The sequence below is a fragment of the Pluralibacter gergoviae ATCC 33028 = NBRC 105706 genome (assembly GCF_001598855.1).
Taxonomy (GTDB): Bacteria; Pseudomonadota; Gammaproteobacteria; order Enterobacterales; family Enterobacteriaceae; genus Pluralibacter; species Pluralibacter gergoviae.
Map to the genome: position 1 here is coordinate 115344 of NZ_BCZS01000005.1, position 115343 is coordinate 230686.

Consider the following 115343-nt stretch of genomic DNA (forward strand, 5'->3'; position numbering starts at 1 on the left):
GCCGGGACGCCTGTTTCCCGTCCAGCTTGCGGAAAATCAGCTGCTGCTGGACGACTCCTACAACGCCAACGTCGGCTCGATGACCGCCGCGGCGCAGGTGCTCGCCGAAATGCCGGGCTACCGCATCCTGGTAGCGGGCGATATGGCGGAGCTGGGCGACGAAAGCGAAGCCTGCCACCGCCAGGTGGGCGAGGCGGCGAAAGCCGCCGGTATCGACTGCGTTATCAGCGTCGGCGTTCTTAGTAAAAATATCAGCGACGCCAGCGGCGTCGGCGAACACTTTGCCGACAAGCCCGCCGCCATTGCGCGGCTGAAGGCGCTGATCGCAGAGCATCCATTTGTCACTATTTTGGTGAAAGGTTCACGTAGCGCGGCCATGGAAGAGGTGGTTGGCGCTTTACAGGAGAACAAGGCATGTTAGTTTGGCTGGCCGAGCATTTGGTCAAATATTATTCCGGCTTTAACGTCTTTTCCTATCTGACGTTTCGCGCCATCGTCAGCCTGCTGACTGCGCTGTTCATCTCTCTGTGGATGGGCCCGCGCATGATTGCCCGTCTGCAAAAACTCTCATTTGGCCAGGTCGTGCGTAACGACGGCCCCGAGTCGCACTTCAGCAAGCGCGGCACGCCGACCATGGGCGGGATCATGATCCTCACCGCCATCGTGGTGTCCGTCCTGCTGTGGGCCTATCCCTCCAACCCGTACGTCTGGTGCGTGCTGACGGTGCTGGTCGGCTACGGCATTATCGGCTTCGTCGACGACTACCGCAAAGTGGTGCGCAAGGATACTAAAGGCCTGATCGCCCGCTGGAAATATTTCTGGATGTCGGTGATTGCCCTCGGCGTCGCCTTTGCGCTCTACCTTGCCGGGAAAGACACGCCGGCCACCGAGCTGGTGGTACCGTTCTTTAAAGACGTGATGCCGCAGCTGGGCCTGTTCTATATCCTGCTGGCCTACTTCGTGATCGTCGGCACCGGTAACGCCGTCAACCTGACCGACGGTCTGGACGGGCTGGCGATTATGCCGACCGTATTTGTGGCGGGCGGCTTTGCGCTGGTCGCCTGGGCGACCGGCAACATGAACTTCGCCAGCTATCTGCACATTCCCTACCTGCGCCACGCCGGTGAGCTGGTGATTGTCTGCACCGCTATCGTCGGCGCGGGTTTAGGCTTTTTGTGGTTTAACACCTATCCGGCCCAGGTCTTTATGGGCGACGTCGGCTCTCTGGCGCTCGGCGGCGCGCTCGGCATCATCGCCGTGCTGCTGCGCCAGGAGTTTCTGCTGGTGATCATGGGCGGCGTCTTCGTGGTGGAAACCCTGTCGGTGATCCTGCAGGTCGGCTCCTTCAAGCTGCGCGGACAGCGCATCTTCCGCATGGCGCCGATTCACCACCACTATGAACTGAAAGGCTGGCCGGAGCCGCGCGTTATCGTGCGCTTCTGGATCATTTCGCTGATGCTGGTGCTGATTGGCCTGGCAACGCTGAAGGTACGTTAATCATGGCAGATTATCAGGGCAAAAACGTCGTTATCATCGGTCTGGGGTTGACCGGGCTCTCCTGCGTGGACTTTTTCATCGACCGCGGCGTCACGCCGCGGGTGATGGACACCCGCAGCGCGCCGCCGGGCCTTGATAAGCTGCCCGAGGGGGTCGAGCGTTACCTCGGCGGCCTCAACGATGACTGGCTGCTGGCAGCCGACCTGATTGTCGCCAGCCCCGGTATTGCTTTGGCGCACCCTTCGCTCAGCGCGGCGGCGGATGCCGGCGTGGAAATTGTGGGCGATATCGAGCTGTTCTGCCGCGAAGCGCAGGCGCCGGTGATCGCCATTACCGGCTCGAACGGTAAAAGCACCGTCACCACCCTGGTGGGCGAGATGGCGAAAGCCGCGGGCGTCAATGTCGGCGTCGGCGGCAATATCGGCCTGCCGGCGCTGATGCTGCTGGACGTCTCGCGCGAGCTGTACGTCCTGGAGCTCTCCAGCTTCCAGCTGGAAACCACCTCCAGCCTGCGGGCGGTGGCGGCGACCATTCTTAACGTCACCGAAGATCATATGGACCGCTATCCGTTCGGCCTGCAGCAGTACCGCGCGGCCAAGCTGCGGGTTTATGAGAATGCGAAAACCTGCGTGGTCAACGCCGACGATGCGCTGACCATGCCGGTGCGCGGCGCCGACGATCGCTGCGTCAGCTTCGGCGTCAACATTGGCGACTACCATCTCAACCGCCAGCAGGGCGAAACCTGGCTGCGGGTGAAAGGCGAAAAAGTCCTCAACGTTAAAGAGATGAAGCTCAGCGGGCAGCACAACTACAGCAACGCCCTGGCGGCGCTGGCGCTGGCGGATGCCGCCGGCCTGCCGCGCGCCAGCAGCCTGAAGGCGCTGACCACTTTTACCGGTCTGGCGCACCGCTTCCAGCTGGCGCTGGAGCACAACGGCGTGCGCTGGATCAACGACTCCAAGGCGACCAACGTCGGCAGCACTGAAGCGGCGCTCAACGGCCTGCACGTTAACGGCACCCTGCACCTGCTGCTGGGCGGCGACGGCAAGTCGGCGGACTTCACGCCGCTGACCGCCTGGCTCGGCGGCGACAACATCCGCCTGTGGTGCTTTGGCCGCGACGGCGACGAACTGGCGGCGCTTCGCCCGGACGCCGCCACCCGCACGGAAACCATGGAAGAGGCGATGCGCCTGATTGCCCCGCAGCTCAGGCCCGGTGATATGGTGCTGCTCTCGCCGGCCTGCGCCAGCCTCGATCAGTTTAAGAATTTTGAACAGCGCGGGGATATCTTCACCCGCCTGGCGAAGGAGCTCGGCTGATGCGCCTCTCTCTCCCTCGCCTCCGCCTGCCGCGCGTACCGGGATCTGCGATCCTGGTGTGGCTGTTTTCGGCGCTGAAGGGCTGGGTGATGGCTTCGCGGCCGAAGGACAGCGACAGCCTGGTGATGTACGACCGCACCCTGCTGTGGCTGACGCTGGGCCTGGCCGCTATCGGTTTCGTGATGGTCACGTCCGCCTCGATGCCGGTCGGGCAGCGGCTGGCGAACGACCCCTTCCTGTTTGCCAAGCGCGACGGGCTCTATATTATTCTGGCCTTCTGCCTCGCGATGGTCACTCTGCGCCTGCCGATGGACTTCTGGCAGCGCTACAGCGCGGCGATGCTGATTGCCGCCATTGTGATGCTGCTGATCGTCCTGGTGGTGGGCAGCTCGGTGAACGGCGCCTCGCGCTGGATTGCCCTCGGGCCGCTGCGCATTCAGCCCGCTGAATTTACCAAGCTGTCGCTGTTCTGCTACATCTCCAACTACCTGGTGCGCAAAGGCGACGAGGTGCGCAACAACCTGCGCGGCTTCCTGAAGCCGATGGGCGTTATCTTCGTGCTGGCTATTCTCCTGCTGGCGCAGCCGGACCTCGGCACCGTGGTGGTGCTGTTTGTGACTACGCTTGCCATGCTGTTCCTCGCCGGCGCCAAGCTGTGGCAGTTTATCGCCATTATCGGCATGGGGATTTCGGCCGTGGTGCTGCTGATCCTCGCCGAGCCGTACCGCATCCGCCGCGTGACCTCCTTCTGGAACCCGTGGGAAGATCCCTTCGGCAGCGGCTACCAGCTGACCCAGTCGCTGATGGCGTTCGGGCGCGGGGAAATGTGGGGCCAGGGCCTCGGCAACTCGGTGCAGAAGCTGGAGTATCTCCCGGAGGCGCATACCGACTTTATCTTCGCCATTATCGGCGAGGAGCTCGGCTATATCGGTGTGGTACTGGCGCTTTTAATGGTATTCTTCGTCGCTTTCCGCGCCATGTCCATTGGCCGCAAAGCGCTGGAAATCGATCACCGTTTCGCCGGTTTTCTGGCCTGCGCTATTGGCATCTGGTTCAGCTTCCAGGCGCTGGTTAACGTTGGCGCCGCGGCGGGGATGCTGCCGACCAAAGGCCTGACGCTGCCGCTTATCAGCTACGGCGGTTCGAGCCTGCTGATTATGTCCACGGCGATCATGCTGCTATTACGAATTGATTATGAAACCCGCCTGGAAAAAGCCCAGGCGTTTACGCGGGGTGTGCGATGAGCGGTGAGAAGCGGTTGATGGTGATGGCGGGCGGTACCGGCGGGCACGTGTTCCCCGGGCTCGCGGTTGCGCACCATCTGATGGAGCAGGGCTGGCAGGTTCGCTGGCTCGGCACCGCCGACCGAATGGAAGCGGATCTGGTGCCGAAGCACGGCATTGAGATCGACTTTATCCGCATCTCCGGCCTGCGCGGCAAGGGCATCAAGGCCCTGCTGCTGGCGCCGGTGCGCATCTTCAACGCCTGGCGCCAGGCGCGGGCCATCATGAAGCGCTTTAAGCCTGACGTGGTGTTGGGCATGGGCGGCTACGTATCCGGCCCCGGCGGCCTGGCGGCGCGGTCGCTGGGCATTCCCGTAGTGCTGCATGAGCAGAACGGCATCGCCGGGCTGACGAACAAGTGGCTGGCGAAGATTGCCACCAAGGTGATGCAGGCGTTTCCCGGCGCATTTCCGGATGCGGAAGTGGTCGGCAACCCGGTGCGCGAAGACGTGCTGGCGCTGCCGCTGCCGCAGCAGCGCCTGGCGGGCCGCGAAGGGCCGGTACGCGTGCTGGTGGTCGGCGGCTCCCAGGGCGCGCGGGTGCTGAATCAGACCCTGCCGCAGGTGGCCGCTAAGCTCGGCGACGGCGTCAAAATCTGGCACCAGAGCGGTAAAGGCGGCCAGCAGACCGTGGAGCAGGCCTACGCCGACGCCGGTCAGCCGCAGCACAAGGTGAGCGAGTTTATTGACGACATGGCCGCCGCCTACGCCTGGGCCGACGTGGTGGTCTGCCGCTCCGGCGCGCTGACGGTGAGCGAAATCGCCGCCGCCGGCCTGCCGGCCATCTTCGTGCCGTTCCAGCACAAAGACCGGCAGCAGTACTGGAACGCGCTGCCGCTCGAAAAAGCGGGGGCAGCAAAAATTTTCGAACAGCCGCAGTTTACGGCCGAGGCGGTTGCCGCCACGCTGGCGGGCTGGGACCGAAACAAACTGCTGGAGATGGCCGAACGCGCGCGCGCGGCGGCTATCCCGGATGCTACCGACAGGGTAGCCAATGAAGTGAGCCTGGCAGCCCGGGCGTAATCACCGCAGCGCTCCGCGCGCTGCACGAATTTTGAAGTAGTCGATGGCGTTTAGAGAATGAATACACAACAACTGGCGAAACTGCGTTCAATTGTGCCCGAGATGCGCCGCGTCCGGCACATTCACTTTGTCGGCATCGGCGGTGCTGGCATGGGCGGTATTGCCGAAGTGTTGGCGAATGAAGGTTATCAGATTAGCGGTTCGGATCTGGCGCCGAATCCCGTGACGCAGCAGCTGTCGGCGCTGGGCGCAACCATCTATTTTAACCACCGCCCGGAGAACGTCAGCGACGCGAGCGTAGTGGTGGTATCGAGCGCTATCTCCGCTGATAACCCGGAAATTGTCGCCGCCCACGAGGCGCGCATTCCCGTTATCCGCCGCGCCGAGATGCTGGCGGAGCTGATGCGCTTTCGCCACGGCATCGCCATCGCCGGGACCCACGGTAAAACCACCACCACCGCGATGGTGTCGAGCATTTACGCCGAGGCCGGGCTCGACCCGACCTTCGTCAACGGCGGCCTGGTGAAGGCCGCGGGCGTCCACGCCCGTCTTGGCCACAGCCGCTACCTGATTGCGGAAGCCGATGAGAGCGACGCTTCGTTCCTGCACCTGCAGCCGATGGTGGCGATTGTCACCAATATCGAAGCCGACCATATGGACACTTACCAGGGCGACTTTGAGAACCTGAAGCAGACCTTCATTAATTTTCTGCACAACCTGCCGTTCTACGGCCGGGCGGTGATGTGCGTTGACGATCCGGTGATCCGCGAGCTGCTGCCGCGCGTCGGGCGTCAGCTCACGACCTACGGCTTCAGCGACGATGCCGATGTGCGCGTTGAGGACTATCAGCAGACCGGCGCCCAGGGCCACTTTACCCTGATCCGCCAGGACCTCGCGCCGCTGAAGGTCACGCTTAATGCCCCGGGCCGCCATAACGCGCTCAACGCCGCTGCGGCGGTTGCCGTGGCGACGGAAGAGGGCATTGACGACGAGGATATCCTGCGCGCGCTGGAGAGTTTCCAGGGCACCGGGCGCCGCTTTGACTTCCTCGGCGAGTTTCCGCTGGCGGATGTCAACGGCTGCGAGGGGACCGCGATGCTGGTAGACGACTACGGCCACCATCCGACGGAAGTGGACGCCACCATCAAAGCCGCCCGCGCCGGCTGGCCGGATAAAAATCTGGTGATGATTTTCCAGCCGCACCGCTATACCCGCACCCGCGATCTCTACGACGATTTCGCCAACGTGCTGACCCAGGTAGACAGCCTGTTGATGCTGGACGTCTATCCGGCGGGCGAAGCGGCCATTCCGGGGGCCGACAGCCGCTCCCTGTGCCGCACGATTCGCGGTCGCGGCAAGGTCGATCCTATCCTGGTGTCCGATCCTGCGCAGGTAGCGGAGATGCTGGCGCCGGTGCTGACCGGCAACGATCTGATCCTGGTTCAGGGGGCTGGCAACGTGGGTAAAATTGCCCGCGCGCTGGCGCAGAGCAAGCTGCGTCCGCAGGAGGAGAGCCATGTCTGATAACGTCGCGGTGCTGCTCGGCGGTACCTCCGCGGAGCGTGAAGTCTCCCTCAATTCCGGCGCTGCCGTGCTGGCGGGGCTGCACGAGGCGGGCATTGCCGCTTACGCCTTCGATCCGCGCGAGCAGGACATAACCCAGCTAAAAAATCTGGGTTTTAAGAAAGTGTTTATTGCCCTGCACGGCCGGGGTGGCGAAGATGGCACGCTGCAGGGACTGCTGGAGCTGCTCGAACTGCCCTACACCGGTAGCGGCGTGATGGCCTCGGCGATTTCAATGGATAAGCAGCGCAGCAAGCTGCTGTGGCAGGGGGCCGGTTTGCCCGTCGCGCCGTGGGTGGCGCTGACCCGCAGCCAGTTTGTCCGGGGCCTTAATGAAGCCCAATTGGCAGAGATTTATGCTCTCGGCCTGCCGCTTATCGTCAAACCCAGCCGGGAAGGATCCAGCGTCGGCATGTCGAAGGTCAGCGAAAGCTGCGCTTTACAGGATGCGTTAGCACTGGCTTTTCAGCACGATGATGAAGTTTTAATCGAAAAATGGCTCAGCGGACCGGAATTTACCGTTGCGGTGCTCGGCGAAGAAATTTTACCGTCGGTACGCATCCAACCCGCCGGAGTCTTCTATGATTATGAAGCGAAGTATCTCTCTGACGAGACGCAGTATTTTTGTCCCGGCTGTGAAGATGACCACCAGGAGGCGCAAATGGGGATTTTAGTGCGTAAAGCCTGGGAAGCGCTTGGCTGTTCCGGCTGGGGGCGAATTGATGTAATGCAGGACGGCGATGGGCAGCTTTATCTGCTGGAGGCGAATACGTCTCCGGGGATGACCAGCCACAGCCTGGTCCCTATGGCGGCGCGGCAGGCAGGCATGACCTTCTCGCAGCTTGTCGTTCGCATTCTGGACCTGGCGGGGTGATATGTCGCAGGCAGCGCTGAACGCGCGTAACCGTGAAGAAGAGGCCATCTCTTCACGGCGCAACAACGGAACCCGGCTGGCAGGCATTGTTTTCCTGCTGGCGGTGCTCTGCACCATTTTTGCCAGCGGCTGGATGGTGCTGGGCTGGATGGAAGATGCGCAGCGTCTGCCGCTGTCGAGGCTGGTACTGACGGGCGATCGTCACTACACGCGCAACGATGATATTCGCCAGGCGATTCTGGCGCTGGGTTCTCCGGGGACCTTCATGACCCAGGATGTCAATATCATCCAGAGTCAGATTGAACGCCTGCCGTGGATTAAACAGGCGAGCGTTCGCAAGCAGTGGCCGGACGAATTGAAGATTCATCTGGTTGAATATGTGCCGGTAGCACGTTGGAATGATCAGCATATGGTGGACGTCGACGGCAATGCCTTCAGCGTTCCGGCCGACAGAACCAGCAAGCAGAATTTGCCGATGCTGTACGGCCCGGAAGGTAGCCAGAGCGAAGTACTGCAGGGTTATCGCGACATGGGCCAGGCGCTGGCGAAAGATAAATTTACGTTGAAAGTGGCGGCGATGACCGCACGCCGCTCCTGGCAACTGACGTTGAGTAACGATATTAAGCTCAACCTGGGGCGCGGCGACACGATGAAAAGGCTTGAGCGCTTTTTAGAACTCTATCCGGTTCTTCAACAGCAGGCGCAGACCGAGGGCAAACGGATTAGCTACGTTGATTTGCGTTATGACTCAGGCGCGGCGGTGGGCTGGCAGCCTGCTCCCGCAGAGGAAACTCAACAACAATCGAATCAGGCACAGGCAGAGCAACAATGATCAAGGCGACGGACAGAAAACTGGTAGTAGGGCTGGAAATTGGTACCGCGAAGGTAGCCGCTTTGGTAGGGGAAGTTCTGCCCGACGGAATGGTCAATATCATCGGCGTCGGGAGCTGCCCGTCCCGGGGAATGGATAAAGGCGGCGTTAACGATCTTGAGTCGGTGGTGAAGTGCGTACAGCGCGCTATCGATCAGGCGGAGCTGATGGCCGACTGCCAGATCTCCTCGGTCTATCTGGCGCTTTCGGGCAAGCACATTAGCTGTCAGAATGAAATCGGCATGGTGCCTATCTCGGAAGAGGAAGTGACCCAGGAAGACGTTGAGAACGTGGTGCATACGGCAAAATCCGTTCGCGTTCGTGACGAACATCGCGTTCTGCACGTGATTCCGCAGGAGTACGCCATTGACTACCAGGAAGGGATCAAGAACCCTGTAGGTCTGTCGGGCGTGCGTATGCAGGCGAAGGTGCACCTGATTACCTGCCATAACGATATGGCGAAGAATATTGTCAAGGCAGTGGAGCGCTGCGGCCTGAAAGTAGATCAGCTGATTTTTGCCGGTCTGGCCTCCAGCTACTCCGTGCTGACGGAAGACGAACGTGAACTGGGCGTCTGTGTGGTCGACATCGGCGGTGGTACTATGGACATTGCCGTCTATACCGGCGGCGCGCTGCGCCACACCAAGGTTATCCCCTACGCCGGGAACGTAGTGACCAGCGATATCGCCTACGCCTTCGGCACGCCGCCGAGCGACGCCGAGGCGATTAAGGTGCGCCACGGCTGTGCGCTGGGCTCCATCGTCGGCAAAGACGAAAGCGTTGAAGTCCCGAGCGTCGGCGGTCGACCGCCGCGCAGCCTGCAGCGTCAGACGCTGGCAGAGGTGATTGAGCCGCGCTACACCGAGCTGCTCAATCTGGTGAACGAAGAGATTTTGCAGTTACAGGAACAGCTGCGCCAGCAGGGTGTCAAACACCATCTGGCGGCGGGGATTGTTCTGACCGGCGGCGCGGCGCAAATTGAAGGCCTGGCGGCCTGCGCCCAGCGCGTGTTCCATACGCAGGTGCGCATTGGCGCGCCGCTGAACATCACCGGTCTGACGGATTATGCCCAGGAGCCGTACTACTCGACGGCGGTGGGCCTGCTGCACTACGGAAAAGAGTCACATCTCAGTGGTGAAGCGGAAGTGGAAAAACGCGTGGCAGTGAGTTCGTGGATCAAGCGAATCAATACCTGGCTGCGAAAAGAGTTTTAATTTTTAAAGAGAGCGCAGAAAATTAGCGCTCTCAGGCGACAGGCACAAAACGGAGAGAGACAATTATGTTTGAACCAATGGAATTAACCAACGACGCGGTGATTAAAGTCATCGGCGTCGGTGGCGGCGGCGGCAACGCCGTCGAACACATGGTGCGCGAGCGCATTGAGGGTGTTGAATTTTTCGCAGTGAACACCGACGCCCAGGCGTTGCGTAAAACTGCCGTCGGCCAGACCATCCAGATTGGTAACGGTATTACCAAAGGACTGGGCGCGGGCGCGAATCCGGAAGTCGGCCGCAACGCCGCTGACGAAGACCGCGAATCCCTGCGCACCGCGCTGGAAGGTGCCGATATGGTCTTTATCGCCGCAGGCATGGGCGGTGGTACCGGCACCGGCGCTGCTCCCGTCGTAGCGGAAGTGGCCAAAGATTTAGGTATCCTGACCGTTGCCGTGGTGACCAAGCCTTTCAACTTCGAAGGCAAGAAGCGCATGGCCTTTGCGGAGCAGGGTATCGCCGAGCTGTCGAAGCACGTTGACTCCCTGATCACCATCCCCAACGACAAGCTGCTGAAGGTGCTGGGTCGCGGGATCTCCCTGCTGGACGCCTTTGGCGCGGCCAACGATGTGCTGAAAGGCGCGGTGCAGGGTATCGCCGAACTGATTACCCGTCCGGGCCTGATGAACGTCGACTTTGCTGACGTGCGCACTGTGATGTCCGAAATGGGCTACGCGATGATGGGCTCTGGCCTTGCGAGCGGTGAAGACCGCGCGGAAGAAGCGGCTGAAATGGCGATCTCTTCTCCGCTGCTGGAAGATATCGATCTCTCCGGCGCCCGCGGCGTACTGGTCAACATCACCGCCGGCTTTGACCTGCGTCTGGACGAGTTTGAAACCGTGGGTAACACCATCCGCGCGTTCGCCTCTGATAACGCCACCGTGGTTATCGGTACTTCCCTCGATCCGGATATGAACGATGAACTGCGCGTCACCGTCGTTGCCACCGGCATCGGCATGGACAAGCGTCCTGAAATCACGCTGGTGACTAACAAACAGCAGCAGCAGCCGGTGATGGATCGCTACCAGCAGCACGGCATGCAGCCCCTGACTCAGGAGCAGAAGCCGGCGGCGAAGGTGGTTAATGATCCTGCGTCCCAGGCGGCGAAAGAGCCAGATTATCTGGATATTCCGGCGTTTCTGCGTAAGCAGGCGGACTAAGAATAAACTGTAAGTTGGGTAATTAGCGCTCTTTGTGCTACACTGCCGCGCCGATTGTATAGTACAATCTGGACAGGTAGGTAATTTGGCGAGATTATACGATGATCAAACAAAGGACTCTTAAACGTATCGTTCAGGCGACTGGTGTCGGTTTACATACCGGCAAGAAGGTCACCCTGACGCTGCGCCCTGCGCCGGCAAACACCGGGGTCATCTATCGTCGCACCGACTTGAATCCTCCGGTAGATTTCCCGGCAGATGCCAAATCTGTGCGTGATACCATGCTCTGCACTTGCCTGGTGAATGAGCATGACGTACGGATTTCAACGGTTGAGCATCTTAACGCCGCGCTGGCGGGTCTTGGCATCGACAATATTATTGTCGAAGTTAACGCCCCGGAAATCCCGATTATGGATGGCAGTGCCGCGCCGTTCGTTTACCTCCTGCTGGATGCAGGTATCGACGAACTGAGCAGCGCCAAAAAATTTGTTCGCATTAAAGAAACCGTCCGCGTTGAGGATGGCGACAAGTGGGCCGAATTCAAGCCGTTCAATGGTTTTTCGCTGGACTTTACCATCGACTTTAACCATCCGGCGATTGATGCAGGCAACCAGCGCTATCAGCTTAACTTCTCGGCAGACGCCTTCATGCGTCAGATTAGCCGGGCGCGTACCTTCGGTTTCATGCGCGATATCGAATATCTGCAGTCCCGCGGCCTGGCCCTGGGCGGCAGCTTCGATTGTGCCATCGTTGTTGACGATTATCGCGTACTGAACGAAGACGGTTTACGTTTCGAAGATGAGTTTGTTCGTCATAAAATGCTCGATGCAATTGGTGACCTGTTTATGTGCGGTCACAACATCATCGGCGCATTCACGGCGTACAAATCCGGTCACGCGCTGAATAACAAACTGCTGCAGGCGGTCCTGGCAAAACAGGAAGCCTGGGAGTATGTGACCTTCGAAGACGAAGCAGAAATGCCGCTGGCGTTCAAAGCACCCAAGACGGTTCTGGCGTAAGCCCGAGCGCGCTGTAAATTCGACTGGTAACCTGGCACCCCTCTCCGGCCAGGGAGCCAGTCGTTTTTTATTTGTACTCCCTTCATCCCGTTTTCTTCCCGCCGGTTTTTAACAATACGTTGCGCGATCGCTGAATTACTGAGCGTATTTGCCGCCGGAATGCTGTCATTCCTGCTGCTGGCTTGTGTCATTAGTGGTACTATCGGGGCGCTAAATTTTACAGGTTGGCTAATTTTACCAAGGTGGCATTTACGTGAGCGGAATACTGACGCGCTGGCGACAGTTTGGCAGACGCTATTTCTGGCCGCATCTCCTGCTGGGGATGGTCGCGGCCGGGTTTGGCCTGCCCGCCATTGCCAGCGGCGCCGAGCCGGTGTCGCCCGCCAGAACCACCAGCAGCAATCACGATGCCGCTCCGGGGGCAAGGTTTAGCCAGCTGGCGCTGCTGGAGGGCAATCGCCGCCCCAGCTTCAGCGTTGACTACTGGCACCAGCACGCCATCCGCACGGTCATTCGCCATCTCTCCTTTGCCATGGCGCCGCAGGCGCTGCCGGTTGCAGAGGCCAGCGCTCCGCTTGAAATTCATCACCTCGCCCTGCTGGACACGCTCAGCGCGCTGCTGATGCGCGAAAGCCAGCCGCCGGCCATCGTGCGCCGCGTGGCGCTGGCCGATGCCCCGGCGCAGCGCGCTGGCTTCAGCGTCGGCGCCTGGCTTAGCCAGGTGCAGGGCATCCGCGCCGGGCCGCTGCGTCTTAGTTAATCAATAACGTCACTCTAACTAATAACTAAGGCTCCGCTGAACGGGGTATTTGAGATTTTATTATGCTTATCAAAATGTTAACTAAGGTTTTCGGTAGCCGCAACGATCGCACCCTGCGCCGCATGCGCAAAGCGGTTACCCAGATCAATGCCATGGAACCGGAGATGGAGAAGCTCTCCGACGACGAGCTGAAGGGGAAAACCCAGGAGTTTCGCGCTCGCCTGGAAAAGGGTGAAACGGTTGAAAGCCTGATCCCGGAAGCCTTCGCCGTGGTGCGCGAGGCCAGCAAGCGCGTGTTCGGCATGCGCCACTTCGACGTCCAGCTGCTGGGCGGCATGGTGCTTAACGACCGCTGTATCGCCGAGATGCGTACCGGTGAAGGTAAAACCCTTACCGCAACGCTGCCTGCCTACCTCAACGCCCTCTCCGGTAAAGGCGTCCACGTCGTGACGGTCAACGACTATCTGGCACAGCGCGATGCCGAAAACAACCGTCCGCTGTTTGAATTCCTCGGCATGACCGTCGGCATCAACCTGCCGGGTATGCCGGCGCCGGCCAAACGCGAAGCCTACGCCGCGGATATCACCTACGGCACCAACAACGAATACGGCTTTGACTACCTGCGCGATAACATGGCCTTCAGCCCGGAAGAGCGCGTGCAGCGCAAGCTGCACTATGCGCTGGTGGATGAGGTGGACTCCATCCTCATCGATGAAGCCCGTACGCCGCTGATTATTTCCGGCCCGGCGGAAGACAGCTCTGAGATGTACAAGCAGGTTAACAAAATCATCCCGCACCTGATCCGTCAGGAAAAAGAAGACTCCGATACCTTCCAGGGCGAAGGCCACTTCTCGGTGGATGAAAAGTCCCGCCAGGTCAACTTGACCGAGCGCGGCCTGGTGCTGATCGAAGAGCTGCTGGTGCGCGAAGGCATTATGGAAGAGGGCGAATCGCTCTACTCGCCGACCAACATCATGCTGATGCACCACGTTACCGCCGCCCTGCGCGCCCACGCGCTGTTCACCCGCGACGTGGACTATATCGTGAAAGATGGCGAAGTGATCATCGTCGATGAGCACACCGGCCGTACCATGCAGGGTCGCCGCTGGTCCGATGGTCTGCATCAGGCCGTTGAGGCCAAAGAGGGCGTGGAGATCCAGAACGAGAACCAGACCCTGGCCTCCATCACCTTCCAGAACTACTTCCGCCTGTACGAGAAGCTGGCGGGGATGACCGGTACTGCCGATACCGAAGCGTTTGAATTCAGCTCTATCTATAAGCTCGATACCGTGGTGGTGCCGACCAACCGTCCAATGATCCGTAAGGATATGGCCGATCTGGTCTACATGACCGAAGCGGAGAAAATTCAGGCGATCATCGAAGACATTCGGGAGCGCACTGCGGCCGGCCAGCCGGTGCTGGTGGGGACTATCTCGATTGAAAAATCAGAAGTGGTTTCCCGCGAACTGACCAAGGCCGGCATCAAGCACAACGTGCTGAACGCCAAGTTCCACGCCAGCGAAGCGGACATCGTCGCCCAGGCGGGCTATCCGTCTACGGTGACCATCGCCACCAACATGGCGGGCCGCGGTACCGACATTATGCTCGGCGGCAGCTGGCAGGCCGAAGTGGCGCAGCTGGAGAATCCGACCGAAGAGCAGATTGCGAAGATCAAGGCCGACTGGCAGGTGCGCCACGACGCGGTACTGGCCTCCGGCGGTCTGCACATCGTCGGCACCGAGCGCCACGAATCCCGCCGTATCGACAACCAGCTGCGCGGCCGTTCCGGTCGTCAGGGCGATGCCGGTTCTTCCCGCTTCTACCTGTCGATGGAAGATGCCCTGATGCGCATCTTCGCCTCCGACCGCGTCTCCGGCATGATGCGCAAGCTGGGCATGAAGCCGGGCGAGGCCATTGAACATCCGTGGGTCACCAAGGCGATTGCTAACGCCCAGCGCAAAGTCGAAAGCCGCAACTTCGACATTCGTAAACAACTGCTGGAGTACGATGATGTGGCTAACGACCAGCGTCGCGCCATCTACAGCCAGCGTAACGAACTGCTGGACGTCTCCGACGTCAGCGAAACCATCACCAGCATCCGCGAGGACGTCTTCAAGGCCACTCTCGACAGCTACATCCCGCCGCAGTCGCTGGAAGAGATGTGGGATATTCCGGGCCTGCAGGAGCGTCTGAAGAACGACTTCGACCTCGATCTGCCGATTGCCGAGTGGCTGGATAAAGAGCCGGACCTGCATGAAGAGACCCTGCGCGAGCGCATTCTGCAGAGCGCCGTTGACGCCTACCGCGGCAAAGAAGAGGTTGTTGGCGCAGAGATGATGCGCCACTTTGAGAAGGGCGTGATGCTCCAGACCCTCGACTCGCTGTGGAAAGAGCACCTGGCGGCGATGGACTACCTGCGCCAGGGGATCCACCTGCGCGGCTACGCCCAGAAGGATCCGAAACAGGAGTACAAGCGCGAATCCTTCTCCATGTTTGCTGCGATGCTGGAGTCGCTGAAGTATGAAGTGATCAGCACCCTCAGCAAAGTGCAGGTGCGGATGCCGGAAGAAGTTGAAGAGATGGAAGAGCAGCGTCGCCAGGAGGCCGAACGCCTGGCGCAGATGCAGCAGCTCAGCCATCAGGACGATGAGGCCGCCGCCGCTGAATCGCTGGCCTCGCAGACCGGCGAACGTAAAATTGGCCGCAACGACCCGTGTCCGTGCGGCTCCGGCAAAAAATACAAACAGTGTCACGGCCGCCTGAGCTAAGACTCATCATAAAAAAAGGCGCTGAGTTAAGCGCCTTTTTTTATACCCGGGAGGCGCTCGCCTCTTCGCCTTCACCGATGCGCTGGCAGATGACGCCTCTCTCTTCCCGCGACGGATACCCCATTGCTGTCAGCACCCTCGCGCGGCGAACGCCAGCCCATTTCCATCCCTGAAATAAGCCCAACGCCGATCGCTACGCCGCACCGGCGGTCGGCCATAATGTGACAAAAATCACATCTGCTGCCAGACTTGATCCCGCCGCTGCATACATCGTACCTCCGCAGCGCACGTTTGCCTTCTACGCTTCGCGGCCTGCGGCCCGCAGGGACTCTGTCGCTCCTTTACACAGGATTAAGTATGAATAATCAGCTATTTAACTCACCAGCCCGCACCGAGGGATTTGCTCGTCTGGGCGATTATGCGGCTATTGGTGAAGGTCGTTCCGTGGCGCTGATCGCGCCGGACGGGGCGATTGACTGGTGGTGTGCGCCAAATCTCGACTCGCCTCCGCTCTTCGATCGGCTGCTGGATCCGCATCGCGGCGGTTTTTTCAGGATCGAACCCGCCGGCGATTATCGTACCGAGCGGGCCTATCGCCCCGACAGTAACGTACTGGAAACGCGGTTCATCACCGACAGCGGCAGCGTGCGGCTAACGGAGTCAGTCAACAGTACGTTAGCCGGGAGGCTGCCGTGGAGTGAGCTGGCGCGCCGCGTTGAAGCCATCGACGGCGAAGTCGAACTGCGCCTGACCCTGCGCTTTGGAACCCGGGAAGAGACGCGCTCTCCCTGGCTGAGGCGCACGGAACAGGGTGACGTTTATCATCTTGCCGATCTGATGATGATGCTGCGAATCGACCCGCAGTGGGAAATTGAGCAGCAGGACGATCGGATGCTGCGCGCCCGGCTGAAGATCCGCGCCGGAAATCGCGCCCTGGCCGCGCTGCTGGTCGCTGAAGGAGAGCCGCTGACCGTACCCGATCTCAGCGACATTGACGCCCGGATCGAAACCAGCCACACCGCGTGGCAGCACTGGGCGCAGAACCTCAAATATACCGGATGCTACCCCGAGCAGGTACGCCGCTCGGCGCTGGCGCTGAAATTCCTCTGGTATTCCCCCACCGGTGCGCTGGCCGCGGCGGCAACCACTTCGCTGCCGGAGGGCATAGGAGGAGAGAAAAATTATGATTACCGTTTCGCATGGGTGCGCGATGCCTGTCTGATTATTAAATCGTTTGTATTTATCGGCGCGCTGGAAGAGTGCAAAGCCGCCTTTGCCTGGCTGTCGAAAACGATAATTCGCCACGGTACCTGCCTGCGGGCCTGCTATACGCTGCAGGGCGATGAGGTTCCCGCTGAGCGCTATCCCGATTTGCCCGGCTATCGGGACTCCCGCCCGGTGCGGGTGGGAAACAATGCCCGCCACCAGGTTCAGTTGAGCATGTATGGCGATATGCTCGCTACCGCGGTGCTGTTTATTAAGGCCGGCCACGTACTCGATCTGGCGACCGCGCGCATGCTGGGGGAGCTGGCTAACTACTGCGCCGATCGGTGGCGACAAAAGGACAGTGGCATCTGGGAGCTGCCGGAGCAACAGCACTATACCCACTCTAAGATGGCCTGTTGGCTGGCGCTGGACAGCGCCATCGCTATGGCGGAGGCCGCCTATCTTGAGCCGACCTGGGTTGGCCGTTGGCAGCGCGAGCGGACGCGCATCAGCGATTGGGTGGAGGAGAACTGCTGGTCAGAGGAAAAACAGGCCTATCTCTTCTATCCCGGCAGCGAAGGCAAACTGGATGCGGCTCTGACCCTGGTTCACCGATATGGCAACGCTATTGATCCCGGGCGAATGCGGGCCACCTATCGCGCTATCCGGGAAACGCTGGGCCACGGCGGGGAGATGCTCTATCGCTACAGCGGCGTAGAGAAGGAGGAGAGTACCTTTATTGCCTGCTCGTTCTGGATGGTGGAGGCCCTCGCCGCAATGGGGGATACCCGCGCCGCGGGTCAGACAATGGAAGCACTCCTTACCCGCTTCAGTGGATGCGGTAATACGGAGATCTTTAACGAGATGTTTGATGTCCGCAGCGGGGAGTGGCGGGGTAATATGCCGCAGGGATTGAGTCACCTGGCGCTGATTTGTGCTGCCCAGGCGCTATCGGATACTTTATAGTGGCTCCCCGAATAGGATGTTAAATAAAGGTAATAGAATGAAAGAGCTCAAAATATCAACGGGGATCATCCGCAACGCCGCCGGGGAAGTCTTCATCACCCAGCGCGCCGCCGATGGCCACATGGCCAACAAGTGGGAGTTTCCCGGCGGTAAAATTGAGGAAGGCGAGTCGCCGGAGATGGCGCTGGCCAGGGAATTGTTCGAAGAGGTGGGGATTTTGCCAGAGTCGGCATTTCTTTTTGATCAGCTTGAATATCAGTTCCCGGACAGGCACATCACTCTGTGGTTCTGGCTGGTAGACAGCTGGCAGGGCGAACCGTTTGGCAAAGAGGGACAGCCCGGGAAATGGGTTGCCCAGCGCGAGCTTAATGCTGATGATTTCCCGCCGGCCAATGCCCCTGTTATCGCGAAGCTGAAGCAGGAACCCTAAGCCCGCTGCGCCGGCAAGCGGCTGCCGGGCCTCAGGGCCTAATGCTGCTCTTCGCTCCAGTCGTCGCTGTCGGTTAAATCGCCGCTGCTCGGGATACGCTTCTCTTCAGCGGCCCATTCGCCGAGGTCGATAAGCTGGCAGCGCTTGCTGCAGAACGGGCGGAACGGGCTCTGTTCGCCCCAGATAACCGGCTTATTGCAGGTCGGGCAGTTTACGACGGTCATATCGCTCATTATTCATTTCTCCTCAGCAGCAGGCCAGTTCAAAATCCAGGCGTTCAGGTACGGTGCCGTTCTCGCTGTCCAGCGGCAGGAAGCGGATGGCAAAGCGGCTCTTGTGGCCGGAAATCTGCGGGTAGAGCTGAGCATCGAGCGCCAGCCGCAGGCGCAGCAGGTCGGCGTCATCGCCGTTATCCTGGAAAAAGCCGTTCAGACTAGTCTGTTTGCGGAAAATCGCCGAGTTGCGGATGAGATCGAGGATCAGGGTAAGCGTCTGCATCAGCGGCTCAAGGCTTGCCAGCCAGCGTTCAACCTGCGCATCGCGCTGCGACTGCGGGGAGTGCAGCCAGATGTGCAGCGTCGGCAGATCGAAGCTGCAGCAGCCGCCGGGAATACTCAGGCGCTGACGCACCAGGCCAATCAGCCGATCTTCCCGCAGCAGCTGCCCAATGCGCGGCGCCGCCATCAGCATGGTGCCCGTGCTTTTCAGCTGCTGGCGCAAAGCGCCGATACGCTCGCGGTCAACACCGGGCACGTCGTCCCACTGGTTTAATTTACGCTGCTGGCGCTCCAGCTCTTTCATCAGCTCAGTACGGACCTCACCGCGCTCAAGAACGTCCAGAAGATCCCCGGCGTTGCGAAAAAAGTGCAGGGCGCTGGCGTGATCCCGCACCGGCAAATTGCCGTTCATCTGCTGGACCAGAAACTCAATACGCAGCCAGGTACGCATTTTTTCATTCAGTGGATGTTCAAAGAGAACGTGGGTATGCATTGCGGTTTTCCTGTCAATCTGCCTGTGCCGCCAGCGTCAGATAGCGCTGGTGCAGGCGGGCGACATCCCCGGCGAGAGTATCGGGGGAGCCGTTGTTATCAATTACGTCGTCTGCGACGGCAAGCCGCGCTTCGCGGGTGGCCTGCGCGGCAAGAATATTTTCGGCGTGCTGTCGGCTGACGCCGTCGCGCGCCACGGTGCGCGCCAGCTGGGTCTCTTTACTCACGTCAACCACCAGTACCCGGTCAGCCCGTGTCCAGAGCTTATTTTCCACCAGCAGCGGGACGACCCACAGCACGTAGGCAGAAGTGGCCTGGCGCATCCGGCGCTGAGTCTCCTGCTGAATTTGCGGATGGAGGAGGGCGTTAAGCCAGTGCTTTTCTTCCGGCTGTGAGAAGATTTTCTCCCGCAGCCGGCGGCGGTCGAGGCTGCCGTCGGCCAGCAGCATCTGCGGGCCGAAGTGTTCGACAATAGCCCCCAGCGCCGGGGTTCCCGGCTCAACCACTTCCCGGGCAATGATGTCGGCATCAATAACGTTAACCCCGCTGGCGGCAAAGGCGTTGGCAACAGTGCTTTTCCCGCTGCCGATACCGCCGGTTAACGCTACTGTATAGGTCATAAGACTATTTCCTGAAATTATTTTTTAATCAATGCGTTATCGGCGTTATATTTATCCTTTCGCGGATATATGTTAACGCGCCCCTTTACCAGGTAAATTTATGGGATTGTAGCGTAAAAAAAGAGAAAATCGCAGTCTTGCGCAAGGTTGATTACTGCGTATGATAGCGTCACTGGAGTTGTGCCTAGCCCTACTTTGCCTCTAACCCCAGGAATCCGCACATGCGTATTGAAGAAGATCTGAAATTAGGTTTCAAAGACGTTCTTATCCGCCCTAAGCGCTCTACCCTTAAAAGCCGTTCCGAAGTCGAGCTGGAACGCGAATACACCTTTAAACATTCGGGCCTGACGTGGTCCGGCGTTCCCATTATTGCCGCTAACATGGATACCGTGGGCACCTTCGCCATGGCGAAAGCGCTGGCGCAGTTCGGGATCCTGACTGCCGTACACAAGCATTACTCCCCGCAAGAGTGGAGCGCTTTTGTCTCTGACGCCGGCCGCGACGTAGTCAGACACGTGATGGTCTCTACCGGCACCTCCGACGCCGATTTCGGGAAAACCCAGCAGATTCTGCGCGACAATCCGGACCTGAACTTTATCTGTATCGACGTCGCCAACGGCTACTCGGAGCACTTCGTACAGTTCGTGGCGAAAGCGCGCGAAACCTGGCCGAACAAAACCATCTGCGCGGGCAACGTGGTGACCGGCGAGATGTGTGAAGAGCTGATCCTCGCCGGTGCCGATATCGTCAAGGTCGGCATTGGCCCCGGCTCGGTCTGCACCACCCGCGTGAAGACCGGCGTCGGCTATCCGCAGCTCTCTGCGGTGATTGAGTGTGCCGATGCGGCCCACGGCCTGGGCGGACAGATCGTCAGCGACGGCGGCTGCACCACGCCGGGCGACGTGGCGAAAGCCTTCGGCGGCGGCGCGGACTTCGTGATGCTCGGCGGTATGCTGGCCGGTCATGAAGAGAGCGGTGGCACCGTCGTGGAAGAGAACGGCGAGAAATTTATGCTGTTCTACGGCATGAGCTCGGAATCGGCGATGAACCGCCACGTCGGCGGCGTGGCGAAATACCGCGCGGCGGAAGGAAAAACCGTGAAGCTGCCACTGCGCGGCCCGGTAGACAATACCGCCCGCGACATCCTCGGCGGCCTGCGCTCGGCCTGCACCTACGTGGGTGCCGCCCGCCTGAAGGAGCTGACCAAGCGCACCACCTTTATCCGCGTGCAGGAGCAGGAGAACCGCGTGTTCAACAGCCTGTAACGCTCCCCGGCTGGCGCTCTCTGCGCCAGCCGCTTTACCCGCCGCCCAGCGCATCCCCAAGATTGAAAATCGGCAGATACATCGCCACCACCAGCGTACCGATAATCACCCCCGTCACCAATAGCATCACCGGCTCGAGCAGCGAGGCCAGATTGTCCGCCTGCTGATGGGTCTGCTGCGTGTGGTAGTCGGCCAGATTCTCCAGCATATTGTCCAGCGCGCCGGAGGTTTCGCCGGTGCGGACCAGCTGGCGGCACAGCGGCGTGAAGACCGGGCTGGCCTCCAGCGCCTGCCAGATAGTGCTGCCGCGGCTGACGGAGCCGGCTATTTCACCGATGAGCTGCCGCCACCAGGGGCAGGCCAGCGTGCGGGCCACGCTCTCCAGCCCCTGCAGAAAGGGGATCCCGGCGCGCTGGGTCAGCGCCAGCACGGTATAGATCTGGCTCAGCCTCTGTCCGCGGATCAGCCCCGAGATAACCGGCAGCGCCAGCGCTATCTGCGGCCACAGCATCTGCCACCGGCGGTTTTGCCGCAGCAGCGGACGCAATAGCAGGGCGAGAGCGGCGAGCGCTGCCAGCCACGGCCAGCCCTGCCGCACGCCGTCTGAGAAGACCATCACTCCGCGCGTCAGCGCCGGCAGAGGAGCGTTGAAGGTGCGGTAAATGGCGGCAAACTCCGGCAGCACGAAGCCGCTCATCCCGAGCGTCACCAGCAGCGCCAGCGCGAGAATAATCATCGGGTAGCGCAGGGCCTTCTTTACCTTCTGCGCCAGCAGCCGCGCGTCCTCCTGCTGGCGGGCCAGGTGCAGGCAGCACACATCGAGACTGCCGGTGATTTCGCCGGCTTCGATCAGGGTCAGATAGAGCGGCCCGAAGGCCTCCGGCCACTCGCGCAGGGCGTCCGAAAAGGCGCGCCCCCGGGCCAGCTCCCCGGAAAGCCGGGTGAGCAGCGCCTGCCACTGCGGATGCGGGTGCTGGCCGGCGAGCAGCGAAAGGCCATCCGAGAGCGTCAGGCCCGCCTGCAGCAACGTAGCAAGCTGGCGGACCAGCGCCTCGCCGTGCTGACCCTGCCACAGCGCCTTTTTAACCCGGCAGCGGCGCAGGGCCAGCGGCACTACGCCGTCGTCCTGCAGGGTAATCAGCGCCCCGGCGCGGCTATCGGCCCAGGTTACGCCCGCGCGCGGCACGCCCTCGGGCGTCATGCCCCGCCAGCGCCACAGCTGCTTAGTCACCGCCCGGCGTTCCCAGCACCCGCAGCAGCTCTTCAACGGTCGTCTGTCCGCGCTCAACGGCCTCGCAGCCGTGCTCAAACAGCGTGGTCATGCCCGAGCCGCGGGCGATGCTATCCAGCGACTCCGGTGGGGCACCGCTGATGATGGCCTGCCGAACGGCGGCATCGACGTCCAGAACCTCAAACAGCGCCAGCCGACCGCTGAATCCGCCGCAGCAGCGCTCGCAGCCGGGCGCTCGCCAGCGCGGCAGCGGCCGGGGCCAGAGGTTTTCAGGCAGTCCGGCAAATTCGCCGTGCTGCTGCTGGCACCAGGGGCAGAGGCGGCGCACCAGTCGCTGGGCCACCACCATCAGCAGGCCGGAAGAGATCATCCAGCGGGCGATGCCCATCTGCTGCAGCCGGACCAGCGTTTCGCTGGTGGAGTTCGTGTGCAGGGTGGAGAGCACCAGGTGTCCGGTCTGCGCCGCCTTGATGGCGATCTCGGCGGTTTCGGCATCGCGGATCTCGCCCACCATGATGATATCCGGATCCTGGCGCAGCAGCGCCCGCAGCACGCTCTGGAAGGTCAGGCCCGCCCGGACGTTGATCTGCGTCTGATTGATCCCGGCCAGCGGGATCTCGACCGGATCTTCGACGCTGCAGATGTTGACCTCGGGCCTGTTGAGCGCCTGCAGCGCGCTGTAAAGGGAAACGGTTTTGCCGCTGCCGGTAGGGCCGGTGACGAGGATCAATCCCTGCGGCTGCGCCAGGGCGCGGCGGAACGTCTGGAGCTGGTCAGGCAGCAGGCCGAGTTTGCCAATATCCAGCGCCTGCTCGACCTGCTGCAGCACCCGCAGCACCACCTTCTCGCCGCCCCGGCAGGGCAGCGTCGCGATGCGCAGCGACAGCGTGCTGCCGTTAACCTCGACGCTGAACTGCCCGTCCTGCGGCAGGCGCCGTTCGGCGATATCGAGGCTGCCGAGCACTTTTAGCCTGGCAACCAGCGGGGCGCTGATCGTCGCCGGCAGATCAGGGCGCGAATGCAGCACGCCGTCGATCCGCAGCCGGATGCGCAGCGCCTCCGGCGCGGGCTCGATATGGATATCGGACGCGCGCTGCGCCAGCGCCTGCCCGAAGAGCTGATTGAGCAGATCCACCGCATTGCCGCCCTCTTCCCGGGCGGCGGGCAGGTGCGTTTCCTGTACCCGGCGAATGTGCTGCTCCATCCGCTCGCTGTCCCAGCATTCGATATCGATCCGCTTTTGCGTCGCGAAGCGCAGGGCGTCCATCAGCGGCAAGGGCGGGTTGCCCACCACGGCTATTACCAGCTTGTCTTCATCGCTGCTGAGCAGCGCCGCCTGATGGCGCTGGCAGAGCGCGGCGAGTTGAGTTGCGTTCATGGCGGACTCCTTACGGCGACTCAAAGCGGAAGACCTCTTCACAGGTCTGCTTCAGCGCGCCGTCTTCTTCCACCGCGCACAGGCGCTTCCAGCCGGTGACGCCGTCGGCGCTGTGCCAGTTCGGCGTCAGCGTCACGGTCAGGCCGTTGAGGCTCTCCTGGCCGGTCAGGCTGACGATGCCGTTGTCCACGCTCATCGCCGAGACGTAGCGGCTGGTGGCCACCGACGGAATGCCGTGGCCGCCCGCGCTGCAGCCGTCAATGCCGCCGCGCTCGAGGGCGCACAGCTCCACCGACGTGCGGTAGGGCATAAAGACCTGCAGCATGTCGGTCATCGCCGCTTTGCGCAGGTAGTTCTGATAGGCGGGAATGCCGATGGCGCTGAGGATGGCAATAATGCCTATCACCACCATCAGTTCAATCAGGGTAAATCCGTGTTCTCTGTTCATTGCAGCTCCTTGGTTGACGGAGCCACTCTGGCAGGACGAGGGAGAAGAGGCGACGGCGAAAAGCGAAATCGGGAAGCGACATTCAGCGCGAATTTCGCTGTTGCAGGGAGGTTGCAGCATTTTGCGAAGAGGCCAGAGCCTCTTCGCAAAGGACGATTTACTTAAAGCGCATCGACAGGTCCAGGGCGCGGATATGTTTGGTCAGCGCCCCGACGGAGATAAAATCGACGCCGGTGTCGGCAAATTCGCGGATGGTGTCGAAGGTGACGTTGCCGGAGACCTCCAGCCGCGCCCTGCCGGCGGTGATTTTCACCGCTTTGCGCATCTGCCCGGTGTCGAAGTTATCGAGCATGATGATGTCCGCCCCGGCCTTCAGCGCCTCGTCCAGTTCGTCGAGATTTTCCACTTCCACTTCTACCGGTACATCGGGATGCAGCCAGAAGGCCTTCTCCACGGCGCTGCGCACCGAACCGGAGGCGATGATATGGTTCTCTTTGATAAGGAAGGCATCGGAGAGGCCGAGGCGATGGTTTTCACCGCCGCCGCACAGCACCGCGTACTTGAGGGCGGTGCGCAGGCCGGGCAGGGTCTTACGCGTATCCAGCAGCTGGGTGTTGGTGCCCGCCAGCAGTTCAACATAGCGGCGCACTTCGCTGGCGACGCCGGAGAGCATCTGCACAAAGTTAAGCGCGGTGCGCTCGCCGGTCAGCAGCACCCGGGACGGGCCGCGCAGCTCAAACAGCGGCTGATTGGCGGTGACCGCATCGCCGTCGGCGACGTGCCAGCTCAGAGTCACGTCGTCGCCCGCCAACTGAATAAACACCTCTTCAACCCAGCGCTTGCCGCAGAACACGCCATCTTCGCGGGTGATCACCACGGCGTGGGACTGCGTGTCGGCCGGCAGCAGCTGGGCGGTAATGTCATTATCGGCTTTCACTTCCCCGCCGAGATCCTCGCGCAGGGCGTGGGCCACGTCGGCAGGAATATCAAGGTTAATACGTTCAAGCAGCGCGTCGCGACGGCTTTGCGGATTATAGCGGCGGGGCGGCATGATAAAACTCCAAATGGTAAGGAATGACTTAGAGTAAACATGCTACTCTGAAGCGCTTTTATGCACCATAGGTTCGTCCTCAATTAAGGAGATAGCGCATGCAGTTACAAGGTGGCTGGCTGGAAGACGCGCGCCGCGTGCCTTCCCCGCATCACGATAGTCGCCCCGATGATGAAGCGCCTTCGCTGCTGGTGGTCCATAATATCAGCCTGCCGCCGGGCGAGTTTGGCGGTCCGTGGATTGACGACCTGTTCACCGGCACGCTCAATCCCGATGCGCATCCCTTCTTTGCCGGGATTGTCCATCTGCGGGTTTCGGCCCATTGTCTTATTCGTCGCGACGGCGAAATCGTGCAGTATGTTCCCTTTGATAAGCGCGCCTGGCATGCGGGCGTCTCCTGCTACCAGGGACGCGAGAAGTGTAATGATTTCTCGATTGGCATTGAGCTGGAGGGGACCGACACCCTGGCCTATACCGACGCTCAGTACCGGCAGCTGGCTGCCCTGGCCCGGCTGTTGATATCCCGTTATCCGGCGCTGGCCGATAATATGACGGGCCACAGCGATATCGCCCCGGTCCGTAAGACCGATCCCGGCCCGGCATTTGACTGGGCCCGCTTTCGCGCCCTGGTAACCCCTTCGTCAGATTAAGGAGATGACATGACGCTGTTTACTACGCTGCTGGTGATGATTGCCGAGCGCCTGTTTAAGCTCGGCGAACACTGGCAGCTCGATCACCGCCTTGAGGCGCTGTTTCGCCGGGTGAAGCACTACTCTTTCTCGATGACAATTCTGATGACGCTGCTGGCCATGCTGGTGGTCTATCTTATTCAGCGCGCGCTGGACGGCCTATTGTTCAACGTGCCCCTGCTGCTGATGTGGGTGCTGGTGGGCGTGCTGTGCATGGGGGCGGGAAAAGTGCGGCTGCACTATCACGCCTACCTGAAAGCCGCCTCGCGCAGCGATGCCCACGCCCGCGACGCGATGGCGAGCGAGCTGACGCTGATCCACGGCGTGCCGCCGGACTGCGACGAGGGCGAGTTTTTGCGCGAGCTGCAGAACGCCCTGCTGTGGATCAACTTCCGCTTTTATCTGGCGCCGCTGTTCTGGTTTGTGGTCGGCGGCCCCTACGGGCCGGTGCTGCTGGTGGGCTACGCTTTCCTGCGCGCGTGGCAGTCGTGGCTGGCGCGCTATCAGACGCCGCGCCACCGCCTGCAGTCGGGGATTGACGCTATCCTCCACGTCGTGGACTGGATCCCGGTGCGGCTGGTGGGCGTGGTCTATGCCCTGATTGGCCACGGCGAAAAAGCGCTGCCGGCGTGGTTTGCCTCCCTCGGCGATCGCCACAGCTCGCAGTACCAGGTCCTCAGCCGGCTGGCGCAGTTTTCGCTGGCCCGCGAGCCGCACATGGACAAGGTAGAGACGCCGAAAGCCGCCGTTTCGATGGCCAAGAAGGCGTCCTACGTGGTGGTGGTGATTATGGCGCTGCTGACCATTTACGGGGCGCTGCTGTAACCGTCATCGGCGGGCGGGATGCCGAAATCGGGCATTCCGTCCTCCCGCCAGCGGATCGGCTTTAGCCGGGTATGGCGATTGGGATCGTAGAGCGGATCGCCTTCAATTTCCGTATAGTGCCGGGCGTGATAGACCAGCACATCCTCTCCCTTATCCGTTGTCGTAAAGCTGTTGTGCCCCGGGCCGTACTGGCTGTTTTCGCTGCTGGTGGCGAATACCGGCTGCGGTGATTTATGCCAGTTGCCGATCTCCAGCGGGTCTGCCTGCACATCGATCCACAGCAGTCCCATACAGTAGTTTTCATCCGTGGCGCTGGCGGAGTAGCTGACAAAAAGCCGGTTACCGTGCCTGAGCGCCGCCGGGCCTTCATTGACCCGAAATCCCCGGCACTCCCAGTCAAACTCGGGGCGGCTGAGCATGACGGGATTGCCTTTGATGGTCCACGGATTTTCCAGCTCCGCAAGATAAAGATTCGAGTTCCCGGCGATATCCGGCGCCTTCTGCGCCCACAGATACCACTGCCTGCCCTGATGGTGGAAGCTGGTGGCGTCGAGGGCGAAAGTATCAAACGGCGTTTTTACCTGCCCCTTCTCCTGCCACCGTCCGCTGAGCGGGTCGGCATCATCGCAGACCAGGGCAAACATCCGGTGCTGGAACATGCCCTGCGCGTCGAGCGCGCGGGTGTGGGCGGCGGCAAACCAGATGACCCACTGGCCGTTTATAACGTGCAACTCGGGCGCCCAGATGAGTTCGCTCATCGGCCCGCTGTCCGGCTTGCGCCAGATGACCACCGGCGTCGCGTCGCGAAGCCCTTCAAGGGTGGCGGCCCGGCGCAGTTCGAGCCGGTCATATTCCGGCACCGAGGCGATAAAGTAGTAGCTGCCGCCGTGGCGCAGGATAAACGGATCGGCGCGCTGTTCAATAAAGGGATTGGGCCATTGGCTCATGAGACTTTCCTTACCAGTGTATTCTGTTGCTGAACGTCATTAAGCTCGCGGTAGTTCTGGCGTCGCGTCGCCAGATCCGCCTGTATCTGTTTCATCATTTCTCGATCGACTTTCAGCAGGCGCACCACGCCTGCGGTGAGCAGATAGCCGATGCCGGGGATCACGCTAAACAGCAGCACGATGCCGTTGAGCGCGCTGGCGCTCTGCGTTTTTGCGCCCGCGTCGTAACCGTACCAGGAGAGCAAGAAGCCCACCATGGCGCCGGCGACGGCGAGGCCCACTTTGAGAAAAAAGAGGTTGCCGGAGAAGCTAATGCCGGTGATGCGCTTGCCGGTCTTCCATTCGCCGTAGTCGTCCACGTCCGCCATCAGAGACCAGTGCAGCGGAGAGGGGATCTGGTGCAGGATGTTGAGCAGGAAGTAGAGCACCATAATCAGCAGCGTTGCCTGCGGATCGAAGAAATAAAAGGCGCAGGAGAAGATTGCCAGCGCGATATTGGTCCAGAAGAAAACCTGCAGCTTGCACCAGCGGTCGGTGAGGACTTTCGCCAGCATACTGCCGATCATCATCCCGATAACGCCGAGACTGATAAACAGCGTGGCGAAGTGGGTGCTCTGCTGCATGACCCGGGTAACGTAGTACATGGTGGCCGCCATGCGGATAAAGCCCGGGCAGACGTTGCTCAGCGTCAGCAGCAGAATGCGCACCCACTGATCGTTCTTCCATACGTCTTTCAGATCCCGCTTCAGCTCATCGTTACTCTGCACCGCCGGGCGCACGCGCTCGCGCACGGTCGCAAAGCAGAACAAAAACATGCACATGCCGATAAACGCCAGAACCGTCATCGCCAGCTGATAGCCTTTAGCCTTATCACCGCCGCCGAACCACTCCACCATCGGCAGCAGCGTCAGTGAGAGCAGCAGGGTGGCAATGCCGACCAGCACAAAGCGATATGACTGGCAGGCAACGCGCTCCTGCGGGTCGTTGGTGATGACGCTGCCCAGCGAGCAGTAGGGAATATTGATCGCCGTATAGGTTACCGAAAGCAGGAAATAGGTGACGAAGGCATAGATAACCTTGCTGCTGTAGCCCCACTCAGGGGTGGTGAACATCAGCACGCTGAACAGGGCGTAGGGGAAGGCAATCCACAGCAGCCAGGGGCGAAAGCGGCCATACTTGCTGCGCGTGCGATCCGCAAGGGCGCCCATAATCGGGTCGGTGACGGCATCAATGACCCGGACCGAGAGCAGCAATATGCCCACCAGTGCCGGAGCCAGGCCGAAGATATCGGTATAGAAGTAGTTAACAAACAGCATGATGGCGCCGAAAATGATGTTACATCCGGCATCGCCCATGCCGTAACCTATTTTCTCTTTGACGGATAATTTTGCATTTTCCACTGACAGCACTCCTTACAGGTATGGCAAGGATTATTGGCCGTCAGGGGCGATAAAGCGTTGCAGGATTGCGGTGTCGATATGGAGAAAATGGCTACAGCACCTAAAGTGTGAAGCCTGTAACAGGCGCGGTGTGGCGGAGGATCCCTGCGCCCGGACGGGCGCAGGGAAGAGGGGGTCAGGCATTCACCGCCCTGGCGTTCTTCTGCTTCAGCAGATAGCCGATGCCCAGCAGCACCAGCCAGACCGGGATCAGATAAACGGAAATCTCCATCCCCGGGGTCATCAGCATGATGGTCAGTACCGCCACCACGGTCAGCAGGCAGAGCACGTTGCCGAGCGGATAGAGCAGGGCCGGGAAGCGCGTCTTCACGCCCTGGCGCTGTTTAGCACGCCTGAACAGGATGTGCGAGATGCTGATCATCGCCCAGTTAATGACCAGGGCAGAGACCACCAGCGCCATCAGCAGACTGAAGGCCGATTCCGGCGCCAGATAGTTAATCAGCACGCCGAGCGCGGTGAAGATGGCGGAGACGATGATGGTATTCACCGGCACGCCGCGCGTGTCCACTTTCGCCAGCGCCTTCGGCGCGTTGCCCTGCTGAGCCAGGCCGAACAGCATCCGGCTGTTGCAGTAGACGCAGCTGTTGTAGACCGACAGCGCGGCGGTCAGCACCACGATGTTCAGCGCGTTGGCAACGAAGGTGTCGCCCAGTTCATGAAAGATCAGCACGAACGGGCTGGTATCGGCGGTGACGCGGGTCCACGGCAGCAGCGAGAGCAGAATAGCCAGCGAACCGATATAGAAGATCAGGATGCGGTAGATAACCTGGTTGGTAGCTTTCGGAATGCTCTTCTCCGGATCGGCGGCTTCGGCGGCGGTAATGCCCACCAGCTCCAGCCCGCCGAACGAGAACATAATGATCGCCATCATCATCACCAGGCCGTTAATGCCGTGCGGCAGGAAGCCTCCCTGTTCCCACAGGTTGCGTACGGTGGCCTGCGGGCCGCCGTGGCCGCTGAACAGCAGCCAGGCGCCGAAGACGATCATCGCCACCACCGCAAACACCTTGATGATGGCAAACCAGAACTCCAGCTCGCCGAAAACCTTGACGTTGGTCAGGTTGACGGCGTTGATCACCACGAAGAATACGGCCGCGGAGGCCCAGGTCGGGATCTCGGGATACCAGAACTGGATATATTTGCCGACGGCGGTCAGTTCCGCCATGGCGACCAGCACGTAGAGCACCCAGTAGTTCCAGCCGGAGACGAAGCCGGCGAAGTTGCCCCAGTACTTATAGGCAAAGTGGCTGAACGAGCCGGCCACCGGCTCCTCAACCACCATTTCGCCCAGCTGGCGCATGATCAGAAATGCAATGAATCCGGCAATGGCATAGCCGAGGATAATCCCCGGGCCTGCGGACTGGATAACGGAGGCGCTGCCCAGAAACAGCCCCGTGCCGATGGCTCCACCCAGCGCAATCAGCTGGATATGGCGGTTTTTGAGGCCGCGCTTCAGCTGTTCGCCGTGCTGTTGACCTTCCATTCTAAACCTCGTGAGTGATTGTTTTTTATACGTTTTCAGATGGCGTGTGTAATTGTGATCTGCCGCTTTCTGTACATTATTTTTTACGGTTAGCATCTCCTAAAATACCAGGCGACGCTTCCTTAGCTGGAAGAATAGTGGTAAGCGGCGGCGAATGCACCTGCTTTATGAAGGGGAGACGACGAAGTGGGTAAAAAGAGAGCAAAAGAGAAAAATACGCCCCGGCTGGCGGGGGTAAATGCGTCTGAGTTTCATTAACTCCATGAATAGACAACATCTTTTTTGTCATTGAATCGGTTCAGGTCTCTTTTAATGTTTCAAAAAGGTTAATCCTGCCTCGCCGCAGGTAGCGTTTACATTTTTTCAACGTTGCGTTACTGAAAATCTCAGTGTGTAAGGTTGTTAAAATGTGCCCGCTTTCCTGATTTCAATCAAAACCTGTATGGACATAAGGTGAATACTTTGTTACTTTACCGTCAAGAACGATGAATTGGTAAGACCAATTGACTCCGGGTAAATGGCTTAAGACAGGGAACCATGGCTTACAGCAAAATCCGCCAACCTAAATTGTCCGATGTGATTGAGCAGCAGCTGGAGTTTTTAATTCTTGAGGGGACGCTGCGCCCCGGTGAAAAACTTCCGCCTGAACGCGAGCTGGCCAAACAGTTCGACGTTTCTCGTCCCTCCCTGCGCGAGGCCATTCAGCGCCTTGAAGCAAAGGGCCTTCTGCTCCGTCGCCAGGGCGGCGGCACCTTTGTCCAGAGTAGCCTGTGGCAGAGCTTCAGCGATCCGCTGGTCGAACTGCTCTCCGATCATCCTGAATCCCAGTTTGATTTACTGGAAACCCGCCATGCGCTTGAGGGCATTGCCGCTTACTACGCCGCGCTGCGCAGCACCGAAGAAGATCGCGACCGCATCCGCGAACTGCACCGGGCGATAGAGGTCGCGCAGCAGTCCGGCGACCTCGACGCCGAGTCCAGCGCCGTGCTTCAGTATCAAATTGCCGTCACCGAAGCGGCGCACAATGTCGTGCTGCTGCATCTGCTACGCTGCATGGAGCCCATGCTGGCTCAGAACGTTCGACAGAATTTTGAATTGCTGTATGCCCGTCGGGAGATGCTCCCGCTGGTCAGCAGCCATCGCACCCGAGTATTCGAGGCGATAATGGCCAGAGAGCCGGAGCAGGCGCGTGAAGCCTCGCATCGGCACCTGGCCTTCATTGAGGAAATCTTGCTGGACCGCAGCCGGGAGCAGAGTCGCCGAGACCGTGCCCTGCGCCGCCTACAGCAACGAAAGGACTAGTATTTAAGCGCCAGACACCAACCCCGAGTCCTTAAGACGACGGGATTAGAGCGCGGCAACTAACGCAGAACCTGTCTTATTGAGCTTTCAGCCGAGAACTCAATGGGACAGGTTCCAGACCCAATCAACGATTAGATAGATAAGGAATACCCCCATGTCAGAACGTCTACAGAATGACGTGGATCCGATCGAAACTCGCGACTGGCTACAGGCGATCGAATCGGTCATCCGTGAAGAAGGTGTTGAGCGTGCTCAGTATCTGATTGATCAGCTGCTGTCTGAGGCCCGCAAAGGCGGCGTACAGGTAGCCGCTGGCGCCGGGGCAAGCAACTATATAAATACCATTGCCGTTGAAGATGAGCCGGAGTATCCGGGCAATCTGGATCTGGAGCGCCGCATTCGCTCTGCCATCCGCTGGAACGCCATCATGGCGGTGCTGCGTGCCTCCAAGAAAGATCTGGAGCTGGGCGGCCACATGGCGTCCTTCCAGTCTTCTGCGACCATCTACGAAGTGTGCTTTAACCACTTCTTCCGCGCCCGCACCGAGAAAGACGGCGGCGATCTGGTTTACTTCCAGGGCCACATCTCTCCGGGCGTTTACGCGCGCGCCTTCCTCGAAGGCCGCCTGACCGAAGAGCAGATGAACAACTTCCGTCAGGAAGTGCACGGCAACGGTCTCTCCTCCTATCCGCATCCGAAGCTGATGCCGGAATTCTGGCAGTTCCCGACCGTTTCCATGGGCCTTGGCCCGATCGGCGCTATCTATCAGGCTAAATTCCTCAAATATCTGGAACACCGCGGCCTGAAAGACACCTCCCAGCAGACCGTCTACGCCTTCCTCGGCGACGGCGAGATGGACGAGCCAGAATCTAAAGGTGCCATCACCATCGCGGCGCGCGAGAAGCTGGACAACCTCTGCTTCATCATCAACTGTAACCTGCAGCGCCTCGACGGCCCGGTGACCGGCAACGGCAAAATCATCAACGAGCTGGAAGGTATCTTCAGCGGCGCCGGCTGGAACGTGGTCAAAGTGATGTGGGGCGGACGCTGGGATGAGCTGCTGCGTAAAGACACCAGCGGCAAGCTGATCCAGCTGATGAACGAAACCGTCGACGGCGACTACCAGACCTTCAAATCGAAAGACGGCGCCTACGTGCGCGAGCACTTCTTCGGTAAATATCCGGAAACTGCCGCACTGGTTGCCGACTGGAGCGACGATCAGATTTGGGCCCTGAACCGCGGCGGCCACGATCCGAAGAAAATCTACGCTGCACTGAAAAATGCGCAGGAGACTAAAGGCAAAGCGACCGTTATCCTGGCCCATACCATCAAGGGCTACGGCATGGGCGACACCGCCGAAGGTAAAAACATCGCCCACCAGGTGAAGAAGATGAACATGGACGGCGTTCGCTACGTCCGCGATCGCTTCAGCGTGCCGGTGAAAGATGAAGAGCTGGAAAAACTGCCGTACGTGACCTTCCCGGAAGGTTCCGACGAGTACAAATACCTGCACGGCCAGCGCGAGAAGCTGAATGGCTATCTGCCGACCCGTCAGACCCACTTCACCGAGAAGCTGGATCTGCCGACGATGGAAGACTTCGCGCCGCTGCTGGAAGAGCAGAACAAAGAGATCTCCACCACCATCGCCTTCGTTCGCGCCCTGAACGTGATGCTGAAGAACAAGTCGATCAAAGATCGCCTGGTGCCGATCATCGCCGATGAAGCGCGTACCTTCGGTATGGAAGGTCTGTTCCGTCAGATCGGTATCTACAGCCCGAACGGCCAGCAGTACACCCCGCAGGACCGCGAGCAGGTAGCGTACTACAAAGAAGACGAGAAAGGTCAGATCCTGCAGGAAGGTATCAACGAGCTGGGCGCAGGCGCATCCTGGCTGGCCGCTGCTACCTCCTACAGCACCAACAACCTGCCGATGATCCCGTTCTACATCTACTACTCGATGTTCGGCTTCCAGCGTATCGGCGATCTGTGCTGGGCCGCTGGCGACCAGCAGGCGCGCGGCTTCCTGATCGGCGGTACCTCCGGTCGTACCACCCTCAACGGTGAAGGTCTGCAGCACGAAGACGGTCACAGCCACATTCAGTCGCTGACCATCCCGAACTGCATCTCCTACGATCCGGCCTACGCTTATGAAGTGGCGGTGATCATGCACGACGGCCTGGTGCGCATGTACGGCGAGAAGCAGGAGAACGTGTACTACTACATCACGACCCTGAACGAAAACTACCACATGCCGGCGATGCCGGAAGGCGCCGAGGAAGGTATCCGCAAAGGTATCTACAAACTCGACACCCTCGAAGGCAGCAAAGGCAAGGTTCAGCTGCTGGGCTCCGGCTCTATCCTGCGCCACGTTCGCGAAGCCGCCGAAATCCTCTCCAAAGAGTACGGCGTTGGTTCCGACGTTTACAGCGTGACTTCCTTCACCGAGCTTGCCCGCGACGGCCAGGACTGCGAGCGCTGGAACATGCTGCACCCGCTGGAAACCCCGCGCGTACCGTATATCGCTCAGGTGATGAACGACGCGCCGGCGGTGGCCTCCACCGACTACATGAAACTGTTCGCTGAGCAGGTTCGCACCTACGTACCGGCGGACGACTACCGCGTGCTGGGCACCGACGGCTTCGGTCGTTCCGACAGCCGCGAGAACCTGCGTCACCACTTCGAAGTCGATGCTTCCTATGTGGTGGTAGCGGCTCTGGGCGAACTGGCTAAACGTGGCGAAATCGATAAGAAAGTGGTTGCCGACGCAATCAGCAAATTCAACATCGATGCAGATAAAGTTAACCCGCGTCTGGCGTAAGAGGTAAAAGAACAATGGCTATCGAAATCAATGTACCGGACATCGGCGCGGACGAAGTTGAAGTCACCGAGATCCTGGTCAAAGTCGGCGACAAGGTTGAAGCCGAACAGTCGCTGATCACCGTCGAAGGCGACAAGGCCTCGATGGAAGTTCCGTCTCCGCAGGCGGGCGTGGTGAAAGAGATTAAAGTCTCCGTCGGCGACAAAGTGGAAACCGGCAAACTGATCATGATTTTCGATTCCGCCGACGGCGCTGCTGACGCAGCGCCTGCTAAGGCAGAAGAGAAGAAAGAAGCGGCCCCGGCTGCGGCACCTGCCGCTGCGGCGGCGAAAGACGTGCACGTACCGGACATCGGCGGCGACGAAGTGGAAGTCACCGAGATCCTGGTGAAAGTCGGCGACACCGTGACCGCAGAGCAGTCGCTGATCACCGTTGAAGGCGATAAAGCCTCGATGGAAGTCCCGGCGCCGTTCGCGGGCACCGTGAAAGAGATCAAAGTCAACACCGGCGATAAAGTCTCTACCGGTTCGCTGATCATGGTCTTTGAAGTGGCTGGCGCCGAAGGCGCTGCTGCGCCGGCGAAAGCCGAAGCGGCACCGGCGGCGTCTGCCCCGGCAGCGGCCTCCGGCCCGAAAGAGGTTAACGTACCGGACATCGGCGGCGACGAAGTGGAAGTCACCGAAGTGCTGGTGAAAGTCGGCGATAAAGTGACCGCCGAGCAGTCGCTGATCACCGTAGAGGGCGATAAAGCCTCGATGGAAGTCCCGGCGCCGTTCGCGGGCACCGTCAAAGAGCTGAAAGTTAACGTCGGCGATAAGGTGAAAACCGGCTCGCTGATTATGGTCTTCGAGGTGGAAGGCGCCGCGCCTGCCGCGGCCGCTCCGGCGAAGCAGGAAGCAGCGGCTCCGGCGGCGAAAGCCGAAAAACCGGCCGCTGCGCCGGCTGCCAAAGCCGAAGGCAAGTCAGAGTTCGCTGAGAATGACGCCTACGTTCACGCCACCCCGCTGATCCGCCGCCTGGCGCGCGAATTTGGCGTTAACCTGGCGAAAGTGAAGGGCACCGGTCGGAAGGGCCGCATCCTGCGCGAAGACGTTCAGGCCTACGTCAAAGACGCCATCAAGCGTGCGGAAGCCGCGCCTGCTGCCGCCGGCGGCGGTCTGCCGGGCATGCTGCCGTGGCCGAAAGTGGACTTCAGCAAGTTCGGCGAAATCGAAGAAGTCGAGCTGGGCCGCATCCAGAAAATCTCCGGTGCCAACCTGAGCCGCAACTGGGTGATGATCCCGCACGTTACCCACTTCGACAAAACCGACATCACCGATCTGGAAGCGTTCCGCAAGCAGCAGAACGCCGAAGCCGAGAAGCGCAAGCTGGACGTGAAGTACACGCCTGTCGTGTTCATCATGAAGGCCGTTGCCGCTGCTCTTGAGCAGATGCCGCGCTTCAACAGCTCCCTGTCGGAAGACGGCCAGCGCCTGACCCTGAAGAAGTACATCAACATCGGCGTGGCGGTCGATACGCCGAACGGCCTGGTGGTTCCGGTCTTCAAGGACGTGAACAAGAAGAGCGTCACCGAGCTGTCCCGCGAGCTGACCACCATATCCAAAAAAGCGCGCGACGGTAAGCTGACCGCGGGTGAAATGCAGGGCGGCTGCTTCACCATCTCCAGCATCGGCGGCCTGGGTACCACCCACTTTGCGCCGATCGTCAACGCGCCGGAAGTGGCTATCCTCGGCGTCTCCAAATCGGCGATGGAGCCGGTGTGGAACGGCAAGGAGTTTGTGCCGCGTCTGATGATGCCGATTTCGCTCTCCTTCGACCACCGCGTGATCGACGGTGCTGATGGTGCCCGCTTTATCACCATCATCAACAACATGCTGAGCGACATTCGCCGCCTGGTGATGTAAGCGAAAAGCCGGCCCTGCGGCCGGCTTTTTTCTGATAATCTCACGCTAATTGTGAGGTTATTGGCGAAAGCGACAATTCGGGAGCCGTTTGTTGTTTCAAAATTGTTAACAATTTTGTAAAATACGAGCGGATAGAACGTCCCGGTGGCGATGGGCGTTACAAGACCAGGGATCACCGGAAATAAATTACAGAGGTCATGATGAGTACTGAAATCAAAACTCAGGTCGTCGTACTTGGGGCAGGCCCGGCGGGCTACTCGGCCGCCTTCCGTTGCGCTGATTTAGGTCTGGAAACCGTAATCGTAGAACGTTACAACACCCTTGGCGGTGTGTGTCTGAACGTTGGCTGTATCCCTTCTAAAGCACTGCTGCACGTAGCGAAAGTTATCGAAGAAGCGAAGGCGCTGGCCGAGCACGGCATCGTTTTCGGCGAGCCGAAAACCGATATCGACAAAATTCGTACCTGGAAAGAGAAAGTGATCACCCAGCTGACCGGCGGTCTGGCCGGCATGGCGAAGGGCCGCAAGGTCAAAGTGGTCAACGGTCTGGGTAAATTCACCGGCGCCAACACGCTGGAAGTGGAAGGTGAAAACGGCAAAACCGTGATCAACTTCGACAATGCCATCATCGCGGCGGGCTCCCGTCCGATCCAGCTGCCGTTCATCCCGCATGACGACCCGCGGGTGTGGGACTCCACCGACGCTCTGGAGCTGAAAGAAGTACCGAAGCGCCTGCTGGTCATGGGCGGCGGTATTATCGGCCTGGAAATGGGTACCGTGTACCACGCGCTGGGTTCAGAGATCGACGTGGTCGAGATGTTCGACCAGGTGATCCCGGCGGCCGACAAAGACGTGGTGAAAGTCTTCACCAAGCGCATCAGCAAGCAGTTCAACCTGATGCTGGAGACCAAGGTCACCGCCGTTGAAGCCAAAGAAGACGGTATCTACGTTTCGATGGAAGGGAAAAAAGCCCCGGCGGAAGCGCAGCGCTATGACGCGGTGCTGGTGGCCATCGGCCGCGTACCGAACGGTAAAAACCTCGACGCCGGTAAAGCGGGAGTGGAAGTGGACGACCGCGGCTTTATCCGCGTTGATAAGCAGCTGCGCACCAACGTGCCGCACATCTTCGCTATCGGCGACATCGTCGGTCAGCCGATGCTGGCGCACAAAGGCGTGCATGAAGGCCACGTTGCCGCTGAAGTTATCGCCGGTAAGAAGCACTACTTCGATCCGAAGGTTATCCCGTCCATCGCCTATACCGAGCCAGAGGTTGCGTGGGTTGGCCTGACCGAGAAAGAAGCCAAAGAGAAGGGCATCAGCTACGAAACCGCCACCTTCCCGTGGGCGGCATCCGGCCGCGCGATCGCTTCCGACTGCGCTGACGGCATGACCAAGCTGATTTTCGATAAAGAGTCCCACCGCGTGATCGGCGGCGCGATTGTCGGCACCAACGGCGGCGAGCTGCTGGGTGAAATCGGCCTGGCCATCGAAATGGGCTGCGATGCTGAAGACATCGCCCTGACTATCCACGCGCACCCGACTCTGCACGAGTCCGTGGGCCTGGCGGCGGAAGTCTACGAAGGCAGCATCACCGACCTGCCGAACCCGAAGGCGAAGAAGAAGTAATTCTCCGCTAACCGGCTGAAAAAAATCCGCAACCGCTCAGGCGCTTGCGGATTTTTCTTTTATCCAGTCTATAAAATGCCTGAGCGGTGCCGGGAACACTTCAGTCAAGGGTAACGCGACGATACTATGCGATAAAAATATCGGGCCCTTTAAGCTGCAGCGTGTTCAATAAGCGCAGCGCCGGGCCGCTGGGTTGTACAACATCACGTTCCCATTTCGAAACGCTTGCGGTCGTTATGCCAAGGGTGGCGGCCAGCATTGTTTGGGACATGCCGTAGTGGCTGCGCATTGTCCTTATTTCTTCACCGCTCATCGGCCTGAGAGGCTGGATTTGCGCCGTTATTTTACACGCTTTGGCTCGGGCATTAATTTTCGCGTACTTATCATCGCTCAGGATCCCGGCGTTATTGAGCTCTTTTGAGAACTCAAGAATATCGGTCATTTTATCACTCATCAGTATCCTCACATTCTTTGACTTCAGTGAGCAGGTTCTTTGCAATCATCTCTATTAACTGTTTGTCGTTCAGATTAAGCAATGTTTCTGCCAGCAATCGATACGCATAGAGTTGTGCATCATCAATCTCTTTACCGCTCTTGGGCGTATCGTTTTTACTCCACGTGTCGGCGAAGAAAATATGGCTGCCAACTTTAAAAAAGATGATGCTGCGAATACCTCCGCGCTTTCCTTTCCCGTTGATCGCTATGCGTTTCTTAATCACGCCACCGCCGAGATTGGCTTCATACCGACCTTCAAAGACCTCCCTGGCAACGGCGAATAATGCTGTGTCAGGGAGCTGGAAATTTTTTGCTCCCTTATTGAATAGCTTAGTTCGAAAAACCCTCACTACAACCTCCCTGTAGTATCTATTACTATAGCATTTATTACTACACTAATGCAGGCCGCTAATCTGCGATCGGGACGAGAGATCGGCTCTGTTCTTGCCAGATAAATCTCTGACAACACTTTTTGGGAGCACCGCACTTTATCTGGAAGCGTAACCTTCATCACACAGACGATGTTCAGCTGCTGGTTAGCTGCCTGGTGTTCAGTTGCGGCTGGCGTTTTTACAAGTGTGGATTTTTCCCGGCGACTGTCGGGCTTCAGCCGCCGGTAGAGCGCGCTTTTACCCAGTCAATAAAGTGGCGCATTGGCGCAGTCAGGTGCTTTCTACCCGGATAGTAGAGCCAGAACCCTTCCCGGACCTGAGTGAACTCGCTCAGGACTTCAACCAGCTCCCCCGACTCCAGCTGCGCCCTGACTGCCGCATCGTGCAGGAACGCCACGCCAACGTCCGCGCGGGCCGCCTGCAGAATGCGCTCGTTATTATCCAGCACCAGCGTTCCCGCAACCGCCACTTCCCGCCTGCAGCCCGCTTCCCAGAACTCCCAGCGGTAGCGTCGTCCGCTCGGAAAGCGGCGCTCGATGCAGGGAAAGCGCAGCAGATCGTCAGGCGTGCGCGGCGTGCCCAGGCGGGCGATAAGCGCCGGTGAGGCGACGGCTACGCTGCGCATCGGCGCGCCGAACGGTACGGCAACCATATCCTGCGCCAGCACGTTGCCGTAGCGCACCCCGGCGTCAAACCCGCCGGCGACAATATCGACCAGCGCATCGTTGCTGTCTATCTCCAGGGTTATCTCCGGATAGCGCTGCAGAAAAGGCAGCACCAGCGCCTCAAAGTAGAGCGCCTCCGCCGAGCGGGGCATGCTGATGCGCAGCGTGCCGCGCGGATCGCTGCGCCAGTCGTTAAGCTCGTCTACCGCCTGCGAGAGATCGGCAAGCGCGGGCTGGATGCGGGCCAGAAAGCGCTCGCCCGCCTCCGTTAGCGCCACTTTACGGGTGGTGCGCTGCAGCAGCCGCACCCCCAGCCGCTCCTCAAAATGGCGCATGGCGTGGCTGAGGGCCGAGGGCGTGACGTTGCGTGCCTGCGCCGCTTTGCGAAAACTCAGGTGATGGGCGATAGCGGCGAACATCTCCAGCTCATGCATTGACGCCCGGTATGGGTTCATTGATGAATATTCCTCAGTAAACTGGCGAAATGAGCGCAATTGTTGGCGCGATTGATGAGGTTTATAACATAAATATTCATCACGAAGAGGGTACAGCAATGCAACAACGTCAATTAGGCAGTCAGGGATTAACGGTATCGGCGCTGGGTCTGGGCTGCATGGGGATGAGCTTTGGCTACGGTCAGAACGACGAGCGCCAGTCGCTCAATACCCTGGCGCGGGCCTTTGAACTGGGGATTAACTTTCTCGACACTGCCGAGGTCTACGGCCCTTATACCAACGAAGCGCTGGTGGCGAAGGCGATTAAGGGCCGCAGCGATATAAAAGTGGCGACTAAATTCGGCTTCCGCATCAGCGAGCAGGGCGAGGGCAGGGCGCGGATGACCGGGGCCAACAGCGATCCGGCGCACATCCGCCGCGCCGTTGAGGGCTCCCTGCAGCGACTGGGCGTCGAGACGATTGAACTGCTCTATCAGCACCGTCCTGACCCGGCGGTGCCCGTTGAGGATGTGGTCGGCACGATGGCCGACCTGGTGCGGGAAGGCAAAGTGAAATACCTCGGCCTGTCGGAAGTGTCGTCGGCCACCCTGCGCCGCGCCCAGGCGGTGCATCCCATCTCAGCGCTGCAGAGTGAATATTCTCTCTGGTCGCGGGACCCGGAGTGGGACATCCTCGCCACCTGCCGCGAGCTGAACATCGGCTTCGTACCGTACAGCCCGCTGGGGCGCGGTTTCCTCACCGGCAAGTTTCCGGCGGCGGATACTCTCGCTGCAGACGATTTCCGCCGCACGCTGCCGCGCTTTCAGCAGGACGCGCAGGCCCACAACCAGAAGCTGGTAGATCGGTTGACGGCTATGGCCGACGGCTACGGCGTGACCGCTGCCCAGCTGGCGCTGGCCTGGGTGCTGGCGAAAGGTGATTTTATCGTGCCGATCCCGGGTGCCAGTAAAATCGCCCACCTGGAGCAGAACTGCGCCAGCGCGTCGCTGGCCCTGCGCGGAGAAGATATTGCCGCACTGGATGCTCTGTTCAGCCCGCAGAACGTGCAGGGCGAACGCTATAACGACAGCGAGTTTGTAATGGTTGAGCGGTGAAGGATTCCTTCAGGTGATATAAAGCAGGCCACCCGGCCTGCTTTTGGGACCGCTAACCCACTCTTAACGATTCAGCAAATTATTTTATGTTGCTTTTTTGTAAACACATTAACACTGTGTCAAATACCTGCTATCCTGCCCATCGCGGTATCGGGCATTTACCCTACAAACTGCTGTCTCACAGGAGCGTGAAGAGAAAGCCGCCGGCCGCGTATGACAATGAGAGCGAGGAGAACCGTCGTGCTAGAAGAATACCGTAAGCACGTAGCTGAACGTGCCGCCGAGGGGATTGTACCCAAACCTTTAGATGCAACCCAAATGGCCGGGCTCGTAGAGCTGCTGAAAAATCCGCCGGCAGGCGAAGAAGAGTTCCTGTTAGATCTATTGATTAACCGTGTCCCCCCAGGCGTTGATGAAGCCGCCTACGTTAAAGCCGGATTCCTTGCCGCTGTCGCCAAAGGCGAAGCAACCTCCCCGCTGGTCACTCCTGAAAAAGCCGTTGAACTGCTGGGCACCATGCAGGGTGGCTACAATATTCATCCGCTGATTGATGCGCTGGACGACGACAAGCTGGCGCCGATTGCCGCGAAGGCCCTGTCCCACACGCTGCTGATGTTCGACAGCTTCTACGACGTTGAAGAAAAAGCCAAAGCGGGCAATGCCTACGCGAAGCAGGTGATGCAGTCCTGGGCTGACGCCGAGTGGTTCCAGACCCGCCCGCCGCTGGCTGAAAAAATTACCGTTACCGTTTTCAAAGTCACCGGTGAAACCAACACCGATGACCTCTCTCCGGCCCCTGACGCCTGGTCCCGCCCGGATATTCCGCTGCACGCGCTGGCGATGCTGAAAATCGCCCGCGACGGCATCGAGCCGGATCAGCCGGGCAGCGTGGGTCCGATCAAGCAGATCGAAGCCCTGCAGGCGAAAGGCTTCCCGCTGGCCTACGTCGGCGACGTGGTTGGTACCGGCTCCTCCCGTAAGTCCGCCACCAACTCGGTGCTGTGGTTTATGGGCGACGACATTCCGCACGTGCCGAACAAGCGCGGCGGCGGCCTGGTGCTGGGCGGCAAAATCGCGCCGATCTTCTTCAACACCATGGAAGATGCCGGCGCCCTGCCGATCGAAGTTGACGTCTCCGACCTCAACATGGGCGACGTTATCGACGTCTATCCGTTCAAGGGCGAAGTGCGCAACCACGAAACCGGCGAGCTGCTGGCCAGCTTTGAGCTGAAAACCGACGTGCTGATCGACGAAGTGCGCGCCGGCGGCCGTATTCCGCTGATCATCGGCCGCGGCCTGACCACCAAAGCCCGCGAATCGCTGGGCCTGCCGCACAGCGACGTCTTCCGCAAAGCGAAAGATGTTGCTCAGAGCACCCGCGGCTACTCGCTGGCGCAGAAGATGGTGGGCCGCGCCTGCGGCGTGGACGGCATTCGTCCGGGCGCCTACTGCGAACCGAAGATGACCTCCGTCGGCTCGCAGGACACCACCGGCCCGATGACCCGCGACGAGCTGAAAGATCTGGCCTGTCTGGGCTTCTCGGCTGACCTGGTGATGCAGTCCTTCTGCCACACCGCTGCCTATCCGAAGCCGGTTGACGTTACTACGCACCACACGCTGCCGGACTTTATCATGAACCGCGGCGGCGTCTCCCTGCGTCCGGGCGACGGCATCATCCACTCCTGGCTGAACCGTATGCTGCTGCCGGATACCGTCGGCACCGGCGGCGATTCCCACACCCGCTTCCCGATCGGCATCTCCTTCCCGGCGGGCTCCGGCCTGGTGGCCTTTGCCGCCGCCACCGGCGTAATGCCGCTGGATATGCCGGAATCGGTGCTGGTGCGCTTCAAGGGCAAAATGCAGCCGGGCATTACCCTGCGCGATCTGGTGCACGCTATCCCGCTGTACGCCATCAAGCAGGGCCTGCTGACCGTCGAGAAGAAGGGCAAGAAAAACATCTTCTCCGGCCGCATTCTGGAAATCGAAGGTCTGCCGGATCTGAAAGTGGAGCAGGCGTTTGAGCTGTCCGATGCCTCTGCCGAGCGTTCCGCCGCGGGCTGTACCATCAAGCTGGATAAAGCGCCAATCATTGAATACCTGAACTCCAACATCGTCCTGCTGAAGTGGATGATTGCCGAAGGCTACGGCGACCGCCGTACCCTGGAGCGCCGCGTTGAAGGCATGGAGAAATGGCTGGCGGATCCGCAGCTGCTGGAAGCCGACGCCGACGCAGAGTACGCGGCGGTGATCGACATCGATCTGGCGGAGATCAAAGAGCCTATCCTCTGCGCGCCGAACGATCCGGACGACGCCCGCCTGCTCTCCGACGTACAGGGCAGCAAGATTGATGAAGTGTTCATCGGCTCCTGCATGACCAACATCGGCCACTTCCGCGCCGCCGGTAAGCTGCTGGACGCCCACAAGGGACAGCTGCCGACCCGCCTGTGGGTTGCGCCGCCGACGAAGATGGACGCCGCCCAGCTCACCGAAGAGGGCTACTACAGCGTCTTCGGCAAGAGCGGCGCGCGCGTTGAGATCCCGGGCTGCTCCCTGTGCATGGGTAACCAGGCGCGCGTGGCGGACGGTGCGACGGTGGTCTCCACCTCGACCCGTAACTTCCCGAACCGTCTCGGTAACGGCGCCAACGTCTATCTGGCCTCCGCGGAGCTGGCGGCAGTAGCGGCCCTGCTCGGCAAGCTGCCGACGCCGGAAGAGTACCTGGCCTACGCCTCGAAAGTGGATGAGAGCGCGGCGGATACCTACCGCTATCTGAACTTCGATCGGCTCTCTGAGTATACCGAGAAAGCCGACAGCGTAATCTTCCAGACCGCGGTGTAGTTTTTCACCTAACCCTGACCCTCTCCCCGCCGGGAGAGGGTTATTCGACATACCCCCGTTTTTATTCCCCTCCTCAGCTGCGATAATAAAGACATCGGCTTTATTGAGGGCAACATCATGGATTACGAATTTCTGCGCGACGTCACCGGCGCGGTGAAGGTGCGCATGTCGATGGATCACGAGGCCGTAGGCCACTGGTTCAATGAAGAGGTTAAAGACAACCTTCCGCTGCTCGACGAAGTGGAGCAGGCGGCGCAGACCGTGAAGGGCACCGAACGCTCCTGGCAGCGGGTCGGCCACGAATATACCCTGTGGATGGACGGTGAAGAGGTGATGATCCGCGCCAACCAGCTCGACTTCTCCGGTGATGAAATGGAAGAGGGGATGCGCTACTACGATGAAGAGAGCCTCTCCCTGTGCGGTGTGGAGGATTTTCTGGCGGTGGTTGACGGCTACCGGCGCTTCCTGGCGGGAAAATAGGGCGCCGAAGATTCAGAGTTTGTTAAGAAAATCGCCCAGCGTGCCGGTGACTTCCGCAACGCGCGCTTCGCAGCGTCGGTAATAGGTCCATTTTCCTACTTTGGTTGCCTCAAGCAGCCCCGCATCCTGCAGGGCCTTAAGACACAGCGAGGTGGCCGGCTGTGAGAGCCCGGCCTTGTCCTGAATGAGACTGGCGCAAACGCCGTAGGTCTCGTAGGGATAGAGCTGCTCGTAGTCGGCAAAGGCGTCACCCGGATGTTTAAGCCACGCAAGTACTGCAAGACGGGTTGGGTTAGACAGTAGTTTCATGGCGTTTTCAGGTGACATGCAGCCTCACGAGTTAAAAGAATAATAAGGATAGTCAGTATACCCTTTCGCGGTGCCGCCAAACAGCGACGCGCTATCCACCGGGTTCAGCGCGACATTTTTCTCAAGCCGTGCCGGCAGATCCGGATTGGCGATGAACGGGCGGCCAAAGCCGAACAGATCGCCCCAGCCTTTGCTCAGCACGCGCTCCGCTTTCTCGCGGGTATAGCGTCCGGCATACATGATAGGCGCGCGGAACGCCGCGCGCAGCGCGTCGCGGAAGCTGTCCGGCAGGTCCGGACTGTTGTCCCAGTCGGCTTCGGCGATGGAGAGATAGCCGACGTTCAGGTCATTGAGCATCTTCGCGGCGGTGATGTAGGTGGTATGCGGATCGCTTTCAACCAGCCCCAGATAGACGCGCTCTTCCGTGGTGCTGGTAAACAGCGGCGCAAAGCGTACCCCGACTCTGTCGCTGCCAAACACCTCGCTGACGGCGATAACCACTTCTTTCAGAAAGCGCAGCCGGTTCCCGAGGCTGCCGCCGTACTCATCGGTGCGGAAGTTGGTGTGCTCGGAGATAAACTGATTGATCAGGTAGCCGTTCGCCGAGTGCAGCTCAACGCCGTCAAAGCCCGCCGCTTTGGCATTCACCGCCGCCTGGCGATAAAGTCCGACGATCTCTTTCACTTCCGCGGTACTCAACGCCCTCGGCATGCTGGGCGCGGTAAGCATCCCGGTGCCCGGCCCGGTTTCGATAAATACGCGCACGTTATCCGCCGCGACCGCGGACGGGGCAACCGGCGCCTGGTTTCCCGGCTGCGTCGCGGTGTTCGACACCCGGCCAACGTGCCAGAGCTGGCAGAAAATGGTGCCGCCCTCGGCGTGCACGGCCTCGGTGACTTTCTTCCAGCCGGCTACCTGCGCCGGGCTGTGGATGCCCGGCGTCCAGGCATAGCCCTGGCCGCGCGGCTCAATTTGCGAGGCTTCGGAGATCATAAACCCGGCGCTGGCGCGCTGGCGATAGTACTCCACCATCATATCGCCGGGGATATTGCCCGGCTGTTCGCTGCGGCAGCGGGTCAGCGGCGGCAGTACGATACGGTTAGCGAGAGTCAGTTCACCCAGTTTAAGGGGCGTAAACAGCGTTGCTTGCGACATTGTCATCTTGTCCATTTCGTAAAACGTGGCTTCATTATATTTATACATTTAAATGTGTAAATCGAATTATGCGATTTTTTACCTGGCGTGAGGCGGGAGGAGGGGAGATATGGCGACCGGGTCCGGGATCTTTAGTGCAAAATCGGCTATAGTGACGCCATTTTCACGACACAATATTTTTTACAGGTAACATCACCAATGGCACTGATCCCTAAAAACTACGCCCGCCTTGAAAGCGGCTACCGCGAGAAAGCGCTGAAAATTTATCCGTGGGTCTGCGGCCGCTGCTCGCGCGAGTTTGTCTATTCCAACCTGCGTGAACTCACGGTCCACCATATCGATCACGATCACACTAACAATCCGGAAGACGGCAGCAACTGGGAGCTTCTGTGCCTGTACTGTCACGATCATGAGCACTCGAAGTATACCGAGGCGGATCAGTACGGTACCCGCGTGGTGGCGGGCGAAGATGCGCAAAAAGAGGTGGGGGAGGCAACCTATAATCCGTTTGCCGACCTGAAGGCGATGATGAATAAAAAGTAGGTGTATAGCCCGGTAGGCGTAGCGCCACCGGGCATCTCCGCTATACCGACGGAATATTCCGCCCGTAATAGATCTCGCGCATCTCCTGCCACAGCAGATCGGTAATGACCCGCCGCTCCTCTTCGCTAAGATCGTCAGGATTGGTGTGGAACATATAGTGCTTCAGGTCGAACTCTTTCAGCAGCATCTTGGTGTGGAAGAGGTTCTCCTGATAGACGTTAACGTCCACCATGTCGTACAGCGACTTCATATCTTCCGACATAAAGTTCTGAATAGAATTGATCTCGTGATCAATAAAGTGCTTCATCCCGTTCAGATCGCGGGTGAAGCCGCGCACGCGATAGTCGATAGTGACAATATCCGACTCCAGCTGGTGGATCAGATAGTTGAGCGCGTTCAGCGGTGAGATAACCCCGCAGGTGGACACTTCAATATCGGCGCGGAAGGTGCACAGTCCGCCCTCCGGATGGCTTTCCGGATAGGTATGCACGCAGATGTGGCTCTTATCGAGATGGGCGACCACCGCTTCCGGCAGCGGGCCGGGATGTTCGCTCGGATCGACGAGCTTCGGGTCGACCGGCTCTTCGCTCACCAGAATGGTGACGCTGGCGCCCTGCGGCTCGTAGTCCTGGCGGGCCACGTTGAGGATATTCGCGCCGATGATGGCGCAGGTCTCCGTCAGGATCTCGGTTAGCCGGTTAGCATTATAGAGTTCGTCAATGTAGGCGATATAGCCGTCACGCTCTTCTGCCGTCTTGGCGTAGCAGATGTCGTAAATACAAAAACTCAGGCTCTTGGTCAGGTTATTAAAGCCGTGCAGCTTCAGTTTTTTCAATTTGGTTCACCCCCTTAGTTGGACAGCGCGTCCTGCAGATATTGCGGTAAGGCGAAGGCCGCCGTGTGAACGGCCGCGTTGTAGTAGCGGCACTTCAGACCGCTGTGGTGGAAGCGGGCCTGGATAATTTCCGTAGAGAGATGGCGCAGGGCCGGGTTGTCGCTGGCCCAGGCAAAGGTCATGATGCCGCCGTAGTAGGTCGGGATCGCCGCCTGGTAGAAGCTGACGTCGGAGAAGTAGTTGCCGAGCTTGCGGTGGCTGCCGACGGCTTCGTCCTGCTGCAGAAAGCAGACGCCGTTCTGGGCGACGAAAATACCGCCGGGATTCAGGCAGCGCTTGCAGCCTTCGTAGAACGCCGAGGTAAAGAGGCTTTCGCCGGGACCGATCGGATCGGTGCAGTCGGAGATGATGACGTCAAACGTTTGCGTCGTCTGGTTAACAAAATTGACGCCGTCGTCAATCACCAGGTTGAAGCGCGGATCGTCGAAGCTTCCGGCGCTGTGGTTGGGCAAATACTGGCGGCAGAATGACACCACGCCTTCGTCTATCTCCACCATCGTGATGCTCTCAACGGAGGCGTGGCGGCTCACTTCGCGCAGCATTGCGCCGTCGCCGCCGCCGATGATCAGCACGCGTTTCGCCTGCCCGTGGGCCAGCAGCGGCACATGGGTCAGCATCTCGTGATAGATAAATTCATCGCGTTCGGTAGTCTGTACCACGCCGTCCAGCGCCATTACGCGGCCAAAGGCGGCGTTATCAAAGATGATCAGATCCTGATGATCGGTCTTCTCGTGAAACAGCACTTTATCAATGGCAAAGTACTGACCAAACTGGTTGTGCAGCGTTTCGTGCCACAGTGTGTTATCGGCCATAGGCTGATTCCTCCTTCGTTAACACCCGTACAAAACGGGCGCAACATCATAGCTAACAAAGACCGTGGATGCACGGTCATTATCTCAGCAGGCCGGGAGGGAGCAGTGCAGGTTATTTTACGTAGGCGAGCAGGCTCAGGGAGTCGCGGGCGAGCGCTTTGCACTTTTTCGTGGTGGGAATACGGATACCGCTAAGATCGCGGTAGCTGTCTTCGCCGAGGGCCTTCATGTTGAAGCTCTCGTAGTTGCTCAGATCCCACTGGTTCTGCTGGGCAAAAAAGACCAGCGCCCGGCGAATCTGCTGATTGGGAAGGTTCTGGTAACCACAGTCGTTTTTCAGAAACACAAATACTGCCGTCAGGTCGGCCATATCCTCAGCCTCGGACTCGCTCAGCGCAAAGCTGCTGGCGGAAAATGCGAACAGTGCACCGAGCAGCACAGTTCTGAAAAACGTTTTCATTTCTTTTACCGTTGATGACACGAAACTCAACATTAGCATACTTCAAACGCTTGCGCAGGGCTTTATGCCGTGCTTTTTCTTGACCTTCCGGTAAGGTCAGGGGCTAAGCTCAAAACGTCAACGCAGACCAAAGGAAGTGAAAATGCAACGTCGTGAATTTATTCAATTAGCCACCGCGCTGGGGGTTGCCAGCGCGCTGCCGTTATGGAGCCGGAATCTGATGGCGGCCGAGCGCCCAACGCTTCCCATTCCTCCCGAACTTGTTCCCGATGCCCGCAGTCGCCTGGTGCTCAGCGTCCAAAGCGGCGCGACGCAGTTCGGCACCCACAGGGCCGCTACCTGGGGCTATAACGGCAGCCTGCTGGGGCCGGCGCTGCGCCTGCAGCAGGGCAAGCAGATAACGGTGGAAATCAACAACCGCCTGCCGGAGCCGACCACCGTCCACTGGCACGGGCTGGAAGTCCCCGGCGAGGTGGACGGCGGTCCGCAGGGCATCATTAACGCGGGCGCCAGCCGCACGGTCAGCTTCACGCCGACCCAGCGGGCCGCTACCTGCTGGCTGCATCCCCACCAGCACGGCCGCACCGGGCACCAGGTGGCGATGGGGCTGGCGGGGCTGGTGATTATCGAAGATCCTGAGATTCAGGCGCTGCTGCTGCCGAAACAGTGGGGCGTCGACGATGTGCCGGTGGTGATCCAGGATAAGCGCTTCACCGCCGACGGGCAGATAGACTATCAGCTTGACGTGATGACCGCCGCCGTCGGCTGGTTTGGCGACACGCTGCTGACCAACGGCGCGCTCTACCCGCAGCACAATGCCCCGCGCGGCTGGCTGCGCCTGCGCCTGCTCAACGGCTGCAACGCCCGCTCGCTCAACATTGCCGCCAGCGATAACCGCCCGCTGTACGTGATCGCCAGCGACGGCGGCCTGCTGGCGGAGCCGGTAAAAGTGACAGAGCTGCCGATGCTGATGGGCGAGCGTTTCGAAGTGCTGGTGGATACCAGCGACGGCAAGCCTTTCGATCTCGTCACCCTGCCGGTGCGTCAGATGGGCATGACCGTGGCGCCTTTTGATAAGCCTGCGCCGGTGCTACACGTGCAGCCGCTGATTATCCAGGCCTCCGCTAAACTGCCTGATACGCTGGCGACAATGCCCGCACTGCCGCCGCTGGAAGGGCTAACCCAGCGCAGGCTGCAGCTGGCGATGGATCCGATGCTCGATATGATGGGCATGCGTGCGCTGATGGAGAAATACGGCCACGGCGCGATGGCGGGGATGAGCATGGAGAGCGGCCACATGCAGGGCCACGGCCAGATGGGCAATATGGCGGGCGACCATATGGGCGAGATGGGCGATATGGGCAACATGGGCCAGATGCATCACGGCGGCAAAAGCTTTGATTTCCACAACGCCAACACTATCAACGGCAAAGCCTTCAGCATGGACGCCCCGATGTTCGCCGCCGCGCACGGACAGTTCGAACGCTGGGTGATTTCCGGCGAGGGCGACATGATGCTGCATCCTTTCCATATCCACGGCACCCAGTTCCGCATTCTCTCGGAAAACGGTAAACCGCCGGCGGCGCACCGCAGCGGCTGGAAAGATACGGTGCGGGTCGAGGGCGGCGTCAGCGAGGTGCTGGTGAAGTTCGATCATCCGGCGCCGAAAGATCGGATGTACATGGCCCACTGCCACCTGCTGGAGCACGAGGACACCGGGATGATGCTCGGCTTTACGGTGTAGCGGGGCCGCCGGGCCGGAGGGCGGCGAGTCCGTCGATCAGCGCCCCGCGCCACCAGGCGTAGTCGTGGCCGCCGGTATAGTGGGTCAGGGCGCTGTCGACGCCCGCGTCGCGCAGACGGCGGTGCAGCGCCTCGACGTGCGGCACCATCGCCCCCTCCAGCGTGCCGATATTGAGCCGCACGCGCACCTTCACCGGCGCATCGGCGAGTACGCTATCGCTGACCCACGATCGGTCGTCGGCGCTGAAGCCGGCTGGCCGCCCGCCGCTCTGCGGCGTCCACCACATTGACGGCGAGCTGCTGATGACCGCCCCGAAGGTCTCCGGCGCGTGGCGGGCCGCCATCAGCGCGGTGACGCCGCCGAGGCTCTGTCCCGCCAGCATCGTGCCCTCCCGGCCGGCCCAGTTTTTGTCAGGATGCGCGGCCCGCGCCTGCGGGATCAGCCGCGCCGCCAGCGCGTCCACCAGCGCGCGGTCGCCGCCGAGCATGGCGCAGCGGTCGCGGTTATCGATATTGTCGATGCCCAGCACCGCCGTCGGCGCTATCCGTCCGCAGGCGACGGCCCTGTCCAGCGCGCTCAATAGCCCGACGTGGTCAAGCCAGCTTTCGGCGTCAGGCAGCGCCAGCAGCCCGAGCGGCGCGCCGACAGCGGCGTCAGGCAGGTAGAGGCGCAGCCGCCGCTGCCGCCCGGCGACCTCCTCTGTCCATGAAAAGAGCGCGCCGCGCGGCGGCGCCGCCTCTGCGTCCCACTCCGGCTGCGCCGGGGCGAGATCGAGGGCGAGGACCGACTCCCGCTGGCCGCGCACGGAGATTGCGGCGGGATTGAGCGGATCGGCCTGTCCGGCCAGCGCCGCCCGGCGGCCGCCGAGCAGCGCAACCTGTTCCGCCTGCGCCTGCGCCGGGATTTCGGTGAAGGTGTAGGTGCCCCGGTAGGTGGCCGGCAGCCGCAGGGTCAGTGTCCAGATATCGCTGTCGCCCGCCCGGGTCATCATGCCTTTCTCCACGTTGGCTTTATCCGTCACGCGGTTGAGAAACAGGTAAACGCCCGCGGGCGAGGCCTGCGCGCGCCACAGGAAGGTGACGTCGCGCAGTTCGGGGCAATTTGCAACCGGCGCGACAAGCGGCGCGCGGCCGGAGCCCATCTGCGCAATTACGCGCGGCAGATCGTCTAATACGTGAGGGGATACTCTGTTCATCAGGAAAGTCTTAATTTACCGTCAGCCATTATTTATTCACCCCATGATATTTAAAAATGAATATCACCGCCAGCCGCATTCTCCGCCTGAAATACGCCGTTGTTTCCCGACATAATTAACCCGACAATCCCCATTCATTCTGCCGCTTACAGTGATTGACGTTGTGTGAACATAATTTTACATAGCCGCAGCGTTTGTGCTAGCGTGTTTCCTGCCGCCTCAGGATAAGGGGCAAGCAACGGTGGAGCCTTTAGCGCCGCTTTTACAGGGAAGGTAAATAATGACAATGATAGTTATCCTGTTATTCCACGCTGGCGATATTACTTAATATCCGTAATAAGCGTGCACTTATTTCAACGTGAGCATTGGGTCCTGGCTGCAGTTTATATCGGGCGCTAATTACTGCGCGCCGATCAGGTTAGAGAAGGATTTTCACCCATGCGTATTCTGTTTATTGGCCCGCCGCTGTACGGGCTGCTGTATCCGCTGTTTTCCCTCGCCCAGGCATTTCGGGTAAACGGCCACGAAGTGGTCATGGCCAGCGCCGGAAAATTTGCCGGCAAGGCTTCAGAAGCGGGGCTGGTCACCTTTGACGCGGCCCCCGGCTTTGACTCCGAGGCCGACTACCGCCGCCGGGAAGATCTGCGCAAGCAGAGCAACGCCGGCACCCGAATGGGCAACTTCTCCTTCTTCAGCGAAGAGATGGCCGACCGGCTGGTCGACTTCACCCGCGAATGGCGCCCCGATCTTATCGTCTATCCGCCCCTCGGCGTGGTAGGCCCGATGCTGGGCGCAAAGTTTGACATTCCCGTCGTGATGCACGCCGTCGGCTTTGCCCATACGCCCTGGCACATTAAGGGCGTCACCCGCTCGCTGGAGGATGCCTACCGGCGCCACGGCGTGGCCGCCCAGCCGCGCGATCTGGCGTGGATTGACGTCACGCCGCCCAGCATGAGCCTCATGCAGAACGACGGCGAGCCGGTGCTCGGTATGCAGTATGTGCCCTACAACGGCGGCGCGGTCTGGGAGCCGTGGTGGCCAAAACCCGCCGAACGCAAGCGCCTGCTGGTGAGCCTCGGCACCGTTAAGCCGATGGTGGACGGTCTCGATTTGATCGCCTGGGTGATGGATTCCGCCCACGAGGTGGATGCGGAGATTATTCTCCATCTCTCGGCCAACGCCCGTTCAGATTTGCGCGCGCTGCCGGAGAACGTGCGGCTCGTGGACTGGATCCCGATGGGGCTGTTCCTCAGCGGCGCCGACGGCTTTATTCACCACGGCGGGGCGGGCAACACGCTGACCGCGCTGCACGCCGGGATCCCGCAAATCGTCTTCGGCGAAGGGGCCGACCGGCCCGTCAACGCGAAGGCAGTCGCCGATCGCGGCTGCGGGATCATTCCCGGCAAGGGGGGCCTCTCCAGCGCGCTTATCAATCAGTTCCTCGATAACGATGCGCTGCGCCGGGCGAGCGTAGAGGTCGCCGCCGAAATGGCGCTGCAGCCCGCGCCGTGCGATGTCGCCGGGCGGCTGGCTGCCGCCGTTAAGCTGGGCTAACGCTGCCCATTTTGCGCCGGCGGCGGCCGCCGGCGCGATGTATTTTTTAGCACAGAGAGGAGGCGCAATGCCCGCTGCTCATTCTTCCAGGCCCGCCGGATCGTGGTTTCTCCGCCTTGCCGGCGTGTGCTGGGAGCGAAAAACGCTCAGTATCGTCGTCCTGCTGGCGTCGGTCACCACCATCATTTTTGCCGCCCTGACGCCGCTTCTGACCCGCGAGGCGGTCAACGATGCCCTCGCCGGTAATGCCGCGCGGCTGCCCTGGCTTGCCGCCGGGCTGCTGCTGATCGGCCTGTTTGATTTTATCGGCAACTACGTGCGCCGCGGCTACGCCGGGGAGCTGTCGCTGTGGGTGCAGCATACCCTGCGCGGCCGCGCCTTCGACAGCGTGCAGAAGCTGGACGGCGCCGGTCAGGATGCGCTGCGCACCGGCCAGGTTATCTCGCGCACCAACAGCGATCTGCAGCAGATGCACGTCATGCTGCAGATGAGCCCGGTGCCGCTGGCGGTGCTGACCTACTATATTGCCGGCCTGTCGGTGATGCTGTGGATGTCGCCGGCGATGACGCTCATCGTGGTCGTGGTGCTGGCGGGGCTGGCGATCACCGCCCTGCGCGCCCGGCGGCGGGTCTTCGCCCAGACCGGGCTGGCGTCGGACCGGCTGGCAAACCTCACCGAGCATATGCGCGAGGTGCTGGCGCAGATTTCGGTGGTTAAGTCCTGCGCGGCGGAGCTGCGCGAGCTGAAGTGGCTCGACAGGCAGTCGCGGCAGATAGTGCGGGTGCGCATCGGCGCCGCCATCTCGCAGGCGATGCCGGGGGCAACCATGCTGGCGCTGCCGGTGCTCGGACAGATAGCGCTGCTGGGCTTCGGCGGCGCCTCGGTGATGGCCGGGCGTATCGACCTCGGGACCTTCGTCGCCTTTGCCAGCTTCCTGGCGATGCTCACCGGGCCGACGCGGGTGCTGGCCTCATACCTGGTGATCGTCCAGCGCACCCGCGCCCCGGTGGAGCGGGTCTTTGCGCTGATCGACACCGAGCCGACGCTGCAGGACGGGCGCGAAGCGGTGCAGGGCAGAATAACCGGGCTGAGCCTCGACGGCGTCGGCTTCCGCTACGCCAGCGGCGCGCAGGTGCTGAACGACGTATCCTTCACGGTGAAGACCGGCGAGACGGTGGCCATCGTCGGCGCCTCGGGTTCCGGCAAGTCTACCCTGCTGATGCTGCTCTCCCGCTTTTACGACGCGACCTCCGGCGCGCTGTGGATCGAAACCGATCGGGGCAGGCAGAACATCGCCGACCTGACGCTGGGCGACCTGCGCCGCCGCGTCGGCGCGGTGTTTGAAGATACCTTTCTGTTTGCCGGCACGGTGGCGGATAACATCGCCTACGGCCATCCCGGCGCCAGCCGGGAGGCGATCCGTGCCGCCGCCGATGCGGCCGGGGCCACCGGCTTCGTCATGGCGCTGGCGGACGGCTTCGATACCCGACTGACGGAGCGGGCGGCGAACCTTTCCGGCGGCCAGCGCCAGCGCCTGGCGCTGGCCCGCGCGCTGCTCACCGCCCCAGAGATCCTGATCCTCGACGACAGTACTTCGGCGGTGGACGCCGGCACCGAGGCGGAGATCAACGCCGCGCTCGGGCGCTACGCCGACGACGACCATATGCTGCTGATGATCGCCCGCCGCCGATCGACCCTCGACCTCGCCGACCGCATCGTGGTGCTCGACGAGGGGCGGGTGGTGGATGCGGGCAGCCGGACGGCGCTGGAGCAGCGCTGCTCGCTGTTCCGGGCGCTGCTCTCCGGCAGCGGCGAATTCCTCGATAAACCGGCGCAAGAGGGGCATTCGCTGTGGCCCGCCGCGCCGGCAGAGGCCGCCCGCGACGCTGACGATACCGACGGTAAGGGCTTTCGCCAGCGGATGTCCCGCGTGCCGGAGCCGGCGGTGCAGCGGGCGCTGGCGGGTAAGGGCAGGCGCGTGGCGTCGCTGCTGTCGCCCGTGGCCTGGATGTTTATCGCCGCGGCGCTGCTGATAGCCCTCGATTCCGCCGCCGCCGTCGGGGTGCTGGTGCTGCTCCAGCGCGGCATCGATCTTGGCGTGGTGGCGGGCAACACGTCCGTCATTATCCAGTGTGCGCTGTGCGCGCTGGCGCTGGTGGCCGTCAGCTGGGGCTGCTATTCGCTGCAGACTATCGTCGCCTCCCGGGCGGCGGAGAGCGTGCAGCACACGGTGCGGCTGCGCAGCTTCGGCCAGCTGCTGCGCCTCGGGCTGCCGTGGCACGAGCGCAACGCGGATTCGCGGCTAACTCGAATGACGGTCGACGTCGACGCCCTGGCGCGCTTTCTGCAAAACGGGCTGGCGGGGGCGGCCATCAGCCTCATCACCATGCTGGCCATTGCGGTCACCATGTTCTGGCTCGATCCGGTTCTCGCGCTCGTCACTCTCAGCGCGGTGCCGGTGATAGTCCTTGCGACGATCCTCTATCGTCGCTTAAGTTCTCCGGCCTATGCCCAGGCGCGGCAGGAGATAGGCAAGGTGAACAGTACGCTGCAGGAGAAGGTCTCCGGCCTGCGGGTGGTGCAGTCCCACGGCCAGCAGGCGGCGGAGGCGGCGCGGCTGCGCACGCTGTCGGACCGCTTTCGCGCTACCCGGGTGCGGGCGCAGAAATATCTCGCGGTCTATTTCCCGTTTCTCACCTTCTGTACCGAAGCCTCCTACGCCATCGTGCTGCTGGTGGGCGCGTCAAGGGTGGCAGAGGGACAGATGACCGCCGGGGTGCTGGCGGCCTTTTTCCTGCTGCTCGGCCAGTTCTACGGCCCGGTACAGCAGCTCTCCGGCATTGTTGACGGCTGGCAGCAGGCCACCGCCAGCAGCAGGCACATTAACGAGCTGCTGGCCGCCGACGGCGCCGAGGAGATCGCGGAGGAGGCGTCGTCCGGCGGCGCGCCGTTGGCGGGCGGGCTGACGCTGACGGCGGTCACTTTCCGCTATCCGGACAGCGTCCGGCCCGCGCTGGATAACCTGGATCTGGCGCTGCCGCCGGGGGCGGTGGTGGCGGTCGTCGGGGAGAGCGGGGCCGGTAAATCGACGCTGATCAAGCTGCTGGCCGGGCTGTATACCACCGGCGAGGGCGAGATCCGCATCGGCGATCGGCGGGTGACCGCCCGGGGCATCCGCGACTACCGCGCCCGGGTTGGCCTTGTGGAGCAGGACGTGGCCCTGTTCAGCGGCGATATCGCCGCCAATATCCGCTACTCGCGGCCGCAGAGCAGCAATGATGACGTGGAGCGCGCCGCGCGCCGCGCCGGGCTGTTCGCCACGGTGCGCGCCCTGCCGCTGGGCTTCAGCACGCCGGTCAGCCACGGCGGGGCGGGCCTCTCTGCGGGCCAGCGGCAGCTTATCGCCCTCGCCCGGGCGCAGCTGGTGAACGCCCATATTCTGCTGCTGGATGAAGCGACATCGCAGCTCGATCGCGCCGCCGAAGAGACGCTGATGGCTGCCCTGGCGGAAGACGCTCACGGCCACGGGCGCACCGCCCTGGTGGTGGCCCACCGGCTGACTACCGCCCGCCGCTGCGACTGGGTCGCGGTGATGGCGCAGGGGCGGATTATGGAGTTCGGCACCCACGACGCGCTGCTGGCGGCGGGGGGCACCTATGCCCGCCTGTGGCGGGAGAGTGGCCTGGCGAGGGAAGCCCGGCCGAGCGCGGCCGGGGCGTAGCGCTACGGGCGCGTTGCCATGTCCCTCAGCGCCGCCTCAAGGCCTACGCTGAAGGTTTCCCCGTGCGACAGGCGGGGATACTGGGTAAAGCCCGCGCTGAAGCCTTTCCCGCTGAGTCCGGCGAGGGTCTCGCGCACCAGGTCGAGCGTTTCCGGCGCGGGGGCCTGCGGATTTTTGGTCGCCGGCCAGCCGCCCTCGACCACCTGCAGCCGCCTGGCGCTGAAGCGACGGCCGTCCGCCGCCGTCAGGCGGGTCAGCAGGCCGATATAGTCGCGGTTGAGCGTCGGGCTGGTGGCGTAAAAGCGGCTAAAAAAGGTCGAATGATAGTAGGCATCAAGAACAAAAATGCCGCCCAGCGAGTGGCCCCAGATGCCGCGCCGGGCGGCGTCAATGGCGATGCCTTTCTCCGCCTGCGGCCCGATGGTCTCTTCGAGCAGCCGGCGAAACGCCGGGGCGCCGCCGCCCTGCCTGCCGCGAATGGAGCGGTTGGCGCTGCCCGCCACCGGCGGCGTATCGTCCCAGGCGCGGGCGTAGAGGTCGAAGGGCAGGTCGGTCTGATAGCCGACGGCGATAATCACCGGCGGGTTGTCCGCGGCCAGCGCAGCCAGCAGGCCGTCGCCGAGCCTGTCCATCACCGCATTGCCGTCCAGCATATAGATAACCGGATAGCCGGCGGCGGGCGGCGCTTTATCCGGCACCGCGGTCCACGTTCGGTAGCGGCGCTTGCCGTCCGCCGACGCAAAGGTGTTCACCGTGAAGTGGTAAAAGGCCGAGCCCTTATCGGCGATATTGGGCCCCAGCGGCGTCATATCCGGCCGGGCGTGGCCGACGGCGCTGAACAGCAGGGTAAAAAAAAGGGTGAGGATCCGCAGCAGCGGGCGATAGCGGGGCGGGACAGACATGGCTCTCTCTTATATTCATTTTTTTAACTGACGCCGGCGGCGGGCAAGCGCCCGCCGCCGTGATGATCAGAAGTGCATACCCACTTCCATATAGTAGACGCGCCCGGATTCGTTGTAGGTCTGGGCGCCGGCGCCGTAGGCGACGTTAGGCAATGTCCCCGAGTTTAACGCGTTCCCTCTGCGGAAGTGGCGCTTGTCGAACAGGTTATCGATCCCCGCCGTCACGTCGAGATTTTTGGTGACGTTATAGATCCCGCTCAGGCCGACGATGCTGTAGGGCGAGACCTGCCAGCGTTCGCTGCCGGTCGTCCGGTTGCCGTCGCCGTCATACTTCTTCGGCTTCTGCTTGCCGTACCAGGTAAAGGTTCCCTGCACCGCGAGCTTATCGGTGGCCTGCCAGTCCAGCGTTGAGTTGATGGTGTATTTCGGGATAATCGACAGATAGTCGTCGGTCTTTTTATTCTCGTTCTCGATCATCCAGGTGAAGTTGTTGTTCATCGTCACCCGGTCGCCGATCGGGAAGTTGAGCGTCCCTTCCAGGCCCTGAACGACGGCCCTTTTCACGTTCTCCCACTTGTGAACTTTGGCGCCGTTGTTGGCAAGCTGATACTCCGGCGCGGTGCCCGCTTCAATTTTATTGTGATAATCGTTGCGGTAGTAGGTCAGGCCGGCCTGAACATCGTCGTGCTTATACTCGATACCAATCTCTTTGTTGACGCTGGTTTCCGGATCGAGGTCCTTATTGCCCTGCAGATAGCAGCTCTGGCGATCCGGGCAGCCGTTGCCGCGGCTGAACAGCAGATAATTGGGGTTGGTCTGGTAGAGGTTTGGCGCCTTCCAGGCGCGGGCGATCCCCATTTTGAGGGTAAAATCTTCACCCAGCCCCTGGGAGAGGTTCAGCGACGGGCTGAGGTTGCTGCCGGTTTTATCCTGGTGGTTAAAGCGAATGCCGGGGGTGAGCCGGGTGGAATCGGTCAGGTCGATATTGTCTTCGCTGTAAATACCGTAGATGTCGGTTGAGCTGTACTCGCTGCGGCCCGTCGACGCCACGCCGGGAATAGGGTTCGCCGTGGCGTCATAGGTGTTGGAGGTCGGATCTTTCATCGCCTGGTGGTTGAATTCGGCGCCGAGCGTCAGGGTCTGTTCCACCCACATGTTGAACGGAATATTGACTTCCGAGTGGGCGTTGGTGTCATTGAGCGTAATGGTCGAGAATCCGGGATCGGTGGTGCTGAACATCCCCTCCAGGCCGCCGGACAGCCCTTCATTAATGCGCCGGTTGCGCGTCTTTTCAAACTGCACGTAGTTGCTGGTGGTGACGCCGTTGTCCCACGCGCCGGTATATTTCAGGGCCAGGGTTTGCCGGTAGATGATATTGGTTTCGCGGCCGTACTTGCTGCGCACCAGATCGCTCTGGTTGGTGTTCTGCGTGTCGCCGGCGTAGCGGTTGCCCTGCCGGCTGAAGCCGCCCTCCAGCTCCAGGGCCTGCATCGGCATAAACTCCCAGCGCAGTGAGCCGTTGAGATTCTTGTTCAGCACCCCTTCACGTCCGCCGGGATACTGCCCGGCATTGCGCCCCACGCGCGGCGCCTCGTAGCCTTCGTTAATATCGCGGGCGTCGGCCTGGGTTTTGCTCCAGTTGCCGTACAGCTTCATGGTCAGGGTGTCGGTCAGCCCGCCAAAGAGGCTGGCATTGTAGCGCTTCGTGGCCCCCTCTTTTTTATGGTCCGGCACGTCGTAGTAGGTATTAAACGTCCCGTGCCACTCTTTGGAGGCCTGTTTGGTGATGATATTGACCACACCGCCCATGGCGCCGTTGCCGTACATCGCCGCCGCCGGGCCGCGAATGACCTCGATGCGGTCGATCATCTCCGGCGGCACCCAGTTGCTGTCGCCCCGGGTATCGCGCTCGCCGCGCCAGCCGTAGCGCACCGAGTTCTTGCTGCTGACCGGCATACCGTCCACCAGAATAAGGGTATTTTCCGGGCCCATGCCGCGAATATCGATCTGCCGGTTATTGCCGCGCTGGCCGCTGGTGGAGTTACCGGTAAGGTTAACGCCGGGCATGGTGCGGATAATTTCCGACACGTCGCGGTGGATAGGGCGCTTTTTAATGGCTTCGCTGTCGATAATCGACACGCCGGGCTGCTGCAGGGTCTGCTGCCGGGCGGTGACGACGATCTGTTCATCGCTGCTGGCATCCTGTTCGGCGGCTTTTTTCTTTTTCACTTTCGCAGCATCTTCCACTTCATTCTGCTGCGGGTTGGGCGTTACTGTTTCTGCTGCTAATGCCAAAGAGGCACCCGTAGTGCAGGTAATAAGCGAGGCTATTACCGAGTATTTATAGATATTATTCATAGTGTTATTTCTTCTCGTCCATATTGAAAATAGAAATGAGAATCACCACTATAATGAGAGTGATTATCAATAACAATAATGGGAATAATAAGGGTATCAGCAGATATAAAATTACGCAGCGGATTGGGGGTCCCGCCGCCGGTCGGCGGCGGGAAAGTGGGGCAGGTTACTTCGCGTCGTCCGGCAGGGCGTAAGCGACGATGTAGTCGCCCATTTTAGTGCCAAACGAACCGTGACCACCGGCGGAGATGACCACGTACTGCTTGCCGTTAACCTCATAGGTCATCGGCGTTGCCTGACCGCCGGCGGGCAGGCGGCCCTCCCACAGACGTTTACCGTTAGTCATATTGTATGCCCGCAGGTAGTTATCCGCAGTGGCGGCGATGAACAGCACGTTACCGGCGGTAGAGATAGGTCCGCCCAGCATCGGCATCCCCATATTAAACGGCAGCTTGAACGGCAGCGTGAAGCCCATATTATCCGTCGGCGTACCGATGCGTTTTTTCCACGCCACTTTATTGGTTTTCAGATCCAGCGCCGAGATATAGCCCCAGGCGGGCTGTTTGCACGGCAGGCCAATCGGCGACAGGAAGGCATTCAGCGTTACGCCGAACGGCACGCCGTACTGCGGCTGGATGCCGCTTTCGGTGCCGGAGCCTTTCGCGCCTTCCGGCGGCTCAATCGGATTGCCCGGGCCGCGCGGGATCAGGCGGGAGACGAACGGCAGCGCCATCGGGTTGGAGATAGCGACCTGACGGTGCGGATCGATAGAGATGCCGCCCCACTCAAACATACCGAGGTTACCCGGGAACACCAGCGTGCCCTGCTCAGACGGCGGGGTGAAGATCCCTTCGTAGCGCAGGCGGTGGAAAATGACCCGGCACATCAGCTGATCGAACATGGTGGCGCCCCACATGTCCTTACCGCTCAGGTTTTTCTCCGGGCGGAAGCTCAGGTCGGAGAAGGGCTGGGTCGGGCTCAGGCGGTCACCTTTTGCCGGTCCCTGCGGCACCGGTTTTTCCGGCGCCGGAACAACCGGCTGGCCGGTGCGGCGATCGAGCACGAAGATATTGCCGGTCTTCGCCGGGGCATAAATGACCGGCACGGTTTTACCGTCCACGGTAATGTCAGCCAGCGTCGGCTGCGCAGGCAGGTCCATGTCCCACAGATCGTGGTGCACGGTCTGGTAACTCCACGCCAGCTTGCCGGTGGTGGCATTCAGCGCCAGCACTGCGCTGGCGTAGCGCTCCTGCTCCGGCGTGCGGTGGCCGCCCCAGATGTCCGGGGTGGTGACGCCCATCGGCAGATAGACGATATCCAGCTTCGCATCGTAGGCCGCCGGTGCCCAGGAGTTCGGGGAGTTGAGGGTGAAGCTGTGTTCATCAGCCGGGATAGCGTTCGGATCTTTGGCGCCCGGATCGAAAACCCACAGCAGCTTGCCGGTGTTAACGTCAAAACCGCGGATCGCGCCGGAGGCTTCGCGGTTGGAGAAGTTATCGGTCACCGCACCGGCGATAACGATAGTGGTATCGGTCACGATCGGCGGCGAGGTCGGCTCATACATGCCCGGCGTCGTCACCGGCTGGTGTTTCTGCAGATCCAGCTCGCCTTTATTGGCAAAGGATTCGCACGGCTTGCCGGTTTCGGCATTGATAGCGAACAGGCGACCATCGTTTACCGGCAGCAGAATGCGGCGCGGGCAGTCGGCAACGGCATCTGCCGGGGCGCTTTCTGCTTTCGCCTCATGATAAGAGACGCCGCGGCAGGTCACGTGCTGGAAAGAGGGATCGGTTTTCAGCTGCGGATCGAAGCGCCACTTCTCTTTACCGGTGGCGGCATCCAGCGCGAACAGCATCTGGTGGGCGGTGCAGAGGTAGAGCGTATCGCCGACTTTGATCGGCGTCACTTCATTGGTGATTTCACCGGGATCGGTCTCGCGCTTGACGTCGCCGGTCCGGAATACCCACGCCTCTTTCAGCTGGTGGACGTTATCGGCGTTAATCTGCTTGAGCGGCGACCAGCGCTGCCCTTCCTGATTGCGGCCGTAGGCCGGCCAGTCGCCGTCGGCAATCCGGGAGTCAGGCTCCGCCTGAGTCGCTTCTGCGCTCAGGGTGCCGTTAATCTCCTGCGGATCGTTAAATCCGGCCCAGGTCAGCATACCGGCGCTTATCAGCAGTACCAGCACCAGGACCGGCACGGCGCCGGCGGCCGGCAGCGCCAGGCGACGCCAGACGAAGGGCAGGATCAGCCAGATGCCGAAGAACACCAGCACGTCGCAGCGCGGGGTCAGCGCCCAGAAGTCGAAGCCGACCTCCCAGACGCTCCACAGCATGGTGACCAGCAGCAGCAGGGCATAAATCCACAGCGCCGAGCGCTTGCCGTGCCAGAGTTTGAGCGTCACGCCGAGCATTGCCAGCCCGGCGAGGGGGTAGTACCACGAGCCGCCAATGGCGACCAGCCATACTCCGCCAATCAGTAAATAGAGCCCGCAGAGGGCGGCAAACAGCGCCGTTAGCTTCACCAGAAGCCCGGGTCGTTGCTGAAATGTATCTGCCATAGAAAAATCCCTGTTAATGGTTAATTTTTTTTGTAGCAATTAAGTATAGAATTTAACAACAGTGATCGGTATCACAAATATTGCTTTCCAGGCGATCGCCGCCGGCGAACAAATAAACAGCAAGCCTGATTATTCGCCGAAATAAGCCATTGAGAGATAAAGGTCATTGGGGGAAATTTCCGCTGAATCAGCTTATTAACGGCGAAAACCATCGCCGTTAATTCCGTTTATATTTGCGGGGATATAACGGGGAAAATTATTTATTTTTATATTGCCAGCCGTCGAGCGTGGCTTTTGACCAGGCGCCGTAGCCGGCATTGGGCAGCACAATCCAGTCATCGCCGAAATGCGCCGCGCTCGCCTCAACCAGTTTGCGCTGCTCCTCCGTCGGCTTTTTATTTTTAAACTGCGCGGCGAAGTCAGGCAGGCTGTCGCCAAACAGCATAATGATTTGGTGATTTTTTAAAATTGACTGGCGGCGCTCCTCCTTGGAGGTGGCATCAAGCAGCACGCTCTGCTCTGAGACCTGCGGCAGGCCGAGGGATTTAAGGGTGGCAAGCGTAGCCTGCTTATTCTGCTGGGTGCGGTCAGAAACGTAAAAAATCGCCACGCCGGCGCGGTTAACCTCGTCAAGAAACGCCTTCGCGCCGGGAATAAGCGTCGGCTTGCCGTGCTTCTCCCAGTCACCCCAGGTATCCCAGGCGGTATAGTCGTGGCAGTTTTGCATATCGCGCACCAGCAGCGCGGCGTTATCCAGCACCGTTTCATCCAGATCCAGCACCACCGCGCCTTTATCCGGCGACGCCAGGTTTTTCACTTTCTGGCGAAAGCGCTCGGCGGCAAAGCGGTACGTCTGCAGCTGCAGGGCCATGATTTCGGCAGACTTTTGCTGATAGCGTAGCGCCATCTCATAAATCTGCGGCTCGCACAGGGTGCGATTGGCCGCCAGCGCGGGGGCGCCCAGCAGCGGCAGAGTGAACAGCAGCGTTTTGGTTATCGTCTTCATGAATATTCCCGGTTAGCTCCATCAGAAATCGCGCAAGCGTAAACACCGAGTATGGCAAAATGATGACGGCCGCGCGGGCCGCCCGGCGACTCCTTTTTATCTCTGCTCGTCAATACGGTATACTCGCCCCCTTTCTGGCGTACGCCTGCTCTCGTATATATAGCGAAGATGCAGAGTTTAAATAGATTTAACTGATTAAATTCAGTGAGATATTGAAATGAAGAAGCATACTGTTGAAGTAATGATCCCGGAAGCCGAGATTAAAGCCCGCATCGCTGAGCTGGGGCGTGAAATTAATGAACGCTATCAGGACAGCGGCAGCGATATGGTGCTGGTGGGCCTGCTGCGCGGCTCGTTCATGTTTATGGCCGATCTGTGCCGGGAAGTGCAGGTGCCCCATGAAGTCGATTTTATGACGGCCTCCAGCTACGGCAGCGGTATGTCCACCACCCGCGACGTCAAAATCCTCAAAGATCTGGATGAGGACATTCGCGGTAAAGACGTGCTGATCGTTGAGGACATCATCGATTCCGGTAATACGCTCTCCCGCGTGCGCGAGATCCTGCGCCTGCGCGAGCCGAAGTCGCTGGCTATCTGCACCCTGCTGGATAAGCCCGAGCGCCGCGAAGTGGATGTGCCGGTGGAGTTCGTCGGCTTTACCATTCCGGATGAGTTCGTGGTGGGGTACGGTATCGACTACGCGCAGCACTATCGCCATCTGCCGTACGTCGGCAAAGTGGTGATGCTGGAAGATTAAGCCCGCCGACGGCGGTAAAAGAGCCCCGATAGCCTGGCGCCATCGGGGATTTTTTTATTTGTGGTTAACGTGCTTGCGGTGCAGGTTAGAGATGCCTTTGCGGTAGTGCTGCTCAAGGCTTTCGCGGTTGGTGGCGGTGACGTCGAGATCGCGCAGCAGGCCGTCGTGAATACCGTAGGCCCAGCCGTGAATCGTGACCTTCTGGCCGCGCTTCCACGCGGACTGCATGATGGTGGAGTGGCCGAGGTTATAGACCTGCTCCATGACGTTCAGCTCGCACAGGGTGTCCATGCGGCGCTCTGCCGGCATTTCGCCGAGCAGGGAGCTGTGCTTAAACCAGATATCGCGGATGTGCAGCAGCCAGTTGTTGATAAGCCCCAGCTCCGGGTTTTCAACTGCCGCCTGCACGCCGCCGCAGCCGTAGTGGCCGCAGATGATGATATGCTCAACCTCAAGCACATCAACGGCGTACTGGACGACGGAGAGGCAGTTGAGGTCGGTGTGAATCACGAGGTTGGCGACGTTGCGGTGAACGAACAGTTCGCCTGGCTCAAGGCCGGTGAGGCGTTCAGCGGGAACGCGGCTATCGGAACATCCAATCCATAGAAAGCGCGGTTTCTGCGCCTGCGCCAGCTTTTCAAAAAAGCCGGAATCCTCTTCCACCAGCATCTTTGACCATAGTGCGTTATTGCTGATGAGTGTATCTATATCTTTCATGGAGGTTAACAACCTGTAAACGAGCAATTTCGTTGCGCTAATATAGGTCAACTTGGCCCTGTTGGAAACCTTACAACGACGCAAGACCTTAAAAAGAGAACTGGAATGACCATTGCACTGGAACTGAAAGATCTAAAAAAAACCTACCCCGGCGGCGTGCAGGCGCTGCGCGGCATCGACCTTCAGGTCGAGGCCGGGGACTTCTATGCCCTGCTCGGGCCGAACGGCGCGGGCAAATCAACCACCATCGGCATCATCAGCTCGCTGGTGAATAAAACCTCCGGCAGCGTTAACGTCTTCGGCTACGATCTGGATAAAGAGGTGGTCAACGCCAAACGCCAGCTTGGCCTGGTGCCGCAGGAGTTCAACTTCAATCCGTTCGAGACGGTGCAGCAGATCGTGGTTAACCAGGCAGGCTACTACGGCGTCGAGCGCAAAGAGGCGATAGCGCGCAGCGAAAAATACCTCAACCAGCTCGATCTCTGGGGAAAGCGCAACGAACGCGCGCGGATGCTCTCCGGCGGCATGAAGCGCCGGCTGATGATTGCCAGGGCGCTGATGCACGAGCCAAAGCTGCTTATTCTCGATGAGCCGACCGCCGGCGTGGATATCGAACTGCGCCGCTCGATGTGGACCTTTCTCAAAGACCTCAATAACCGGGGCACCACCATCATTCTCACCACCCACTATCTGGAAGAGGCCGAAATGCTCTGCCGCAACATCGGCATCATTCAGCACGGCGCGCTGGTCGAGAACACGTCGATGAAGAACCTGCTGTCGAAGCTCAAGTCGGAGACCTTTATCCTCGATCTGGCGCCGAAAAGCCCGCTGCCGACGCTTGCAGGCTACCAGTACCGGCTGGTGGATACCGCCACGCTGGAGGTAGAGGTGCTGCGCGAGCAGGGCATTAACAGCGTGTTTACCCAGCTGAGCGAGCAGGGCGTGCAGGTATTAAGTATGCGTAACAAGGCTAACCGTCTCGAGGAGCTGTTCGTCACGCTGGTTCACAAAAAGTCAGGAGAGCAGGCATGATGCAGCTGTATTGGGTGGCGCTCAAGAGTATCTGGACTAAGGAAATCCAGCGCTTTATGCGTATCTGGATCCAGACCCTGGTGCCGCCGGTCATCACCATGACCCTTTACTTTATTATCTTCGGTAACCTGATAGGCTCCCGCATCGGCGATATGCACGGCTTTAGCTATATGCAGTTTATCGTACCGGGCCTTATCATGATGTCCGTTATCACCAACGCCTACGCCAACGTGGCCTCCTCATTTTTTGGCTCGAAGTTTCAGCGCAACATTGAGGAGCTGCTGGTGGCCCCGGTGCCGACCCACGTGATTATCGCCGGCTACGTCGGCGGCGGCGTGGCGCGCGGCCTGTGCGTGGGCATTCTGGTGACGGCGGTGTCGCTGTTCTTCGTGCCGTTCCAGGTGCACTCGTGGCTGTTTGTCGCCCTGACCCTGCTGCTGACGGCGATACTCTTCTCGCTCGCCGGGCTGCTCAATGCGATTTTCGCCAAAACCTTTGACGATATCAGCCTGATCCCGACCTTCGTGCTGACGCCGCTCACCTACCTCGGCGGGGTCTTTTACTCCCTGACCCTGCTGCCGCCGTTCTGGCAGGCGCTGTCGCACCTGAACCCTATTGTCTACATGATAAGCGGTTTCCGCTTCGGCTTCCTCGGCATCAGCGATGTACCGCTGCCGACCACCTTCGGCGTGCTGGTACTGTTTATCGCAATCTTTTACCTGCTGTGCTGGTCTCTGATCCAGCGCGGGCGCGGTCTGCGCAGCTAACTTTCCCTTCTCCCTCTCTCCGCTCAGGAGGGAGGGAATTTGATTGAACTCAGCATGTTCCGATCCCTACTCCGCTACACTACGTGCCAGCTAAGGAGCCGAGTGATGCTAGGTTGGGTTATTGCCTGCCGCGATGAGTGCGCGCAGGTGCTGTTAGATAAACTGGAAAACGCGTTCGGGCCGCTGGCCCGCTGCCGGGCGATAAACTTCAGGCGCGGCATGAGCAGCAATATGCTGAGCCGGATGATGTGCGATGCGCTGCACGATACCGACGCCGGCGAGGGCGTTATCTTTCTGACCGACAAGTCCGGCGAAGCGCCTTACCGCACGGCCTCGCTGATGAGCCACAAGCATTCTCACTGCGAGGTTATTTCCGGCATCAGCTACGAACTGCTGGCGCAGATGCTGCCCCTGCGCGAAAGCCTCAGCAGCGAGGCGTTTCGCAACGCCATCGTCGCCCTGGACGCTGATAACGTCAGCAGTCTGTGGCACCAGCAGCAGAAAAATCCGCCGTTCGTGCTGCTGCACGACCTTTATGCCAGCTGAGCGAGATTTTTGCTACAATCAGCGCATTCTATTTTGCCGGTTAAGATGATGCTGACTCGCCTTCTTCTCTGCTGCCTGCTGCTGGTCTGCACCAGCGCGTCGGCCGCCGCGCGCTATATGCAGACCACCGAGAATGCCGCCGTCTGGGGGCTGGTCGGCGATCGCGTGGTGACCGTCGGCAATATTCGCGCCGGACAGCGGCTGGCGGTCACGCCCACCGCCACGGACGCCTGGCAATTCCGCTTTGGCTTTGGCATCGGCTATATCGACAGAGGCCATCTGGCGCCGGTGCGGGGTAAACCTCACCTGCAGGATCCGCTCGGGGATTTGCAAAAGCCGCCCGGTAATCTCAACCTGGTCACCTGGCGCGACACGCCGGTCTATACCGCGCCCGACGCGCGCAGCCCGCGCTTTGGCACCCTGGCGGACAACCTGCGCTATCCGATCCAGAGCCGGCTGAAGGACCGGCTTAACGTTACCTGGATGCAGATCCGCATCGGCGATCGGCTGGCGTGGGTCAGCGGCCTCGACGCGCAGCTGGACGAGGGCATCCCGGTCCTCACGTATCACCACCTGCTGCGCGATGAAGAGAATGTCCGCTTTCGCCACACCTCGACCACCACCTCGGTGCGCGCCTTCAGCAACCAGATGACCTGGCTGCGCGATCGGGGCTACGCCACTCTGACGATGTACCAGCTTGAGGACTATCTGTATAACCGGCGCAACCTGCCGGGCAGGGCGGTGGTGCTCACCTTTGACGATGGGCTGAAGTCGATTTATCGCTATGCGTATCCCATCCTCCGCGACTACGGCTTTAAGGCGACGGCTTTTATCGTGTCATCGCGCATCAAGCGGCATCCGCAGAAGTGGGATCCGAAATCGCTGCAGTTTCTCAGCGTGCCGGAGCTTGCGCAGATGCGCGACGTATTTGACTACCAGTCCCACACCCACTTTCTGCACCGCGTCGACGGCGACCATCGGCCGGTGCTGCTCGATCGCAGCTATCACAATATTCTGTTCGATTTTACCCGCTCGCGCCGGGCGCTGGCGCAGTTCAATCCGCACGTTTTCTCTCTCTCATATCCGTTTGGCGGCTACAACGCGAAGGCCGTTGAGGCGGCGCGGGCCGCGGGATTTCATCTGGCGGTGACGACGGTGAAGGGGAAGGTGAGGCCGGGGGATAATCCGCTGCTGCTGAAGAGGCTCTATATTCTGCGCACCGATTCGCTGGAGACGATGGCGCGGCTGGTCGGCAACCAGCCGCGAGCGTAGTTAATCAGGCAACCTGCACCGGAATAGCCTTCGCGGTACGCTTCATTTCGTTATCGCCCTCGAAGTAGGCCACTTTCGGCCGCCAGGTGCGGGCCTCCTCGTCCGGCATGGTGACGAAGCTTGCGATAATCACAATATCGCCCACCGAGGCGCAGTGCGCGGCGGCGCCGTTCACCGAGATGATGCGCGAACCTCGCTCGGCGGCAATCGCATAGGTGGAGAAGCGCTTGCCGTTGCTGACGTTCCAGATGTCGATCGCTTCGTTTTCCAGAATACCCGCCGCGTCGAGGAAGTCCTGGTCAATGGCGCAGGAGCCTTCGTAGTGCAGGTCAGCCTGAGTGACCTTCACGCGGTGCAGTTTGCCCTGCAGCATAGTACGAATCATAGTGTTTACCTTGTTACCGTTTACTGTGGTTGCCCCTCCCCCGGCAGAGCGCCAGGGTGAGGGGAAAAACGCTCAACATCCAACCAGTATCGCCCGCGAACTCAGCGGCGTCTACTGACCTAATTCCACCACTCTGTTATCAATCAGCCGCGCCTGGCCAAGCCACGCCGCCATCAAAATCACCGCCCGCCGGCTGCCTTCGCCCAGCTCAAGCAGCGTATCGGCGTCGCGGATCTGGATGTCGTCGGCGCGAAAGCCCTTCTCGTTCAGCGCCTGCGCCGCGAGGGCGATAATCTCCTCCAGCTCGCGCTCGCCGGCCTGCAGCTTGTCGGCCACCTCGGTCATCACCTTGTTGAGGCCGGGGGCAATTTTGCGCTGGTCGCTGGTCAGATAGCCGTTGCGCGAGCTGAGCGCCAGGCCGTCCTTCGCGCGCACGATAGGCACGCCGACGATCTCAATGTCGTAGCCCATGTCGGCCACCATTTTGCGGATCAGGGCCAGCTGCTGGTAATCCTTCTCGCCGAAGCAGGCGATATCCGGCTGCACCATATTGAACAGCTTGCTGACGATGGTCGACACGCCGCGAAAGTGGCCGGGGCGGCTGGCGCCCTCCAGCATGGTGGAGATCCCCGGCACCTCGACGTAGGTCTGGCTGTCGGTGCCCTGCGGATAGACCTCCGCCGGGGCGGGCGCAAACACCAGCTCTACCTTGCGCTTGTTCAGCTTCTCGCTGTCTTCCTGCAGGGTGCGCGGATAGCGGGCGAGATCGTCCGGGCGGTCGAACTGCATCGGGTTAACGAAAATGCTGACCACCACCACGTCAGCGCGCGAGCGGGCCTCGTCCACCAGCTTCATGTGCCCATCGTGCAGGTTGCCCATGGTCGGCACCAGCGCAATGCGCTTGCCTTCCTGACGCAGGCGGCGGATATGCTGACGCAGCAGCGGCAGGGTCTCGATAATCAACACAACTCACTCCTTAATGGAAACTGTGCTCTTCGCCCGGATAGGCTCCGGACGCTACCTCGGCGATATACTGCTGTACCGCAGCGCGCATGTCGCCGGCTTCGGCGAGGAAATTTTTGGCAAACTTCGGAATATGGCCGCCGGTGATGCCGAAGGCGTCGTGCATCACCAGGATCTGGCCGTCGGTGACGTTACCCGCGCCGATGCCGATCACCGGGATGGTCAGCGCGTCGGTAACCCGCTTCGCGAGCTCCACCGGCACGCACTCCAGCACCAGCAGCTGGGCGCCGGCGGCTTCCAGCGCCAGGGCGTCGTCAAACAGCACCTGGGCGGCGTCGCCGCGCCCCTGCACCTTGTAGCCGCCGAAGACGTTGACCGACTGCGGGGTCAGGCCGAGGTGGCCGCAGACCGGGACCGCGCGCTCGGTGAGCATACGTACGGTTTCAGCCAGCCAGGCGCCGCCTTCAATCTTCACCATATTGGCGCCGGCGCGCATCACTGCGGCGGCATTATCGAACGCCTGCTCCGGCGTGGCGTAGGCCATAAATGGCAGATCGGCGAGCAGCAGGGCATTTGGCGCGCCCCGGCGCACCGCCCGGGTGTGGTAGGCGATGTCGTCAACGGTGACCGGCAGCGTAGAGTCGTGGCCCTGGACCGTCATACCCAGCGAATCGCCGACCAGCATCACGCTGATACCCGCGTCGGCGAACAGCTTCGCGAAGCTAAAGTCATAGGCGGTGATGGTGGCAAAGCGCGTCTTATCCTGCTTATGCTTGCGCAGCAGGGAGATGGTGGTGGGTTTCATAAGATATCCTGATAGCAAAGCTCAAACTTGCGGCATTGTAGCAGGCGTACCCGGAGGGGCAATGACTTTGCGATTTACCAATAGTGCGGTTTTGCGCAGCCGAGAGCCTGCAGGCGTTCGGCCAGGGTGCTGCCGTCGGGAAAGCGCAGATCCGGGGCGATCTCCGCCAGCGGCCAGAGCATAAAGCCGCGGTTGTGCATGTCGTAGTGGGGGACCGTCAGGCGCTCGCTGCGGATGATGCGGTCACCGAATAGCATAATATCGAGATCCAGCGTGCGCGGCCCCCAGCGCTCGGCCTTGCGCACCCGGCCCTGCTGCAGCTCAATGCGCTGGGTCTGGTCGAGGAGTGCTTCCGGTTCAAGAAAGGTCTCCAGCGCCAGGGCGGCGTTGAGGTAGTCAGGCTGGTCCTGCGGGCCGAGCGGCGGCGTGCGGTAGAACGCCGAGACGGCGACGGTGCGGCTGTGCGGAATATCGCCGAGGGCGGCAATGGCGGCATTCACCTGATCGAGCGGTGAGGCCAGATTGCTGCCGATGGCGATGTAAACAAGGGTCATGCGCTGCCTTCGCGACGCGGGGCGCGCTTGCGCGGACGGCGATGGCGGCGGCGCGCGGCCGGCTCTTCGTCGATACCGCTCAGCATCTCTTTCTGCGCCGGCGGCGCGGCGACCTGGAATTCGCCCCACCACTGGGTCAGACGCTGCAGTTCGTGGTTGCCTTCGGCTTCGGCGCGCAGCGCCAGCAGATCGTAGGCGGCGCGGAACTTCGGATGCTCCATCAGCTTCCAGGCGCGCTTGCCCTGGCGGCGGGACATCCGCAGCTGCAGCTGCCAGATATCGCGGATAAGCGTGGTGATGCGTTTCGGGATCGCCAGCGATTTGCAGGCTTCGTCGAGCACGTCGTTCATCGCCAGCGCGAAGGCGTCGTAGTAGGCCAGACCGCCCTCCTGGGTAATGCGCTGGGCGGTTTCCAGCTGCGGATACCAGAACATAGCGGCAAACAGGAATGCCGGATTAACGCGCATATCGTTGTGGATGCGGTTATCGGTGTTGCGCAGCACCTGGCTAATCATCCGCTCCATCGGGCTGTCGCCCTTCTCGGTAAAGTAGCGGGTGATCACCGGGAACATCGGCTGGGCCAGGCTGTATTCGTTGAGCAGCCGCCAGGTTTCATACCCGTAGCCCGCCTGCAGCAGCTTGAGCGACTCTTCAAACAGGCGCGCCGGCGGCACGTCGTTAATCAGCGTCGCCAGGCGCGGGATCGGCTCGGCGGTATCCTGGCTGATGGTCATGTTCAGCTTGGCGGCGAAGCGCACGGCGCGCAGCATCCGCACCGGATCTTCGCGGTAGCGGGTTTCCGGATTGCCGATCAGGCGAATAACGCCCTGCTGCAGATCGCGCATGCCGCCGACGTAATCGCGGACGGTAAAGTCGGCAACGCTGTAGTAAAGGCTGTTGATGGTGAAGTCGCGGCGCTGGGCGTCCTCTTCGATCGAGCCGAAGATATTATCGCGCAGCAGCATGCCGTTTTCGCCGCGCTGGGAGGTGGCGCGGTCCGCCGGGGAGCCGTCGTGGTGCCCGCGGAAGGTGGCGACTTCAATGATTTCCGGCCCGAACATCACGTGGGCGAGGCGGAAGCGACGGCCCACCAGGCGGCAGTTGCGGAACAGCTTGCGCACCTGCTCCGGCGTGGCGCTGGTGGTGACGTCAAAATCTTTCGGCTTCTTGCCCAGCAGCAGGTCGCGCACGCCGCCGCCGACGAGATACGCCTCGTAGCCCGCTTTGTTCAGGCGATAAAGAACCTTGAGGGCATTTTCACTGATATCTTTGCGGGAAATAGCGTGCTGCTCACGCGGAATGACCGTCATTTGGGGTTTTTCTTCGACGGTTTCAGCCCCGTTTTCATCACGGGTTAGCACCTTGCGGCAAAAATTAGCGACTCGGGTAAAAATGGTGCACCTCGGTTTTCGTATCAGTCGTCGGATGGCAGAGAAAAAAATAGCGGCTAATCATAGCTCAGAGCGAACCGTTTGAGAATGCCGGATTTGCCAGCGTCCACTCAGCCACCGCGTTTTTCAGCAGCGCCGCAAGGGATAAGTCGCGCCAGTCGTCGGCAACGGGCTGCTTAAGAAACTGCAAAGCCCGGACAATTTCCGGCCGCGGGTCGCCCTCGGGCAGCGCGGGGGCGTGGTTCTGCTTGGAGAGCTTATTGCCCTCGGCGTTCAGCGCCAGCGGCAGATGGATATACTCCGGCGGCTGCCAGCCGAAGTGCTGATAAAGGGATATCTGCCGCACGGTGGGCTCAATTAAATCGGCGCCGCGCACAATCTCGGTCACGCCCTGAAAGTGGTCGTCCACCACCACCGCCAGATTATAGGCAAACAGCCCGTCGCGGCGGTGAATAATGAAGTCTTCCCGCGCAAGCCCCTCGTCGGTGGCGATCTCGCCGCGCAGGCGGTCATAAAAGCCGAGTACCGGCCGGGTCTGGCGCAGGCGCAGGGCGGCATTCTCTGCCCCGAGGCCCAGGTCGCGGCAGTGGCCGTCGTAAACGCCGCCGACGCTGTGGATACGCGCCCGGGTGCAGGTGCAGTAGTAGCAAAGCCCCTGCGCCTTCAGCCAGGCCAGCCGCTCGCGGTAGGCGTCGTGGCGCTGCGACTGCCACAGCACCTCGCCGTCCCAGTGCAGGCCGTAATGTTCCAGCTGGCGCAGAATCGCGTCGGCGGCACCGGGAACTTCACGGGGAGGGTCGATATCTTCGATACGTACCAGCCAGCGGCCCTGCTGCGCGCGGGCCTGCAGATAGCTACCGAGGGCGGCTATCAGCGAGCCAAAGTGCAGTTCGCCGGAGGGGGAGGGGGCGAAGCGCCCGATATAGTCTGCGTTTTGCATAGTCTGAAAATGAACAAGGCGGGAGAAGACTCCCGCCTGAGTGATAATTAATCGCTATGAGTAATTAGCCAGCCATCTGTTTTTCGCGGATTTCCGCCAGCGTTTTGCAGTCGATGCACAGATCGGCTGTCGGACGCGCTTCCAGACGACGGATGCCGATTTCGACGCCGCAGGATTCGCAGTAGCCAAAATCTTCGTCTTCGACCTTCTTCAGCGTTTTCTCAATCTTTTTGATTAGTTTACGCTCGCGGTCACGGTTACGCAGTTCGAGGCTGAACTCCTCTTCCTGGGCGGCGCGGTCGACCGGGTCCGGGAAGTTTGCCGCTTCGTCCTGCATGTGCGTTACGGTACGATCAACTTCATCCCTGAGTTGGTTACGCCACGCTTCAAGAATACGCTTGAAGTGCGCCAGCTGGGCGTCGTTCATATACTCTTCGCCCGGCTTCTCTTGATACGGCTCCACCCCAGCGATGGCGAGAATACTCAGGGACGATGTTTTACGGATTTGCCCTTCTTGCATGTTGCTTCTCCTTAACACGCACTATCGATCCCCAGGTGGGGGAAAAAATCAGGCCGCTATAAATAGCAGATGCTTTTCCGGATAGCAATTATCTAAACGTTACACTTGACAACCCTGTGAGGAAAAGCGTATTTACGCACGCGATCGGCTCACTTGTTGTCCGGGCCGTCAGTGGGTTATAGCACAACCTTTAACGGTTCCTGCAACGTTATCATTTCGGCAGAGAGCGCTGCTTTGTAGGCCAGCACCTCCACCCCCTTGTTATAAGCTTCTTCTAATAGCTGCGCGTACTTAGCGTCGATATGGCGCGCGGGTGAAAAACAGGTAATGGCCGAGTGCAGCACCGTAAATAGCAGTACGGCGCGATCGCCTTCGGCCACCACGTTCATCAGTTCCCGCAGATGCTTCTGTCCGCGTTCCGTCACCGCGTCGGGGAAATAGCCCTGTTCCTGCTCTGCTAACGTCACTGATTTCACTTCAATATAGCAGTCAGGCCGCCCTTGCGCCTGTAGCTTTAGATCGATGCGGCTGCGTTCGGCGCCGTATTTAACCTCACTTTTTATCTCGCTATAACCAGTAAGTTCTGAAATATTCCCATTTTGTATCGCTTCTTTCGCAAGCTGATTGGCGCGCAGCGTATTGACGCAGATAAACGCCCCGCCCTGAGTTTCGGTCACTTCCCAGGTGTGGGGATACTTGCGGGTTTTACTCTCTGAGGTGGAGTACCAGACGGTATCGCCCGGCGTGGCGCAGCCGGTCATCGCCCCGGTATTAGGGCAGTGCAGCGTCAGCGCTTCGCCGTCGGCCGTAATGACGTCGGCGAGAAAGCGCTTGTAGCGCTTAATGAGGCGGGCGGGCCGTAGCGGCGGTAAAAACTGCATCTCTGTTCCTTATTCGTCAAGCGTCCAGCGCGCCAGCGCAGTGTAGCGGGTGCGGCCCCGCGAGAAGTCTGATTGATAGAGCGCAAACTCGGTGACCGGTACCGACCAGCGAAAGCCGGGCGCGGGAATGGCGACCCGGTTTGCGGTATCGCGCAGCAGAGTGATGTGCGGATGAAACGGCTGCGGGCTCTGGTAGCAGCCGCTGCGCGCCGCCTGGGCGCGCAGCATATTCGCCAGCTGCAGCAGGCCGCGCGGCGGCTGGCGGGTGCCGAGCCACACCACCCGGGAGCGCAGCCACTGCCCGGCATCGTCAAGCGCCAGCGTAAAGCCGGGCTGGCGAATGCGCCCGGCCATCGCGCACAGCGCCCGCTGCTTCTCCGGGCTGACGTCGCCGAGAAAGGCCAGCGTCAGATGCAGGTTAGCGGCGGCCACCGGACGTCCGGCATCGTCGGCAAAGTGCGCCGCGCGCCAGTGGACTATCTGCTGCTGCACGTCATCGGGAAGCGCAAGGGCGAAAAAGAGGCGTTTTGACTCGGACATAGCGGGGACTCGGTAATGGCTCGGGCCAATGCTACAATGCCTGCCCCTGTAAAGTCATCCCCGGAGCCGTTCGTGTCCTCTTTGCCCGTTGCCGCTATTCTTCCTGAACTTCTCCAGGCGCTGAGCGCCGCGCCGCAGGTGCTGCTCAACGCGCCCACCGGCGCCGGTAAGTCCACCTGGCTGCCGCTGCAGATCCTGCGCCAGGGCGGCGTCAGCGGTAAAATCATCCTGCTGGAGCCGCGCCGGCTGGCGGCGCGCAACGTCGCCCAGCGGCTGGCGGAGCTGCTCGGCGAGAAGCCCGGCGACACGGTCGGCTACCGGATGCGGGCCGACACCTGCGTCAGCGACGCCACCCGGCTGGAGGTAGTGACCGAGGGTATTCTGACCCGGATGTTGCAGCAGGACCCCGAGCTGTCCGGCGTCGGGCTGGTTATTCTCGATGAGTTTCACGAGCGCAGCCTGCAGGCGGATCTGGCGCTGGCGCTGCTGCTCGATGTCCAGCAGGGGCTGCGCGACGATCTGCGGCTGCTGATTATGTCGGCGACGCTGGACAACGACCGCCTGCGGGCGCTGCTGCCGGACGCGCCGGTGATTGTTTCCGAGGGCAGGGCGTTTCCGGTAGAGCGCCGCTATCTTTCGCTGCCCGCGCACCAGCGCTTTGACGAGGCGGTAGCGGCCGCCGCCGCCGGGCTGCTGCGCGAAGAGTCCGGTTCGATGCTGCTGTTTTTGCCCGGCGTCGGCGAAATCCAGCGGGTGCAGGAGCAGCTCGCGTCCCGCGTCGCCGCCGACGTGGTGCTCTGCCCGCTGTACGGCGCGCTGCCGCTGAGTGAGCAGCGCAAAGCGATTCTGCCCGCCGCAAAGGGCGCGCGCAAAGTGGTGCTGGCGACCAACATCGCCGAAACCAGCCTGACCATCGAGGGGATCCGCCTGGTGGTCGACTGCGCCCAGGAGCGGGTGGCCCGCTTCGACGCGCGCACCGGCCTCACGCGGCTGGTGACCCAGCGCGTCAGCCAGGCTTCAATGACCCAGCGCGCGGGCCGCGCCGGGCGGCTTGAGCCGGGCATCAGCCTGTACCTGGTAGGTAAAGAGCAGGCGGAGCGGGCGGCGGCGCAGGGCGATCCGGAGATCCTGCACAGCGATCTCAGCGGCCTGCTGATGGAGCTGCTGCAGTGGGGATGTCAGGATCCGGCCCAGCTGAGCTGGCTGGATCTGCCGCCGGAGGCCAACCTTGCCGCCGCCCGCCGGCTGCTGGCGCAGCTTGGCGCCTTCGACGGCCAGCGCCTCACCGCCGTCGGACAGAAGATGGCCGCGCTCGGCAACGATCCTCGGCTGGCGGCGATGCTGGCGACGGCGGCAGAGGCCGACGACCGCGCCACGGCGGCAAAGCTGGCGGCCATACTCGAAGAGCCGCCCCGGGGCGGCAGCGCCGACCTCGGCGCGGCATTTTCCCGCAATCAGCCCAACTGGCAGCAGCGGGCGAAGGCGCTGGTACAGCGCATGAAGGGCGGGGCGGGCGCGCCGGATGCCGGACGCATTGCGCCGCTGCTGGCGCGCGGCTTTGCCGACCGCATCGCCCGCCGCCGCGGGCAGGAGGGGCGCTACCAGCTGGCCAACGGCATGGGCGCGATGCTCGACGCCGACGATGCGCTGGGCCGCCACGAATGGCTCATCGCCCCGCTGCTGCTGCAGGGCAGCCAGTCGCCGGACGCCCGCATCCTGCTGGCGCTGCCGCTGGATATTGACGCTCTGGCGGCCGATGCGCCGCAGCTGCTCAGCCAGTCGGATACCGTCGAGTGGGACGAGGCCCAGGGCACCCTGAAGGCCTGGCGCCGCTCGCGCATCGGCCAGCTGACGGTGAAGGTGCAGCCGCTGGCGAAGCCCTCCGAAGAGGAGCTGCACCGGGCGATGCTCAACGGCATTCGCGATAAGGGACTCGGGGTGCTTAACTGGACGCCGGAGGCGGAGCAGCTGCGCCTGCGCATCGCCCGCGCGGCGCAGTGGCTGCCGGAGGAGAGCTGGCCCGCAGTTGACGACGCGGCGCTGCTGGCGGGGCTCGAAGCGTGGCTGCTGCCGCAGATGGGCGGCGTACACTCCCTCAGGGCGCTCAAGGCGCTGAACGTCGCACAGGCGCTACAGAGCCTGCTGCCCTGGTCGTTACGTCAACGGCTGGATAGTGAGCTGCCCACGCATTACACTGTGCCCACCGGTAGCCGGATTGCGCTACGCTATGACGCTGATAATCCTCCGGTCCTGGCGGTGCGGATGCAGGAGATGTACGGCGAGGCGGCCACGCCGACTGTCGCCTGCGGCCGCGTGCCGCTGGTGCTGGAGCTGCTGTCGCCCGCCCACCGCCCGCTGCAGGTAACTCGCGATCTGGCGGCGTTCTGGGCGGGAAGCTACCGCGAGGTGCAAAAAGAGATGAAGGGGCGCTATCCGAAGCACGTCTGGCCGGACGATCCGGCTAATACGGCGCCGACGCGGCGGACGAAGAAGTATTCGTAGCCGGGCCCTTTCACCCGCGGGCGAGGGTCTGCACAGCCCGCTCCCTCTCCTCTCAGGGGAGAGGGGCAGGGCGAGGGGGGAAAACCTCGCCACCATTTTGAGAGATTTCTTCTTCCGCCCGCGGGCGGAGAACATGAGAATCAGGCGCTTATGCCTGGATATTGCGGAGAGAGAGCATGGCGGGGAATGACCGCGAGCCGATTGGGCGCAAGGGGAAAAAGCCCGCGCGTCCGGCGAAGCAAAAGGTAAGCCGTCGTCGCCTCAGGGACGATGAGTACGACGACGAGTATGAATACGATGATGAGGATGACGCACCCATGCCGCGTAAAGGAAAAGGCAAAGGCAACAGGCCGCGCGGCAAGCGCGGCTGGTTCTGGCTGCTGGTCAAACTGGGCATCGTTTTTGCGGTACTGATTGCCATCTACGGCGTCTACCTGGATCAGAAGATCCGCCACCGCATCGACGGCAAGGTCTGGCAGCTCCCGGCGGCGGTCTATGGCCGGATGGTCAACCTTGAGCCGGATATGGCGATCAGTAAAAACGAGATGGTGCGCCTGCTGACGGCGACCCAGTATCGTCAGGTGACTGCGATGACCCGGCCGGGCGAGTTTACCGTCCAGGCCCACAGCATCGAGATGATCCGCCGCCCGTTCGATTTCCCGGACAGTAAAGAGGGGCAGGTGCGCGCGCGCCTGACGTTCGACGGCGACAGGCTCGAGAGCATCACCAACATCGACAACAATCGCCAGTTCGGTTTCTTCCGCCTCGATCCGCGCCTCATTACCATGATGTCGTCGCCCAACGGCGAGCAGCGGCTGTTCGTGCCGCGCAGCGGCTTCCCGGATCTGCTGGTGGATACGCTTATCGCCACCGAAGACCGCCACTTCTACGAGCATGACGGCATCAGCTTCTACTCGATGGGGCGCGCGGTGCTGGCGAACCTGATGGCGGGCCGCACGGTGCAGGGGGCGAGTACCCTCACCCAGCAGCTGGTGAAAAACCTGTTCCTGACCAGCGAGCGCTCCTACTGGCGTAAGGCCAATGAGGCCTACATGGCGCTGATCATGGACGCCCGCTACAGCAAGGACCGCATCCTTGAGCTGTACATGAACGAGGTCTACCTCGGCCAGAGCGGCGATAACGAGATCCGCGGCTTCCCGCTGGCGAGCCTTTACTACTTCGGCCGCCCGGTCGAGGAGTTGAGCCTTGACCAGCAGGCGCTGCTTGTCGGCATGGTGAAGGGGGCGTCCATCTATAATCCGTGGCGCAACCCGAAGCTGGCGCTGGAGCGGCGTAACCTGGTGCTGCGCCTGCTGCAGCAGCAGAAGATCATCGATCAGGAGCTGTACGACATGCTCAGCGCCCGCCCGCTGGGCGTGCAGCCGCGCGGCGGCGTGATCTCCCCGCAGCCTGCCTTTATGCAGCTGGTGCGCCAGGAGCTGAACGCTAAGCTTGGCGATAAGGTGAAAGATCTTTCCGGCGTGAAGATTTTCACCACCTTTGATTCCGTGGCCCAGGATGCCGCTGAAAAAGCGGCGACCGAAGGCATTCCGGTGCTCAAGAAGCAGCGCAAGCTGAGCGATCTGGAAACGGCGATGGTGATTGTCGACCGCTACACCGGCGAAGTCCGGGCGATGGTCGGCGGGGCGGAGCCGCAGTTTGCCGGCTACAACCGCGCCATGCAGGCCCGCCGTTCGATTGGCTCTCTGGCCAAGCCGGCGACCTATCTGACGGCGCTGAGCCAGCCGAACAGCTATCGTCTCAACACCTGGATTGCCGATGCGCCGATCACTATTCCGCAGCCCGGCGGCAAGAGCTGGTCGCCGCAGAACGACGACCACCGCTTCAGCGGCCAGGTGATGCTGGTGGATGCCCTGACGCGTTCGATGAACGTCCCGACCGTTAATCTCGGCCTGGCGCTGGGGCTGCCGGCGGTGACCGATACCTGGCAGAAGCTGGGCGTGCCGAAAGATCAGCTGCATCCGGTCCCGGCCATGCTGCTCGGGGCGCTCAACCTGACGCCGATTGAAGTGGCGCAGGCGTTCCAGACTATCGCCAGCGGCGGTAACCGCGCGCCGCTGTCGGCGCTGCGTTCGGTGATCGCCGAGGACGGCACGGTGCTCTATCAGAGCTATCCGCAGGCCGAGCGTGCGGTACCGGCCCAGGCGGCGTACATGACGCTGTGGACCATGCAGCAGGTGGTTCAGCGCGGCACCGGCCGCCAGCTGGGGGCGAAATACCCCGGCCTGCACCTGGCGGGGAAAACCGGGACCACCAACAATAATGTCGATACCTGGTTCGCCGGCATCGACGGGCGTGAAGTGGCTATCACCTGGGTGGGCCGCGATAATAACCAGCCGACGAAGCTGTACGGCGCCAGCGGGGCGATGTCTATCTATCAGCGCTACCTGGCGAACCAGTCGCCGATCCCGCTGGATCTGACGCCGCCGGAGGATATCGTCAATATGGGCGTCGATGACGGCGGCAACTTCGTCTGCGGCGGCGGCGGGATGCGCCAGCTGCCGGTCTGGACCACCAATCCGGACGCGCTCTGCCAGCAGAGTCAGCCGCAGCAGCAGAGCGGCAATCCGTTCGATCAGTCTTCTCAGCCGCAGCAGCCGCAACAGCAGCAACAGCAGCAGCCGGAGAAAGAGAAGAGCGACGGCGTTGCCGGCTGGATCAAGGATATGTTCGGCGGTAACTGATAGTCCCCTTCAGGCCTGCCCCCGCCGCTGACGGCGTGGGCAGGCTTTTTTTTGGCCGTAATACTGCCTCACTACGCCTTCTTAAGGCCTATTCAAAAAGTGGTTATTTCCTGAACCCTCAGTAAGCGCGGGGTGGTCTTGTGCTTGCTATCACAAACGCGCTTCGCCTATTATCGCGCTGGCATAATAATAATTATCGTTCACGTTCTTGTTCATCCAACTCCATCAGAGAAGCATCATGGCGCGTCACAACACTATTAATACCCCTTTGCGCAGGCTTGCGGTCGTCGTGGCTACCGCTGCGGGCAGCATGTCCTGGTATGCCCAGGCAGCGGATACAGCCAAAAAAGAGGAAACCCTCGTCGTTACCGCCGCCGCGCCGCAAGAGAGCGCCTGGGGACCGGCGCCGACTATCGCGGCCAAGCGCACCGCGACCGCCACCAAAACCGATACGCCGATTGAGAAGACCCCGCAGTCGATTTCCGTGGTGACGCGCCAGGAGATGGATATGCGCCAGCCGGAAACGGTAAAAGAGGCGCTGAGCTATACGCCGGGCGTGTTTGCAACCCGCGGCAGTTCGAATACTTATGATGTGGTGTCGATTCGCGGCTTTACCTCGCCGACCACGGTGAACACCAATCAGTACCTGGACGGCATTAAGCTGCAGGGCAATAACTACTCTGAAGTGTCGATGGATCCGTGGTTTCTGGAGCGCGTGGAGCTGATGCGCGGTCCGGTATCGGTACTGTACGGTAACAGTAACCCCGGCGGCGTGGTAAGTATGGTCAGCAAGCGGCCGACCACTGAACCGCTGCGCGTGATCCAGTTTAAAGCGGGCTCCCACAGCCTGTGGCAGACCGGCTTTGACTTCAGCGATGCGCTGGATGACGATGGCGTCTGGTCCTACCGCCTGACCGGGCTCGGCAAGCAGGAGAATGCTCAGCAGAATGGCGTTCAGTCGAAACGCTATGCTATCGCGCCCTCGTTCAGCTGGCGTCCGGATGCCAATACCGACTTTACCTTCCTGAGCAACTTCCAGAGCGATCCGGAAGCGGGCTACTACGGCTGGCTGCCGCGCCAGGGCACCGTGGTGCCGTACGTGGACGCCAACGGCAATTCGCACAAGCTGCCGAAGGATTTCAACGAGGGCGATCCGGACAATAAGATGGAGCGCCGCCAGCAGATGGTGGGCTACGCCTTCAGCCACGCCTTTAATGACACCTTTACCGTGCGCCAGAATCTGCGCTATACGCGGGTGCATACGCTGTATCGCTCGGTATACGGCAACGGCTATATCGCGCCGCAGCAAATTTCCCGTGCCTACGTTCGCTCGGATGAAGATCTGGCTGATTTTAACGTCGATACTCAGCTGCAGAGCAAGTTTGATACCGGGGCCGTGGAGCATACGCTGTTGACGGGCGTGGACTATATACGCAGCCGCAATGACGTTGATGCGATGTACGGCTCTGCCGATCCGATTGATATGCGCCATCCGGGCAGCGGAAAAGCCAATATTGTGCCTAACTTCCCCTATCAGGTATTGAATCGCCTGGAGCAGACCGGTCTGTATATTCAAGATCAGGCAGAGTGGGAGAAGTGGGTACTTACGCTTGGTGGACGCTATGATTTTCTGAAAACCAGCGTGTTTAGCCGCGCCAGCGACTCACGAGATTTAAACCGTGATGAAGCATTTACCTGGCGCGGAGGCCTGAACTATCTATTCGAAAATGGCATCACCCCCTATTTCAGCTATAGCGAATCCTTCGAACCGAATGCTGGTCGCTCCTACGAACAAAAAGCGTTCGATCCTTCACGCGGTAAGCAGTATGAGGCAGGCGTTAAATACCTTCCTAAAGATATGCCGGTTAGCCTGACTGCATCTGTGTTTCAGATTAAGAAAGACAAAAACCTGACGTCTGACCCGAATCCGGATCCAAACCGCATTGGTTTTAGTGTTCAGGGCGGTAAAATCCGCTCGCGCGGCCTTGAGCTGGAAGCTAAAGCGGCGCTGACGGCCAACGTCAATCTGACGGCAGCCTATAGCTATACCGATGTTAAGTATACTGAAGACAATACCTACGATAATAAGCGTCCTGCCGAAGTCCCGCGTAATATGGCGTCGCTGTGGGCGGACTACACCTTCCACGAAACTGCGCTTAGCGGGTTAACTGTTGGCGCCGGGGGCCGCTATGTAGGCTCATCATCCAGCTTCTACACTACGGGTGAAAAGACCAACAAGTCCTTTAACGTCTCCAGCTACACCGTGGCCGACGCGACCATTAAGTACGACCTTGCGCGCCTCGGCCTGCCCGGCTCTTCGGTGGGCGTTAACGTGAATAACCTGTTCAACCGCAAATACGTCTCCAGCTGCTATCGCGATTACGCGTGCTACTGGGGCGCCGAGCGTCAGATAACCGGTACAGCCACCTTTAGTTTCTAACCTGCTGACGGGCGCGCCTGGCGCGCCCTTTACTACGTTGGGCCGCTATTTTGCATAACATCCCCCGCTCGCAAACCACCTTCACCCTGCGCGACGTCACCTTCCGCGTACCGGACCGCACGCTGCTGCACCCGCTGTCGATTGCTTTTCCGGCGGGTAAGGTCACCGGCCTTATTGGCCACAACGGCTCCGGCAAATCGACGCTGCTGAAGATGCTCGGCCGCCACCAGCCGCCGTCGGAGGGCGAGATCCTGCTCGACGCCCAGCCGCTGGCGAGCTGGAGCAGCAAATCCTTTGCCCGCAAAGTCGCCTATCTGCCGCAGCAGCTTCCGCCGGCGGAGGGGATGACCGTGCGTGAGCTGGTGGCGATTGGCCGCTATCCGTGGCACGGCGCGCTGGGCCGCTTCGGCGCGCCCGACCGGGAGAAAGTCGAGGAGGCGATCGCGCTGGTGGGCCTTAAGCCGCTGGCGGGGCGGCTGGTGGACAGCCTCTCCGGCGGCGAGCGCCAGCGGGCGTGGATAGCGATGCTGGTGGCCCAGGACAGCCGCTGCCTGCTGCTCGATGAGCCGACGTCGGCGCTGGATATCGCCCACCAGGTGGATGTCCTGGCGCTGGTGCACCGCCTCAGCCAGCAGCGCGGGCTGACCGTGATTGCCGTGCTGCACGACATCAATATGGCGGCGCGCTACTGCGACTATCTGGTGGCCCTGCGCGGCGGCAAGCTTATCGCTCAGGGCGAGCCGGCGGCCATCATGCGCGGCGAAACCCTGGAGCAGATCTACGGCATTCCGATGGGGATCCTGCCGCATCCCGCGGGCGCGGCCCCGGTGAGCTTTGTTCTCTGATGAATGATGCCTTTGCAATAAACCGCCGCCGCCTGCTGGCGGCAATGGCCCTCTCTCCGCTGCTCTGGCGGGCGGGCGTCGCCCGCGCCGCCGCCCCGGATCTGCGGCGCATCGTGGCCCTCGAGTGGCTGCCGGTGGAGCTGCTGCTGGCTCTCGGCGTGATGCCTTACGGCGTCGCCGACGTGCCCAACTACCGGCTGTGGGTCAACGAGCCCGCGCTTGCCGACTCGGTTATCGACGTCGGGCTGCGCACGGAGCCGAATCTTGAGCTGCTGACCGAGCTGAAGCCCTCTTATCTCTTCTGGTCCGCGGGCTACGGCCCGGCTGAGACGACGCTGGCGCGCATTGCGCCGGGGCGCGGCGTTAACTTCAGCGACGGTAAGCAGCCGCTGCTGCTGGCCCGTCGCTCGCTGCTGGAGATGGGCCAGCTGCTCGGGCTGGAGAGCCGGGCCCGGCAGCACCTTGACGACTTCGATCGGTTTGTGGCCGCGCACCGGCCGCGCTTTGCCGGGCGTGGTTCGCGCCCGCTGCTGATGATTTCGCTCCTCGATCCCCGCCACGCGCTGGTATTTGGCCCCAACAGCCTGTTCCAGCCGCTCCTCGACGATTTCGGTATCGTCAACGCCTGGCAGGGCGAGACCAACTTCTGGGGCAGCGAAGTGGTGGGCATTGACCGGCTGGGCGGGTTTAAAGATGCCGATGTCATCTGCTTCGACCACGGCAACGAGGGCGATATGCGCGCGCTGTCGGCATCGCCGCTGTGGCAGGCGATGCCGTTCGTTCGCCGGGGCCGCCTGCAGCGGGCGCCGGCGGTGTGGTTTTACGGCGCAACCCTGTCGGCGATGCGCTTTATCCGCATTCTGGACCGGGCGCTGGGAGGCCAGCCATGAGTCCGCGCTTCGCCCGCTTCCCGGCGCTTCTGCTGCTGGCGCTGGCCGCCGCCGCGCTGTGGCTGAGCTGGCACAACGTTAGCCAACTGCTGCCGCGCGACCAGTGGATGCAGGCGCTGCTGCGCCCGGATATCGACAGCATTCAGCAGATGCTGTTCCACTACAGCCTGCTGCCGCGGCTCGCCGTTTCACTGCTGGTCGGCGCCGGGCTGGGGCTGGTGGGCGTCCTGTTTCAGCAGGTGCTGCGCAATCCGCTGGCGGAGCCGACCACGCTTGGCGTCGCCACCGGCGCCCAGCTGGGCATTACCGTCACTACGCTGTGGGCGATCCCGGGGGCTGGCAGCACGCAGTTTGCCGCCCTGACCGGCGCCTGCCTGGTGGGCCTGCTGGTGTTCGGCGTCTCCTGGGGCAAGCGGCTGTCGCCGGTGACGCTGATCCTCGCCGGGCTGGTGGTGAGCATGTACTGCGGGGCGGTGAATCAGCTGCTGGTGATTTTCCATCACGATCAGCTGCAGAGCATGTTTCTGTGGAGCAGCGGCACCCTGACCCAGACCGACTGGCACGTCGTACGGGGGCTGGCGCCGCAGCTGCTCGGCGGCGCAATGCTGACGCTGCTGCTGCTGCGCCCCCTGACCCTGATGGGGCTGGACGACGGCGTTGCCCGCAATCTCGGGCTGGCGCTCTCCCTGGCGCGGCTGGCAGCCCTGGCGCTGGCGATTGTTATCAGCGCGCTGCTGGTGAATGCGGTGGGCATTATCGGCTTTATCGGCCTGTTCGCGCCGCTGCTGGCGAAGCTGCTCGGCGCGCGCCGCCTGCTGGCCCGGCTGATGCTGGCGCCGCTGATAGGCGCGCTGCTGCTGTGGCTGTCGGACCAGGTCATTCTCTGGCTCTCCCGGGTGTGGATGGAAGTCTCTACCGGTTCGGTCACCGCGCTGCTCGGCGCGCCGCTGCTGCTGTGGCTGCTGCCGCGCCTGCGCAGCATCAGCGCCCCGGCGATGAACGCCGGCGATCGCGCTGCCGCCGAGCGTGGGCGGGTGGTCGCCTGGGCGCTGGCGGTCCTGGCCCTGCTGCTGGTGGCGATAGCCATTGCCCTGTCGCTGGGGCGCGGCGCCGAGGGCTGGCGCTGGGCCAGCGGCGACCTGCTCGACGCCCTGCTGCCCTGGCGCGCCCCGCGCATCCTGGCGGCGCTGATGGCCGGGATGATGCTGGCGGTGGCGGGCTGCATTATCCAGCGCCTGACCGGTAACCCGATGGCCAGCCCGGAAGTGCTGGGGATCTCCTCCGGCGCGGCCTTCGGCGTGGTGCTGATGCTGTTCCTCGTGCCGGGCAACGCCTTTGGCTGGCTGCTGCCGGCGGGCAGCCTCGGGGCGGCGGCGACGCTGCTGATTATCCTGATAGCCGCCGGGCGCGGCGGCTTCTCCCCGCACCGTATGCTGCTGGCGGGAATGGCGCTCAGCACCGCGTTCACCATGCTGCTGATGCTGCTGCAGGCGAGCGGCGATCCGCGCATGGCGCAGATTTTGACGTGGATATCCGGCTCAACCTACGGCGCCACCTGGCCGCAGGTGCTGTACACCGGCGCGGTGATGCTGGTGCTGCTGGCGCTGACGCCGCTGTGCCGCCGCTGGCTGACCATCCTGCCGCTCGGCGGCGATACCGCCCGCGCGGTGGGCGTGGCGATAACGCCGTCGCGTATTGCTCTGCTGCTGCTGGCCGCCGCGCTGACGGCGGCGGCCACCATGACCATTGGCCCGCTCAGCTTCGTCGGCCTGATGGCGCCGCACATCGCGCGGATGATGGGGTTCCGCCGGACGATGCCGCACATCGTTCTGTCGGCGCTGGCGGGAGGTATTCTGCTGGTGTGCGCCGACTGGGGCGGGCGGATGCTGATGTTCCCCTACCAGGTGCCGGCGGGGCTGCTGTCGACGTTTATCGGCGCGCCGTACTTTATTTATCTGCTGAGGAAGCAGAGCAGGTAGGCTCGGGATGTCCACCTCTCCCTGAAGGAGAGGTGGAGGGATAGCTGGTGTTACAGCTTGGCAAACACCTTCCGCGCCGCATCAACGGTGCGGTTGATATCCTCTTCGCTGTGCGCCACGGACATAAAGCCCGCTTCAAACGCCGACGGCGCAAAGTAGACGCCTTCCTCCAGCATCAGGTGGAAGAAGTGCTTAAAGCGCTCCACGTCGCACTTCACCACGTCCTGATAGCAGGTCACGGTTTTAGCATCGGTAAAGAAGATCCCGAACATGCCGCCGACGTTATTGACCACCAGCGGAATATTGGCCTCGGCCGCGGCCTCCAGCAGACCTTCCGCCAGCTGATTGGTCAGGCTGGTCAGCGTTTCATGCACGCCCGGCTGGGCGACTTCGTTCAGGCAGGCGAAGCCCGCCGCCATTGCAATCGGGTTGCCGGAGAGGGTGCCCGCCTGATAGACCGGCCCGGTTGGCGCAATGGCTTCCATCACCTCGCGGCGGCCGCCGAAGGCGCCCACCGGCATCCCGCCGCCGATGATTTTACCCAGGCAGGTCAGATCCGGCACCACGCCGTAGTAGTCCTGGGCGCCCGCCAGCGCAACGCGGAAGCCGGTCATCACTTCGTCGATAATCAGCAGGGCGCCAAACTCGTCGCACAGGGCGCGCAGGCCGGGCAGGAATTCCGGCTGCGGCGGGACGCAGTTCATGTTGCCGGCGACCGGTTCTACGATGATGCAGGCGATCTCCTGCGGGTACTGCTCAAAGGCGGCGCGCACGGAGTCCAGATCGTTATAGGTACAGGTCAGAGTATGCCTGGCGAAGTCCGCCGGTACGCCCGGCGAGTTCGGCTGGCCGAGGGTCAGGGCGCCGGAGCCGGCCTTCACCAGCAGGCAGTCGGCGTGGCCATGATAGCAGCCCTCAAATTTGATAATCTTGTCGCGGCCGGTGAAGCCGCGCGCCAGGCGAATGGCGCTCATGGTGGCCTCGGTGCCGGAGTTCACCATTCGCACCATATCCATCGTCGGCACCAGTTCGGTGACCAGCGCCGCCATTTTGACTTCCATCTCGGTCGGCGCGCCGAAGCTCAGGCCGCGCTGGGCGGCTTCGATCACCGCGTTGCGGATGGCCGGGTGGTTGTGGCCCAGCACCATCGGCCCCCAGGAGCCGACGTAGTCGATATAGGCTTTGCCATCAACGTCATACAGATAAGCGCCGTCGGCCCGTTCGATAAACAGAGGGGTACCGCCAACGCCGGTAAAGGCGCGGACCGGCGAGTTGACGCCGCCGGGGATAAGGTCCTGGGCGGCGCTGTAGAGAGTATCAGATTTGCTCATGGCGAAGTTCCTGGTTCGTTGAAAGCATGTTAGCCGTCTATTCTAAGTTATTCCCCTGCGGTTATGAAAGTTTTGCCCAATTGAAACAAACTGCAAATGGCGGTTTTTTATGGCGACGTGTCGCGCGGCGCTGGTTACAATGCGCGCTGCGAATTGTATTACCAATAAATGATAATGACATGAAAGCAGAGACTCCCTCTTTTGAATCACAACAGATAATCCGCCTGCGCCGGGGCGATGCGGTTCGCCGCCTGGTGCAGCGGGATAAAACGCCGCTGGCCGTCCTGCTGATGGCGGCGGTGGTCGGCACCCTGGCAGGGCTGGTGGGCGTCGCCTTTGAGCGGGCGGTGCACTGGGTAAATGACGCGCGCGTGGAGTCGCTGCTGCACGCCAACAGCATCCTGGTCTGGCCGCTGGCGTTTATTCTCTCCGGGCTGCTGGCGATGGTCGGCTACTGGCTGGTCAGGCGCTTTGCGCCGGAGGCGGGCGGGTCGGGCATTCCCGAGATCGAAGGCGCGCTGGAGGAGCTGCGCCCGGTGCGCTGGTGGCGGGTGATCCCGGTGAAGTTTATCGGCGGCATGGGTACCCTCGGCGCCGGGATGGTGCTGGGGCGCGAAGGGCCGACCGTCCAGCTCGGCGGCAACGTTGGACGCATGGTGCTGGATATCTTCCGCCTGCGTAAGCCCGAGGCGCGCCATACCCTGCTGGCGACCGGGGCGGCGGCTGGCCTGACGGCGGCGTTCAACGCGCCGCTGGCCGGGATCCTGTTTATCCTTGAAGAGATGCGCCCGCAGTTTCGCTACAACCTGATCTCCATTAAGGCCGTGTTTATCGGCGTGATCATGTCCTGCGTGGTGTTCCGCATCTTCAACGGCGAAAGCGCGGTGATTGAGGTCGGCAAGCTGACCAATGCCCCGGTTAACACCCTCTGGCTCTATCTGGTGCTGGGGATGATCTTCGGCTGCGTCGGGCCGCTGTTTAACTTTCTGGTGCTGCGCACCCAGGACATGTTCCAGCGCATCCACGGCGGCGAGATTAAAAAGTGGGTGCTGATCGGCGGCCTGCTCGGCGGCATCTGCGGCGTGCTGGGGCTGATCACCCCGGAGGCGGCGGGCGGCGGCTTTAATCTGATCCCGATTGCGGCGGCCGGGCAGTACGGCGTCGGCCTGCTGATGTTTATCTTTATTGCCCGCGTGGTCACCACGCTGCTCTGCTTCTCCTCCGGCGCGCCGGGCGGCATTTTTGCGCCGATGCTGGCGCTGGGCACCCTGCTCGGGACGGCGTTTGGCATGGCGGCGGCGGTGTGGTTCCCCGCTTATCACCTGCAGGCGGGCACCTTCGCCATCGCCGGGATGGGCGCGCTGTTTGCGGCCTCCGTGCGCGCCCCGCTCACCGGCATCGTGCTGGTACTGGAGATGACGGACAATTACCAGCTCATTCTGCCAATGATTATTACCTGCCTGGGTGCCACTCTGCTGGCACAGTTCCTCGGCGGCAAGCCGCTCTATTCAACAATCCTGGCCCGCACGCTGGCGAAGCAGAATGCCGAAAAGGCGCAGCAGGAAAAGGCGCTCGCCGGGGAGAATACTTGAAGGTTTGCACCGCGTGACGGATAATAGCGAGAAATATCTGGCTAAACTATCGCCAGATGCTGAATTGACTGGAGTATGACATGAGTGACGACGTAGCAGCGCTGCCCCTGCAGTTTACCGACGCGGCGGCCAGCAAAGTAAAAAACCTGATCGCGGATGAAGACAATCCCAACCTGAAACTGCGCGTCTACATTACCGGCGGCGGCTGCAGCGGTTTTCAGTACGGCTTTACCTTTGACGATCAGATCAACGACGGCGATATGACCATCGAAAAGCAGGGCGTTGGCCTGGTGGTCGACCCGATGAGCCTGCAGTATCTGGTCGGCGGTTCCGTGGACTATACCGAAGGTCTGGAAGGGTCACGCTTTATCGTGACTAACCCTAACGCTAAAAGCACCTGCGGCTGCGGCTCCTCCTTCAGTATCTGATGCATCCTGCATAACGCTACCGGCGGAGCCTGAGTCATGCGTAGGCCCGGGCAAGCGAAGCGCCGCCGGGCGTAACCCCCGCGCTGAACCTTTGCGCAGCCCTCCGTCGGATGGCGCTGCGCTTATCCGACCTACTTTCCCCTATCATCCAGCGCAAATGTCGGCAGCTTGAGGTGCCAGTGTATCGCCGCCAGGCGGATAATCAGCGTCACCAGCATGCCCAGCATGGCGGCATTTTCCAGCGACATGCCGAAGGTATAGTGCGCCGTGGCGTGGACGATGCCGCCGGCGATGCAGGCGGTGGCGTAAATTTCGGTGCGCAGGATCATCGGCACTTCGCGGGCCAGCACGTCGCGAATGATGCCGCCGCCGACGCCGGTCACCACGCCCATGCAGACAGCGACCAGTGGCCCGGTTCCGGCGATAAACGCTTTGTTGACGCCGATGCCGACGAACACCGCCAGCCCCACGGCGTCGAGCACCGGCAGCAGCCATTTCGGCATCCGCCGCGGCTGGCGCACCAGCAGAATAGTCAGCATGCTGGTGACCATCGCCACCACCAGATCGGTAGGATCTTTCACCCAGAATACCGGCCCGTTGGCGAGCGCCATATCGCGGATGGTGCCGCCGCCGACGGCGGTGACCACGCCGAGGACCAGCACGCCGAAAGGATCCATCCTTAGCTTACCGGCCAGCAGTACGCCGGAGATTGCAAATACCGCAGTACCCACGATATCCAGCCAATAGACGAGCATTGAGGCTTTTCCCGTTAGTTCAGCCGCGCCAGGGCGGCGCAGAGTTGTTTCGCGGCGAGGATAATACGCGGGGAAGGGCGTTCAAACCAGTCGCTATTAACGGTAATGACCGGAACCGTTAGCCGATCGCGCCAGAACTGGCGAATTCGCCCGGCGGCGGCCTCATCGCCGGTGGCGACGATCGCCTGCGGACGGCGGATCAGCACCTGCTCGCGGCTGACCTGCGGCCAGGGCACCCGGCTATCGGCAAAGATGTTTTCTGCCCCGCAGGTCTGCAGGATCTGGTTCTGAATAGAGTCTTTATTGCTGGTGAACAGCGGATTGCTGCCGAACTGCATGAAAACGCGCTTTTTAGCGCCGCCGGCGTAGCGGGCGCGCAGGGCGCGCAGTTCATTGAGCATACTGTCGGCGGCTGCGCGAGCGGTTTGCGGCTGCGGGCTGTAGGCAGCCAGCTGGCGCAGGGCGTCGGCAATTTGCTCAACGCTGCCGGTCTCTATCCACAGCACCTTCACGCCGAGGGCGCTCAGCTGATTGACCTGCCGCTCGGCGTTGCCGCTGCGCCAGGCGAGGACGACATCCGGTTTGAGCGCCAGAATGCGCTCGACGTTAATGCCCTGCCAGTTGGCGACCTGCTCAATCTCGGCCGCCTGCGGCGGATAGTCGGAGTAGCTGCTGACCCCCACCGGGGTGATGCCGGCGGCAAAGGCCAGCTCGGCGTTGGCGGGGGAGAGGGTCACGACTCTCGGCGCGGCAAACAGCCACGCCGGGAAGAGCAGCAGCGCGAAAAGGCTCCGCGCCAGGATCTTAGCCATGCGCCAGCTTCTGCACCAGCGTCTCTACCATCAGGCTAGACTGCTTTGCCGCCACTGCGAGGAACTCGTCAAAGCTCAGGTGCGACTGCTGGTCGGCCACGTCGGAGATGGCGCGCACCACCACGAACGGCACGCCGAAGTTGTGGCAGACGTGGGCGATGGCGGTGGCTTCCATTTCAACGGCGACCGCCTGCGGGAAGTTGTGGCGGATCTTCGCCAGCGCCACGGAGCCGTTGATAAAGGCGTCGCCGCTGACGATCAGGCCGCGCACGGCGTTGAGGTTGAGCTGCTGGATGCAGGCCTCTGCGGCAGCGATCAGTTTTTCATCGGCAACAAAGGCCGCCGGGCAGCCCGCCATCTGTCCGTATTCATAGCCGAAGGCGGTGACGTCGGCATCGTGGTAGCGCGCTTCGTCGGACACCACGATGTCGCCCACCTTCAGGGTCGGCGCCAGGCCGCCGGCGGAGCCGGTGTTGATGACGACATCCGGCTTGCAGTGGTCAAGCAGCAGGGCCGCGCCCATCGCCGCCGACACCTTGCCGATCCCTGATTTCAGCAGCGCAACGTCAACGCCGTTCAGCTGGCCGGTATAAATTTCGCTGCCGCCGAGGGTCAGGGTCTGACGGTTATCGATTTTGTCACGCAGCAGCGTCACTTCTTCTTCCATGGCGCCAATAATGCCGATTTTCATAGATTTACTCGCGATGTGTCAGGATTAAAGGCATAGTTTATCATGCGCCCAGAGGATGCGCATTTCCGGACCGGGAGAGGCAATGGCTACGATAGATTTTCGCACCAAGATTAACTGGCGTCGGCGCTACCGCTCTGTGCAAACGGCGGCGACGGAGTATGAAATCCTGCGGATTTTTGAGAGCGATCGCGGGCGCATCATTAACTCGCCCGCCATCCGGCGGCTGCAGCAGAAAACCCAGGTCTTTCCGCTGGAGCGCAACGCGGCGGTGCGCACCCGCCTGACGCACTCGATGGAGGTGCAGCAGGTCGGGCGCTATATTGCCCGCGAGGTATTGAGCCGCCTTAAGCAGCTGAAGCTGCTGGAAGCATACGGGCTGGACGAGCTGGCGGGGCCGTTTGAGAGCGTGGTGGAGATGGCCTGCCTGATGCACGACATCGGCAACCCGCCGTTTGGCCACTTCGGCGAGGCGGCGATCAACGACTGGTTCCGCCAGCGCCTGTGGCCCGAAGACGCCGCCAGCGATCCGCTGATTGGCGACCGCTGCGACGCCGCCTCGCTGCGGCTGCGCGACGGCGAAGAGACGCTGAATGAACTGCGGCGCAAGGTGCGCCAGGATCTCTGCCAGTTTGAAGGCAATGCCCAGGGCATTCGCATGGTGCATACCCTGATGCGCATGAACCTCACCTGGGCGCAGGTGGGCTGCATACTGAAATACACCCGCCCGGCCTGGTGGCGCGGCGCGCCGCCGGCCAGCCACAGCTACCTGATGAAAAAGCCCGGCTACTATTTTTCCGAAGAGGCCTATATTGCGCGGCTGCGTAAAGAACTTGCACTTGAACCTTACAGTCGCTTTCCGCTGACGTGGATTATGGAGGCCGCCGACGATATCTCTTACTGCGTCGCCGACCTTGAAGATGCGGTCGAAAAGCGGATATTCAGCGTCGAACGGCTCTATCAGCATCTGTATGATGCCTGGGGCAGCCACGATAAAGGTTCGCTGTTTGCCCAGGTGGTGGAAAATGCCTGGGAGAAGTCCCGGGCTAATTCCCTGAGCCGCAGCACGGAAGATCAGTTTTTTATGTATTTGCGGGTCAATACCCTCAATAAACTGGTGCCCTACGCCGCCCGCCGCTTTATTGAGAATTTACCGCAAATTTACAGCGGCAATTTCAACCAGGCGCTGCTGGAGGACGACAGCGATTACAGTCAGCTGCTTGAACTTTATAAGCGCGTAGCGGTGCAGGAGGTGTTCAGCCATCCCGACGTCGAGCAGCTTGAGCTGCAGGGATACCGCGTTATCAGCGGTCTGCTCGATATTTATCAGCCGCTGCTGAAATTATCCCTGAGCGACTTCAGCGAACTGGTGGATAAAGATCGTCTGCGTCATCTGCCGATTGAGAGCCGTTTATTTCATAAGTTATCGACGCGCCACCGGCTGGCCTACGTGGAGGCGATAAATAAAGTGCCGCGCGATGCCGCCGAGTTTCCGACGCTGGAGTTCTATTATCGCTGTCGCCTGATTCAGGACTATATTAGCGGCATGACCGATCTCTACGCGTGGGATGAATATCGTCGGCTGATGGCCGTAGAATAAGCCGCGAGTTTTGTAAAGATGGACAATATTTTTTTACTTTTTCCGGGAACTTAAATCCGGAACTTCGCGCTATAAAATGAATCTGACAAACCACGTACGCAGCAACTTTACCTTAGATTTGAATAGAGACTGAGATAGCAAATGAAAAAAACAACGTTAGCAATGAGCGCCCTGGCGCTTAGCCTGAGTCTGGCTCTTTCTCCCTTAGCCACCGCCGCCGAGACGGCCTCGTCAGCAACGACAGCCCAGCAGATGCCGAGCCTGGCGCCGATGCTGGAGAAAGTAATGCCCTCCGTGGTCAGCATCAACGTTGAAGGCAGCACCACGGTAAATACGCCGCGCCTGCCGCGCAACTTCCAGCAGTTCTTCGGCGATAACTCGCCGTTCTGCCAGGACGGTTCGCCGTTCCAGAGCTCGCCGTTCTGCCAGCAGGGCGGTGGTCCCGGCGGCGATGATAGCGCCCAGAAGCAGAAATTTATGGCGCTGGGCTCCGGCGTCATCATCGATGCCGCTAAAGGCTACGTGGTCACCAACAACCACGTGGTGGATAATGCCACCTCAATCAAAGTCTCTCTCAGCGACGGCCGCAAGTTCGACGCCAAAGTGGTGGGCAAAGATCCGCGCTCCGATATTGCGCTGATCCAGATTAAAGATCCGAAAAACCTGACCGCCATTAAGATGGCCGACTCCGACGCGCTGCGCGTGGGCGACTATACCGTGGCTATCGGTAACCCGTTCGGCCTCGGCGAGACCGTCACCTCCGGGATCGTCTCGGCGCTCGGCCGCAGCGGCCTGAACGTGGAGAATTACGAAAACTTTATCCAGACCGATGCCGCCATTAACCGCGGTAACTCCGGCGGCGCGCTGGTCAACCTCAACGGCGAGCTTATCGGCATCAACACCGCGATCCTGGCGCCGGACGGCGGCAACATCGGTATCGGCTTCGCTATCCCGAGCAACATGGTGCAGAGCCTGACCGAGCAGATGGTCAAATATGGCCAGGTGAAGCGCGGCGAGCTGGGCATTATGGGCACCGAGCTGAGCTCCGATCTGGCCAAGGCGATGAAGGTTGACGCCCAGCGCGGCGCCTTCGTAAGCCAGGTGATGCCGAACTCATCGGCGGCGAAGGCCGGCATCAAGGCCGGGGACGTGATAACCACCCTGAACGGCAAGGCAATCAGCAGTTTTGCGGCGCTGCGCGCCCAGGTCGGCTCAATGCCGGTGGGCAGTAAAGTTGAGCTGGGCCTGCTGCGCGACGGCAAGCCGGTGAACGTGACCCTGGAGCTGCAGCAGAGCAGCAGCACCCAGGTGGACTCCAGCAGCATCTTCAAAGGCATTGAAGGCGCCGAAATGAGCAACAAGGGCGCGGATAAGGGCGTGACGGTCAACAGCGTGAAGGGGAGCACCCCGGCGGCAATGATTGGCCTGAAGAAAGGCGACGTGATTGTCGGCGCTAACCAGCAGCCGGTGAAGAACATCGCCGACCTGCGTAAGATCCTCGACAGCAAGCCGTCGGTTCTGGCGCTGAACATTCAGCGCGGCGACAGCACTATCTATCTGCTGATGCAGTAATCCTCAGTCGCCCTTCCTCACGGGGAAGGGCGCTTTTCTGACGCTCAGCGATTGCGCGTCAGCTTCTCCAGATCCGCTTCAATCTCGCTTATCTTATTGGCCACCACGCTTTCAAGGTGGCGCAGGTCATCGAGAATTTTATTCTTCAGATCGATTTCCCCGCGATCGCGCTGGCAAAGCTGATCCAGTTCATCAATCACGTAGCGCAGATTGGGGCTTATCTCCTGCACTTCGCGATAGCCCTGGCCCACGCCGTCGGCGGCCACGGTCTTGCGCTGGCGCGGATATTTGAACTTGACGCTTTTGGCGAAGAATTCGCCCTTGTCCTTGTGAAAGTAGATTTTCAGAATGTCGTTGTTGGCTTCCTGCCGGAGGCTGTAGCGATCGATTTCATCGGGATTGGTGATGCCCAGACTTTTCAGATTGTCGTACATAACGGTTTCCTTCAGGTAAACATAACCTATGAATAATTAACGAAAAAATCGACTTTCGCCAGCGGCAGATATAAAAAAAGCGGGGCAGGCCCCGCTTATTGCAACGGCGGATTAATCAATGCTGCGCAGCAGTTCGTTGATGCCGACTTTGCCGCGGGTTTTGGCGTCCACTTTCTTGACGATCACCGCGCAGTAGAGGCTGTAAGAACCATCTTTTGACGGCAGGTTGCCGGAGACCACCACGGAGCCCGCCGGTACGCGGCCGTAGAAGACTTCGCCGGTTTCGCGATCGTAGATTTTGGTGCTCTGGCCGATGTAGACGCCCATCGAAATCACCGAGCCCTCTTCAACGATCACGCCCTCAACGATTTCAGAGCGGGCGCCGATAAAGCAGTTGTCTTCAATGATGGTCGGGTTAGCCTGCAGCGGCTCCAGTACGCCGCCGATGCCGACGCCGCCGGAGAGGTGGACGTTTTTACCGATCTGCGCGCAGGAGCCGACGGTGGCCCAGGTATCGACCATGGTGCCTTCATCGACGTAGGCGCCGATGTTGACGTAGGACGGCATCAGCACGCTGTTGCGGGCGATAAACGCGCCCTGGCGCACCGCAGCCGGCGGCACGACGCGAAAGCCTTCTTCGCGAAAGCGCGCGTCGTCATAGTCGGCAAACTTCATCGGGACCTTATCGAAGTAGCGGCTTTCTGCGCCTTCCATCACCTGGTTGTCGTTGATGCGGAAGGAGAGCAAAACCGCCTTCTTCAGCCACTGATGAGTAACCCACTGACCGTCAATTTTTTCAGCCACGCGCAGCGCGCCGGAGTCCAGCAGAGAGATAACCTTTTCCACTGCGCTGCGGGTTTCGGTATCTGCATTTGCCGGAGTGATGTCGGCGCGGCGCTCAAAAGCGGATTCAATAACGTTCTGTAATTCCTGCATGGTTTACTCTTTCTCTTCGCTAAAAAAAATACGTCACCCTTTATCGTTTGGATTAAGGGCCGCTGTCAACCGCTGTTGCACTTCTTGCTGCAGCGCATTATTAAGGGCGCGCCGGTCGGCGGTGGCGATTATAAATAAATCTTCTACTCGTTCACCAATTGTGGTGATTCGCGCCCCGTGCAGCGAGATCCCGAGGTCGGCAAAGACCTGGCCGACCCGCGCCAGCAGGCCCGGCTGATCGAGGGCGATCAGTTCGAGAAACGACTTCTTCTCGGTATGGGTCGGCAGGAAGTTAACTTCGGTATCGACGGTAAAGTGGCGCAGCCTGGCCTGCTGGCGGCGCGGGGCAGGGGGCTGCCACGTGCGCTGGGTGATCGTCTGTTCCAGGCCCTGGCGGATCGCCGCGTGCCGGTCGGCGGAGAGCGGACTGCCGTCGGGCTCCAGCACGATAAAAGAGTCCATCGCCATGCCGTCGCGGGTGGTGAAGATCTGCGCGTCGTGGACGCTGAGGTTGCGCCGGTCCAGCTCGGCGCAGACGGCGGCAAACAGATAGGGGCGGTCCGGGCTCCAGATGAAAATTTCGGTGCCGCCGCGCGTCGCCTGCGGACTCAGCAGGATCAGCGGCTGGTTGAGATCGTGGGTGAGCAGGTGGCGGGCGTGCCACGCCAGCTGGTTGGGCGTGTGGCGGACGAAATAGCTCGCCCGGCAGCGCCCCCAGATGCGGTTGAGGGCGTTTTCGTCGATGTTGTCCATCCGCAGCAGCGCCAGCGCCTGCAGCTGGTGGTGGCGCACCCGCTCGCGCATGTCCGGCGTGTTCTGCATCCCGCGCCGCAGCTGCTTTTCGGTAGCAAAATACAGCTCGCGCAGCAGGCTCTGCTTCCAGCTGTTCCACAGCGTCTCGTTGGTAGCGCAGATGTCCGCCACCGTCAGGCAGACCAGGAAGCGCAGGCGGTGCTCGGTCTGCACCTCCTCGGCGAACTGCTTGATGACCTCCGGGTCCTGAATATCGCGGCGCTGGGCGGTGACCGACATCAGCAGGTGCTGGCGCACCAGCCACGCCACCAGCTGGGTTTCGCGGGAGTTAAGGCCGTGGAGTTCGGCAAACTGCACCACGTCCTGGGCGCCGAGGATCGAGTGGTCGCCGCCGCGCCCTTTGGCGATATCGTGAAACAGGGCGGCGATCAGGATAAGCTCCGGCTGATTGAGGCGCGGCCAGAGATCGACGCACAAAGGATGGCGGCTGCGGGTCTCTTCTTTGGCAAAGCTCTCCAGCTTCAGCAGCACGCGGATGGTGTGTTCGTCCACGGTATAGGCGTGGAACAGATCGAACTGCATCTGGCCAACGATGTGCGACCATTGCGGCATATAGGCCGACAGTACGCTGTGGCGATGCATCGGCAGCAGGCCGCGGCTGACCACGCCGGGGTGGCGCAGCATGCCCATAAAAATGGCCCGCGCCTCCGGGATGTAGCACAGCGGCTGGCGCAGGTGGCGGCGGGCGTGGCGCAGGTGGCGCAGGGTGGTGGAGTAGATGCCGGTGATGCTGCTGTTGCGCACCATAATGCCGAACATGCGCATGATGGCCTGCGGTTCGCGCATAAACAGATCGTCATCGCGCAGATCGATAAGCGTGCCGCGCAGCTGAAACTCGTCGTCAATCGGCCGCGGCTTTTCGTCCGCGGTCAGGGCGAGGATCGCCTCGTCGAACAGCTGCAGCAGCATCTGGTTCAGTTCGCCTACCCGGCGGGTTACGCGGTAGAAGTCCTTCATCATCTGTTCGACGGGCTGATTGCCCTCGCCGCTATAGCGCAGGCGCTGGGCGACGTTCAGCTGGCGGTCGAACAGCAGGCGGTTATCGTAGCGGTTAATCTCCAGGTGCAGGGCGAAGCGGATGCGCCACAGCAGGTGCAGGCACTCGTTGAGTTCGTTGCGTTCGGCTTTGGTCAGGAAGCCGAAGCCGAGCATCTCATCCATCGAAGTGGCGCCGAAGTGGCGGCGGGCGACCCACTGCAGGGTGTGGATATCGCGCAGGCCGCCGGGGCTGCTTTTAATGTCCGGCTCCAGATTGTAGCTGGTGCCGTGATAGCGCTGGTGGCGCACCTTCTGCTCTTCCACCTTGGCGGCGAAGAACTTCTCCGACGGCCAGAAGCCGTCGCTGAAGATATGCTTTTGCAGCTCAAGAAACAGGGCGACGTCGCCGATCAGCAGGCGCGATTCGACGAGATTGGTGGCGACCGTCAGATCCGACAGCCCCTCCAGCAGGCACTCTTCGAGGGTGCGCACGCTGTGGCCGACCTCCAGCTTCACGTCCCACAGCAGGGTCAGCAGTTCGCCCACCTTCTGCGCCTGTTCGTCCGGCAGCTTTTTGCGGCTCAGGATCAGCAGGTCGATGTCGGAGAGCGGGTGCAGCTCGCCGCGGCCGTAGCCGCCGACCGCGACCAGCGCGGCGTCGTCGACGGCGCCGAAGCCGTAGTGCAGCCACAGGCGCTGCAGCAGCTGGTCGATATAGGCGGTGCGCGCCACCAGCAGCTGTTCGGCGGAGAGCCCGTTATCAAACGCCTCGCCCAGCCAGCGCTGAAACTGGTCGAGGTAGGCTTTGACAGTCTCGCGGTTCAGCTCCTCTTCCCGCCAGCGGGCGGGCAGAGGCGGTTGACCCGGCAGTGCGGTGGCGGTGGATACAGCAGGGAAGGAGTTACTCATCGCGTCACCCATAAGAAAAAGCGATTGCCCATAAAAAAAGCCGGCGGGCGCCGGCTTTCTGTCAGTCGTTGTGCGAGATTATCGCCGGGATGGTGTCATCCTTGCGCAGCGTCAGAATTTCGCAGCCGTTATCGGTGACCACAATAGTATGCTCGTACTGCGCCGACAAGCTCCGGTCTTTAGTTTTTACCGTCCAGCCGTCCTTCATGGTGCGGATGCGGTAGTCGCCGGCGTTGATCATCGGCTCAACCGTGAAGGTCATGCCTTTCTGCAGCACCACGCCGCCGTCATCTGCGTCGTAGTGCAGGACCTGCGGCTCTTCGTGGAAGCCTTTACCGATACCGTGGCCGCAGTATTCGCGTACCACGGAGAAACCTTCGCCCTCGGCGTATTTCTGAATGGCCGCACCGAGGGTACGCAGGCGAATGCCCGGCTTGACCATCCGCAGGGCCAGGTAGAGGCTCTCCTGGGTGACGCGGCACAGGCGCTCGCCGAGAATGGTCGGCTTGCCGACGATGAACATCTTCGAGGTGTCGCCGTGGTAGTCGTCTTTAATCACGGTAACGTCGATGTTGACGATATCGCCATCCTTCAGCAGCTTTTCATTATCGGGAATGCCGTGGCAGACCACTTCATTAATCGAGATGCAGACCGATTTCGGAAAGCCGTGGTAGCCAAGGCAGGCGGAGACCGCGTGCTGCTCATTGACAATATAGTCGTTGCAGATCTTATCCAGTTCGCCGGTGCTGACGCCGGGCTTAACGTGGGGCTCGATCATTTCCAGCACTTCAGCGGCCAGGCGGCCAGCGACGCGCATTTTTTCGATTTCTTCAGGGGTTTTAATTGAAATAGCCATCAATTCTGTCCATCAGGGCCGAGTTATCGGCAATACTAGAGTGAGTGATGTCAATGGTATCAGTCCGGGGTATCGCCTGCCAAATTGAGAATCATTAACAGCACCTGGCGCCAACAACTGTTGGAGTCTCTGTGCAAATTATGGTATAAAGCGCGCCGACTGATTCGTTTGTCCTGCAGGCGTTTTGGCCACAACTCTCACTTTGTGTAAATAACACACACGTATCGGCACATGCGCCGGGGTGCCCTTCGGGGTCGGTCGTATGGGATACGTGGAGGCATAACCCCAACTTTTATATAGAGGTTTTAAACATGGCAACTGTTTCCATGCGCGACATGCTCAAGGCTGGTGTTCACTTCGGTCACCAGACCCGTTACTGGAACCCGAAAATGAAGCCGTTCATCTTCGGTGCGCGTAACAAAGTTCACATCATCAACCTTGAGAAAACTGTACCGATGTTCAACGAAGCCCTGGCTGAGCTGAACAAGATTGCTTCTCGTAAAGGCAAAATCCTTTTCGTTGGTACCAAGCGCGCTGCAAGCGAAGCGGTAAAAGAAGCTGCTCTGAACTGCGATCAGTTCTTCGTGAACCATCGCTGGCTGGGCGGTATGCTGACTAACTGGAAAACCGTTCGTCAGTCCATCAAACGTCTGAAAGACCTGGAAACTCAGTCTCAGGACGGCACCTTCGAAAAGCTGACCAAGAAAGAAGCGCTGATGCGTACTCGTGAGCTGGACAAGCTGGAAAACAGCCTCGGCGGTATCAAAGACATGGGCGGCCTGCCGGACGCACTGTTCGTTATCGATGCTGACCACGAGCACATCGCTATCAAAGAAGCGAACAACCTGGGTATCCCGGTATTCTCTATCGTTGATACCAACTCCGATCCGGACGGTGTTGACTTCGTTATCCCGGGTAACGACGATGCAATCCGCGCAGTGACTCTGTACCTGAACGCTGTTGCTCAGACCGTTCGTGAAGGTCGTTCTCAGGACCTGGCTTCCCAGGCTGAAGAAAGCTTCGTAGAAGCTGAATAATAAGGTTTAAGCCCTTATTAGCTGGTAAATAGGGGCCTCTTTGATGGCCCCTTTTTCACTTTTATACCGTCTGGCTTTACGCCGGGCGGTCTCAATTCCCCGAGGATTTTAGAATGGCTGAAATTACCGCTTCCCTGGTAAAAGAGCTGCGTGAACGTACTGGCGCAGGCATGATGGATTGCAAAAAAGCGCTGACTGAAGCGAACGGCGACATCGAGCTGGCAATCGAAAACATGCGTAAGTCTGGTGCTATCAAAGCCGCTAAGAAAGCAGGCAACGTTGCTGCTGACGGCGTGATCATCACTAAGATCGACGGCACCTACGGCATCATTCTGGAAGTTAACTGCCAGACTGACTTCGTGGCTAAAGATGCAGGCTTCCAGGCTTTTGCTAACAAGGTTCTGGACGCTGCCGTTGCTGGCAAAATCACTGACGTTGAAGTGCTGAAAGCGCAGTTCGAAGAAGAGCGCGTTGCCCTGGTTGCTAAAATCGGTGAGAACATCAACATCCGTCGCGTTGCTTCCCTGGAAGGCGACGTTCTGGGCTCTTATCAGCACGGCGCGCGTATCGGCGTTCTGGTTGCAGCTAAAGGCGCGGACGAAGAGCTGGTTAAGCAGCTGGCGATGCACATCGCTGCCAGCAAGCCGGAATTCGTTAAGCCGGAAGACGTCTCTGCAGACGTGGTTGCTAAAGAGCATCAGGTTCAGCTGGACATCGCCATGCAGTCCGGTAAGCCGAAAGAGATCGCAGAGAAAATGGTTGAAGGCCGCATGAAGAAATTCACCGGCGAAGTTTCCCTGACCGGCCAGCCTTTCGTCATGGATCCGAGCAAAACCGTTGCTCAGCTGCTGAAAGAGCACAACGCTGACGTTACTGGCTTCATCCGCTTTGAAGTGGGTGAGGGCATCGAGAAAGTTGAGACCGACTTTGCAGCAGAAGTTGCTGCCATGTCCAAGCAGTCTTAATTTTCGACTTTAAAGGAGCCGCCTGAGGGCGGCTTCTTTTTGAGCTTTATTATGCCTGATTGCGCCAGACTCCTGTAGTCTTGTGCCGGTATGCGACATACGCTGTCGCCTGAATTAACTCCTCTCAACGTTGACAGTCCCAGGAAAGAAAAATGGCTACCAATGCAAAACCCGTCTACAAACGCATTCTGCTTAAGCTGAGTGGCGAAGCCCTGCAGGGAACTGAAGGCTTCGGTATCGATGCCAGCATTCTCGATCGTATGGCGCAGGAAATTAAAGAGCTGGTCGAACTGGGTATCCAGGTTGGCGTGGTGATTGGTGGTGGTAACCTCTTCCGCGGTGCGGGTCTGGCGAAAGCGGGTATGAACCGCGTTGTGGGCGACCACATGGGCATGCTGGCAACGGTCATGAATGGCCTGGCCATGCGCGACGCGCTCCACCGCGCCTATGTGAACGCCCGCCTGATGTCCGCCATTCCGCTGAATGGCGTCTGTGACAACTACAGCTGGGCAGAGGCGATTAGCCTGCTGCGCAATAACCGCGTGGTGATCCTCTCTGCGGGCACCGGCAATCCGTTCTTTACCACCGATTCGGCGGCCTGCCTGCGCGGTATCGAGATCGAAGCCGACGTGGTGCTGAAGGCCACCAAAGTAGACGGCGTGTTCACCGCCGATCCGGCGAAAGATCCGTCCGCCACCATGTACGAACAGCTGACTTACGCAGAAGTGCTGGATAAAGAGCTGAAAGTGATGGATCTTGCGGCCTTTACGCTGGCCCGTGACCACAAACTGCCGATTCGCGTTTTCAACATGAACAAGGCAGGCGCGCTGCGCCGCGTGGTGATGGGTGAAAAAGAAGGGACTTTGATTACGGAATAATTTCCGTCGTCGGCAAATACAGGTAAGATTCCGCATTACACTCGCGATCTACCGTGCGATGCGCATCGCGCGTCGTGAAGAATTAAACGGGGCTATACTTAGCGCATCTGCGGGTATCGCCCGTCTGCAACAAGCTTTCAAGGACTCGTAACGTGATTAACGACATCAGAAAAGATGCTGAAGTGCGCATGGAAAAATGCGTTGAAGCGTTCAAGAACCAAATCAGCAAAGTGCGCACCGGCCGCGCTTCCCCGAGCCTGCTCGATGGCATCGTGGTTGAGTATTACGGTACGCCGACGCCGCTGCGCCAGCTGGCAAACGTCACGGTTGAAGATACCCGTACGCTGAAAATCAACGTCTTTGACCGCTCCATGGGGCCGGCCGTTGAGAAAGCGATTATGGCCTCTGACCTCGGCCTCAACCCGAGCTCTGCCGGCTCCGACATCCGCGTGCCGCTGCCGCCGCTGACCGAAGAGCGCCGTAAGGATCTGATTAAGGTCGTGCGCGGCGATGCCGAGCAGGGCCGCGTGTCCGTGCGCAACGTGCGCCGCGACGCCAACGACAAGGTGAAGGCGCTGCTGAAAGAGAAAGAGATCAGCGAAGATGACGATCGCCGCTCTCAGGACGATGTACAGAAGCTGACCGACGCGGCCATCAAGAAAATTGATGCGGCGCTGGCGGACAAAGAAGCAGAGCTGATGCAGTTCTGATTTTTGATAACGATCTGATAAACGCCGTACAGGAAGCCTTCGGGTTTGCTGGCGGCGTTTTTGCTTTTTAACTCCAGCAGGATTTGTGATGAAGTATTTAACCGTTCTGGGATCAACGGGTTCCATTGGCTGCAGCACTCTGGACGTGGTGCGGCACAACCGCGACGCGTTTACCGTCGTTGCGCTGGCCGCGGGCAAAAACGTTGAGCGAATGGTCGAACAGTGCCTGGAGTTTTCTCCACGCTTTGCGGTTATGGACGATGCCCAGAGCGCGCGCAGCCTTAGCGAATTTCTGCGCCTGCACGGCTGCCAGACCACCGTACTCAGCGGCCAGCAGGCGGCCTGCGACGCGGCGGCGCTGGATGACGTGGATATGGTGATGGCGGCTATCGTCGGCGCCGCGGGCCTGCAGCCGACGCTGGCGGCCATTCGCGCCGGTAAAACCATCCTGCTTGCCAATAAAGAGTCGCTGGTGACCTGTGGGCGCCTCTTCATGGAGGCGGTCAGAGAGAGCGGGGCGCGCCTGCTGCCGGTCGACAGCGAGCACAACGCGATTTTTCAGAGTTTACCGGAACCAATTCAGCAGCAGCTGGGGTACGCTTCCCTTGAGCAGCACGGCGTTTCGTCGATCCTGCTCACCGGGTCTGGTGGCCCGTTCCGTGAAGCACCGCTGGCCAGCCTGCGCGATATGACGCCGGACCAGGCCTGCCGCCATCCGAACTGGTCAATGGGGCGTAAGATCTCCGTTGACTCCGCCACCATGATGAATAAAGGTCTCGAATACATAGAAGCCCGCTGGTTGTTTAACGCCGCGGCGGCGCAGATGGAGGTGATTATTCACCCGCAGTCGGTGATCCACTCCATGGTCCGCTACCGCGACGGCAGCGTTCTCGCCCAGCTCGGCGAGCCGGATATGCGCACGCCAATCGCCCATACGATGGGCTGGCCAAATCGCCTCGAATCCGGCGTCAAGCCGCTGGACTTTTTCGCGCTGGGCGAACTGTCATTTACCGCGCCTGATTATCAGCGCTATCCCTGCCTGAAGCTGGCCATGGAGGCATTTGACAGCGGCCAGGGGGCGACCACGGCGCTCAATGCCGCCAATGAAGTCAGCGTCGCGGCCTTCCTGGCGTCGAGAATTCGTTTTACGGACATTGCCGCCGTTAACCTGGCCGTGCTTGAATCATTGAGGGTGCGAGAGCCGGAAAGCGTCGATGATGTGATGGCCGTGGACGCGCAGGCGCGGATGCAGGCCGAGGCAGAAGTGACGCGCTTCTCAAGCTGATGATTATTCACCTGACAAATGCGCTGCTATTTGTGGGCGCTGGGCTTCAGTGTTATAGTCTGCGCCACTCGTTTGCACGGTAACAGGATGTGTTGGCGGGTGCGCCGTGATTCTGCACGGCTTTTTTGCGCAAATTGTTGTGTATTTCGGGACCGCTAATTCCTTTTCATGGATTAATAACGCGTTATGTTGTCTGCTAACCAACCAATCAGCGAAATTATGCCTGCCCATGGCTGCCGACATGTGGCCATTATCATGGACGGCAATGGTCGCTGGGCGAAGAGACAGGGAAAAATCCGCGCTTTTGGCCATAAGGCCGGCGCCAAGTCTGTTCGTCGCGCGGTCTCCTATGCTGCCAACAACGGCATAGAAGCACTGACGCTGTACGCGTTCAGCAGTGAAAACTGGAATCGCCCGGAGCAGGAAGTCAGCGCGCTGATGGAGCTGTTTGTCTGGGCGCTCGACAGTGAAGTGAAGAGTCTGCATCGTCACAATGTACGCTTGCGCATTATTGGCGATACCCGCCGCTTTAACGCTCGTCTGCAGGAGCGTATCCGTAAAGCCGAGGCGTTGACCGGCAACAACACCGGCCTGACGCTGAACATTGCCGCCAATTACGGCGGCCGCTGGGATATTGTCCAGGGCGTGCAGCACCTCGCGGAACAGGTTCGCCAGGGTACCCTGAAGCCTGAAGAGATCACCGAAGATTTGCTCACTCAGCAAGTCTGCATGCATGAACTGGCTCCCGTAGATTTAGTAATTAGGACTGGCGGAGAACACCGCATCAGTAACTTCTTGCTGTGGCAAATTGCCTATGCTGAACTTTACTTTACTGACGTTCTCTGGCCCGATTTCGATGAACAAGACTTTGAAGGTGCTCTGCATGCCTTTGCTAATCGTGAGCGTCGTTTCGGCGGCACCGAGCCAGGTGATGAAAAAGCCTGACGGGGGTTACTTTTGCTGAAGTATCGCCTGATTTCTGCTCTTATTTTGATTCCTGTGGTCATTGCGGCGCTGTTTCTGCTGCCGCTGGCCGGTTTTGCTATTGTCACGCTGGTTGTCTGTATGCTGGCAGCGTGGGAGTGGGGCCAACTGAGCGGGTTTACCTCTCGCTCGCAGCGGGTCTGGCTGTCGGTGCTCTGCGGGCTGCTGCTGGCGGCGATGCTGCTGTGGCTGCCGGAATACCATCAGAATGTGCATCAGCCGCTGATTGCCGGCTCGCTGTGGGCCTCTCTGGCCTGGTGGCTGGCGGCGCTGCTGCTGGTGCTGACCTATCCCGGTTCGGCGGCGCTGTGGAAACGCTCGACGCTGCTGCGGCTGGTCTTTGGCCTGCTGACCATCGTCCCTTTCTTCTGGGGCATGATTGCCCTGCGCGGCTGGCACTATGAAAACAATCATTACAGCGGCGCCTTCTGGCTGCTTTACATTATGATTCTGGTCTGGGGCGCTGACTCCGGCGCCTACATGTTTGGCAAGCTGTTCGGTAAACACAAGCTGGCCCCGAAAGTGTCGCCGGGAAAAACCTGGCAGGGCTTTCTCGGTGGCCTGCTGACCGCGGCGGTCATCTCCTGGATTTACGGGGCGTGGGCGCATCTCGATGTCGCCTCCTCCACGCTGCTGATCTGCTCGATTGTTGCGGCGCTGGCCTCGGTGCTGGGCGACTTAACGGAGAGTATGTTTAAGCGCGAAGCCGGTATCAAAGACAGCGGCCATCTGATCCCGGGTCACGGCGGTATTCTTGACCGTATCGACAGCCTGACGGCGGCGGTGCCGGTCTTTGCCTGCCTGCTATTGTTGGTTTTCAGGACTTTCTGACGGAAGGGTTTATGCTGAGCATCCTCTGGAATCTGGCAGCATTCATCATTGCACTGGGCGTACTGATCACCGTGCATGAATTTGGTCACTTCTGGGTTGCTCGCCGTTGCGGCGTGCGCGTAGAGCGTTTTTCTATCGGCTTTGGCAAAGCGCTCTGGCGCCGGACTGACCGCAGCGGCACCGAATTCGTCATCGCCCTGATCCCCCTCGGCGGCTACGTCAAAATGCTCGACGAGCGCATTGAGGCCGTCTCGCCGGAGCGGCGCCACGAGGCCTTCAACAATAAAACCGTCGGTCAGCGCGCGGCAATTATCGCCGCCGGTCCCATCGCTAACTTCATTTTTGCCATCTTCGCCTACTGGCTGGTTTTCCTCATTGGTGTCCCCGGTATTCGTCCGGTTATTGGTGAAATAACACCCAATTCTATCGCCGCCGAAGCACAAATTGCACCCGGCACGGAACTTAAAGCCGTAGACGGTATCGAAACGCCTGATTGGGATGCAGTTCGCCTGCAGCTGGTGGCTAAGATTGGCGACCCGCAAACGACGGTCTCTGTTGCCCCTTTCGGAAGCCAGCAGCGCCAGGATAAAATCCTCGATTTGCGGCACTGGGCGTTTGAACCGGATAAAGAGGATCCCGTCGCTTCGCTGGGGATCCGGCCCCGTGGTCCGCAGATTGAACCCGTACTGGCTGACGTGCAGGCGGAGTCGGCTGCGCGTAAAGCAGGTTTGCAAGCGGGCGACAGGATCGTTAAAGTCGAGGGTCAGCCGCTAACAGAGTGGATGACTTTTGTTACTCTGGTGCGCGATAATCCAGGTAAACCTCTGCGGCTTGAGATTGAAAGGCAGGGCAGCCCCTTGTCTTTAACGTTAATACCAGATACAAAACCCGGTAAAGGGAAGGCAGAAGGGTTTGCGGGAGTCGTACCGAAGGTTATCCCGCTGCCTGATGAGTACAAGACAGTACGCCAGTACGGACCGTTCAACGCCGTCATACAGGCCACGGATAAAACATGGCAGTTGATGAAGTTGACGGTGCAGATGCTGGGAAAATTGATAACCGGTGACGTTAAACTGAACAACCTCAGTGGGCCGATTTCCATCGCTCAGGGGGCTGGGATGTCGGCGGAGTTTGGGTTGATTTACTACCTGATGTTCCTTGCGCTTATCAGTGTAAATCTGGGAATTATCAACCTGTTTCCGCTTCCTGTCCTCGATGGGGGTCATCTGCTGTTTTTGGCGATTGAAAAGCTGAAAGGCGGGCCGGTATCCGAGCGAGTTCAAGACTTTAGTTATCGCATTGGCTCAATACTGCTGGTGCTGTTAATGGGGCTTGCACTTTTCAATGATTTCTCTCGGTTGTAAGAGAGTTTGTTAGGAAGAACGCATAATAACGATGGCGATGAAAAAGTTGCTTATAGCGTCGCTGCTGTTCGGCAGCGCGACCGTATACGGTGCTGACGGGTTCGTAGTGCAGGACATTCACTTCGAAGGCCTGCAGCGAGTTGCTGTTGGTGCGGCCCTCCTCAGCATGCCCGTGCGTCCTGGCGACACGGTCACAGACGAAGACATCAGTAATACTATCCGCGCGCTGTTTGCCACCGGCAACTTCGAAGACGTTCGCGTCCTGCGTGATGGTAATAACCTGCTCGTACAGGTTAAAGAGCGTCCGACAATTGCCAGCATCACCTTCTCCGGTAACAAATCGGTTAAGGACGATATGCTCAAGCAAAACCTCGAGGCCTCCGGTGTTCGCGTCGGTGAATCTCTTGACCGTACGACGCTCGGCGATATCGAAAAAGGTCTGGAAGACTTTTACTACAGCGTCGGTAAATACAGCGCCAGCGTAAAAGCGGTCGTTACGCCGCTGCCGCGCAACCGCGTTGACCTCAAGCTGGTCTTCCAGGAAGGCGTCTCGGCGAAAATCGAACAGATTAACATCGTGGGTAACCATGCGTTCTCCACCGATGACCTGCTCTCCAACTTCCAGCTGCGCGACGAAGTGCCGTGGTGGAACGTGGTGGGCGACAGAAAATACCAGAAGCAGAAGCTGGCGGGCGATCTTGAAACCCTGCGCAGCTACTACATGGACCGCGGTTATGCCCGCTTCAACATCGACTCCACGCAGGTTAGCCTGACGCCGGACAAGAAGGGCATCTACATCACCATCAACATCACCGAAGGCGATCAGTACAAGCTGTCCGGCGTTGAGGTAAGCGGTAACCTGGCGGGCCACTCTGCGGAGATCGAAAGCCTGACCAAGGTTGAGCCGGGTTCGCTCTATAACGGCGCCAAAGTGACCAAAATGGAAGATGACATCAAGAAACTTCTTGGTCGCTACGGCTACGCCTATCCGCGCGTGCAGTCTCAGCCGGAAATCAACGATGCCGATAAAACCGTTAAGCTGCACGTTAGCGTCGATGCCGGTAACCGTTTCTACGTCCGTAAGATCCGCTTTGAAGGTAACGACACCTCGAAGGATGCCGTTCTGCGTCGCGAAATGCGTCAGATGGAAGGTGCCTGGCTTGGCAGCGATCTGGTTGACGCCGGTAAAGAGCGTCTGAACCGCCTCGGCTACTTTGAAACCGTGGATACCGATACCCAGCGCGTGCCGGGTAAACCGGATCAGGTCGATGTGGTCTATAAGGTGAAAGAGCGCAACACCGGTAGCCTCAACTTTGGTGTCGGTTACGGTACCGAAAGCGGCATCAGCTTCCAGGTTGGCGTTCAGCAGGATAACTGGCTGGGTACCGGCTACTCTGTCGGCATCAGCGGCACCAAGAACGACTACCAGACCTACTCCGAACTCTCCGTCACCAACCCGTACTTTACGGTTGACGGCGTGAGCCTCGGCGGGCGCATCTTCTACAACGACTTTAAAGCCGACGATGCGGATCTGTCGCAGTACACCAACAAGAGCTACGGTGTTGACGGTACGCTGGGCTTCCCGATCAACGAGTACAATACGCTGCGCGGCGGTTTAGGCTACGTTCATAACGACCTGTCCCACATGCAGCCGCAGGTGGCGATGAAGCGCTATCTGCACTCGGTGCACGGCAGCACAACGGAAACGTCTGATGACGACGACTACTCTGCCGATGACTTCACCTTCAACTACGGCTGGACGTACAACAACCTCGACCGCGGCTACTTCCCGACCGAGGGTTCGCGCGTCAACCTGAACGGTAAAGTGACCATTCCGGGCTCGGACAACAAGTTCTACAAAGTGACCCTCGATACCGCGACCTACTACCCGATCGATAACGATCACAAGTGGGTGCTGCTGGGCCGTACCCGCTGGGGCTACGGTGACGGCTTCGGCGGTAAAGAGATGCCGTTCTACGAGAACTTCTACGCCGGTGGCTCCAGCTCCGTGCGCGGCTTCCAGTCGAACAACATCGGTCCGAAAGCGGTTTACTACGGTCCAAACCAGCATTATTGCGAAACCGGCAATCTGTGTAAGTCAAACGACGCTATCGGTGGTAACGCCATGGGCGTCGCCAGCGCCGAGCTGATTGTGCCGACGCCGTTTGTGAGCGATAAGTACGCTAACTCCATCCGTACCTCCTTCTTCTTCGATGCGGGTACGGTATGGGATACGCAATGGCACGATAATGCGCAAATGAAGGCGCTGGGCATTGATGACTACGGCGACCCGACCAACATTCGTACGTCGACCGGTATTTCACTGCAGTGGATGTCGCCGCTGGGGCCGTTGGTCTTCTCCTACGCCCAGCCGATCAAGAAATACAAGGATGATAAATCGGAGCAGTTCCAGTTTAACATTGGTAAAACCTGGTAATTGCCCGTCGCGACGGAATGCGAGTGCTGTGTCGCGATACCTTCTGGCGAAGCCATCCGGCTCGCCAGAGCTCGCAAAGAACGGTACCTTTGGGTACTCATGGGATGGTAAGGAGTTTATAGTGAAAAAGTGGTTATTAGCTGCAGGTCTGGGTTTGGCGATGGTGACTTCTGCTCAGGCAGCAGACAAAATCGCTATCGTCAACATGGGTAGCCTGTTCCAGCAGGTAGCTCAGAAAACTGGCGTTTCAGCTACTCTGGAAAATGAGTTTAAAGGCCGCGCAGGTGAACTGCAGCGTCAGGAGACCGATCTGCAGGGTAAAATGCAGCGCCTTCAGCGCGACGGCTCTACCATGAAAGCCTCCGATCGCAGCAAGCTGGAAAAAGACATCATGTCCCAGCGTCAGGCCTTCTCTCAGAAAGCCCAGTCTTTCGAGCAGGATCGTGCGCGTCGTTCTAACGAAGAGCGCGGCAAGCTGGTTAGCCGTATCCAGGCTGCAGTGAAAAGCGTAGCTTCCAGCCAGAGCATCGACCTGGTTGTTGACGCTAACGCCGTTGCTTACAACAGCAGCGATGTTAAAGACATCACCGCTGATGTACTGAAGCAGGTTAAATAAGTAATGCCTTCAATTCGACTGGCTGATTTAGCGCAGCAGTTGGATGCAGAATTACACGGTGATGGCGATATCGTCATCACCGCCGTTGCGTCCATGCAGTCCGCTAAAGCAGGTCACATTACGTTCATGGTGAACCCTAAGTACCGTGAACACCTGGCCGCTTGCCAGGCGTCCGCTGTGGTGATGACCGCAGACGACTTACCTTTTGCCAGTAGCGCGGCCCTGGTAGTGAAGAACCCCTACCTGACTTACGCCCGCATGGCTCAGATTCTCGATACCACGCCGCAGCCGGCGCAGGATATCGCGCCCAGCGCCGTGGTTGATGCAACGGCGACGCTTGGCCAGAACGTCTCCATTGGTGCGAATGCCGTTATCGAATCGGGCGTAGTGCTTGGCGATAACGTACGCATCGGTCCCGGCTGCTTTGTCGGCAAAGAGACCCGCATCGGTGCCGGCACCCGGCTGTGGGCCAACGTCTCCGTCTATCACGACATTGAAATCGGCGAAAATTGCCTGATTCAGTCAAGCACCGTGATTGGCGCCGACGGCTTCGGCTACGCCAACGATCGCGGCAACTGGGTGAAGATCCCCCAGCTTGGCCGGGTGATCATCGGCGATCGCGTTGAGATCGGCGCCTGTACGACCATCGATCGCGGTGCCCTGGATGACACCATTATCGGCAATGGCGTGATCATTGATAACCAGTGCCAGATTGCGCACAACGTGGTCATCGGCGACAATACCGCCGTTGCCGGCGGCGTCATCATGGCGGGCAGCCTGAAAATTGGCCGCTACTGCATGATTGGCGGCGCCAGCGTCATCAATGGTCATATGGAAATTTGCGATAAAGTGACCGTGACCGGCATGGGCATGGTAATGCGCCCGATTTCGGAACCTGGGGTATACTCCTCCGGCATTCCGCTGCAGCCGAACAAGGCCTGGCGTAAAACCGCCGCACTGGTGATGAATATTGATGATATGAATAAGCGCCTCAAGGCTCTTGAGCGCAAAAACAATCAACAAGACTAGCCCGTCACATTCTGTGCCAACCTTCCCGGCCTGTCTGATTTCTTTTAATCTGGCAGGCCGTGTTATTATCGCCTTTTAGTATATTTAGACAGGAAGAGTATTTTGACTACCGACACTCATACTCTGCAAATTGAAGAGATTCTTGAGCTATTGCCGCACCGTTACCCGTTCTTGCTGGTTGACCGCGTGCTGGACTTTGACGAGGGTCGTTTTCTGCGCGCAGTTAAAAACGTTTCTGTAAACGAACCGTTTTTCCAGGGCCACTTTCCTGGCAAGCCGATTTTCCCGGGTGTACTGATTCTGGAAGCGATGGCGCAGGCCACCGGTATTCTGGCATTTAAAAGCGTGGGTAAACTGGAGCCGGGCGAGCTGTACTACTTCGCAGGCATCGATGAAGCCCGCTTCAAGCGCCCGGTTGTGCCAGGCGATCAGATGATCATGGAAGTGACCTTTGAGAAAACCCGCCGTGGTCTGACCCGCTTCAAAGGCGTGGCAACCGTTGACGGTAAAGTTGTTTGCGAAGCAACCATGATGTGCGCACGCAGCCAGGGGGCTTAATACGTGATTGATAAAACCGCCTTTATCCATCCTACTGCCATTGTCGAAGACGGCGCCGTTATCGGTGCTAACGTTCACATTGGCCCGTTCTGCATTGTCGGTGCCGACGTCGAAATTGGCGAAGGTACTGTACTGAAGTCTCACGTCGTTGTTAACGGCCATACCAAAATTGGCCGTGACAACGAGATCTATCAGTTCGCTTCCGTGGGTGAAGTGAATCAGGATCTTAAGTACGCGGGTGAACCGACGCGCGTTGAGATTGGCGATCGTAACCGCATCCGCGAGAGCGTCACCATTCATCGCGGTACGGTGCAGGGCGGCGGATTGACGAAGGTGGGCAGCGATAACCTGCTGATGATCAATGCGCACGTCGCGCACGACTGCACGGTGGGCAATCGCTGCATCCTCGCGAATAACGCCACGCTTGCGGGGCACGTTTCGCTGGATGATTTTGTCATCATTGGCGGCATGACCGCCGTTCATCAGTTCTGCACCATCGGTGCGCACGTGATGGTCGGCGGCTGCTCGGGCGTAGCGCAGGACGTTCCGCCCTACGTCATTGCCCAGGGCAACCACGCGACGCCGTTTGGCGTTAACATCGAAGGCCTCAAGCGCCGCGGCTTTACCCGCGAGGCGATTATTGCCATCCGCAACGCCTATAAGCTGCTCTACCGCAGCGGCAAGACGCTGGACGAGGCGAAGCCTGAGATTGCGGAGCTGGCGAAGCAGCATCCTGACGTGCAGGCCTTCTCTGATTTCTTCGGACGCTCGACCCGTGGCCTGATTCGTTAATGTCTGCCCGTCCGCTCACCATCACCCTGGTCGCCGGAGAAACCTCCGGCGATATTCTTGGTGCCGGCCTTATTCGCGCCCTCAAGGCCCGCGTTCCCGACGCCCGCTTTGTCGGCGTGGCCGGTCCGCGCATGCAGGCCGAAGGCTGCGAGGCCTGGTATGAGATGGAAGAGCTGGCGGTGATGGGTATCGTTGAGGTGCTCGGCCGTCTTAAGCGCTTGCTGCACATTCGTGCCGACCTGACGCAGCGTTTCAGCGAACTGCGGCCCGACGTGTTTGTCGGTATCGATGCGCCGGATTTCAACATCACGCTTGAAGGCAAGCTGAAGGCCAGGGGCATCAAAACCATTCACTACGTCAGCCCATCCGTCTGGGCCTGGCGGCAAAAACGCGTTTTCAAAATCGGCAGATCCACCGATATGGTGCTGGCCTTTCTGCCTTTCGAAAAAGCGTTTTACGACAGATTTAACGTTCCCTGCCGCTTTATCGGCCACACCATGGCGGACGCCATGCCGCTGGATCCCGATAAAAATGCGGCCCGGGATACGCTGGGCATTGCCCGTGACGTGCACTGCCTGGCCCTGCTGCCGGGCAGCCGCGGCGCGGAAGTGGAGATGCTCAGCGGCGATTTCCTGAAAACGGCGCAGCGGCTGCGCGAGACTTACCCTGATCTTGAGGTGGTCGTGCCGCTGGTGAACGCGAAGCGGCGGGAACAGTTCGAGCAGATCAAGGCGGACGTTGCGCCGGATCTGCGCGTCCATATGCTCGACGGCATGGCCCGCGAGGCGATGATCGCCAGCGACGCCGCGCTGCTGGCCTCCGGCACCGCGGCGCTGGAGTGTATGCTGGCCAAGTGTCCGATGGTGGTGGGCTACCGCATGAAGCCGTTCACCTTCTGGCTGGCGAAGCGGCTGGTCAAGACCGAGTACGTATCGCTGCCGAACCTGCTGGCCGGGCGCGAACTGGTGAAAGAACTCCTGCAGGAGGAGTGTCGCCCGGATCTGCTGGCGCAGGCGCTGCTGCCGCTGCTGGCGGACGGCAAAACCAG

Annotated in this window: 98 protein-coding genes and 1 pseudogene (2 of these 99 cut by a window edge); 58 read left to right on the plus strand and 41 right to left on the minus strand. The window is 60.5% G+C overall.

The annotated features are described in order from the left end of the window. The 15 genes from murF to mutT all read left to right on the plus strand — a co-directional run. On the plus strand, positions 1 to 421 hold the 3' portion of the coding sequence (murF, locus tag ENGE1_RS07530; RefSeq protein WP_048253175.1) for a UDP-N-acetylmuramoyl-tripeptide--D-alanyl-D-alanine ligase. 938 nt of this gene lie to the left of the window's left edge; the window shows 421 of its 1359 coding nt (coding positions 939-1359); its start codon lies beyond the left edge, outside the window; its stop codon occupies positions 419 to 421. Continuing rightward, positions 415 to 1497: a phospho-N-acetylmuramoyl-pentapeptide-transferase gene (mraY, locus tag ENGE1_RS07535; RefSeq protein WP_043086001.1), complete on the plus strand. Its 1083-nt coding sequence runs from the start codon at positions 415 to 417 to the stop codon at positions 1495 to 1497. The genes murF and mraY overlap by 7 nt, the downstream gene beginning before the upstream one ends. Before the next feature lie 2 nt (positions 1498 to 1499). Further along, positions 1500 to 2816, plus strand: coding sequence for a UDP-N-acetylmuramoyl-L-alanine--D-glutamate ligase (murD, locus tag ENGE1_RS07540; RefSeq protein ID WP_048273017.1), 1317 nt, complete (start codon positions 1500 to 1502; stop codon positions 2814 to 2816). After that, positions 2816 to 4060 (plus strand): cell division protein FtsW, encoded by a 1245-nt coding sequence (gene ftsW / locus ENGE1_RS07545; protein WP_043085999.1) that lies wholly within the window; start codon positions 2816 to 2818, stop codon positions 4058 to 4060. Before murD ends, ftsW begins: the two co-directional genes overlap by 1 nt. Beyond that, complete coding sequence (murG, locus tag ENGE1_RS07550; RefSeq protein WP_048253173.1) at positions 4057 to 5121, plus strand: undecaprenyldiphospho-muramoylpentapeptide beta-N-acetylglucosaminyltransferase; 1065 nt, start codon at positions 4057 to 4059, stop codon at positions 5119 to 5121. The genes ftsW and murG overlap by 4 nt, the downstream gene beginning before the upstream one ends. A gap of 57 nt (positions 5122 to 5178) precedes the next feature. Continuing rightward, positions 5179 to 6645: a UDP-N-acetylmuramate--L-alanine ligase gene (murC, locus tag ENGE1_RS07555; RefSeq protein WP_043085997.1), complete on the plus strand. Its 1467-nt coding sequence runs from the start codon at positions 5179 to 5181 to the stop codon at positions 6643 to 6645. Beyond that, positions 6638 to 7558, plus strand: a complete 921-nt coding sequence (locus tag ENGE1_RS07560) for a D-alanine--D-alanine ligase (protein ID WP_043085996.1) — start codon at positions 6638 to 6640, stop codon at positions 7556 to 7558. The genes murC and ENGE1_RS07560 overlap by 8 nt, the downstream gene beginning before the upstream one ends. Position 7559: 1 nt before the next feature. Beyond that, positions 7560 to 8390: a cell division protein FtsQ gene (gene ftsQ, locus ENGE1_RS07565; RefSeq protein WP_043085995.1), complete on the plus strand. Its 831-nt coding sequence runs from the start codon at positions 7560 to 7562 to the stop codon at positions 8388 to 8390. Further along, positions 8387 to 9643, plus strand: coding sequence for a cell division protein FtsA (gene ftsA, locus ENGE1_RS07570; RefSeq protein WP_013367597.1), 1257 nt, complete (start codon positions 8387 to 8389; stop codon positions 9641 to 9643). Before ftsQ ends, ftsA begins: the two co-directional genes overlap by 4 nt. A 65-nt stretch (positions 9644 to 9708) precedes the next feature. After that, the gene (gene ftsZ, locus ENGE1_RS07575) at positions 9709 to 10860 is read left to right on the plus strand and encodes a cell division protein FtsZ (RefSeq protein WP_045287581.1); all 1152 of its coding nucleotides are present in this window, start codon (positions 9709 to 9711) and stop codon (positions 10858 to 10860) included. 101 nt (positions 10861 to 10961) lie between these two features. Then, the gene (gene lpxC, locus ENGE1_RS07580) at positions 10962 to 11879 is read left to right on the plus strand and encodes a UDP-3-O-acyl-N-acetylglucosamine deacetylase (protein ID WP_043085993.1); all 918 of its coding nucleotides are present in this window, start codon (positions 10962 to 10964) and stop codon (positions 11877 to 11879) included. Positions 11880 to 12132: 253 nt separating this feature from the next. Further along, on the plus strand, positions 12133 to 12639 hold the full coding sequence (gene secM, locus ENGE1_RS07585) for a secA translation cis-regulator SecM (RefSeq protein ID WP_043085992.1): 507 nt from the start codon (positions 12133 to 12135) through the stop codon (positions 12637 to 12639). A 62-nt stretch (positions 12640 to 12701) separates the two neighbouring features. Further along, entirely contained in the window at positions 12702 to 15407 is a 2706-nt protein-coding gene (gene secA, locus ENGE1_RS07590; protein WP_048253172.1) for a preprotein translocase subunit SecA, read from the plus strand. Between the two features lie 357 nt (positions 15408 to 15764). Continuing rightward, positions 15765 to 17579 carry a glycoside hydrolase family 15 protein gene (locus ENGE1_RS07595; RefSeq protein WP_048273015.1) on the plus strand — a complete coding sequence of 605 codons (1815 nt, stop codon included), beginning with the start codon at positions 15765 to 15767 and terminating at the stop codon, positions 17577 to 17579. 37 nt (positions 17580 to 17616) lie between these two features. After that, entirely contained in the window at positions 17617 to 18009 is a 393-nt protein-coding gene (gene mutT / locus ENGE1_RS07600) for an 8-oxo-dGTP diphosphatase MutT (RefSeq protein WP_045287577.1), read from the plus strand. Positions 18010 to 18047: 38 nt separating this feature from the next. On the opposite strand, the gene yacG is transcribed toward mutT, so the two are convergent. From yacG to coaE, 3 genes are read right to left on the minus strand one after another with little or no spacing between them, the layout of a single operon-like run. Then, entirely contained in the window at positions 18048 to 18242 is a 195-nt protein-coding gene (gene yacG / locus ENGE1_RS07605) for a DNA gyrase inhibitor YacG (protein WP_043085988.1), read from the minus strand. A 13-nt stretch (positions 18243 to 18255) separates the two neighbouring features. Then, the gene (zapD, locus tag ENGE1_RS07610) at positions 18256 to 18999 is read right to left on the minus strand and encodes a cell division protein ZapD (RefSeq protein ID WP_043085987.1); all 744 of its coding nucleotides are present in this window, start codon (positions 18997 to 18999) and stop codon (positions 18256 to 18258) included. Between the two features lie 13 nt (positions 19000 to 19012). Next, positions 19013 to 19618 carry a dephospho-CoA kinase gene (gene coaE / locus ENGE1_RS07615; RefSeq protein ID WP_048253170.1) on the minus strand — a complete coding sequence of 202 codons (606 nt, stop codon included), beginning with the start codon at positions 19616 to 19618 and terminating at the stop codon, positions 19013 to 19015. Positions 19619 to 19839: 221 nt separating this feature from the next. Here coaE and ENGE1_RS07620 point away from each other — a divergent pair, with 221 nt between their 5' ends. Next, on the plus strand, positions 19840 to 20883 hold the full coding sequence (locus tag ENGE1_RS07620) for a GMP reductase (RefSeq protein ID WP_043085985.1): 1044 nt from the start codon (positions 19840 to 19842) through the stop codon (positions 20881 to 20883). Between the two features lie 34 nt (positions 20884 to 20917). Here the strand turns inward: ENGE1_RS07620 and hofC are convergent, their stop codons facing one another. From hofC to nadC, 4 genes are all read right to left on the minus strand, one after another. After that, on the minus strand, positions 20918 to 22084 hold the full coding sequence (gene hofC / locus ENGE1_RS07625; protein ID WP_043086787.1) for a protein transport protein HofC: 1167 nt from the start codon (positions 22082 to 22084) through the stop codon (positions 20918 to 20920). 22 nt (positions 22085 to 22106) lie between these two features. Further along, a complete protein-coding gene (gene gspE, locus ENGE1_RS07630; protein ID WP_043085984.1) occupies positions 22107 to 23492 on the minus strand; it encodes a type II secretion system protein GspE in 1386 nt (461 codons plus the stop codon). A gap of 10 nt (positions 23493 to 23502) precedes the next feature. Further along, positions 23503 to 23940 carry a prepilin peptidase-dependent pilin gene (ppdD, locus tag ENGE1_RS07635; protein ID WP_048253169.1) on the minus strand — a complete coding sequence of 146 codons (438 nt, stop codon included), beginning with the start codon at positions 23938 to 23940 and terminating at the stop codon, positions 23503 to 23505. A 157-nt stretch (positions 23941 to 24097) separates the two neighbouring features. Continuing rightward, a complete protein-coding gene (gene nadC / locus ENGE1_RS07640; protein ID WP_048253168.1) occupies positions 24098 to 24991 on the minus strand; it encodes a carboxylating nicotinate-nucleotide diphosphorylase in 894 nt (297 codons plus the stop codon). 98 nt (positions 24992 to 25089) lie between these two features. On the opposite strand from nadC, the gene ampD reads away from it, so the two are divergent. Then, positions 25090 to 25641: a 1,6-anhydro-N-acetylmuramyl-L-alanine amidase AmpD gene (gene ampD / locus ENGE1_RS07645; RefSeq protein WP_043085981.1), complete on the plus strand. Its 552-nt coding sequence runs from the start codon at positions 25090 to 25092 to the stop codon at positions 25639 to 25641. Positions 25642 to 25650: 9 nt separating this feature from the next. Further along, positions 25651 to 26505, plus strand: coding sequence for a beta-lactamase regulator AmpE (ampE, locus tag ENGE1_RS07650; RefSeq protein WP_048253167.1), 855 nt, complete (start codon positions 25651 to 25653; stop codon positions 26503 to 26505). On the opposite strand, the gene ENGE1_RS07655 is transcribed toward ampE, so the two are convergent. The 3 genes from ENGE1_RS07655 to aroP form a co-directional block, all read right to left on the minus strand. Then, entirely contained in the window at positions 26487 to 27452 is a 966-nt protein-coding gene (locus ENGE1_RS07655) for a glycoside hydrolase family 43 protein (protein WP_048253166.1), read from the minus strand. The genes ampE and ENGE1_RS07655 overlap by 19 nt on opposite strands. Next, on the minus strand, positions 27449 to 28852 hold the full coding sequence (locus ENGE1_RS07660; RefSeq protein ID WP_106912799.1) for a glycoside-pentoside-hexuronide (GPH):cation symporter: 1404 nt from the start codon (positions 28850 to 28852) through the stop codon (positions 27449 to 27451). The genes ENGE1_RS07655 and ENGE1_RS07660 overlap by 4 nt, the downstream gene beginning before the upstream one ends. Before the next feature lie 175 nt (positions 28853 to 29027). Then, positions 29028 to 30395 (minus strand): aromatic amino acid transporter AroP, encoded by a 1368-nt coding sequence (gene aroP, locus ENGE1_RS07665; RefSeq protein ID WP_048253165.1) that lies wholly within the window; start codon positions 30393 to 30395, stop codon positions 29028 to 29030. A gap of 537 nt (positions 30396 to 30932) precedes the next feature. On the opposite strand from aroP, the gene pdhR reads away from it, so the two are divergent. The 4 genes from pdhR to lpdA all read left to right on the plus strand — a co-directional run bounded on the left by pdhR (position 30933) and on the right by lpdA (position 38044). Then, positions 30933 to 31697 carry a pyruvate dehydrogenase complex transcriptional repressor PdhR gene (gene pdhR / locus ENGE1_RS07670; protein WP_043085977.1) on the plus strand — a complete coding sequence of 255 codons (765 nt, stop codon included), beginning with the start codon at positions 30933 to 30935 and terminating at the stop codon, positions 31695 to 31697. 154 nt (positions 31698 to 31851) lie between these two features. Then, positions 31852 to 34515, plus strand: a complete 2664-nt coding sequence (gene aceE / locus ENGE1_RS07675) for a pyruvate dehydrogenase (acetyl-transferring), homodimeric type (RefSeq protein WP_043085976.1) — start codon at positions 31852 to 31854, stop codon at positions 34513 to 34515. Positions 34516 to 34529: 14 nt separating this feature from the next. Next, on the plus strand, positions 34530 to 36419 hold the full coding sequence (aceF, locus tag ENGE1_RS07680) for a pyruvate dehydrogenase complex dihydrolipoyllysine-residue acetyltransferase (protein ID WP_048253164.1): 1890 nt from the start codon (positions 34530 to 34532) through the stop codon (positions 36417 to 36419). 200 nt (positions 36420 to 36619) lie between these two features. After that, positions 36620 to 38044 carry a dihydrolipoyl dehydrogenase gene (gene lpdA / locus ENGE1_RS07685; protein ID WP_043086785.1) on the plus strand — a complete coding sequence of 475 codons (1425 nt, stop codon included), beginning with the start codon at positions 36620 to 36622 and terminating at the stop codon, positions 38042 to 38044. Positions 38045 to 38168: 124 nt separating this feature from the next. On the opposite strand, the gene ENGE1_RS07690 is transcribed toward lpdA, so the two are convergent. The 3 genes from ENGE1_RS07690 to ENGE1_RS07700 form a co-directional block, all read right to left on the minus strand. After that, positions 38169 to 38498 (minus strand): helix-turn-helix domain-containing protein, encoded by a 330-nt coding sequence (locus ENGE1_RS07690; protein WP_045287566.1) that lies wholly within the window; start codon positions 38496 to 38498, stop codon positions 38169 to 38171. Next, complete coding sequence (locus tag ENGE1_RS07695; RefSeq protein WP_045287565.1) at positions 38491 to 38889, minus strand: type II toxin-antitoxin system RelE/ParE family toxin; 399 nt, start codon at positions 38887 to 38889, stop codon at positions 38491 to 38493. The genes ENGE1_RS07690 and ENGE1_RS07695 overlap by 8 nt, the downstream gene beginning before the upstream one ends. A 256-nt stretch (positions 38890 to 39145) precedes the next feature. Further along, a complete protein-coding gene (locus ENGE1_RS07700) occupies positions 39146 to 40051 on the minus strand; it encodes a LysR family transcriptional regulator (RefSeq protein ID WP_048253163.1) in 906 nt (301 codons plus the stop codon). A 98-nt stretch (positions 40052 to 40149) separates the two neighbouring features. On the opposite strand from ENGE1_RS07700, the gene ENGE1_RS07705 reads away from it, so the two are divergent. The 3 genes from ENGE1_RS07705 (at position 40150) to yacL (ending at position 44463) form a co-directional block, all read left to right on the plus strand. Beyond that, positions 40150 to 41145 carry an aldo/keto reductase gene (locus tag ENGE1_RS07705; RefSeq protein ID WP_048253262.1) on the plus strand — a complete coding sequence of 332 codons (996 nt, stop codon included), beginning with the start codon at positions 40150 to 40152 and terminating at the stop codon, positions 41143 to 41145. Between the two features lie 240 nt (positions 41146 to 41385). Then, the gene (acnB, locus tag ENGE1_RS07710; protein WP_086499771.1) at positions 41386 to 43983 is read left to right on the plus strand and encodes a bifunctional aconitate hydratase 2/2-methylisocitrate dehydratase; all 2598 of its coding nucleotides are present in this window, start codon (positions 41386 to 41388) and stop codon (positions 43981 to 43983) included. A 117-nt stretch (positions 43984 to 44100) separates the two neighbouring features. After that, the gene (gene yacL, locus ENGE1_RS07715; protein ID WP_043085971.1) at positions 44101 to 44463 is read left to right on the plus strand and encodes a protein YacL; all 363 of its coding nucleotides are present in this window, start codon (positions 44101 to 44103) and stop codon (positions 44461 to 44463) included. 12 nt (positions 44464 to 44475) lie between these two features. Here the strand turns inward: yacL and ENGE1_RS07720 are convergent, their stop codons facing one another. After that, on the minus strand, positions 44476 to 44790 hold the full coding sequence (locus ENGE1_RS07720) for an ArsR/SmtB family transcription factor (RefSeq protein ID WP_043085970.1): 315 nt from the start codon (positions 44788 to 44790) through the stop codon (positions 44476 to 44478). 6 nt (positions 44791 to 44796) lie between these two features. Next, a complete protein-coding gene (locus tag ENGE1_RS07725; protein WP_048253261.1) occupies positions 44797 to 45927 on the minus strand; it encodes an alkene reductase in 1131 nt (376 codons plus the stop codon). A gap of 198 nt (positions 45928 to 46125) precedes the next feature. Here ENGE1_RS07725 and yajD point away from each other — a divergent pair, with 198 nt between their 5' ends. Beyond that, positions 46126 to 46470 carry an HNH nuclease YajD gene (yajD, locus tag ENGE1_RS07730; protein WP_043085969.1) on the plus strand — a complete coding sequence of 115 codons (345 nt, stop codon included), beginning with the start codon at positions 46126 to 46128 and terminating at the stop codon, positions 46468 to 46470. Between the two features lie 40 nt (positions 46471 to 46510). Here yajD and speD read toward each other — a convergent pair whose 3' ends face one another. From speD to ENGE1_RS07745, 3 genes are all read right to left on the minus strand, one after another. Continuing rightward, complete coding sequence (gene speD, locus ENGE1_RS07735; RefSeq protein ID WP_043085968.1) at positions 46511 to 47305, minus strand: adenosylmethionine decarboxylase; 795 nt, start codon at positions 47303 to 47305, stop codon at positions 46511 to 46513. A gap of 14 nt (positions 47306 to 47319) precedes the next feature. Further along, positions 47320 to 48177 (minus strand): polyamine aminopropyltransferase, encoded by an 858-nt coding sequence (gene speE, locus ENGE1_RS07740; protein WP_045287555.1) that lies wholly within the window; start codon positions 48175 to 48177, stop codon positions 47320 to 47322. A gap of 112 nt (positions 48178 to 48289) precedes the next feature. Next, the gene (locus tag ENGE1_RS07745) at positions 48290 to 48637 is read right to left on the minus strand and encodes a YacC family pilotin-like protein (RefSeq protein WP_043085966.1); all 348 of its coding nucleotides are present in this window, start codon (positions 48635 to 48637) and stop codon (positions 48290 to 48292) included. Between the two features lie 142 nt (positions 48638 to 48779). On the opposite strand from ENGE1_RS07745, the gene cueO reads away from it, so the two are divergent. Further along, positions 48780 to 50381 (plus strand): multicopper oxidase CueO, encoded by a 1602-nt coding sequence (gene cueO / locus ENGE1_RS07750; protein WP_048253162.1) that lies wholly within the window; start codon positions 48780 to 48782, stop codon positions 50379 to 50381. Here cueO and ENGE1_RS07755 read toward each other — a convergent pair. Next, positions 50371 to 51576, minus strand: a complete 1206-nt coding sequence (locus ENGE1_RS07755) for an alpha/beta hydrolase-fold protein (protein WP_048253161.1) — start codon at positions 51574 to 51576, stop codon at positions 50371 to 50373. The genes cueO and ENGE1_RS07755 overlap by 11 nt on opposite strands. Before the next feature lie 438 nt (positions 51577 to 52014). Between ENGE1_RS07755 and ENGE1_RS07760 the strand changes: the two genes are divergently transcribed. Together ENGE1_RS07760 and iroC are read left to right on the plus strand one after the other, a co-directional pair. Continuing rightward, a complete protein-coding gene (locus ENGE1_RS07760) occupies positions 52015 to 53130 on the plus strand; it encodes a glycosyltransferase (RefSeq protein WP_048253160.1) in 1116 nt (371 codons plus the stop codon). Between the two features lie 67 nt (positions 53131 to 53197). Continuing rightward, the gene (gene iroC / locus ENGE1_RS07765; RefSeq protein ID WP_048253260.1) at positions 53198 to 56851 is read left to right on the plus strand and encodes a salmochelin/enterobactin export ABC transporter IroC; all 3654 of its coding nucleotides are present in this window, start codon (positions 53198 to 53200) and stop codon (positions 56849 to 56851) included. Between the two features lie 2 nt (positions 56852 to 56853). Here the strand turns inward: iroC and ENGE1_RS07770 are convergent, their stop codons facing one another. The 4 genes from ENGE1_RS07770 to ENGE1_RS07785 all read right to left on the minus strand — a co-directional run bounded on the left by ENGE1_RS07770 (position 56854) and on the right by ENGE1_RS07785 (position 63674). After that, complete coding sequence (locus ENGE1_RS07770) at positions 56854 to 57753, minus strand: alpha/beta hydrolase (RefSeq protein ID WP_048273013.1); 900 nt, start codon at positions 57751 to 57753, stop codon at positions 56854 to 56856. Between the two features lie 66 nt (positions 57754 to 57819). After that, positions 57820 to 60111 (minus strand): TonB-dependent siderophore receptor, encoded by a 2292-nt coding sequence (locus ENGE1_RS07775; RefSeq protein WP_045287552.1) that lies wholly within the window; start codon positions 60109 to 60111, stop codon positions 57820 to 57822. Between the two features lie 166 nt (positions 60112 to 60277). Then, the gene (locus ENGE1_RS07780; protein ID WP_043085960.1) at positions 60278 to 62668 is read right to left on the minus strand and encodes a glucose/quinate/shikimate family membrane-bound PQQ-dependent dehydrogenase; all 2391 of its coding nucleotides are present in this window, start codon (positions 62666 to 62668) and stop codon (positions 60278 to 60280) included. 256 nt (positions 62669 to 62924) lie between these two features. Continuing rightward, on the minus strand, positions 62925 to 63674 hold the full coding sequence (locus ENGE1_RS07785) for a 5'-nucleotidase, lipoprotein e(P4) family (protein WP_048253158.1): 750 nt from the start codon (positions 63672 to 63674) through the stop codon (positions 62925 to 62927). A gap of 217 nt (positions 63675 to 63891) precedes the next feature. Between ENGE1_RS07785 and hpt the strand changes: the two genes are divergently transcribed. Continuing rightward, positions 63892 to 64431, plus strand: coding sequence for a hypoxanthine phosphoribosyltransferase (gene hpt / locus ENGE1_RS07790; RefSeq protein WP_064360602.1), 540 nt, complete (start codon positions 63892 to 63894; stop codon positions 64429 to 64431). Positions 64432 to 64485: 54 nt separating this feature from the next. Here hpt and can read toward each other — a convergent pair whose 3' ends face one another. Beyond that, positions 64486 to 65148 (minus strand): carbonate dehydratase, encoded by a 663-nt coding sequence (can, locus tag ENGE1_RS07795; RefSeq protein WP_043085957.1) that lies wholly within the window; start codon positions 65146 to 65148, stop codon positions 64486 to 64488. 105 nt (positions 65149 to 65253) lie between these two features. On the opposite strand from can, the gene ENGE1_RS07800 reads away from it, so the two are divergent. The 4 genes from ENGE1_RS07800 (at position 65254) to ENGE1_RS07815 (ending at position 68765) form a co-directional block, all read left to right on the plus strand. Then, on the plus strand, positions 65254 to 66180 hold the full coding sequence (locus tag ENGE1_RS07800; protein WP_043085956.1) for an ABC transporter ATP-binding protein: 927 nt from the start codon (positions 65254 to 65256) through the stop codon (positions 66178 to 66180). Then, on the plus strand, positions 66177 to 66947 hold the full coding sequence (locus tag ENGE1_RS07805) for an ABC transporter permease (protein WP_043085955.1): 771 nt from the start codon (positions 66177 to 66179) through the stop codon (positions 66945 to 66947). The genes ENGE1_RS07800 and ENGE1_RS07805 overlap by 4 nt, the downstream gene beginning before the upstream one ends. A gap of 105 nt (positions 66948 to 67052) precedes the next feature. Continuing rightward, positions 67053 to 67493: a PTS sugar transporter subunit IIA gene (locus tag ENGE1_RS07810; RefSeq protein WP_043085954.1), complete on the plus strand. Its 441-nt coding sequence runs from the start codon at positions 67053 to 67055 to the stop codon at positions 67491 to 67493. Positions 67494 to 67541: 48 nt separating this feature from the next. After that, positions 67542 to 68765 carry a polysaccharide deacetylase family protein gene (locus ENGE1_RS07815; RefSeq protein WP_048253259.1) on the plus strand — a complete coding sequence of 408 codons (1224 nt, stop codon included), beginning with the start codon at positions 67542 to 67544 and terminating at the stop codon, positions 68763 to 68765. A gap of 4 nt (positions 68766 to 68769) precedes the next feature. Here the strand turns inward: ENGE1_RS07815 and panD are convergent, their stop codons facing one another. The 9 genes and pseudogenes from panD to thpR form a co-directional block, all read right to left on the minus strand. Next, positions 68770 to 69150, minus strand: a complete 381-nt coding sequence (gene panD / locus ENGE1_RS07820) for an aspartate 1-decarboxylase (protein ID WP_043085952.1) — start codon at positions 69148 to 69150, stop codon at positions 68770 to 68772. A 111-nt stretch (positions 69151 to 69261) separates the two neighbouring features. Then, positions 69262 to 70116 (minus strand): pantoate--beta-alanine ligase, encoded by an 855-nt coding sequence (gene panC, locus ENGE1_RS07825; RefSeq protein ID WP_043085951.1) that lies wholly within the window; start codon positions 70114 to 70116, stop codon positions 69262 to 69264. 10 nt (positions 70117 to 70126) lie between these two features. After that, a complete protein-coding gene (panB, locus tag ENGE1_RS07830; RefSeq protein WP_043085950.1) occupies positions 70127 to 70918 on the minus strand; it encodes a 3-methyl-2-oxobutanoate hydroxymethyltransferase in 792 nt (263 codons plus the stop codon). A gap of 74 nt (positions 70919 to 70992) precedes the next feature. Then, positions 70993 to 71472, minus strand: a complete 480-nt coding sequence (gene folK / locus ENGE1_RS07835) for a 2-amino-4-hydroxy-6-hydroxymethyldihydropteridine diphosphokinase (RefSeq protein ID WP_048253157.1) — start codon at positions 71470 to 71472, stop codon at positions 70993 to 70995. Next, the gene (gene pcnB, locus ENGE1_RS07840) at positions 71469 to 72866 is read right to left on the minus strand and encodes a polynucleotide adenylyltransferase PcnB (protein ID WP_072051233.1); all 1398 of its coding nucleotides are present in this window, start codon (positions 72864 to 72866) and stop codon (positions 71469 to 71471) included. Before pcnB ends, folK begins: the two co-directional genes overlap by 4 nt. A 57-nt stretch (positions 72867 to 72923) precedes the next feature. After that, positions 72924 to 73803: pseudogene (gene gluQRS, locus ENGE1_RS07845) on the minus strand (tRNA glutamyl-Q(34) synthetase GluQRS). A 64-nt stretch (positions 73804 to 73867) separates the two neighbouring features. Continuing rightward, complete coding sequence (gene dksA / locus ENGE1_RS07850) at positions 73868 to 74323, minus strand: RNA polymerase-binding protein DksA (RefSeq protein WP_043085947.1); 456 nt, start codon at positions 74321 to 74323, stop codon at positions 73868 to 73870. Positions 74324 to 74499: 176 nt separating this feature from the next. Then, the gene (gene sfsA / locus ENGE1_RS07855) at positions 74500 to 75204 is read right to left on the minus strand and encodes a DNA/RNA nuclease SfsA (protein WP_043085946.1); all 705 of its coding nucleotides are present in this window, start codon (positions 75202 to 75204) and stop codon (positions 74500 to 74502) included. Between the two features lie 9 nt (positions 75205 to 75213). Then, on the minus strand, positions 75214 to 75744 hold the full coding sequence (gene thpR, locus ENGE1_RS07860) for an RNA 2',3'-cyclic phosphodiesterase (protein ID WP_048253156.1): 531 nt from the start codon (positions 75742 to 75744) through the stop codon (positions 75214 to 75216). Positions 75745 to 75816: 72 nt separating this feature from the next. Between thpR and hrpB the strand changes: the two genes are divergently transcribed. From hrpB to fhuB, 6 genes are all read left to right on the plus strand, one after another. After that, complete coding sequence (gene hrpB, locus ENGE1_RS07865; protein WP_048253155.1) at positions 75817 to 78246, plus strand: ATP-dependent helicase HrpB; 2430 nt, start codon at positions 75817 to 75819, stop codon at positions 78244 to 78246. A 176-nt stretch (positions 78247 to 78422) separates the two neighbouring features. Next, positions 78423 to 80951, plus strand: a complete 2529-nt coding sequence (gene mrcB / locus ENGE1_RS07870) for a bifunctional glycosyl transferase/transpeptidase (RefSeq protein WP_043085943.1) — start codon at positions 78423 to 78425, stop codon at positions 80949 to 80951. A gap of 238 nt (positions 80952 to 81189) precedes the next feature. Next, entirely contained in the window at positions 81190 to 83391 is a 2202-nt protein-coding gene (gene fhuA / locus ENGE1_RS07875) for a ferrichrome porin FhuA (RefSeq protein WP_048253154.1), read from the plus strand. A 50-nt stretch (positions 83392 to 83441) separates the two neighbouring features. Next, positions 83442 to 84236, plus strand: coding sequence for a Fe3+-hydroxamate ABC transporter ATP-binding protein FhuC (gene fhuC / locus ENGE1_RS07880; RefSeq protein ID WP_225823495.1), 795 nt, complete (start codon positions 83442 to 83444; stop codon positions 84234 to 84236). Next, the gene (fhuD, locus tag ENGE1_RS07885) at positions 84236 to 85126 is read left to right on the plus strand and encodes a Fe(3+)-hydroxamate ABC transporter substrate-binding protein FhuD (protein WP_048253152.1); all 891 of its coding nucleotides are present in this window, start codon (positions 84236 to 84238) and stop codon (positions 85124 to 85126) included. The genes fhuC and fhuD overlap by 1 nt, the downstream gene beginning before the upstream one ends. Further along, entirely contained in the window at positions 85123 to 87105 is a 1983-nt protein-coding gene (gene fhuB / locus ENGE1_RS07890; protein ID WP_048253151.1) for a Fe(3+)-hydroxamate ABC transporter permease FhuB, read from the plus strand. Before fhuD ends, fhuB begins: the two co-directional genes overlap by 4 nt. Positions 87106 to 87155: 50 nt before the next feature. Here the strand turns inward: fhuB and hemL are convergent, their stop codons facing one another. Next, complete coding sequence (hemL, locus tag ENGE1_RS07895) at positions 87156 to 88436, minus strand: glutamate-1-semialdehyde 2,1-aminomutase (RefSeq protein WP_043085938.1); 1281 nt, start codon at positions 88434 to 88436, stop codon at positions 87156 to 87158. A 179-nt stretch (positions 88437 to 88615) separates the two neighbouring features. Between hemL and clcA the strand changes: the two genes are divergently transcribed. Together clcA and erpA are read left to right on the plus strand one after the other, a co-directional pair. Next, a complete protein-coding gene (gene clcA, locus ENGE1_RS07900; RefSeq protein WP_043085937.1) occupies positions 88616 to 90028 on the plus strand; it encodes a H(+)/Cl(-) exchange transporter ClcA in 1413 nt (470 codons plus the stop codon). Positions 90029 to 90108: 80 nt separating this feature from the next. Beyond that, complete coding sequence (gene erpA / locus ENGE1_RS07905; RefSeq protein WP_043085936.1) at positions 90109 to 90456, plus strand: iron-sulfur cluster insertion protein ErpA; 348 nt, start codon at positions 90109 to 90111, stop codon at positions 90454 to 90456. A 131-nt stretch (positions 90457 to 90587) separates the two neighbouring features. On the opposite strand, the gene ENGE1_RS07910 is transcribed toward erpA, so the two are convergent. Genes ENGE1_RS07910 through mtnN form a run of 3 tightly spaced genes read right to left on the minus strand, consistent with a single transcriptional unit; the run spans position 90588 to position 92714 of the window. Further along, positions 90588 to 91211 carry a TRIC cation channel family protein gene (locus tag ENGE1_RS07910; RefSeq protein ID WP_048253150.1) on the minus strand — a complete coding sequence of 208 codons (624 nt, stop codon included), beginning with the start codon at positions 91209 to 91211 and terminating at the stop codon, positions 90588 to 90590. 14 nt (positions 91212 to 91225) lie between these two features. After that, positions 91226 to 92023, minus strand: a complete 798-nt coding sequence (btuF, locus tag ENGE1_RS07915) for a vitamin B12 ABC transporter substrate-binding protein BtuF (protein ID WP_048253149.1) — start codon at positions 92021 to 92023, stop codon at positions 91226 to 91228. Continuing rightward, positions 92016 to 92714, minus strand: a complete 699-nt coding sequence (mtnN, locus tag ENGE1_RS07920) for a 5'-methylthioadenosine/S-adenosylhomocysteine nucleosidase (protein WP_045287532.1) — start codon at positions 92712 to 92714, stop codon at positions 92016 to 92018. Before mtnN ends, btuF begins: the two co-directional genes overlap by 8 nt. A gap of 82 nt (positions 92715 to 92796) precedes the next feature. Here mtnN and dgt point away from each other — a divergent pair, with 82 nt between their 5' ends. Together dgt and degP are read left to right on the plus strand one after the other, a co-directional pair. Beyond that, positions 92797 to 94311: a dGTPase gene (gene dgt, locus ENGE1_RS07925; protein ID WP_045287531.1), complete on the plus strand. Its 1515-nt coding sequence runs from the start codon at positions 92797 to 92799 to the stop codon at positions 94309 to 94311. 141 nt (positions 94312 to 94452) lie between these two features. Then, positions 94453 to 95883 (plus strand): serine endoprotease DegP, encoded by a 1431-nt coding sequence (degP, locus tag ENGE1_RS07930; RefSeq protein WP_048253148.1) that lies wholly within the window; start codon positions 94453 to 94455, stop codon positions 95881 to 95883. A 44-nt stretch (positions 95884 to 95927) separates the two neighbouring features. On the opposite strand, the gene ENGE1_RS07935 is transcribed toward degP, so the two are convergent. The 4 genes from ENGE1_RS07935 to map all read right to left on the minus strand — a co-directional run bounded on the left by ENGE1_RS07935 (position 95928) and on the right by map (position 100809). Beyond that, positions 95928 to 96317: a DUF3461 family protein gene (locus tag ENGE1_RS07935; protein WP_043085925.1), complete on the minus strand. Its 390-nt coding sequence runs from the start codon at positions 96315 to 96317 to the stop codon at positions 95928 to 95930. Positions 96318 to 96428: 111 nt separating this feature from the next. Continuing rightward, a complete protein-coding gene (gene dapD, locus ENGE1_RS07940; RefSeq protein WP_043085923.1) occupies positions 96429 to 97253 on the minus strand; it encodes a 2,3,4,5-tetrahydropyridine-2,6-dicarboxylate N-succinyltransferase in 825 nt (274 codons plus the stop codon). Between the two features lie 33 nt (positions 97254 to 97286). Next, a complete protein-coding gene (gene glnD, locus ENGE1_RS07945; RefSeq protein WP_043085922.1) occupies positions 97287 to 99953 on the minus strand; it encodes a bifunctional uridylyltransferase/uridylyl-removing protein GlnD in 2667 nt (888 codons plus the stop codon). Positions 99954 to 100014: 61 nt separating this feature from the next. Beyond that, a complete protein-coding gene (gene map, locus ENGE1_RS07950; protein WP_043085921.1) occupies positions 100015 to 100809 on the minus strand; it encodes a type I methionyl aminopeptidase in 795 nt (264 codons plus the stop codon). A gap of 311 nt (positions 100810 to 101120) precedes the next feature. Here map and rpsB point away from each other — a divergent pair, with 311 nt between their 5' ends. The 14 genes from rpsB to lpxB form a co-directional block, all read left to right on the plus strand. Next, positions 101121 to 101846: a 30S ribosomal protein S2 gene (rpsB, locus tag ENGE1_RS07955; RefSeq protein ID WP_043085919.1), complete on the plus strand. Its 726-nt coding sequence runs from the start codon at positions 101121 to 101123 to the stop codon at positions 101844 to 101846. A 113-nt stretch (positions 101847 to 101959) separates the two neighbouring features. Continuing rightward, positions 101960 to 102811, plus strand: coding sequence for a translation elongation factor Ts (tsf, locus tag ENGE1_RS07960; protein WP_043085917.1), 852 nt, complete (start codon positions 101960 to 101962; stop codon positions 102809 to 102811). Positions 102812 to 102963: 152 nt separating this feature from the next. Then, entirely contained in the window at positions 102964 to 103689 is a 726-nt protein-coding gene (gene pyrH, locus ENGE1_RS07965; protein ID WP_043085916.1) for a UMP kinase, read from the plus strand. Positions 103690 to 103841: 152 nt separating this feature from the next. Then, positions 103842 to 104399 carry a ribosome recycling factor gene (gene frr / locus ENGE1_RS07970; protein ID WP_043085915.1) on the plus strand — a complete coding sequence of 186 codons (558 nt, stop codon included), beginning with the start codon at positions 103842 to 103844 and terminating at the stop codon, positions 104397 to 104399. 88 nt (positions 104400 to 104487) lie between these two features. Continuing rightward, positions 104488 to 105684 carry a 1-deoxy-D-xylulose-5-phosphate reductoisomerase gene (ispC, locus tag ENGE1_RS07975; protein WP_048253147.1) on the plus strand — a complete coding sequence of 399 codons (1197 nt, stop codon included), beginning with the start codon at positions 104488 to 104490 and terminating at the stop codon, positions 105682 to 105684. 186 nt (positions 105685 to 105870) lie between these two features. Further along, positions 105871 to 106629, plus strand: a complete 759-nt coding sequence (gene ispU / locus ENGE1_RS07980) for a (2E,6E)-farnesyl-diphosphate-specific ditrans,polycis-undecaprenyl-diphosphate synthase (RefSeq protein WP_043085912.1) — start codon at positions 105871 to 105873, stop codon at positions 106627 to 106629. Between the two features lie 12 nt (positions 106630 to 106641). After that, on the plus strand, positions 106642 to 107499 hold the full coding sequence (cdsA, locus tag ENGE1_RS07985) for a phosphatidate cytidylyltransferase (RefSeq protein ID WP_043085911.1): 858 nt from the start codon (positions 106642 to 106644) through the stop codon (positions 107497 to 107499). A gap of 11 nt (positions 107500 to 107510) precedes the next feature. Further along, positions 107511 to 108863, plus strand: coding sequence for a sigma E protease regulator RseP (rseP, locus tag ENGE1_RS07990; protein WP_048253146.1), 1353 nt, complete (start codon positions 107511 to 107513; stop codon positions 108861 to 108863). A gap of 31 nt (positions 108864 to 108894) precedes the next feature. Next, positions 108895 to 111300: an outer membrane protein assembly factor BamA gene (bamA, locus tag ENGE1_RS07995; protein ID WP_043085907.1), complete on the plus strand. Its 2406-nt coding sequence runs from the start codon at positions 108895 to 108897 to the stop codon at positions 111298 to 111300. A 121-nt stretch (positions 111301 to 111421) separates the two neighbouring features. After that, positions 111422 to 111916 (plus strand): molecular chaperone Skp, encoded by a 495-nt coding sequence (skp, locus tag ENGE1_RS08000; protein ID WP_043085905.1) that lies wholly within the window; start codon positions 111422 to 111424, stop codon positions 111914 to 111916. A gap of 3 nt (positions 111917 to 111919) precedes the next feature. After that, on the plus strand, positions 111920 to 112945 hold the full coding sequence (lpxD, locus tag ENGE1_RS08005; RefSeq protein WP_043085903.1) for a UDP-3-O-(3-hydroxymyristoyl)glucosamine N-acyltransferase: 1026 nt from the start codon (positions 111920 to 111922) through the stop codon (positions 112943 to 112945). A 102-nt stretch (positions 112946 to 113047) separates the two neighbouring features. Next, positions 113048 to 113503 carry a 3-hydroxyacyl-ACP dehydratase FabZ gene (fabZ, locus tag ENGE1_RS08010; RefSeq protein WP_043085902.1) on the plus strand — a complete coding sequence of 152 codons (456 nt, stop codon included), beginning with the start codon at positions 113048 to 113050 and terminating at the stop codon, positions 113501 to 113503. Positions 113504 to 113506: 3 nt separating this feature from the next. Further along, on the plus strand, positions 113507 to 114295 hold the full coding sequence (gene lpxA, locus ENGE1_RS08015; RefSeq protein WP_043085900.1) for an acyl-ACP--UDP-N-acetylglucosamine O-acyltransferase: 789 nt from the start codon (positions 113507 to 113509) through the stop codon (positions 114293 to 114295). Continuing rightward, positions 114295 to 115343, plus strand: partial view of a lipid-A-disaccharide synthase gene (gene lpxB, locus ENGE1_RS08020; protein ID WP_048253145.1) — the 5' portion only. Its footprint extends 97 nt past the window's final position; 1049 of the gene's 1146 nt are visible here — the first part of the coding sequence; it begins with the start codon at positions 114295 to 114297; its stop codon lies off the right edge, out of view. The genes lpxA and lpxB overlap by 1 nt, the downstream gene beginning before the upstream one ends.

Excerpts from the sequence above, each read along its gene's own strand:
- glnD (WP_043085922.1), bottom strand. The coding sequence starts at position 99,953 with ATGAGTAACTCCTTCCCTGCTGTATCCACCGCCACCGCACTGCCGGGT.
- mraY (WP_043086001.1), top strand. The coding sequence starts at position 415 with ATGTTAGTTTGGCTGGCCGAGCATTTGGTCAAATATTATTCCGGCTTT.
- fhuD (WP_048253152.1), top strand. The coding sequence starts at position 84,236 with ATGAATGATGCCTTTGCAATAAACCGCCGCCGCCTGCTGGCGGCAATG.
- hpt (WP_064360602.1), top strand. The coding sequence starts at position 63,892 with ATGAAGAAGCATACTGTTGAAGTAATGATCCCGGAAGCCGAGATTAAA.
- folK (WP_048253157.1), bottom strand. The coding sequence starts at position 71,472 with ATGACCCTTGTTTACATCGCCATCGGCAGCAATCTGGCCTCACCGCTC.
- ampD (WP_043085981.1), top strand. The coding sequence starts at position 25,090 with ATGCAGTTACAAGGTGGCTGGCTGGAAGACGCGCGCCGCGTGCCTTCC.
- ENGE1_RS07760 (WP_048253160.1), top strand. The coding sequence starts at position 52,015 with ATGCGTATTCTGTTTATTGGCCCGCCGCTGTACGGGCTGCTGTATCCG.
- lpdA (WP_043086785.1), top strand. The coding sequence starts at position 36,620 with ATGAGTACTGAAATCAAAACTCAGGTCGTCGTACTTGGGGCAGGCCCG.
- rseP (WP_048253146.1), top strand. The coding sequence starts at position 107,511 with ATGCTGAGCATCCTCTGGAATCTGGCAGCATTCATCATTGCACTGGGC.
- murG (WP_048253173.1), top strand. The coding sequence starts at position 4,057 with ATGAGCGGTGAGAAGCGGTTGATGGTGATGGCGGGCGGTACCGGCGGG.
- fhuB (WP_048253151.1), top strand. The coding sequence starts at position 85,123 with ATGAGTCCGCGCTTCGCCCGCTTCCCGGCGCTTCTGCTGCTGGCGCTG.
- zapD (WP_043085987.1), bottom strand. The coding sequence starts at position 18,999 with ATGCATACCCACGTTCTCTTTGAACATCCACTGAATGAAAAAATGCGT.
- hemL (WP_043085938.1), bottom strand. The coding sequence starts at position 88,436 with ATGAGCAAATCTGATACTCTCTACAGCGCCGCCCAGGACCTTATCCCC.
- ENGE1_RS07815 (WP_048253259.1), top strand. The coding sequence starts at position 67,542 with ATGCTGACTCGCCTTCTTCTCTGCTGCCTGCTGCTGGTCTGCACCAGC.
- lpxD (WP_043085903.1), top strand. The coding sequence starts at position 111,920 with ATGCCTTCAATTCGACTGGCTGATTTAGCGCAGCAGTTGGATGCAGAA.
- mutT (WP_045287577.1), top strand. The coding sequence starts at position 17,617 with ATGAAAGAGCTCAAAATATCAACGGGGATCATCCGCAACGCCGCCGGG.
- dgt (WP_045287531.1), top strand. The coding sequence starts at position 92,797 with ATGGCTACGATAGATTTTCGCACCAAGATTAACTGGCGTCGGCGCTAC.
- ENGE1_RS07725 (WP_048253261.1), bottom strand. The coding sequence starts at position 45,927 with ATGTCGCAAGCAACGCTGTTTACGCCCCTTAAACTGGGTGAACTGACT.
- yacG (WP_043085988.1), bottom strand. The coding sequence starts at position 18,242 with ATGAGCGATATGACCGTCGTAAACTGCCCGACCTGCAATAAGCCGGTT.
- ENGE1_RS07910 (WP_048253150.1), bottom strand. The coding sequence starts at position 91,211 with ATGCTCGTCTATTGGCTGGATATCGTGGGTACTGCGGTATTTGCAATC.
- aroP (WP_048253165.1), bottom strand. The coding sequence starts at position 30,395 with ATGGAAGGTCAACAGCACGGCGAACAGCTGAAGCGCGGCCTCAAAAAC.
- ispU (WP_043085912.1), top strand. The coding sequence starts at position 105,871 with ATGTTGTCTGCTAACCAACCAATCAGCGAAATTATGCCTGCCCATGGC.
- yajD (WP_043085969.1), top strand. The coding sequence starts at position 46,126 with ATGGCACTGATCCCTAAAAACTACGCCCGCCTTGAAAGCGGCTACCGC.
- ftsA (WP_013367597.1), top strand. The coding sequence starts at position 8,387 with ATGATCAAGGCGACGGACAGAAAACTGGTAGTAGGGCTGGAAATTGGT.
- ENGE1_RS07705 (WP_048253262.1), top strand. The coding sequence starts at position 40,150 with ATGCAACAACGTCAATTAGGCAGTCAGGGATTAACGGTATCGGCGCTG.
- ENGE1_RS07720 (WP_043085970.1), bottom strand. The coding sequence starts at position 44,790 with ATGTCACCTGAAAACGCCATGAAACTACTGTCTAACCCAACCCGTCTT.
- ENGE1_RS07745 (WP_043085966.1), bottom strand. The coding sequence starts at position 48,637 with ATGAAAACGTTTTTCAGAACTGTGCTGCTCGGTGCACTGTTCGCATTT.
- ENGE1_RS07935 (WP_043085925.1), bottom strand. The coding sequence starts at position 96,317 with ATGTACGACAATCTGAAAAGTCTGGGCATCACCAATCCCGATGAAATC.
- pyrH (WP_043085916.1), top strand. The coding sequence starts at position 102,964 with ATGGCTACCAATGCAAAACCCGTCTACAAACGCATTCTGCTTAAGCTG.
- ENGE1_RS07595 (WP_048273015.1), top strand. The coding sequence starts at position 15,765 with ATGAATAATCAGCTATTTAACTCACCAGCCCGCACCGAGGGATTTGCT.
- clcA (WP_043085937.1), top strand. The coding sequence starts at position 88,616 with ATGAAAGCAGAGACTCCCTCTTTTGAATCACAACAGATAATCCGCCTG.
- sfsA (WP_043085946.1), bottom strand. The coding sequence starts at position 75,204 with ATGCAGTTTTTACCGCCGCTACGGCCCGCCCGCCTCATTAAGCGCTAC.
- aceE (WP_043085976.1), top strand. The coding sequence starts at position 31,852 with ATGTCAGAACGTCTACAGAATGACGTGGATCCGATCGAAACTCGCGAC.
- ENGE1_RS07690 (WP_045287566.1), bottom strand. The coding sequence starts at position 38,498 with ATGAGTGATAAAATGACCGATATTCTTGAGTTCTCAAAAGAGCTCAAT.
- mtnN (WP_045287532.1), bottom strand. The coding sequence starts at position 92,714 with ATGAAAATCGGCATTATTGGCGCCATGGAAGAAGAAGTGACGCTGCTG.
- coaE (WP_048253170.1), bottom strand. The coding sequence starts at position 19,618 with ATGACCTATACAGTAGCGTTAACCGGCGGTATCGGCAGCGGGAAAAGC.
- ENGE1_RS07805 (WP_043085955.1), top strand. The coding sequence starts at position 66,177 with ATGATGCAGCTGTATTGGGTGGCGCTCAAGAGTATCTGGACTAAGGAA.
- ftsW (WP_043085999.1), top strand. The coding sequence starts at position 2,816 with ATGCGCCTCTCTCTCCCTCGCCTCCGCCTGCCGCGCGTACCGGGATCT.
- can (WP_043085957.1), bottom strand. The coding sequence starts at position 65,148 with ATGAAAGATATAGATACACTCATCAGCAATAACGCACTATGGTCAAAG.
- ENGE1_RS07810 (WP_043085954.1), top strand. The coding sequence starts at position 67,053 with ATGCTAGGTTGGGTTATTGCCTGCCGCGATGAGTGCGCGCAGGTGCTG.
- ENGE1_RS07780 (WP_043085960.1), bottom strand. The coding sequence starts at position 62,668 with ATGGCAGATACATTTCAGCAACGACCCGGGCTTCTGGTGAAGCTAACG.
- ENGE1_RS07755 (WP_048253161.1), bottom strand. The coding sequence starts at position 51,576 with ATGAACAGAGTATCCCCTCACGTATTAGACGATCTGCCGCGCGTAATT.
- iroC (WP_048253260.1), top strand. The coding sequence starts at position 53,198 with ATGCCCGCTGCTCATTCTTCCAGGCCCGCCGGATCGTGGTTTCTCCGC.
- ENGE1_RS07800 (WP_043085956.1), top strand. The coding sequence starts at position 65,254 with ATGACCATTGCACTGGAACTGAAAGATCTAAAAAAAACCTACCCCGGC.
- degP (WP_048253148.1), top strand. The coding sequence starts at position 94,453 with ATGAAAAAAACAACGTTAGCAATGAGCGCCCTGGCGCTTAGCCTGAGT.
- cueO (WP_048253162.1), top strand. The coding sequence starts at position 48,780 with ATGCAACGTCGTGAATTTATTCAATTAGCCACCGCGCTGGGGGTTGCC.
- ENGE1_RS07620 (WP_043085985.1), top strand. The coding sequence starts at position 19,840 with ATGCGTATTGAAGAAGATCTGAAATTAGGTTTCAAAGACGTTCTTATC.
- gspE (WP_043085984.1), bottom strand. The coding sequence starts at position 23,492 with ATGAACGCAACTCAACTCGCCGCGCTCTGCCAGCGCCATCAGGCGGCG.
- panB (WP_043085950.1), bottom strand. The coding sequence starts at position 70,918 with ATGAAACCCACCACCATCTCCCTGCTGCGCAAGCATAAGCAGGATAAG.
- pdhR (WP_043085977.1), top strand. The coding sequence starts at position 30,933 with ATGGCTTACAGCAAAATCCGCCAACCTAAATTGTCCGATGTGATTGAG.
- speE (WP_045287555.1), bottom strand. The coding sequence starts at position 48,177 with ATGGCCGATAACACACTGTGGCACGAAACGCTGCACAACCAGTTTGGT.
- map (WP_043085921.1), bottom strand. The coding sequence starts at position 100,809 with ATGGCTATTTCAATTAAAACCCCTGAAGAAATCGAAAAAATGCGCGTC.
- ENGE1_RS07655 (WP_048253166.1), bottom strand. The coding sequence starts at position 27,452 with ATGAGCCAATGGCCCAATCCCTTTATTGAACAGCGCGCCGATCCGTTT.
- ispC (WP_048253147.1), top strand. The coding sequence starts at position 104,488 with ATGAAGTATTTAACCGTTCTGGGATCAACGGGTTCCATTGGCTGCAGC.
- murD (WP_048273017.1), top strand. The coding sequence starts at position 1,500 with ATGGCAGATTATCAGGGCAAAAACGTCGTTATCATCGGTCTGGGGTTG.
- ENGE1_RS07770 (WP_048273013.1), bottom strand. The coding sequence starts at position 57,753 with ATGTCTGTCCCGCCCCGCTATCGCCCGCTGCTGCGGATCCTCACCCTT.
- ENGE1_RS07785 (WP_048253158.1), bottom strand. The coding sequence starts at position 63,674 with ATGAAGACGATAACCAAAACGCTGCTGTTCACTCTGCCGCTGCTGGGC.
- hofC (WP_043086787.1), bottom strand. The coding sequence starts at position 22,084 with ATGACGCCCGAGGGCGTGCCGCGCGCGGGCGTAACCTGGGCCGATAGC.
- tsf (WP_043085917.1), top strand. The coding sequence starts at position 101,960 with ATGGCTGAAATTACCGCTTCCCTGGTAAAAGAGCTGCGTGAACGTACT.
- ENGE1_RS07700 (WP_048253163.1), bottom strand. The coding sequence starts at position 40,051 with ATGAACCCATACCGGGCGTCAATGCATGAGCTGGAGATGTTCGCCGCT.
- ampE (WP_048253167.1), top strand. The coding sequence starts at position 25,651 with ATGACGCTGTTTACTACGCTGCTGGTGATGATTGCCGAGCGCCTGTTT.
- rpsB (WP_043085919.1), top strand. The coding sequence starts at position 101,121 with ATGGCAACTGTTTCCATGCGCGACATGCTCAAGGCTGGTGTTCACTTC.
- erpA (WP_043085936.1), top strand. The coding sequence starts at position 90,109 with ATGAGTGACGACGTAGCAGCGCTGCCCCTGCAGTTTACCGACGCGGCG.
- ftsZ (WP_045287581.1), top strand. The coding sequence starts at position 9,709 with ATGTTTGAACCAATGGAATTAACCAACGACGCGGTGATTAAAGTCATC.
- bamA (WP_043085907.1), top strand. The coding sequence starts at position 108,895 with ATGGCGATGAAAAAGTTGCTTATAGCGTCGCTGCTGTTCGGCAGCGCG.
- lpxC (WP_043085993.1), top strand. The coding sequence starts at position 10,962 with ATGATCAAACAAAGGACTCTTAAACGTATCGTTCAGGCGACTGGTGTC.
- nadC (WP_048253168.1), bottom strand. The coding sequence starts at position 24,991 with ATGCCGCCCCGCCGCTATAATCCGCAAAGCCGTCGCGACGCGCTGCTT.
- dapD (WP_043085923.1), bottom strand. The coding sequence starts at position 97,253 with ATGCAGGAATTACAGAACGTTATTGAATCCGCTTTTGAGCGCCGCGCC.
- thpR (WP_048253156.1), bottom strand. The coding sequence starts at position 75,744 with ATGTCCGAGTCAAAACGCCTCTTTTTCGCCCTTGCGCTTCCCGATGAC.
- aceF (WP_048253164.1), top strand. The coding sequence starts at position 34,530 with ATGGCTATCGAAATCAATGTACCGGACATCGGCGCGGACGAAGTTGAA.
- yacL (WP_043085971.1), top strand. The coding sequence starts at position 44,101 with ATGGATTACGAATTTCTGCGCGACGTCACCGGCGCGGTGAAGGTGCGC.
- fhuA (WP_048253154.1), top strand. The coding sequence starts at position 81,190 with ATGGCGCGTCACAACACTATTAATACCCCTTTGCGCAGGCTTGCGGTC.
- ENGE1_RS07560 (WP_043085996.1), top strand. The coding sequence starts at position 6,638 with ATGTCTGATAACGTCGCGGTGCTGCTCGGCGGTACCTCCGCGGAGCGT.
- mrcB (WP_043085943.1), top strand. The coding sequence starts at position 78,423 with ATGGCGGGGAATGACCGCGAGCCGATTGGGCGCAAGGGGAAAAAGCCC.
- ENGE1_RS07775 (WP_045287552.1), bottom strand. The coding sequence starts at position 60,111 with ATGAATAATATCTATAAATACTCGGTAATAGCCTCGCTTATTACCTGC.
- btuF (WP_048253149.1), bottom strand. The coding sequence starts at position 92,023 with ATGGCTAAGATCCTGGCGCGGAGCCTTTTCGCGCTGCTGCTCTTCCCG.
- ppdD (WP_048253169.1), bottom strand. The coding sequence starts at position 23,940 with ATGAACAGAGAACACGGATTTACCCTGATTGAACTGATGGTGGTGATA.
- secA (WP_048253172.1), top strand. The coding sequence starts at position 12,702 with ATGCTTATCAAAATGTTAACTAAGGTTTTCGGTAGCCGCAACGATCGC.
- dksA (WP_043085947.1), bottom strand. The coding sequence starts at position 74,323 with ATGCAAGAAGGGCAAATCCGTAAAACATCGTCCCTGAGTATTCTCGCC.
- murC (WP_043085997.1), top strand. The coding sequence starts at position 5,179 with ATGAATACACAACAACTGGCGAAACTGCGTTCAATTGTGCCCGAGATG.
- panD (WP_043085952.1), bottom strand. The coding sequence starts at position 69,150 with ATGATTCGTACTATGCTGCAGGGCAAACTGCACCGCGTGAAGGTCACT.
- ftsQ (WP_043085995.1), top strand. The coding sequence starts at position 7,560 with ATGTCGCAGGCAGCGCTGAACGCGCGTAACCGTGAAGAAGAGGCCATC.